Genomic DNA, 115,343 nt, shown 5'->3' with positions numbered 1-115,343 from the left:
TCGGGTAGCGCGATGTTCAAATGTGTATTTCGATCGGCACCGGTCAGAATTAGTTAGCAAGGGTCATTCATCCCTGATTAGCTCGACAGGATTTACCTTACTGGAATATCTAACCAAACCTAATATCAACAGGATTGTGATCGTAGCAACGAGCAACCCTGGAATGAGCAATGTAAGCCAATCAACTTCGGTGCTGAAAGCATAGAGACTTAAAAACTTATCTTTTAAAAGTAGAATTAATGGGAATGAGATCACTACCGCAATCCCAATCAGCTTTAGTATCTTTTTGCCAAATAATATTATGAGACTTGAAAGTTGAGCACCAAGTACTTTACGGATCCCAATTTCAAATTTTCTTTTCTTCATGGTGTATATCAATAGTCCGCTAATCCCCAATAGAGCAACAAACACAGATACTCCTGAAAACAATCCGAGCAGCTTCATTGCTTGCTTTTCCTGCTCATAGTTCTCCAACATTTTGTTTGAAGCAGATTGAATTTGAAATTGATTTGATGGCAAGACTTCTGCAGTCAGATTGGATATGTCAACTTCTTCTTTTGTGCTTCTAATCGCAAAACTGGCCTTATTTCCTGGGCCGGGTTTGAAGCCAGAATGAGAAGGAAAAATGACTAAGGGTTCAATGGCATTGTGTAACGACTTATAATGAAAATCCTTGATTATACCAGCGATGCGCCCTTTAAACCACCCATCAACATTCACATTTGTTCCAATTGGGTTGGGGATACTTCTGGCTAGTGTTTCATTGATGACTACTGGCATTCTATGTCCATTGTCAAAATTAAATCCTTTAGCAGGGGCCGGTAATACTCCCAATATCAATTGAATGCCCATGATGTTAAAGAAGGTAGCATCTGCATTGATGGTACTTACATTTAAGTTAAATCGTTCCTTATTTGGAAAACTCAACGTTGAAAAAGTAACGTCTGTTCCATCTACAGGAGTAGTACTAACGTTTTCATATCCGAATAAATCGGACAGCTCCAGCAGCAACTTATTTTTATCTTCTCTTGATACCGATACTACATCAACCACATGAATGTTATCTGAATTAAATCCGAGATCCTTTCCTTTAATGTAATCCCATTGATTGTGCAGGACTACTAAAGCCGACACGAGCACTAAACATACGGTATATTGAAATAAAACGAGATAATTCCTGAATTTGGCACTTGGCAAATTATGAGTGAGTTGTTTTTTAAGTGCTAAACTCAGGTCTTTATTTAATGAAACGGATGTTGTAAGCAGGCTAACTGTCCAGGTGATAATAAAATAAAAGGTAATGATCAAGGCGATGACCCAGGGATGCTCCAATAAATCTGTAAGCAGGAAATCATTTACCTTGGTTCCATTCTTCAGAATAACCTGAAATAAAAGAAGAGATAACCCTACTCCTATCGACAATAGCAATGAATTTTCCAGTAGGTTCTGATATTTCACTCGCCATTTGCTTCCACCCAATATTCTTGTGATTCCATTTGTTTTGACCAAATCCGCATTCCTGACAAAATTAAGATTGATCTGGTTGGTTAAAACGATGACGAATAAGATCAACCCGGTCAAAAGATAGATGTAGACAAAATTGATATTGCCCTTGGGAGAATCTGCCAGTAGGCTCTTTTCAAAATGCAGTCCTTTGAAGCTTTGGGGACGGAAATAAATACTTGATTTTGCCTCCTTGTCATTCTTGTAGTAAGCCTCGGCAAGCTCTTCCAACACTTTATTCAAGTGTGGTTCTTTTTGGACACCTTCTAATTTTACAAAAGTCCGGAAGGCAAACTGATCATTTTTTGAGGGCACATTTTCATTCGTAAAAAGTCCATTGATATTGAAATCAACATTCGAAGGCCAGTTTTTAAATACTCCAATCACTTCAAAAGACTTTTCCTGTATCTCAATCAAATCACCGATACAATCGGTGTGGCCAAAGACTTTAAGCGCATAAGTTTCATTAAGTATGAGTTGTTTTGGCTGGGAAAGCGCATTATTTTTATTTCCGCAGATAAAATCAAACCTGAAGACATTTAAAATGTCGTGATCAGCGGAGTAAAAGTCCTCAGTCTCAATGATGTGACTCTGATGAGTGATTTGAGGATTATGATCAATCAGGCTAACGTAACCCGCTGCTTTAACAAAAGGGTAATTCTGTTTGAGATCAGCACTGATAGTACCTGGTGTAATAGTCATCATACTCTCATCAGTGTCACTAACCCATGCTGAATTGACCCGAAATAGAGCAGAAGTGTCTCCGTGATATGTGTCGTAAGAGAGCTGGTGATAACAGTAAGTGAAAATAAAAAGGAAGCCACATACACCGGCCATTAGGCTGATTATGTGTATCAAACCAACATGTCGGTTCCTTATTAACTTTCTAATAGTCCAAATTAAGTCAGTCATAGTGGTGAAATTTAGTCATGAGAATTTACAATGTATTCACGCTAACGCCTAGCTATGATGAGTGGGGATTAGAAAGCACTAACCTCCCGTCTCGCACATAGCCACACCTTGTTCTAAATTTATAAATTATGGCGGACTTTCTCCACATAGGGGTTGAGTAAGCGTCACGCGTTACGCCGAAAATGGCTAAATGCGCGCAATCGAGGGCTGCTTTTTTATTGGCCTAGGCCTTTGAGGCTATCGATTCTATCTTGCCGGCCTATGATTGTCATTATTTCTACGATCTCTCCATTGAGTCGATAAAAAATAGTATCAGTTCCACAGACACATTTTCTATAACCCGTCTTAATGAATTCAGCAGATTCAAATGCATATGGCCTTTCTGCAATGAGTTCAAATTTATCGAAAAAAGAATTGAAGTATTGGTCTGCTTGTTCCTCTCCAAATTGATTGACTCCGTATTGGTGAATTCGGATAAGGTCTTGTTTGGCGACCATGCTGATCTTGTATTCAGCCATTATTTGGATTTCGCCTGTCTGAGTATATCTTGTTGAGTGTCATTCGTGAAGCCAGATTTTTCGGCCTTCTCTAATTTCAGCCTTATGTAGTCTACTTCTTGTTGCTGCTTTCTTGCTTGTCTAACCAAGTCGTTTACTAGTTCACTTTTGCTAGCATATTCTTGGCTTTCTACTTGAGATTTCAACCATTCATCGTTCGGCTCTGTAAAAGAAATGCTTTGTCGTCCCATGATCTTATCTGTTTGGTGCATTATTACACCAAATGTAGTGAAAGTTCAACGGATTTAGGTAATTGTAATGAACTTATTGGAGCATTCGTGCCTACACCTTGTTATGAGTTCTTTTTATTCAAGGTTCTCCCAAGTTGTTACACCGTCTTTTTTAATTTGTAGTATTCCATATAAGATAGCTGCACCAGATAGCCCTAATAATGACGCTCCTATTTCTGTGCCAATTGATAGATTTATTCCTAATGTGAATAGACTAGATACAGCGAATGCCCAAAACGCCCATTTTTTCCATTGAAACAACATAATTGAGAATATTAGATTCGCAATTCCTATGATAGCCAAGGCCATCATCAATGGTTGTGGAATTGGGTTAGCTAAGTTCTGTGAGATAGATTCTCCCATGAACAAATAAGCAATTGCCGAAAACGAGTTGGCAATCATCATAAAAATAAGCCAAGCAGTTACGCATCCATGTCGTTGTTTCGATTCCATTTATATAATAGTTATTGTTATACTCATATCGCCAGTATAGCAATCGTAGTGATTGAAATTCCCGGCTGCTTTATCTGCAAAATAGCCAAATCTGAGAAGTGGAGCGCAGACATGCAGTCTATTCCTTTTTTTAAATTCTCCTTAGGTCAATTTTGTTTTTGGTTATTTCTACCAAAACCCATAGCCTTGCTTTCTTTTAAAAAAACAGGATGAGTCACTCGAAAATTGTTGATGACTCTGGGTTAATCTATTATCAAACAATGGGAATGTACTTTACAGATCAAAGATGGACAAGTGACGGAGAGCCCGAACTGGGTGTGGGTATTGTCACCGAGACAAGTAAGGGTCGCGTACAGATTCATTTCCCAATCGCCGGTGAAACCAGACAATATGCGCAAGAACATGCGCCACTTCGCCGGGTAGTCTTCAAGTCTGGAGATACCATCCTGGACACGGACAAGCGCCCATTACTTATTGAAAGCGTAGATGTGGAGGGTGACTTATTCACCTATTCTGGAAAAGACTGGTCGCTATCCGAAGCGGACCTTGGCGATGTCTCGCCTAAACACGGAGTGGATGACAAACTTTCCATAGGAGATGTGGACGCACCAGCCGTGTTCGCCTTACGAAGAAATACTTTGCTCAAAAATCACGCGCGAAGGATTTCTCCTGTCAGTGGATTCGTCGGTGGCCGAATTGATCTCATACCCCATCAATTATACATCGCGCATGAAGTAAGCACACGATATGCGCCACGGGTCTTGCTGTCTGACCAGGTGGGTCTTGGGAAAACCATAGAAGCTTGTTTGATCCTACACCGCCTACTATTGAATGGAAGAATTTCGAGAGTCTTGATTCTTGTTCCAGACGCGCTGGTTCATCAGTGGTTTGTGGAAATACTACGGCGATTTAATCTGTGGTTTCACCTTTTCGATGAGGAACGTTGTGAAGCCATAGAAAATGGCGCGCCGGAAGGCAACCCTTTCCTGGAGGATCAACTCATTATTTGCAGTACGGATTTTTTGGCTGGCTCTGAAACGCGGGCCCGCCAAGCCATCACTGCCAACTGGGATATGTTGGTGGTAGACGAAGCGCATCACCTCGAGTGGTCTGTAGATCACGTAAGTCCTGAGTATGCCATCGTAGAGCTGCTGAGCCAAGTGGCAGAAGGGTTGCTCCTATTGACGGCCACGCCTGAGCAGTTGGGTATCGAAAGTCATTTCGCACGACTTCGCTTGCTGGATGCGGACCGATATGCCGACTTCGACACGTTCAAAAACGAGTCGCAGGATCAGCATGAGATCGCTGATATGGTAGAAGCGCTTTCCTCAGGGCAGCAACTCAAGCCTGCAGCGGCCAAAACGCTCGAATCAATTTTTAGCAAAGATTATATGGATGTAGTGACCCAAGGCGGCGAGTCCGCACTGCATAATCTGATCGAAGATTTGCTGGATCAGCACGGCCCGGGACGCGTGGTATTCCGAAACACCCGTTCGGCCATGAGCGGATTTCCGGAGCGGAAACCTCATTTGATTCCAATTAAGGCCCCGAATCATGACCTTTGGATCGAACGACTCACTAAAGAATATGCCATGGGTAGGGATTTATCCCTGTCTCCGGAGGATCAGGAATTTTGGTTTACCGAAGACCCAAGAGTGGACTGGCTGATTGGGCTCTTGAAAGATTTGGCGCCAGCCAAAGTACTGCTGATTTGCAGGACCAAAGAAAAAGTATTGGCTCTGGAAGAAGCTGTGGGTCAGCTTTCTCCAGTGAAAGTTTCGGTTTTTCACGAGGACCTCAATATTGTGCAACGAGACCGCAACGCGGCTTGGTTCTCAGAACCCGATGGTGCCAGATTGCTCTTATGCTCTGAGATAGGCAGTGAGGGTAGAAATTTTCAATTCGCCCATCATCTGGTGCTTTTCGACTTGCCCATTCATCCGGAATTATTGGAGCAGCGCATTGGGCGACTCGACCGCATTGGGCAGTCGGAAGACATACACATCCATGTGCCTTATATCATTGGAAGCCCGCAGGAAGTTTTGGTACGATGGTATCATGAAGGCTTAAAAGCCTTTGAAGAAAATGTGGAAGGCGGCAATCAAATTGCACAACTTTTTGTGGATCGCTTACTCACTGTGACCTCGTCACTATCGTCCCCCGATGCTAAAAAACAATTGCAATCTTTGAATGCTGACACAGCGAAATACCAACAAGCGCTCAAAGCTACGCTGACCAACGGACGCGATCGATTGCTGGAAATGAACTCCTTTCGACCGAAAGTAGCCGATAAACTAGTAGCACAAATCAAGGAAGAAGACCTCGACTTGAGTCTGGAAACCTTCATGACAGATGTCTTTCAGCATTTTGGCGTGGACATGGAAGACCTCGCCCCACGTACTTATTTGTTACATCCTTCACGGACCAATGACGAACCTTTTCCGTCTGTGCCTGATCATGGTATTTCGGTTACCTTTGATCGGACGCGTGCGCTCAGCAGAGAAGATATCAGTTTCGTGAGCTGGGATCACCCGATGGTCACTGGAGCCATAGACATGGTACTCAGCTCAGGCACGGGCAGTGCCAGTTTCGGCATCCTTCGAGGGGCTGGTGCTCCCGGGATGCTCCTGGAAGTGCTTTTTGTCCTGGAGACCGTAGGCGGACAAGAACTACATGTAGATCGTTTTCTCCCCAATACCCCACTGAGGGTAGTCGTGGATCATACCGGTAGGATGGTCACTGATTTATATCCTGTAGACACCTTTGATCAACAGTTGACCAAAGGATCTATGGACCATTTGCTGGACAACGAAGACGTGATGGATACGCTATTGCCCCAGATGATCTCAGCGGCTACGGATATAGCTGAGACACTCAGCACAAAAGAGATTTCCAAGGGACTCAAAAAGATGGCACTCACACTAGATCACGAAATAGATCGGCTTCAGGTGCTGCATAAAAACGACAAACACATCCGTCCAGAAGAAATTGAATTAGCGATGAAAGAGCGTACCACCCTGACTACACTGATCAAAGATGCCCGTATCCGAATAGATGCCTTATTGCTTATCCAAAAGGGGGCGGTTTAGGGTCATGCCTTACGCCGAAAATGGTTAAACGCACGCCATCGGAATCCGAAGGGATACGTCGCCTGGAAGTCACCCTATTACCCCGTGTCGTCAGACTTCAACTGAAAGAAAAATACCCCGGTCAAAAAAACGTAGTTACTTTTCCCAAAAACGTAGTTATGTTTTTCTCGATTAATAGTTACGTTTTTTTGACCACACCAAAGTGTAGTCAAATATTGGCCATGTCGAGGCTAATTTTTACCTATTAGATGAAGATAATTAATTGAACAGCATCGAGCGGACACTCTTTCACTAAATAGGTCGTAGGACCGCTACGCTCAACCTACAACCAGAGGGGATTCTGCGTGGAGCGGTGGTGCTGTTTCTGGCATTGATTAGGTAAGCTCGCAAGGGCATTCGTGCCTACACCTTGTTATAGGGATTTTTGACACTGATTTGGTTCGGATAGATGTTCTACTATTCGTTAAAGCCTAAGACTCTTCCCAATATCCAGAGACTTAGCATATAGAACCCAAACCCAAGAATTCTTGCAAAGGTCATTTGAGCTTGTTTCTTTTTGAAATTATTTCTGCTAAATCGTTGTTCTTCGTATGAATGAAAATTTGTGTTGGAATAATCTAGTGTAAACGGAATAAAGAAAAATAAAAGCCATTCGCGCACGCTTAATGATTGCTTTCTTCGAATGTTTCTTCTGATAATTTCGTCGTCTAACTCTTCCATTTTAAATATAAGTCATTCCCTATAACGTCCGCGTATGGCGATGTGCCCACGAGGATTGATAAAGCACTAAAGTAGCCGAATCGCGACAAACTACAAAAGTTCGTTTAGCCGTTCCTGTTGATCGGGAGTGCTTGAGTCACGAATGACCATTCCTTGGTATTCTATTGATTCCTGAGCGGAGCGGCGGTGCTGTTCCCCGCACATCTTCGGTTACGCAGCATGGGCATTCGCTATACGAATTGTTAGCATACTTTATGCTAGAATTACCTTGGTCTTAAAATTAATTCGAGCAATTTCAGGATTATCTGGCGAAACTCTAACTTCATACTTTCCTCCTTCAACTATTACTCCTTCAACCATCCAACCAGTAGTAGAGTAGTTTATGCCATCCAATTGATAGTTATATCTAATTTTCCGTTGCTTACCAGAGATAAATACTCCATTTGTTGTTCCTGTGACATAAACATAGTTGGTTCTTAGACTGTTCTCCATGTCAAATAAATAGACTCCTACTACTGTGATGATAATTGCCGATATAAGCTCCTTTAAGGATTTCAGTTCAATTTGTTTTCGTTTAGTTAATAATTGAAAGGTTGTAGTGATGCTAACGAGCCCACCAATTAATGCAAAGACCAACCCTAGGGCTTGGCCAACACTATATTCAGAAAGATTAAAATCAAGTATAGTCATGGATGCTAACATTTAAGTAACACACATTAATGTGTGTTATCCCACATATATATTCTCAATAATCTAATCTCAGAAGTGCTGCGGTTAGGTCTGGCTGCTGGACAGACTCCTAACAAGAATACCGAAAATAACAGCGAATAGCAAGGTGATTATGGTCAGATATGGCAGGTTAGGTGGTTATAAAGGAGGTATGAGAAATGGCCACTTACCTCAGTCAACCTTTCTTGAGCGACTGCTCTATACGCTCCATTCGATCGGACAGTTCTTGCAATTTGTTTAAAATCAGGATGTGGGTCTTTTTCGCATCTATGCCTACAGGACTTTCACTACTATGTATCATTTTGGCAATTTCATCATAGGTTTCTGAATCAATTTCAAATTTCATATTTTATGGGTTCTATGTTTTAGTGTTCGGTACAGTGAAGGGCAAGGTCTCTCAACACGCCTATTTTATTCTCTTTCTTTCCGTAAAATTTTCTCCATTTTTCGCCCTTTCGCTAATTCATCAATCAGCTTTTCCATACGCCTACATTGTTTATACACTTCAAATTCATCTTCTATTTCTTCAATTCGATAACCACAAACAACTCCTTTAATCATATGTGCATTGGGATGGATTTTTGCTTTTTCAAAAAACGTTCTAAACGTTACTTTCTCTGCAATAAGTGTTTGTAGTTTATCTTCATCAAAACCAGTTAACCACTCTATTACATGATGAAACTCTTCTTTTGTTCTACCATGCTTTTCCAATCTATTCCAGTAAAGGGGGTAAATAGATGCAAAGATCATATTAGCAACTTTTTCATTTTTTTCAGCTGTAACCTTCATCTTTATTTGATTTTGAATTGATTGGTGCTAACGTTTAGATATGGCGCTGTGCCTCTGGGCTTTGTTTATTTCTTCTAAGCTAGCGGATTCTAACAGTACTTTCAAGTGACTACTGAGAGGCATGTGCTATATCGTTTGTTGTAGGGAATATGTTCCTTTTTCATCTCGATAAATATTTAAATCAATGATCAAAGTTTTCACTCTTTTGGAATCCTTAGCTGAGAGTATTTAAATGCTCAATCATGGTATGTGATTTGCCGATAGTCTTCTTTAGATGAATTTTTTTTGATTGGAGATATCTCCGTTCTCCTTATCCAGTTACCATGTTCGTCATATTCATATTCATACTTAATTTCAACCGAGTAGCTTGGTATATTCTTTTCATCACCATTGGAAAACCCAGATGAATCAAACTCTTTCCTTATTTCTCTAGTCAAATTTCCAAAACTGTCGTATTTGTATGAATATACCTTGTTTAGCGATTTCCAAATTAGTTCAGTCTCTTTTGAGATTAGCTGCTTCTTTGCGTTATAAGACCGTTTAGAGATAGACCTTAAAACAGAATCTCGATAACATGTACTTCGAATTAATAATGAATCCTCAAATTCATAAAAACACTCGCTTGAATACTTCTCATTTACATCCTTATTCTTACTATGAATTACCATACCAAGGTCATTTATTTGCTGATATTTATTCCACATTGGAGTAATTCCATCTTTATAGTCCACCTCCTGACTCAGCACTTTGTATCTTGTGACCAGTTCTCCTTTATTATTAGTATTTACTCTTTTCCATACATCTAACAAGGTAGAATCCTTAGCAGAGTATTGTAATTTCCAGGTTATCGAGTCGTTATCATATACGAACTTACACCATGTAAATGCGCCTAAAGTTTTTCTTAACGTCTGTCGCCCCCTGATATCGTACTCAAAAAAACCAACTTGTTTTTGACTTCCATCTTTATATCTCTTTATGATATGCGATTGATGTCCAAATGAATTATAGTAATACTTTACTGTATCTTCAGGATCGACAGTTTTTGTAAATTCATAATTCCTCCCATTGTAAAACATGTGAATATCACTTTGCAAAGACCCATCCTTTCCCCATATATAATTGTTCCTTGATTCGACTAAATTTCCTTGTTCGTCAAGTTTTACATTTAAATATTGAGTTCCGTTTTTGCCATTTCTGGAAATGAATTGTTTGATCTTTCCTTTTAATTTTTCTTGGTGATAGTTCTTCAAGGCATATTCATAAAACTTTTCACCACCATTATTATCGAAAAAGTCCCAATAGGTTTGAGATAAAGCATTGAATGAAATGAGAGCAAAAAAAATGGCTAAAGAAAATTTATTGATCATTGTTGAGTTCACGTATTTCATTCCTTCCTTCTATACATTCTGCAAAAAATTCCAAGCAACGATTAGCCATGATGAGTGGGGATTAGAAAGCACTAACCTCTTGCCTCGCACATAGCCACGCCTACGCGGCCCGGCCTTGATTTAAATTTAAAACTTGTGGCGGTTTTTCTCCACATAGGGATCCCTTCGGGGCAATCCCCACTAAACTGTCCTGAACGATAAAACCCCATTCATTCATCAGCATTTGTTATGCGCTTTTCAGTTTCCCTCTTCTTCATTGCTTGTTTTCACTTCCCCAATATCTTCACTTGTCTCAATCACTTCATCCAATTCGATTTGTGCAGTACCTTCTTTTCGTTTTAAGTATGAAACATCACCGTCTTTTTTCTTGTTCAGAGCCACTATTTGCTTCTTAATCAAGTCAATATCATCAGTTGCCGTAAGTTCCTCTGGATACAGTTCCAGCAAATAGTCAAATTCATTTTTAATCCTCTGATTTTCTTTATCGGTCAATTTTTTCTTGTTGTCAGATAAGCTGAGGACATAAAGGTTTGCTAAAAGCCCTGTAACATAATAGCCATCAACTTTAGTAATAATATCGTTTATTACATTCTCAGATTTGAATTCATCAATCAATGAGTAATTTCCTTTTGCAGTAACAAATGAACTTCCTGTTAATTCTGCATTTTTAGCAACTTTTATTGATTTGGTTGTTTCAATTTCAATTCGTCCAATTATAAATGCATTGTTAATGAATTTCATTTTCGCTTTAGGATTCTCTTTATAAGTTTGAATCAAAGCGTTTTTAGTTTTGGTAGAAAGTTCACTAAATAATGTAGCTAAGTCTTTATCTCCTTCAGGGGCCCATCTACATTCACCTACATTCTCTATTGTCCAATTAAACTTCGCAACATCTCCAGACGAAAAAGCAGAGTTAATGCTTACAAAAGGTAGACTCACATTACCTTCTACTGATGTTTTACTTGAAAAAGTACCATTAGCATAATCTCTGTTTGAATGACTACATATTTCCTGTAATTCCGATTTAAGCTCTTTTGGGGTGATATTGTAGAGAATATTCTTTTCAGTTTCATCAACAACAATTATTCCACCTAGAGTAGATTTTAGTCCATTTTTTTTGGTGATTTTAAGGTATTTCTTATCAAAACTAAACTCCTTAAATTTATCTATTACAGTTTGGAAGTTGTCTGATGGGACATTACTAGATGGATTAAATAAGGGAATTTCGGCTTTAGTTTCACCATTTTCAATACTGTATTTTGACGTGACATACCCACCTCCACTCAAATAGGCTTGGATAAGAATAGAATTTCTTTTCTTTTTATGGAATGTTACTGGAATATTGTAGTTCTGTTGACCAATATCCAAAGTAGGACGTTCTTTGTAAGGAATGTTTGGTTTGAGTGATTCCGTCTCTGAGCCTATCCAGTATTTTAAAGGTGCAATTCTTTTTCCTGTGTTGTTATGGATAACTATACCAGTTTGAGAATAGCTATAATTCGAGAGAACTATAGTGAATAATAATATTGCAGTTAGGTGAGCTTTCATATTTCTCTAGTTTTTCAGTTTTGCGCATAACATTTATGTAACACACATTAATGTGTGTTATCCCACATATATATTCCCAATAATCTAATCTCAGAAGTGCTGCGGTTAGGTCTGGCTGCTGGACAGACTCCTAACAAGAATACCGAAAATAACCACGAATAGCAAAGGGTTAGTTTGAGCAGAGACTTAGAAACAAGAAATGCGGCACTCGTTCGAGTCCCCACGGGGATACATTGACAGACGAAACCCAATTCATTCATAGGTTTTGTTAGGCACATTTCATTGTCCTGTCATTTTAATATTCATGATCGATCAATAGATCTAGTCTATAGAAGCGCTTGTGATAGTTTTCATTAGCCGAAAAGATACTTGTATCATATGTTTTAATTTCTCCATCATTTAGATCAAAAGCAAATATTCTCAACTTTACGCCATGCTTTTTGTTATGCTCCGATATTGGAATAGTTAAATCAATTTTTTCTTTGTATCCAAAATGATTGACAGCCCTCATATGATTAATACAAGGATCATAACTAGATTCATAGGGAGGTGAATATGAATAAATGGCATAAACTCTGTGTTTTGTTAAATTTTGTAACGATACTCTTACCCACTCATCAATCGCAAATTCACATTCAAATTCAACGTACCGAACATTATTGTTATCGTCATCTCTTATTGTTATATCATTTCTGTTTTTAGTATCGAAACATATCATATTGAATGTTTCATTGTAATCCGAATCAATTATATGAATGTTAAAAATTCCTTTGGCAGGAAGTTTAACATATTTATTAAATGCTGTTGAATCCTTCTTTCCCGTGGATATTTCCTCAAAAACAATTTGGTCATAGTCTAATTTTGTTGTGTTGGAGATGTTAATCTTGATACCACTGCAGCTAAAACTTGCAATTAATGCTAGAAGTAAAATTGATTTATAATTTCTTGTTATCATTTATCAAATAATTCAATGTTATCTCTTCAAAACTGTTGTGCCTAACGCCCAGCCATGATGAGTGGGGATTAGAATGTACTAACCTCTCGTCTCGCACATAGCCACGCCTACGCGGCCCGGCCTTGATTTAAATTTAAAACTTGTGGCGGACTTTCTCCACATAGGGATCCCTTCGGGGCAATCCCCACTAAACTGTCCTGACCGATAAAACCCCATTCATTCATCAGCATTTGTTAGGCACTTATTTGTTGTTTCTTCATTCCTATTCTTATAGCCGTAATGAATAAGGTTCCGATAACAAATAACTTGATGATTATCAGAATTATTTCAGTTACAGAATCAAGACCAAACAGTGACCAATCCTCAGGTATTTCAGTATGCCATCCGGCATTCATGAAAAGTTGAAGAGACCAAATTAGTTGTTCTACAAACGTCATTAACAGCAAAAGAATTGATGCAGATATTACTAGAACATAATTTCCGATACTCTCCCGAAATGAGCTTGACAGTTGTTTTATTAAAAACACGACATAGACAAATAGAGAATTTATTAAGATGAGGATTTTCAGTTTAGAAACTTCAAAGTAAGTGTCGTGAAGTGCAAAATCTATGTTTCCACCAAACAGATTATTCCATCCAATGATCCTTCCAGTTAAAACTGTTGAAAGAACAATTATGCTTGCTAAGATTATAATATTAGTCCTTTCCGATTTACTCATTTGCAGTCCTTGTGCCTAACATTTATGTAATACACACTAATGTGTGTTATCCCACATATATATTCTCAATAGTCTAATCTCAGAAGTGCTGCGGTTAGGTCTGCTGCTGGACAGACTCCTAACAAGAATACCGAAAATAACAGCGAATAGCAAAGGGTTAGTTTGAGTAGAGGCTGTCACAAAAGTAAAAAAAACCGTCATCACGAATTGATGAGATTGCTTCACGTTGTTCGCAATGACGGAATTATTTGGCGACCGCTTTCCTTGTCAAGTTTAGTATCTTTTAGAATTGAAAAATCAAGCCCAGGTTCACATCCAGTCGATCTTGTACGTTTTGGCTGGTCTCCAGATCTCCGTAGTCTGTATATACTCCGCCTACCATCAAGCTGGCGTTGATCTTTTCTCTAATCGGTCGCTCTATGCCCAGCCCATAACGTAAAAATCGCTGCCTATCTTCCTGATGGTGAGTGAATCCGGAATCGTCGGTAAAAGTTATATCGAAGGAGCGATTAGTGATTTTTGCATAGGTGTACAAGAGTGTATTTTTCCTGGTGCCCAGAACTGCCCCTGCGGTCAGACCAAACCCACGTTGAAACTTGTTTTCATAGCTTACCTCCCACTGATAGCGAGGATCCACGGTCTTCAAATCTCCATCTGTGAACCCGAATTGAAGTTCAAAACCGATCATCACACGATCGTTGAAGACTTGCTTTCTCCAGCCTGGGGAGAATTCCAGCACAAACCCGTTCTTCTGTGCCAGCAGATCGAGTCCGTTGATAAATGCCCCGCCAAAAATATTCTGATAGCCCATACTGGTACCGAAGTACAGGCCATCAAAGTATTTTCGTGCTGTTTGGTGCTTATTGCCAGACCCATCCTGTGCTCTTGCATTTCCGAAATAGCACCAAAGGATAATGGATGTCAATACGACTTTTTTCAAGATCACCATTTTTGATTGATTAGAATTTTATTGAATACCCTACACTCACATTGACGATCAATGGTGTGTTGCCCAGGCCAATATTCATGGCATCGTGCGTCTCTGTTTGGTTGGTGACCCGATTGGCATAATCGAAGGAGTCGTCGTCCAAACTGGTGCTTACATTTGGCCAATAGCGCAAACTGGGTGCGATCATAATACCTCTGAGTAGGTTCTCCTTGTTTTTGAATGGCATCCACGTGACATAGGCGCCCAGACCCAAAGTGAAGGTGTTGTAAGCCCCTACCCGATTGGATTCGGTTTGTACGTCGCTGTCGTAGTAGATCTCGAATCTGTGCCATTTGGGCTCGACCCGTAAATTGAACCATTCGGTAAATCGATAACCTACCCCAAAACCGGTAGTATACGGTAAGTGAACAGCCAATCCCTGATCGGCCTCCGCCCCTGAAAGCATATCATTGGAAAAATCTAATGAGGCCCCATGTGAATAGTCGAACGCCAGTCTTTTGTAGAATACATTGCCTTCTACATTGAAGCCTCCTACCATCGGCTGTGCCAATCCAAAAAGAAGGTTTACACGATTCGTCAGTTCAGTTTGAGTAGACTGACCAAACGCCACAGTACCTAGTAGCATGGCGCATAATAAAGTAGTTATTGTTTTCATTTGTTTTGTGTTTTTTAAGCAAATGAGCCCAATCCAGGCGTCTCAAACGCCTCATACGTTAAGTTGAGACTTCTTTATTTCACGAAAGTGCACTAGGCGTGTGCCAGCTTGTATTCTTTTGGGGTCTGGCCGACATGCTGCTTGAAGATGCGATTCATTGAGGCCTTCGAATTGAAGCCGCTTTCGAACCCAAGCGCCAGTATGGTGAACCTGTTTTTCTCCGGATTGCACAGCAGCTCCTTGAATTGCTCCACTCTGTATAGATTCACCAGGTCATAAAAAGATTTGCCGGATTTCGAATTGATGGTTTGTGAGATGTTGTGGACAGTGACATTGAGCATTTCAGCCAAATGCTGAATTTTTAGTTCCGGATTGTGAAAAACTTGCTCCGTTTCAAATAGGTCTTTGACCTGATCATAAAGACCATCCATTTCGTTATCAGACAGGGAAGAAGATTGATACTTTTCGGCTTTAGTAGCTTCCGTTGCTGTAGTCTTTTCCTGTGATTGAAAATTGGCTCTGGTGTACTGTTTGATCCCATGATAGATGAAATAAAACAGCCACAAAACAAAGGCTGCATTGATGACCAGAAATGGAATTTCAATTGACGCGATGTATCCAAAATTGTAGGGCAGAAAGACGGCCATGGATAGAGAATTAACAGTCAGGTAGGACCAACTGAAATACTTTAGCCATTCGAATCTGATCTGTTCTATGTTGGAATAATAGTCCCGGATTTTAAGTTGATAGACTTTGAGCTTTCTGAGGTACCAAATCAATACGCCGATGGAATAGAGCATATGCCCTTTGTAGAAAATATGATAGATCAGTGGTGGCGCTTCATACAATTCCCTGATCTGAGCGGTAGTATAATCATTGAGAATCAACAGGTCGGAGATGATGAAGACAGTATAGACTACATCATAACTACCCAGCCACCACCAGACCGGTTTTATTTTATATTCATCATCAATGAGTAATAGCGCATAGAGAATAAACGGAAATAGGATATAAAACGAGAACAAGCTTTGAAAAGCAAAACTCCAGGCGTTCAAGTCTATTTGAATCCAGATTTCGGATAAGAAATAGCAGGCAAAGGCTATAATAATAACCACCAATAAACGATCTCCAGTCTTTTTCTCATGCTTGTTCAAAAGAAAGAGCATGAATATGGCTAGAAGTGTTAATCCAATAATATTGATGAAGAGCAGCATGGCTTGGATTCAATAATTGCCATGTAAGATATGAAATGCTTGTTGTTCATAAAACAACAAAGAAATGAAAGTATAGCACAATTAGAACCAGTAGGATGAGGACCAGAGATTCAATTATTCTTGTCCGTATTTTGCGTGTTTTTCTCATTATCTGTTAAAAATATGCTCATTGGAATCCATTGAATGCTCATTGAAATTGATTTGATCTTTATTTTGAGACAAAACAAGGTTGAAATGCCGGATCAATCGACCTGACCTATAGGAATAGACATTCCCCTATGCATTCGGACGTGTTATTTTATTGATTAAGTTAGGCTGCCCTTTCTCTTAGATATTCTGACGGGGTGAATCCTGTCATCTTTTTGAAAATGCTGTTGAAACTGGACTTCGAGTTGAAACCACTGTCGTAGGCGACAGCCAAAAGGGTAAATTGCTCATGCTTGGATTCGGACATCAACCTTTTCACTTCCTCCACTCTGTATTCATTTACAAAATCAAAGAAGCTCTTCCCGAGCTGTTCGTTGATGACTTGGGACAGGTGGTTGACAGAGATATTGAGATATTCGGCGACCTCCTTCAGGCTAAGTTTGCCATTGAGGTAGGGACGATCATTTTCCATATAATCCAGCAATTTTTTTGCATATACTTCGGCCTCTTCTTTCTTGAGTCCGGAATGCTTGTATCTATCGGCTGGGGTCGGTTTCTCGGCTTTGACCTCTGTTTCGGCAACTTTCGAAGCTCCGGCAACGGCTGGAGTCGGCACATAGATCGCCTGCTGCTTGATGCCAAAATATCCTAAAAAGAAAACAGCTACTGTTAGGGATAAATAAATCAAGTGATTTCCCCATTCCTCACTAAGGGATAGTACATCTAGAAAACTCGTCATCAATACAACAAACCACACAAACCCTAAGCCTATGAGAATATGCTTGATCCAGCTCAAATCAATTTCCTCGGTGTAAGAGAAATTATTAGCAATGTTTTTTATATGCTTACGAAGCTTAATCAAGGACCAAACCACATAAATAGGTCCCAGGTAAAAGTTAAGGATTTCCGAAATGCTGACAGCCAACGAGCCCTCGGAAGCTAAAACCTTGTAGTAGGCCAGCTTTTCCTCCGATCCCAGAATGTAAAAGTCGAAAGTGAAATAAATAGTGAACAATAAAAAGGGTACGCCATGCAGTAAATAAATAGGTTTAAACCTGCCGTTCTTACTGATCATAACAAGTATGTAAACAAACATAAACGGCCCCTGAAGCATAGGAAAGCACTGACCCACTCCTAACAAATGTGGGTATCTAAAACTAAACCCCATAGACATGAAGTAATGATCTAGTAAGTGCAGCCCCATAAACGCCAGCCAGGCTCCAAGCACATAATCTCCATCCGACTTGCTGGATTTCTTGAAAACCAGAAAGGAAAGAAAAAAGGCCTGTGAGGCTCCAAGTATAAAAATTACTTCCATGAGCATCTAAAGTAGTTATTTAGAACCAGAAAGTAAAAAGAGTGATCTTATCCCGCTAGATCAACATATGCTGTTTTTACTATTGGCAGAAAACTTAAATATTCTTCGTAATTTCCAGTACACCTGAAGTTCGACGCTATGATTAATCACAACTCTTCTATTATTAAAATTCTGTGGATCACGGCTGGTTGGATCGTGGTATCCATTCTTAATTTCTTCTTGGGCTATAGCTCGTTATTGGAATACAACTGTGATCTTGAAGGCAAAAGTGTGCTATTACCATTTATGGGTAGTATTTATACAGGAATAATGGCAGGTTTGACCGGAGGTAGTATTATGGTTCTGGTTTGGGAAAAATGGCTGCGGTCAAAGCCATATGGTCAAGCTTTGTTATATATACTGGCTACTTATTCTATTGTTTTTGTTTTTGTCTCCATTCAAGCCGGTTTATTTCATCATGTCAATATATTGGATTTACCCATTACTAGTCCAAAAGTATGGACAGCCACCTTCGATTTGTTGCTGGACCCCATCTCTATTGCTCCCTATTTCTTTTGGCTTCTCATTGTTTGTCTTACCTTGATTTTTTTGCAGGTCAATGACAAATTTGGCCCGGGAATATTCAAGGAATTTTTACTGGGCAAGTATTTTCAACCCAAAAGAGAAGAACGCATTTTTATGTTTCTGGACTTGCGTTCTTCCACATCTATTGCCGAAAAATTGGGTGAAGAGAAATATTTCAACTTTCTAAAACAAGTCTATAGTTGGGTCACACCCGCAATCCTAAATCATGCAGGTGAAATATATCAGTATGTAGGAGATGAAATTGTAATCAGCTGGAAGCCAAAATATGGTTTTTTGCGTGCGAACTGTTTGGAATGTTTTTTCGATATTCAAAAGTCGCTGAAAGCCAAAAAGGATTATTTTATTGAAAAATATGGTGTAAATCCGGAATTCAAAGCAGGCTTGCATTATGGTCACGTAATGGCCGGGGAAATTGGTGTGGTAAAGAGAGACATAGCCTTCTCCGGCGATGTCCTCAATACAACTTCTAGAATTCAGGAGCAATGTAATCCTCTTGGGGTAGACCTTCTGGTTTCTAAGTTGCTCTCGGATAAACTTGGCTCGATCGATCAAAAATATCATCTTAAGGAAATTGGAGCCATGCACTTAAAAGGTAAAGCAGAAGAAGTCACACTCTTTACGGTATGAATCATCTGCCTTGAGGTTGACTGAAAATCACCATCCCAGCCACTTTTAGCAAGCAACCGGAATGGATCAAATCAAAGGTCTAAAATTCTATCTTGTAGCTTAGATTCGGTATAGATATAGCGCTGGTGGTTTCGATCATCGCGTTTTGCTTGTAGTTGTATTCGTAACCCTCATAGTCGGCTGATCCCAACATATTCTTCATCTCCAGTGCGATGACAGTCGAATACTTTGGTCTGTTCTTTCTGTATGATACAGTCAAGTCTACATTATAGATGAACGGTTCACTGGTAGAGTAGGCGTTGTTTTCATCCAAAATCTCTTCCTGTGCCAAGATTGAAGCTGGTTCATTGAGTGGGCTGCGTTTTTTGCCTCCCATCAATGTCAACCCAAGATTGACGCTCAACCATTTGTTTCCTGATGCTCCCAGCTGCCATTCTTTTCCGCCCAAAACATTGAATGCTACATTTCGATTGAATCGAGTATCTCTCCAGACACCATCACCGCCGGCATACTTTGATTCAAATATTGAACCTGTTACGAGGTAGTAAAAATCGTTGGAGAAGAACTTTTCGAAAGTGATGTCTACCCCATAGTTTCTTCCTTTTCCGTCATTGACCAGAGCCTGATCAAAAAACCAATCTTGCTCAAAGTTCAGCATGGAAAAGGAGCTGTCTGCAATCACAGGCACATCATATAGATATTGGAAATAAGGTTCGATTTTCAATCTCAGATTTTCGTTGATGGCCCAATCATAACTTAATACGATATGATGCGCTCTTCCCATTTTCAAATCCTTATTTGGGGTATTGCCATTGTTATCCTGCACGAAATAGATTTTGGCACTTTCCATCTGACTATGGTTGCCATAGCCCAGGCTTATGGACTTGTAGATCCCCATGTTATATCGCAGACTGGCTCTAGGTTCCAAGGTCACTTGTTCATTGAGCGCCAGATACTGACTGTGTACACCAGCTATAAATTCAAAGGACTCGCTTACGCGAACTTTAGTTTGGGTAAATGCTTGCCATCTCTGAGTACTACCTTCATCCTGTACAATCGTTCTCAGTGATTGACCCAGGTCTTCAGCTTCTCGAATATTCACATCATAAAAATGCTGATTGAAGACCAAACCTGTTCTGTTGGTCACCTTACTCGAAAATTTATGATTCAAAGTAGAGGAAGCCGAATACGTTCCTGTCATCGTTTTCACTCTAGATTTTTCTAACAAAATTGACTGATCGTTTAGCTGATCAAAATCCCAGTAGGCATCATTGGCGGAAGCCACAATACTCGTCTTGAGCATAGATTTCTTAGAAAGACTCACTTTATGGCTCAAACCCGTAGCGCCTACATTAAAGCCATATTCCTGATCAGTAAAATCTTCTTCGGTTTCCCATTCATCAGGATCAGTGATCAAATCCTTCTTGGTCTTTCCAAAATCATTACCACCTACTCCCCAAAATGAGAACTCTCCTGCCTTAGTTGGAAAGTTAAGTTTGAAAGATAAATCCTGATACTTGGTTGTATTCTGATCATCGGGCAACAACGGATCTATCAACCCAAGCGTGGAGTATCGATAGTTAAACAAATACGAAGCGTTCTTGTTTTTTGACAAGGGTCCCTCGGAAGCAAAGTCAATTCCCAAGAGACCAGCCTTAAATGCGTGCTCATAATCCTGGTTGTTGCCTTTTCTTAGATTCATGTCAAATACGCCAGATAATGCATTTCCGTATTCTGAAGGAAAAGCAGCAGTCATAAAATCAGAATTGCCCAATACCTGGCTACTTAAAATGGTCACCAAACCCCCACCTGCTGTGGATGATCCCGCAAAGTGACTTGGGTTTGGTATTTCAATACCCTCCACTCTCCATTGTACCCCTTTGGGTGCATTGCCTCTTACTACTATCGCATTTGATCCTAAGGAAGAATTGGTAGCTCCAGCAAACGAGGTGGCCATTCTAGATGGATCGTCTAAACCAGCAGCATACCGTTGTGTTTCTTCCACCGTAAATGCTCGTGCACTTACGGCAGCCATTTCATTGAGAGGGATGTCTTTGGCTCTTTCACCTACAACTACGACTTCTTCGAGTTTGACCAGGGATTCTTTGAGTTTAACATTAAAATAGTTTGATTTCCCAGTGTGAACGACCACATTAGGAATAGTGACAGGCTCATAGCCGATAAAGGAAATGAAAACAGTATGTCTACCTACCGGTACTTTGTCGATAACAAAATCACCGTCTATATTGGTAATACTCCCTAGGGATGGTTCCGTATTCAATATTAATACAGTGGCGCCTGGCAAGGTAATTTCAGACGTTTCGTCTATCACCTTACCTCTGATGGTTTGTGTCAGTTCTTGCGACAATTCTTGCGACCATAGTTCTAAACTAAGTCCGAGCATGAACAACATTGGAATTAACGTTTTCATAGTTCTTTGATTTGAGTTTTTGATTCAATTTAAATTTTGAAGCAAAGCAAGCACTCAAACCAAAGCACATCGACTCACCCTATAGGAATGGACACCTCCCTATACATTCGGACGTACAAACCATTAATAATCAACTCCTTGTATTCAACTTGTACATAAATGAAAATAAAGGTCGACTGGTCAGTAATTGTCCCTGGTCGTTATTGTTGACTGCTTTTAGTCCATCCAAAAGAAACTTTTTTTTATATTACAGTAGCCCCTGTGTTCCAACAAATAAGAAGAAAATCTTTCTAGCTACATGAACACTCCATCCTATTCACAAAAATTCGAGACTTCCATTCTGCGTGTGGCAAGCATCATTGGAGTGGTCAGAATGCTCATCGCCGTCGCCCGGGATCTGACCGTCGACTACCACCCCGTGGATTTCGTGATGGACTTATCACTCCTGGCTATAATCAGTATTCCACTGATTCTTACTTTCACAAGAGTGGCTTTAAAATATTATCTTATCCCGTTCTGCTTTCTCGTCACACTCGCGCTGCCAGTGAGTTGGATCAGTTCGGGCGGACTGGACTCCAATAACGAATATCAAATGATAGGAGCTATCTTTCTTTTCACCATGATTCTAAGTGGTCACTGGCTCATTTTCTTTACGAGTCTGATGATAGTTATGGAGGTGATACTCATCTATATCTGGAACAATCATCATGCACTGATAGCCGGTTTGACCAAAGAACCTTCCATGCAAAGAGTTCATTTTATATTGATGGCTATTGCTTGCACCGTGGCCTTTTTATATCTGAAAGAGAAACTCTCTGCGAAGAGAAAACAGCTGAACGAACAAAGTGAGCTTTTGTCAACCAAACTGAACATACTCGCAGAACGGACTGCTCATATTACCGCACAGAAAAAGGAAATTGAAGAGATCAATCGACAATTGGAGCAAAAGGTTGAAATCAGAAGCGAAGAACTCAAAAGACAAAACAAATCACTGAGTCAGTTCATTGATCTGGGTCTGAGAGATATCCATGCACCACTCCACTCAATTCTTGATGATATTACGGAGATTACGCACCTGGAACAAGATTATGAGCTGGTACGGCTGCTAGCCGATTCGGGAGTCGAACTGGAGCAATCGGTAAAAAAAATAGCCAGCAACCTGGAGGATGATGTAATCAAGCTAAATAGAAATCAGCCATGAATGTAGCGAGGAAGAAAGGGGAAGTGGAAAATATTATCTTCAGGTGGCTGTTGATAGTCAGTATCCCTTTTTGGTTGCATAGAATCCTTAGGGATTTTATGATCGATAGCTCGTCAAACAACATGGTCAGTGATTTTTTCTTCCTTTTGGCTTCCTGCCTTATTCTATTTCTAACGAGGTACAAGTCAATCAACACTCAGCTTAAACTGACTTATTGCGTCGGGTGGCTGGTTGGCTTTGTCTACTATTGGCATTTGCTTGGCGGACTGACAGGTCCGATGACTTACATTTTCTTTTCTGCCATGACCGTATTCCTTGGCTTTATCCCCGGAAGGTTCAAAGAGGCATTTGCCATTATCTTATGTAGTATAGCCATCGCTTTAGCTTTGGATCACAAATCTGAAGTCCTGTTCAGCGTGATACCTTTATCGGAAGATATCAAGGAGCTCCTGCCCATAGACTATGTAGTGAACTCAGCCATCATTGCCCTCGCAGCGATATTACTGAAAAATGCCTTCGATCGGGAAAGAGGCCATTTGGAAAATCAAAACCTGGAAATGGAAAAGATCAACGATCAACTCAATCAACAAAACACACAACTGGCCCAAAAGAGTCGGGACATAGAAGCCATAAAAAACAACCTGGAAGCACTCATTCACGAACGCACGATTGAATTGGAATCCAAACATAAGTTACTCGAGCAGTACGCTTACGACAACTCCCATTTGGTAAGAAAGCCGCTCACTAACCTGCAGGGATTGCTCAACGTATTCGAGATCGAACGCGAATTGCACAGTATTTCAAATGACAAGATTGACAATCTGCGTAAAAAATTAGGGAGTCTGGATGAAATCACAAAAAAAATAAACCTGACTATTAATTAGGTACCATAGAAATAGACGAGGATATCGTCTAGCATGGGTTTCCAGTTTCGCCAGTTGTGCCCTTCGGGTACTTCTACATATTCGAATTGGTATCCCTTTCTGTCAAGAATGGCCTTTAGCCTTCTGGTAGCACCTGCTTTGTCATTTACCGTACCGGTGCTAAGAAATATGTCAACGGGTAGCTGATCAGCTTTGGAAAAGTCATCGTAAATATCCGGGCAAGGGTGCGGCGCGGGCGACTGTATACCTACTTTGCCAAAAACGTCGCTGGCGTGCAACGCAAAATACATGGAGTTTAATCCTCCAAACGAAAGTCCGAGTATCCCCCGTGTTGCTCTCGATTTGTCCGTTGGAAATTTCTTATCGATCTCAGGGATCAATTCGTTGCGATAAAACTTAACGTATTTGGGATTGCACAAAAACTGCTGATTTCTTCGATTCTGTGAAGGGTTATCCGGGTTAAACGCATCTACGAAGACCAAAATATGTGGTGCCACCTTGTTCTTTTTGATTAGTGACTCTGAGGTTTTGATCATTTCTCCCTCATCCTTATACCATTTACCATCAGTCAGGTACAAAACCGGAAGAGCCTGAGCGGTACCATCAGGTACATGTACCCAATAGCGTACCTGATACCCCAGAATTTTACTTTTGATAATGAACTCCTCTACGCCATTTGCCTGGCAAGAAAAGGTGGAAACAACAAAAAGAAAACCAATCAACAGACGCATAAATGATACCTTTAGTTTTGAACAGAAACGATCAGTCAGCGAACAGGTTCTAATCACTTCACCGACGACCCTTTGCTATCAATATAATACCGGTAGCTACAGATAAGCTTACAAAAATTGTTATCTTTTCGATGACAAACCAAACACTGAACCACACCATTTTGCAAATCCTGGAAACGGAATTGGTCAGTCTTTTGATCAACAAAGACGAAAAGGGCTTTGAGTATTTGTACACCAATTACTCTGCGGCTCTCTATGGTGTAATCTCGCGGATGGTAGTAGATCAGGATATCGCTGACGAGCTGCTGCAGGATGCCTTTCTGAAAATTTACCATAAGATAGACTCATTCGATGCAGACAAAGGGAAGCTTTTTACCTGGATGCTGAATCTGACCAGAAATCTGGCCATCGACAAGCTTCGTTCAAAGGAAATGAGCCAGCGCAGAAAATCCGACAATGTGGGAGATTCCGTATATAAACTGGATCGTAAGAGCACACCTTCTCAGGAAGATGGGATCGGCGTTCGGGAGCTGCTTGACCAACTGGATGCAAGTCAGAAACAGGTGATGGAATTGGTATACTTTGGAGGTTTCACACAAGCTGAAGCCGCTGAAGAATTGAAACTCCCGCTGGGTACCGTGAAAACCAGAGTTCGTTCGGCTTTGATCAACTTGAGAAAAACTTTAGACATCAGATGAATATCGAAGCATACATATCATCCGGTATTTTAGAGCAATATGCCATGGGCGAGCTCTCTGGGTCTGAAAAGGCTGAGGTAGAACAATTGTGCAATAGTCATGCAGAAATAAATGCTGAATTGGCGCTCATCACGTATACCATGGACACCTTGGCAATGAAAACAGCCGTTCAACCCGACGAGGCACTTAAAGAACAAATCAAGGCCAAACTGAACCTAAATAAGCCTGAAACTACAGAAAAACGGATGCCGCTTGAACAACCCTCCAGGCCCTTTAGTTATGCTGTTGCCGCATCCATTTCCGTAGCCCTACTCGCCTCTGGCCTTGCTTTTTACTTCTACAGTCAGTGGCAAACCGCAGAGAACCAACTTGAAAAATTAGTTGCTCAAAATCAGGAAGTGGCGGACGACTATCAATTCGTAAACCAACGATTAAAAAATCTCGAAACGGACGTTGAAATTTTGGGTAACCCGAATTATGCGCGCGTCGCGATGAATGGCACCGAAAATTCCCCGGAATCTTTGGCCACTGTCTATTGGAATGCCAGCACGCAAGCCGTGTATTTGAAAATTCAGAACCTGCAAAAACTTAGCGAAGAAGAACAGTATCAGCTTTGGGCGATTGTCGATGGTGTCCCGGTAGATATGGGTGTATTTGATCATGGCTCCAATCTGCTCAAAATGAAATCAACGGCCTCCGCAGCAGCCTTTGCAGTGACCATAGAACCACGCGGCGGCAGTCAAAACCCAAGCCTTGAAACCATGCAGGTAGTTGGTACTACTAAGGTCTAATCAATTGAGCCAATTTTGGTGGAGCTACCTCGCAATACGCGGTAGTCACAGCATCTGTAAACAAATCCGGATGGATCTGGCCCATTTCTAAAATAGTCCAACCCTGTTTCCCCCATTTGTTCGGGACAGGATAAATACTAATGTCGGCCGAAAAGATGTCCTGATCTGCTTCGGACAACTTGATAGTGGCTATATTTTTATTTCCGTCATGGGTAACAAAAATCTTTTTCTTCACTCTGAATGAGGTTTTCTCAAAATGAGGTTCTTCGGTGGTTTCGGGGAAAGAAAACGCCAGTGCTCTAAGATGGTCAATAGTCGTCATGGATAAATTGATTTTCTTTATCATTTGCTTTGCAAGAGCATATTATAATGTCCCTTGTGTTTGTAGGCCAGAAAAACAGTTGCTGCAAAAACAAACGTGGCTATTGGCAGACCTTCAGGAGCTAGAAATGCATGCACACCCAGGATATTTACCGCTATTGGGAAAATAACCACAGTGGCCAGGGGAATGAAGCGTCCCACAATGAATGCAATTCCACAGATCAACTCTATGGCCTTGACTGTCGGCATGATATAGCCTGAGGCATCAAGACCATCATTGAATGTTTTCATATCACCTGTTAATTGTGGCTGAGGTGCGAGTTCGAAAAAGTATGAGGCGGATGCAAAAACGAAAAGAAGTCCAAGAAGTACTCGAACGATAATTGTTATGATCTTCATTTTTTCAGGTTTTGTTTTATGTAAATTATCAATTCAAATCTTTTTCTCAAATAACGATATCAAGATTAGTGTTTACTTACAACACAAACTAGGCAATGCAATCTGTATTAATCTTTATACATACTTAAAACAGCCTTCCGGTCAATTTTTGGCAATTGTTTTAGCGCGTACAGAAAAAAAGGTAGAACGATAATGACAGAGAAAATAGCATCATGCATTCTATACGTTTCCACTATAGCCGGTTCGAAGGTCCCGGGCAAATCATCCCAATTCGAAGAGAAATTGATGAGACCATGCAGTAACCCCAGGGGCAACAGGCTGCCCGTTCTCAACAATATAACGCCAAAAGCTACTCCAAACATCGTCGCATAAATCACCTGTGAAAGAACCAGGGGAAAATAGGAATCTGCATTGAGCAGGTTGAGGAAGTGAAGTACACCAAACAGCAGTGACGATAAAACTATCGGACCAACCAGTGATTGATCAGAGGATGTGCCTCGAATTAGATTAGGCAAAACAAATCCGCGGAAGATGACTTCTTCTGACAAACCAACAGTAATCATTGCACCGAGCAGAATCAGCACATTGATCAATTGCACATGATCAAATTCATAGTCAAACAATGCGTACTGCAACGGGCCTATCAAGACAAAGTATAGCGGAATAATGAGCAGTTTTTTATGCCTTGGAGCAAAATTAAAAACACCTGATACCTTGGTATAACCAAAACGTTGAATCAGAAAGTAACCATAGCAAACAATCGCCAGGTTCTTTATGGCATCTCCCAGGTATTTTTCTTTGAAGTCATCTAATTCAAAAAATATCAGTGCTTTATCAAAAGGAAGTAAGAGCAGCAGCAAAAAACCAAAAACAACGGAAATGCTTGTTGCGATGTTGGTATTGGATAAGTTCATGGACTAATAACGACAATAATTATTATTGGGTTAATTGGATCATACTTTTAGATTTCCTGCATAGGGTCATTTTTGAATGTCCATTTAATTTACCGTTTTCATTCTGAATACAAGATGAAAACGGTAAAAAGAAAATGATGTGTTTTAATTCCTTCCGGCCATTACACCACCATCGATATCCCAAATGGCACCGGTCACCCATGAGCTATCGTCAGTCAGTAGAAATTTGATAGTTTTTGCTATGTCTTCCGGCCTCCCCACTCGGCCAATCGGGTGAAAGTCATTAAACCCTTGAAGTGTCTCTTCGATTTTATCCTCTTCTATGAAAGATCCGTAGATGGGAGTCACGACCACGGCAGGAGAAACCGCATTGACCCGGATATTTTTTTCAGCTAATTCCATGGCCAGGTGCTGTGTCAAAGCATGCAGTCCTGCCTTTGCCATGGAGTAGGCAGAAGATGGAGTGGCCTTAATGGCCTGTTTTGCCCACATGGAACCGATGTTCACAATTGAGCCTCCCCCATTACCTGCCATTTCTTTTGCGGCTGCCTGGGTAATAAAAAAGAACGCTTTATTGAAATGATGGTATACATCATAGTCCTCTTCTGTATGCTCCAGAAATGATTTTGGGCTGAAATAACCCGCTGCATTCACCAGGTACTTTAATCCCGAGGCCTCCTGTTTTATGTTCTCAGCGAATGCCTCAACCTCATCTGTTTTAAAAAGATCCAGTGCAATCGTTTTTACGCTACCCAAAGCTGAAAGCTCCGCTTTTGCACTTTCAAGATTCTTATCCGCCCGGCCGACTATAATGACTTCGATGTCCTCTTTTAGCAGCAACTCAGCCGTTGCTCTTCCCATGCCTGTGGTACCACCAATGATTAATGCTTGATTTTTCATATCCATATCTTTGTTTTTTATGGTACAAAACTCAGGATTTGAATACTTCGAAAATGGCAGATTTGGGTAAGAGAATGGTAAATCAGAGAATGCTACGCTGAAATTCCTTGGGCGTAATCCCGGTTTCCTTTTTAAAGTACTTCGTAAAATAGGTGGATTGATCAAAACCCAATGCGTAACCAACCTCCTTGATAGAAACCTTTTGATTAGACAACATGCGCTTGGCTTCCAGTATTTTTAATTGCTTCACAATATTTGCCGGTGTGTCCAAAAGAATTTTCTTGCAAACTCTGATGAGTTTTTTACTGCCGATATTTAGTTCATTGGCATATTGGTCTATGCTGTGAAATTTGTCCAATTGTGCAATGACCAGTTTTTTATAAGCAACAGCGAGTGAATAATCGGGACTTAGTTCAAAATCTGCTACTTGCTTTTTTCGGTGTCGCTCCAGGTTTAGCAACAGCGTTTGGAAATGATAAAACACGAGGTCGTTATAAAAGAAGTCCTTCGATTCCAGTTCTGACAAAATAAACGTAGTAATAGCCTCCAACTTTGTTGATTCCTCTTCTGGCAGCAAAACCTGATTACCGCCTATCTCATTAAAAAGAGAAACAGAAAACCGCTCCAAAAAATCTGGTGCATATTTCATAATGAATATTTCATTGAAATGAAATAAGTAGCCTTCATTGACGGAATCAGAACAGAAATGATGCACCTGATTCTTGTTGATCAAAAACACCGTATTTGCCGGATGATTTATGACTTCGTAATCAATATAATGTCTGCCCGACTGTTTGAACCAAATGACCTGAAAAAAGCTATGTCTGTGCGGTTTGGTCGCCTTAGCCCTGTTTTTATCAAAATACGGCCAGGCATGATTCAATTCAAAATGTAATTTTGAATGATCGTATTTGTGAAGATCGTATTTTTTTATGCTTTCCAAGTCGATGTTTGTGGTAGCTCTTCTGTAAAGAAAGGCCATAGAAAGTCTTTAACCAACCCATTCGTTGTTGCTATTGAATGATAAGAGCATTTCGGAAAGCATCCTAAAAATTAACCTTGAAAAATGCGCGGAGCGAAAATGGTGTGCCGGGTGTGAAGTGAATCTCCTCCACTGAAGCTGGTTCGTCTTGCAGACGGGATTCAGTTGCAAACTGGGTTTCGTTCCAATCCGTATTGAACAGGTTTTCAACGTTCACTCCGAAATTGTAGTTTTTGAATTTATAACCCATATTCAAATCCACAACCGTATAACCATCGGCTACAATCGAATGGTCTTCATTAGCAGGTCGATCGGCCATGTAGCGGTATCTCAATCCACCATAAAAGCCTGTCGCCCGAGATATTCCAATACCACCGGAAGCAGTCAATCCAGGAGCCAATGGTACATAGTTTTGTCCTTCAAGAGCGTCAATTTGTCTGGCATGTGTGTAGTTCACGTCCTGGTTGAGAAACAACCACGGCGTAACCTGATACCTATAACTCAAGTCTACTCCTACCCGATGGGTTTGACCGCCTCGCTCTACAATACCGGCATCTCCTACATAAACAAGCTCTTGCTGTAATTTCAAAGACCAGAAGGCTACATTGAGAAAGGATTGTTGTGTGGGTTTTAGAATAAACCCGAGATCATAGCCAAATGCCCGAGGAAGAATGACATCCGTATCGCTGTGAGCAATTGCTCTGGCATCATTGGAATGAAATCCAAAACCGCTTTTTAAATACAGTTGAAGTCTTTCAGAGTGATTGTAGAGCAAATTAAATTTCGGGCTGGCTATTCCTTCTGATGCATGTAACTGTGTCTGTGCTAACGCATCGTCATAATTGAATCTAAATTGATCATATCTCACAGAAGGACTGAGCAACCATCTACCCAGCTCGATATCCCACTGCACATAGGCAGAAAGATTGGTTTCATGAACATCTCCTAGCTGGATTTGCTCCAAAGTAGTCACACGGTTGGCTGTGTGGGAGAGTTCGTTGTCATTCACCGCATCATTTCGGATGCTACCTCCTACTTTCAGCAGACTCTCATGAGAACCGAGATCAAAGGAATGGTTCCACTCACTTCGAGCCATTAAGATTTGGCGATTTTCTTTTTGGCGAATTTGGTCACCGTTTTCCGGATCGTCCAGGAAAAAAGTGAAATTAGAATAGAGTTCAAAATCATACACGCCGTAGTAGAGTTCATTGCTGATAAATGTCCGGTCGTCAATGGTTTTGACATAATCAAGTTTCATGTTGCTTCTGCTGGTATGGCCGCCTTCCGTATCATCAATAGCCCCAAATCTGCCGATGAGACCACTGTCAATGGCCCGTTGAGGAATCTGACCAGAAGCTGTCCACCTGCTAGTGAAATGTGAAAATTGTATTGATACATGATCATTGCCTAGCCTTTTGTTGTATTTACCCATCAGATTGATCCGACTGAAGTTTTGAGAGCTTTCAAAGGGCCCATCTGAGAGGTTATAGGCTGTTGTCAAATAGGCGGATTGGTCTTCTTCATTGAGCAAATTAAAAAGCCCTACGGTTCGCAACGTATTGAATTGCCCGCCTTCTACCTGAATTGAGCTCGATTTAAGACTGGATTTGGTTCTGATATCAGCATAGCCCGCAGTGGTAAAGTTGCCCTTACTTGCCGTGTACGGCCCTTTACCAAAATCTATATCCTGTATCAGCTCGGGAATCAGAAAATGTAAGTCCGAATACCCCTGTCCATGCGCATGAGACACCATATTAACCGGCATGCCATCCACAGACATATTGAAGTCCGTTCCATGATCGATGTCAAAGCCACGCAAAAATATCTGCTCAGCCTTGCCTCCGCCGGCATGTTGCCCAATCATCAGGCCGGGTACAGTCCTAAGCACCTGCTGCGAAGAGGTAACCGGTGTGGTATTCAAGTCTATTTTGGTCAGTGTCTGTATGGCGTCGTGTCCCGGGGTTACGGTCAATTCACTGAGTTCCACAATATGTTCGACCAAACGGATTTTAACTGGTTGTTTGAGGTTGGTTACCAGCAGTTGCTGCGTTTTGAATCCAACATAACTTACGGAAAGCGTATCTTCTGTGGTAACCTGAAGTTCAAACCTACCCACAAGGTCTGTATGCGCATGGGTACCTTTAGTGAGGTTCATAACATAAGCTCCGGGGAGTGACTGAAACCGTTCATCTGTAACGACACCAGATAGCTTTTGCCCCAGACTCAACATGGGCAAACTGACTAGGACAAGTAGAAAAATTGATCTTATTTTCATCACCATTTATTATTTCAAGTAGCAATTGGCTTTCGAAATAATAAACGGGCTGAGTACCAGTTTACCCTACCCTATAAATTGAAAAAATGGTTTCACCTTTCGGAGCACCTCCGCAATTGCAAAAACTAACCAGAGATACAACTTTTCTTACCTCTCATCAGTCTTTTAAGAGATATACTCCTGTTGAGGCATTTTTAAAACAAAAATCCTCCTCCTGTGTATTTATTATTCTTATTTTTCCAGATACGTATTAGATTAACCCATTATTAAAATTCAAGAACTCATGAAACCTATCAAACTCCTTACTTTAGGATTGGTTTTCGCTGTAGCACCACTGACAGCCCAGCAAAAACTTCCTGACAATTTTTTCTTAGAAAAGCTCGATAACGGACTGGAAGTCCTCACCATCGAAGACAATACCGTACCACTCGCTACAGTCGAAATTACTGTTCGCAATGGTGGATATACCGAATCGCCAGAATACGATGGTCTGTCGCACCTTTACGAACACATGTTCTTCAAAGCCAACAAGGATTTGCCCTCGCAAGAAGCCTTTCTTGAGCGTACCAAAGAGCTGGGTATCGTCTGGAACGGTACCACTTCCGGTGAGCGAGTCAACTACTTTTTGACTTTGAGCAACCTGAAGCTACAAGAAGGTATGGAATTTATGAACTCAGCGATCCGCTATCCCCTGTTCGACGAGCAGGAGATGAAAAACGAAAACCCAGTGGTGGACGGAGAATTCCAGCGAGCAGAATCCAATCCGGTCTTCTTCCTTTTTCAGGACAGCGACCGGCGCATGTGGGGTGACCTCTACAGCAGAAAAAATGTGATTGGTGACCATGACGTCATTCTTACTGCCACTACAGAAAAAATGAAAATAGTACAGGGCAAATATTACCATCCGAACAATTCTATCCTGGTAGTTGCAGGAGATGTAGATCACAACGATGTGCTGGCCAAGGCCAAAGCAGTTTTTGGAGATTGGAAACCCTCCGACTTTGATCCTTTTGAGAAATACCCAATTCCGGAATTTGAGCCTTTGAAAGCCTCTGACTATTTCATTACCGAAAATGAAAATGCCAAAACACCGATTGCCCTAATTCGATATCATGGGCCGGATACCAGAAATGACATTCCTGCGACTTATGCGGCGGATGTATTCAGCTTTATCCTGTCGCAGCGTTCTTCCAAGCTACAGCAAAACCTGATCGAAACCGGACTGGCCATGAATGTAAACGTAGGCTACGGAACGAACAAATATGTAGGTCCTATTCACATTTTCATGGTCCCCAATCCTGAGAAAATACCTGAAGCATTTGAAGCACTCGAAGCGGAAGTGGCTCAATGGGATTCGGACGATTACTTCACAGATGAGCAATTGGAAACTGCAAAAAATATGCTGGCCATTCAGGATGCGTATAGCAAGGAAAAGACTTCACAGTTTATTCATACTGTGACCTACTGGTGGTCTTCTGCCAGCATAGATTACTACACAAACTACGTAGAGAACCTAAATAAAGTAACCAGGGATGACATTAAGAATTACGTACAGAAGTACATCAAAAACAAGCCTAATGTAACCGGATTGCTGGTATCTCCCGCTATGAAGGAGGCCATGGAGCTCAACTCACTACAAGCCTACCTAAAAAAATAAGACCATGAAGAAATTATTTAAAATCAATATTGCAATATTGGCCTGCTTGGCTTGGGTGAATCCCACCTTTGGTCAGACACAAGAATTTGATGTAAAAGGCCTTAAAGTCATTTATAAAAATGTTCCTAAAGAGATCATAAGTGCCAGGCTGTTCATACAGGGTGGTACAGCCAATTATTCAATGGAACAAAGTGGCATCGAAGATTTTGCCCTACAACTAGCGGTGTCCGGTGGCACCAAGAATATGAGCAAACTCGAATTCAGTACCGCAGCTGAGCAAATGAGTACGACGGTAGCTGCCGGCACCAACTATGACTACGGTCAAATCAACATGCGATGTGTAAAGCAAAATTGGGATGCTTCCTGGAATCTATTCGTGGATGCGATCATGAACCCTGCATTTGAAGAGCAGCAATACGGTCTACTCAAAGATCAACTCATTGCAACGGCCAAACAAAATGATGCTGATCCCGATCAAAGCTTAGTTCAAGCGGCTATGGCTAATGTTTTCGAGGGTAAAAACTACGAAAAAAACCCTAACGGTACGGTGGAGTCATTGAGTTCGCTGAGTTTGGAGGATCTGAAGTCTTATTACAACAGTACTGTAGGTAAAGAGAGAAGCTTCCTGGTAGTAGTAGGCGATATCGACGTAGATGACCTCAAAAAGAAGGTGGCTGCATCACTAGCCAAATTACCGAAAGGCACTATGCCTTCTGAAGAAGAGCGCAATATGCTCGGTGAAGTAACTAACAAAATCAACGATCGGGACATTGCCACTAACTATATAGCTGGTGTGTTGAGCGCACCTACTTTAGCGTCTGAGGATGGCACCGCTATGATGATTGCGATGAGCATTTTAAGTGAGCGGTATTTTTTAGAACTAAGATCCAAAAGAAGTCTGTCTTATGCACCATACTCCTACTACGATAACGGCAAGGTCACCAATCCTTACAACTGGATTTATATCTCAACCACAGACCCCAAACAATCCATTCAGGTTATGGTTGATGAAATCAGCAAGTTGAAAAAAGATGGTTTTGAAGAAAAAGAACTGGTCAACAAGAAGCAAAAGTACCTGACCCAATTCTACATGGGACAAGAAACACTTTCTTCGCAATCTCAAAGCCTGGGCAGCAATGAGCTCAAAGGAGGCTGGAAAATGTCTGAAAATTTCACCGAAAGAGTGAATGCCGTAACGCTGGAAGACATCAATCGTGTCATAGACAAATATACGGATGTCATCAGCTGGACCTACCTGGGCAAGGCAGATATGGTCAGTGAGGAAGATTTCCTTCAGCCAAATAAGGTCCCGGACGATGTCAAGCTCAACTCAAAAAACTAATTCAAAAATTTCTCAAGGCTGTCCAAAAAAGACAGCCTTTTTTATTTCCTAATACTATTTCTCAACGCCTGGCTTCTTATATTTACTATATAAACTAAATATCTAACTATGGCTTCCATCACACTAAAAGGTAACACAATCAATACCATTGGACAACTACCGGCCAATGGCACACAAGCTCATGACTTTGACCTGGTAAAAAACGATCTCTCTCATGTTTCTCTTGCAGATTACAGCGGTTCAAGGTTGGTGTTAAATATTTTTCCAAGTATAGATACAGGTATCTGTGCTGCTTCGGTAAGAACTTTTAACGAAAAGGCTGCAGGCCTATCCAACACTAAAATCCTTTGCATCTCACGTGATTTACCTTTTGCCCAAGCCAGATTTTGTGGAGCCGAAGGAATCGACAGCGTAGAAACCGTATCTGATTTCGCAACAGGTAAATTTGGTCAGGACTATGGGTTGACAATAATTGATGGTCCAATGGCTCAATTGCATTCACGAGCCGTAATCGTGCTGGATGAAAATCATCAAGTCATCTATTCTGAACAAGTACCAGAAATCGTGCAGGAACCTGACTTTGAAAAGGCACTGGCCGCACTGGCATAATAAGCCAAAATCACCTAAATTTCAGGGTAATTTCCTCTGGCCCAAACGGAAATTGAATACGCGTTTATGAGAAAATGCCCTGTTAAAGTATACCTTCTGATACTTGCCGTTTGGGTTATACACCTGGTGCCATCTATTGCTCAGCAGTTTCCCCATGGACTGCCAGAGATCAAAAACTTCACTTCCAAGGATTATCAATGGCACCCTAAAAATTTTCAAATTATACAGGGGGCCAATGGTCTCATCTATGTGGGTAACAGCTACGGTATTTTGGAGTATGATGGTAAGATGTGGCGCCAAATATCTCTCCCGAATGGGTTGGACGGTCACAGCCTGAATGTAGCTAAAGATGGCCAGGTCCTGGTTGGAACCAACGGGGAGTTCGGCATCCTGTCTCATGAATCTATAGGAACAACCTATTATCAATCACTAAGTTCGGAATTGGACCTGAGCGCCCAATCTCTTGGCGAAATTAGCGGTATTTGGTCAATACAGGATGGCCTTATACTTGCCTCAGACCACTCGATATATCTATTTCAGTCCGGAGAACTTAATCCCATAGTAGAAGACAACGGTGAAATTTGCTGCGTAGAAGTCATTAAAAACAAGGTTTACTATCAGTTAGAGTACGATATAGTAGTTTTTGATTTACAAAAATTTCAAACTGAAAAACGTCATCCTTTGAAAATTAAAATGGCGAATATCATTTCGTCAGCAGACCAATTGTTGACTATTTCGCCGAAAGGCATCATCTATGATCCGATCAAAGGTGAAATGGTCAAGTCACTACCCTTACCTGCAGATTTCACCGTTCACAAAGCGCATGCGCTCAAATCAGGAATGATGGTTTTAGCCAGCCATAATAAAGGATTAGTGATTCTGGACGCAGACCTTAATCTCCTTCACCACATAGACAGTCACCACGGGCTGCTATCAGATAATATATTCGATGTCTCTGAGGATAAAGAAGGCAATCTCTGGATTGCCCTGGACAATGGTATTAGCCATTTAACGCTAAATACTCCTTTTACTCATTACGGGTTGGTGAGTGGGGTCAGAGGCATGGGATATTCCTCGGCCATCTTTAATGACAAGCTCTTTATGGGAACGAGCCAGGGTGTATTTACACACAATGATCAGGGTGAGTTTGAACTCGTTCCGGGCTCCGAGGGTCAGATCAATGAACTCCATATCATAGGTTCGCAATTGTTTGTGGCTCACGAATCAGGTTTATTTCAAATGGAAGGGGAACATATGAAACGGATTTCTGTGAAAGAGAAGGTATGGGGTGTCCGCCGTGTTCCTAACCGCGAAAATTTACTCCTGGTTGGAACAGAACAAGGAATCTACCTTATCGACCATGCAGGGGGTCGTCTTAAGTTTTCAAAAAAGTTAGGCGAGTTTGCAGAATCCAGCAGAGTCATGGCCTTTGATACAGACGATCAACTTTGGGTCTGTCATGGTAATAAAGGTCTCTTCAGACTTGATATTGATTTTGACAGACGAAAAATCAAAAGCACTGAATTTTATGCTCAAGATGAGGGAAATTTGCCAGTATACATCTCCTTTGTAAGCCCTTCAAAAAATGGACTTCTATTTTCTTCAGAAAACGGTGTTTACCAATTTGATCCTTCATCCAAAACCTTTCATCCTCATGAGCAAATCAATGCATTTCTTGATGAAAATCACTATGTAGATAAGATTGTCGAAGGTACCTTCAAAAGTCTGTGGATTTTGCAGGAAGATAAAATCACCAAACTGGACCCTCTGGACAATGGTAGTTATACATTGCTGCCTGAAAACATTATCACAGAACTCAATGGCAACCTGGTAGGGAGCTATGAGCATTTGCATGTATACGACAGCAACAATGTGGTCATCGGTACCCAAGAGGGTTTTGCACACTTCAACGTGAATGCCAACATTAATTATAGACTCAATAGCAGGAACAATCTGAGTAAAACCATAATTAGAGAAGTGAGATTCGAAAGCCCGGATTCTTCATTTTTAGCCAAAACAGAAATGGATGCACCGATGCAACTGGATCATAGTTTCAACAGTATCACCTTTACCTATGCGCCAGGCTACTATCAGTCGCGAGATCAAATTAAGTTTAGCTTTTACTTAGAAGCCCTCGATAAAAAAGCAGAATTTATCTGGTCGGAATGGCATGCCTCCAATCAGAACAGTTTTAAAAATCTGGCACCAGGACGTTATAGGTTCCATGTCCGCTCGAGAGGAGATCTATTCAAAAACTCAGAGCCGGTTTCCTATCCATTTATCATTCAAAGTCCATGGTATGCAACGCGATTGAGTGGAATCATTTACACCTTCTGTTTAATTCTGATTGGTATTGCTATTTACAAAGTCCGAGTGGCCAAGATCAAAGAAGAAAAGAAGCAAGCCTTGCTGCAAAAAGACGAAGAACTGATACAGCAAAAACTTATTGCTGATAGCGAAAAGGTAAAACTCATCAATGAACGGCTCAAAGAGAAAGTGCTACTCAAAAACAAAGAACTTGGCAGCGTAGCTCTTGAGATTACCAAGAAGAATGAATTTTTGGGTCAGCTCAAAAAGAATCTGGCCCAACTATCCTCCTCCGCAAGTGGTGATGCCATGCAGAAACTCCGGCGTGCGATTCGCAGCATTGATCAAAACATGCGATCGGATAACAACTGGGAAAGATTCGAGCTTTACTTCGATGAAAGTCATCAGTACTTCATTAAAAAACTTAAAGAAAAACAGCCCGGTTTAACAAAATCATCCATCAACCTCTGTGCTTTTCTGAAATTAGACTTATCCACCAAGGAAATTGCATCTCTAATGAATATCTCTGTAAGTGGTGTTGAAAAGCGGCGACATCGTCTGCGCAAAAAACTCAATTTGGCGACAGATACCAATCTCAAAGAGTATCTCGAAGCTATTTAGCATCTCATTCGAAAATATTAAGCTAACCACTCTATTTGACTGTATACCTGGCAGTTACAACTCTTGTGTCCGGTGTTTGTCCAGGTGTTTGGGTTAAAACATGTGCTTTTTGTCCAGCCGTTTATTTTTCAATCCTATCCTTTAGTTGATTCCTTCGAAGCGAACAAATAAAAGAATAATTGCTATGAATAAACTTTACAAAGCACTACTAGCGTGTCTTTTGCTTTGTGTATCCGGACCATTGATTGGCCAGGATAACAAAGTAACGGGTACGGTGAAAAGCGCAGATGACAACAGCCCGCTAATCGGAGTGACCATATTGGGCAACTCTGGTTCAGGAACTGTATCTGATATCGATGGAAATTTCTCCATTATCGCTTTACCAGAGGAAACCCTGCAGTTTTCGTATATCGGATACGAATCTCAATCCGTTGTGGTAGGAAACAGGACAACCATAGACATGGTACTCTCTCCCGATTTGCAGCAGCTCCAGGAGATCGTGGTAACTGCCCTTGGAATTGAAAGAGAGAAGAAGGCATTGGGCTACTCAATCACCGAAGTGGGTAGCGAAAACATCTCGCGTAATGGTGAAATCAATGCCATCAATTCCCTGGCCGGAAAAGTGGCCGGAATCAATATTTCCACAACCACCGCCGGGCCTTCTGGCTCTTCGCGTGTGATCATTCGTGGAATTAGCGAAATCGATGGGAGTAATCAACCACTGTATGTAATTGATGGTGTACCTGTAGACAATGGCACACTTGGACAAGCCACTCAGAATGGCGGCTTCGACCTTGGGGATGGGCTCTCGGACATCAACCCTGACGACATCGAATCTATTTCCGTATTGAAAGGAGCGTCAGCAGCGGCCTTATATGGTTCCAGAGCACTCAACGGTGTGATTTTGGTCACGACCAAAAAAGGTTCTAAGGGCGGTAAAGGCTGGTCTGTGGATTTCAACAGTACCGTTACGCTGGACAAGATTTCTACGAAGCTGGACGAGCGTCAACAAATCTATGGACAAGGCTCCAACGGGGCATTGCCAGAGTCTATAGACAGGGCTCGAAACATCACCTCCTCCTGGGGGACACCTCTGGACCCATCACTCACCATTACACAAGTGGATGGTACGGACAGACCCTACGGACTTGTGGACAACAACATTCAGGATTTATTTGACACAGGAGTCACCTACAATCATACACTTGCACTCTCGGGCGGAAGCGAGGACGCCAATGTCCGATTGTCATTTACCGATATCGACAATTCCGACATTCTTCCAAACAGTAGTCTGGATCGTCAAAACGCAACACTAAGGGCCTATTCTAAATTGGGTAAATACGTGGAAGTAGATGGGAAACTATCCTACATCACCGAAACGGTAAATAACCGACCGGCACTAACAGACGAAGTCACCAACATCGGCAACGGCATCATTGGTCTGGCACCTAATTTCGATCAGGCCTGGCTGCAAACCTATAAAAATGACGATGGCAGCTACCTCGACTATACAGGCAACATCTATCGTGCGAATCCTTACTGGACAATTAACGAGACAAGCAATAGCAGTAAGAAAGATCGGCTTTTAGGTTTCGGTTCTGTAAAGGTGAATTTTACTAATTGGCTTTCATTGAAAGTGCGAAGTGGTGTCGATTACTTCACTTTCCAACATCACGAATTTTATAACCAATCTACACCGACGAAAGACGGTGGGCAGATGGTGGATTTGACCACAACGCTGAAAGAAACCAACAACGATTTCTTATTAACTGCTAATAGGGATTTGTCAGAAGACTTCGGTATGAGCTTGAGTGCAGGAGGAAACCTCATGCATAGCACCTCAGATTCCAAAAGAATCGATGGATCAGAAATTATCATTGCTGGTGTAGATGGGCTGAACAATTTTCAGAATATCATAGTGACACCAGGTGGAGCGGAAAAGAAGGTCAACTCGGTCTATGGGTTTGCCAATTTCTCATTTAAGGAGTTTTTATACCTGGATATCACGGGTCGAAATGATTGGTTCTCAACCTTGCCTGCAAAGAACCGGTCTCAATTCTACCCTTCTGTCTCGACTAGTTTCATTCTTTCTGACGCTGTAGACCTGGGATTGAATGCTTTAAGCTTTTTCAAAATCAGGGCATCCTATGCAGAAGTTGGCGGCGATGCTGATCCTTATCAGCTCACCAACACTTATTCATTGACAGGTTTGTCCCATTTGGGCATCCCTCTTGCTGAAATTTCAGGTAATCAAATCAGCAATCCGGACTTAAGACCTGAGCGAACCAAATCCATAGAGTTGGGTACCGATATTCGTTTTTTTGAGGGAAGAATCGGCTTAGATTTCGCCTATTACACACAAACAACAGATGATCTGATTTTTAATGCTCCGGTCGGAGAGACTACCGGTTATCGATCTGCCATTGTGAACTCAGGACAACTGAAAAATACAGGTGTGGAATTACTTTTGACGACTACACCGCTCAAATTTTCAAATGGGTTGCAATGGGATCTGTCACTCAACTTTGCAAAAAATAAAACCACGGTAGAATCTCTGCATCCTGACATTCCTGTAATCACTATTGCAGATGCGCGCTGGGCCGGAGTGAAAATAATTGCCGAAGAAGGCTCTGAATTTGGCCTGATTACCGGAAGAGGATTCCTGCGTGACGACAATGGTGAGATCGTTCATGGTGCTGACGGTATGCCAAGATTGACTGAAGATCCTATCGAATTGGGTTCAACTTTACCGGACTGGACGGCAGGTGCGATCAGTACCATTTCCTTCAAAGGATTGTCACTCAAAGCCGCCTTCGATGTACGAATGGGTGGAGACATCTTTGCTGTTACCAACATGACCATGTATGGGTCTGGTGCGCATCCTGAAACACTTGAAGGTCGAGAAGGCTGGAATGACTATGCGCAACGCAATCGTGATGCCCTGGATGCCTGGGAAGCCGGTGGTAATGATCCGGCAGATTTTGTAAACCTTCCAATAGACGGTGGCTATATCGGCCATGGTGTAAAAGAGACCGATGATTCTACAGAAGAAGACCCGCAATATGAGGCCAATGATCAACTGGTCAATCCTGCCGACTATTGGAACTTTGTATCCAGCAACGTGCCGGAAAAATTTGTGTATGATGCGAGCTACATCAAGTTGAGAGATTTGTCGCTGGCATATAGTCTGCCACGCGCGATCCTGGATAAAACCCCTTTCACAAATGTGAGATTAGCTGTAGTGGGCCGGAATCTCTGGACGATCTATAAAAACGTGCCGAACATCGACCCTGAATCCACCTACAACAATGGCAATGGCCAGGGGTTGGAATACGGATCATTGCCAACGAGAAGGCACTTTGGTTTTAGTCTTAATGTATCATTCTAAAAACAGCAATCATGAAATCAATTAATAAATATATTTTCCTTCTTTTTATCATCAGTTGGTCTTGTACCGATGATTTTGACGAGATCAATACGAACCCCAATGCCTATAATGACCTGGATCCCAGCTTTCAGCTGGCCAAAGTTCAACTGGACCTTTCTGGTAGACGCGAAGAGACCTGGCGATATGACCTGGGGATTACTTCCTCTATGATTCAGCATTTTAGCGGCTCGTGGTGGTGCCAGCATGGTGCGCAATACCGAGTGGTAGAACAAAGTCATTGGTATTCACTTTGGGAAGAGTCCTATCCTCGTGATGCCAAAAACATCCAGAGTATCATTGATATAACCTCCGGTGACCCTACTAAAGTTAATATCAACTCGGCGGCAAGAATCATGAAGGTATTGATCTATTCTAAGATAACAGACTTGTATGGAGACATACCTTATACGCAGGCCGTCAAGGGATTTACTGATGGTATTCTGACACCAGCCTACGACCAGCAAGCAGATATCTATGCAGATTTTTTCAAAGAGCTGGAAGAGGCCGTAGCAGCCTTTGATGACAATCAGGAAACCATGTCAAGTGATTTATTCTTCAGCGGCGATTTAGACAAATGGAGAAGGTTCGGAAACTCATTACGTCTAAGACTCGGTTTTAGATTGACGAAAGTCGATATCACCGAAGCAGAAACACAGGTACGTGCAGCTATAGCTGGTGGATTGATGCAAAGTAATGATGATAACGCCATCATGCTACACAGTGATTTCTCATACACTTCGACTGAGAATAGAGGAAACGGCAGGTCTCAGGTATTTAACGCCTCTGACAATTCCGAAGGGTTTAGGCTAACGAATACTCTGGTGGATTACCTAAAAGGAACCGGAGATCCAAGACTGAGCGTTTATGGCGGAACATATACGGCTCCAAAAGGAGCGGCTGGTAGACTCGACGTATCGGAGCACTTACAGGAAGGGATCGTGCATGGTGCTTTGTGGTGGAACCTTTGGTCGGATTACGGAGATCTCTATGACTCAGATGCTAACTATGTGGCTTACATTCCTCACATCAACAAATACATGCAACCCAGTGACTATGTGACGGCTAATGACGCTCCGTACTTTCACCTGACTTATGCAGAAGTAGAGATGTTTCTTACTGAAGCTGCGGCCAGAGGCTGGACTACTGATGCTGCCACACATTGGGCAAACGGCGTTCGTGCGGGCATGCAGCACGTGGCACTTTATCCAGGCTCACCTGCAATTACTGATACTCAAATCACTGATTTTCTTACCGCCAATCCATTACCTGCTGCTGTTGCTGATCAGATTCGGGTGGCCAACGAGCAGCTATGGGTGATCTACTACCTCAATGGAACGGAGGCATATGCAAACTATCGTCGATCAGGCTATCCTGAGTTGGTACCATTCACCAACGTCGAATGGTACTATAGCGGCACTGATGGGGTCATGCCCAGAAGGTTCTTCTACCCGGAGTTTGAAGCGCAGAATAATCCTGTAAACTATGCAGATGCTATCAGTAGAATTGGAGGCTCAAACAATATATTAACACCGGTTTGGTGGGATGTACAATAATGCTTATTCATAGACTTAGAAGGGTCTTGTAGTAGATTTTAGCATATTCTTTACGGACCTTTCTTTGTTTTTCTATCCTATACATGAATAAAAGATTACTAGAAGTAGTATTGGGAATTTACCTGCTCGCTTCATGCTCAGAAAGTGAAATAATATCATGGCCTGAGATTGAAGCGGTGCAGGTAAATATTCGCGAATCTATCGGCAAAACCGCTAAAATTGAGCTATCACTCAGCAGGCCTAATGACGTCTCTATTGACTTTTGGCCGGAAGATGATTTATCTTCTCTTCAAACCATTGAATCAAAATCTACAGGTAAGTCAACTGCAAATGTCGTACTCACCAACCTCAGCGAAAACAAGATTTACAACTATGCCATTAGATTGGAGCCGGAGTCAGATATCGATCAGACACACATCAGACATTTTCAAACCAAAGCCCGTCCAGACGCCGTTGGTCTCTTTTATGAGGAAAAGGAAAATGCAATCGACTCAGAGTTGGATGGTCATTTTCTCTTTCATAAAACCGGACATCCGTCAGTCATCTTAATAGTAGATGGTAAAGGTCAAGTAGTTTGGTATCGAACTTCTCCTAATAGGATTAAGGTGGCCAACCTTACACATAGAAATACCATAATCAGCATTGAAAGCACCAGCGATCAGGACTTTTCGGATGGAGACCGGATCTTAGAAACCAATCTGGCGGGTGATACACTATTGCTCTTAATCTATGGTGAAAATGATTTTAACAAAATACCGCATCATGACCTATTTCTGAATGAAGAGAATCAGGTGGTTTTTCTTACCCAGGAAATTCAAGGCGAAATAAGCGGAGACGGCATCCTGGCTCTCGATAGAGCTGGCAATAAAGTTTGGGAATGGTCGTCCTTCTCTGAGTTTACAAATCCTGATATTTCTACCTATAGTCAGCCTTGGGCAAATTCTATCATCGAGCAGGGAGACTACTACTATGTTTCATTTCGGGCTTTATCCCAAATCTGGAAAATTCATAAGGTTACTGGGAAAGTAGATTGGAAACTCGGAAAAGGTGGTGATTTCGAGCTGACCGCCGAAACAGAATTTTTGTTTCAGCACTTTGCCCATTTCACGTCCGAAAACGAATTGCTGCTATTTGATAATGGAGCCGTGGAAAATCGACCTTATTCGCGTATCTTGTCTCTAAGTTTGACGGATCAGAGTCAAACCCTCTCACCCAAAACCAATATTCAATTGCCAGCGGCATACTTCTCTCCTTTTATGGGAAGTGTCCAACAATTGAATACAAAAGAATTCTTAGTCTGTAGCGCTACCAATGGCACCATTCTCAATATGAATGACGCTGGGCAAATCAATTGGAAATTGACCGCAATGGACAGAATTTATCGCTGTGCTTATATTGAAAATATTTTTAAATGACAATTAAAGAAAATCTGTACAACGGCCGCATCTTATCCATAGATGCATTTAGAGGCATCACCATTTTGGTCATGATATTTGTGAATGAACTATCCGGCGTGTCTAACATACCGCAGTGGATGAAACACATGCCGGCCGACGCTGACGCCATGACCTTTGTTGATCTGGTCTTTCCTGCCTTCCTATTTATCGTAGGTATGTCCGTACCCTTTGCATTCAACGCGCGTCTCGCCAAAGGAGACCCTCCACTGATTATTTGGAAGCATACGCTAAAACGGTCCGTAGCCTTGATTGTCATGGGACTGTTCATGGTCAATGCCGAATACGGATACAATGAAGCCCAAATGTTTATCTCACCGGCCTTGTGGGCATTTTTTGCCTACGCACTGCCGATTCCGATTTGGAACAAGTACAGCAAAGAGTTTCCCCCACTGTGGAAGAATGTTTTACAATATGGCGGAATGCTCGGTTTTGTTGCTCTCTATTTTTTATACATCCAAGAAAACGGTACAATGGGCATGACAGAGAAATGGTGGGGCATTCTCGGGCTCATCGGCTGGGCATATTTATTTACCGTGGTGTATTACTGGTTCACCAATGGCCATTTGAAAGCCATGATTGCCCTTTTCTTCATATGTGTTTTAGCCAATTCCCTGAACCTCACCGAAGGACTCGCCCTTCGCGAAATGGGGTGGTTCAGCTTTGTGGCAGGACACCTCACCCATGCCACTCTCGTGAGCGCCGGAGTCATTATCTCACTGCTGCTTTTTGATGGACAGAATAAAATCGCCATTAACTGGAAAGTGATTGGTTTTGGTCTCCTTTTCTTCTTAATGGGCTATCTGCTCAGGCCCTATTACGAAGTGTCCAAAATCAGGGGTACGCCTTCATGGTGCTTGTATTCTGCAGGCCTCTGTACCTTTATATACTATGGCCTCTTTTGGCTAATGGAAGTTAAGAAACGAACGCAATGGAGTGACTTTTTTATGCCTGCAGCAGCGAACCCCTTGCTGATTTATATTCTACCGGGAATCATTATCTATTTCAATAAAGCTATCGGGCTTAAGGTGGTTCCGGCCTATTTCAATAGTGGACTGCCGGGAATTTTGTGGTGTGCCATATTTTCGATCATCATGCTCTATCTCATGAAGGTCTTCAACAAACTCAATATCCGGTTGCACTTGTAGGGTAATACGATGAGATACAAAACCTTTACCATAATCACTCTGTATTGGGGGATAACGGGCATGCTATGTGCACAGCCACCAAATTATCCTTTTCCGAACCATACCACCTATGCGGGTGATTACATGCAACCCAATCAATACACTCAGGAAGAATTGGATCAGCACACCGCTTCTTTTTATGAAGAATGGAGAGATTCTTACCTAGCGAATGATTGCAACCCTGAGGAGTATTATATCAAATATAGATCCGACGCGAATACGGTATCCGAAGCGCACGGTTATGGCATGATGATCATGGTCTATATGGCGGGGTATGATGACAACGCTCAGCTATACTTTGATGGACTGTACAAATACTATCAGTCTCACCCGAGTCAGGTAAATCACCATTTGATGGACTGGCAACAAATCACCTGCAATGATCTTGTCAGTTCTGGTGATGGTTCTGCGACTGATGGAGATTTGGACATCGCTTTTGCGCTCCTTCTTGCACATGCACAATGGGGAAATGGCGGTGCAATAGATTATTTAGATCAGGCTAAGCTTATATTGGATGCCATTCTGAAGTACGAAATCAATCCGATATCACATTCGATATTGCTTGGAGACTGGAGTACAGCAACGAACAGTCAATATTACTTCGGTACACGAACTTCAGATTTTTTAATCGATCACTTCAGAACGTTTGTCTGCTACTCAAATGAAAAGGCCTGGACCAAGGTCATGAATACCTGTTTTAGTATAATCTCAGAGATACAGGAGAAACATAGTTCATCCACCGGCCTACTCCCCGACTTTGTCATCGATGTAAATCAAAACCCCAGTCCGGCAACAGCAGGTTTTCTAGAGGGTGACTACGATGGTCATTATTATTATAATGCCTGTAGAGACCCCTGGCGATTAGGCACTGACTATTTGGTCAGTGGAGACCTCAGGTCCCGAAAGGCCGTTCTGAAAATAAACGATTGGCTGCGTACCAGTACTGGAGGAGCTATAAATAAAATCTCCAACGGATATCTACTTGACGGTACACCGATCTACACCTGGAACGACGCTACTTTTACAGCTCCGTTTGCCGTAGGTGCGATGCTAGGAAACGATCAGCAGTGGCTCAATAATTTGTACGATGAGGTTTATCAAAACAACGGTATAGGTCGCGGAGATTACTATTCCCATACCATCAGTTTATTGAGTAGAATGACACTATCAGGAAACTATTGGATACCAGGATGTAATATAAGTGTGCTGAGTAAAGACTCTCCGGCAAACTCCAATTTCACCATTTCCCCGGTTCCCTTCACAGACAGTATCTATTTGAGATGGTCCAGTAAGAAAAATTTCAAATCTGCTTATGCGAGCATTTATTTCATTGATGGCAAGCTCCTTCAGAACATTTCGGTTTCTTCGCCCTTCCAGCAAATCCATATGACCAGTCTAAAAGCTGGCACCTATCTGTTGATTGTATACGCTTCTTCAGAGTGGTTTGAAATTCATAAACTGCAAAAGTTGTAGACCCGCCTTCGAATTCGGGATAACCGATTTATTCTTAAAATAACGTAATGGTCATACAGAGATGAATGGTAGTTATTATCTTGCCGTCGAAAAATGGGAGTCTAAGCCCATTTATCATGCCTTTTAATGCCGTTGCCTTCGGGTAATGGCATTTTTATTTACCTCCCAGAATCTAATCGAAGACCGGTCTATATAGAGTTTCGTTTTGACTTTTCAAATACCAATTCTCATAAACTAAATCGATTGTACGAATCGCATTTTCTTCCTTATGCTCACCTATTGTACACCTGTCAAATTGGGTTTTCATTATACCGGTCAGCTATCTTTCACACAAGAAATTTGACATTTCTCACGGAATATTATACACAAACAAAAATTCAATTATGTCATCAAAATCATCTAGAAGAGAGTTTTTGAAGCTTGGTGGCCTGGCTTCCTTGGGCATGCTGACATTTCCAGAAACTTCATTCGCCGCACCATTAGCATCGACAAAAAAAGCTAAAAACAAGAAGAGAATAACTATTGTTGGCGCAGGGTTGGCCGGACTGAGTGCTGCCTACCATTTGTCACAGGCAGGTCATGAAATTACCGTACTTGAAGCTCAGATGGCTCCCGGAGGACGAGTCCGCACCATTCGCGCACCGTTCGCTGAGGACTTTTACGCAGAAGCAGGAGCAGCCAGGTTTCCTAAAACACATGATTTAACCATGCATTTTATTAAAGAATTTGGTCTTGAGGTGGTTCCCTTTTACCCTACGTCCGGAAACTTGACTACCTACGCGGGAGGATCACACTTATACAACACTTACAATGAAAGGCGTGACATTAAGAAGGTTGGACTTCCACTTAAGCAAGCCGAAAGACAATTAGGTGAAAATGGGCTGTTCAACAAATATGTACGTCCGACCTTAGAAAAAATTGATGATCCCTCTCAGGTCAATTGGATGAATGCAGAAAGACGTGAACTCGATCAAATAAGCTGGACCGATTTCCTACAAAAAAAAGGCATGTCAGATGCAGCTATTAAGTTTTTTAATATCGGTGCGATCAATGTTGAAGACGGGAAAGAGGTGTCTGCTTTATGGTTGCTACGTGATATGCTTTCAGGAGGTAAAAAATATAAGATCAAAGGCGGAAATGACCAACTCCCGAGAGCTTTTGCAAAAAGTCTTGGCCCAAAAATCCTATACGGTTGTCCAATAAACAGAATAGAGCAATCGGAAAAAGGCATTAGCGCTTTCTATAGAAATGAAACGGGAGAGCATAGCGTAGAGGGAGACTATTTGGTTCTTGCCATACCCTTTTCAGTAGCAAAAAAAATTGAAATCACCCCTGCACTATCTTCTAAAAAAAATGAATTAATCAATAACTTGCAGCACGCCTCGGCCTCACGCGTCACCTTGCAATTTAAGCGTCGAAGCTGGGAATCTAATGGCCTCAATGGTTTTGCTACTTCGGATGACCCGCTTCAGGTATGGCACCCTACCTTTGATCAAAGTGGTGACAGGGGCATTCTTCAAGCCTATATCAGATTGTCTCTTTCCAGAGAGTTAGCTCAAAAGGAAGAGCAGCAAAGAGTACAGTTCGTGCTAAGTAAAATGGAAAGGATATTCCCAGGAGTTGCACAGCATTTTGAAGGGGGCTTTGTGAAATGCTGGGATGAAGATCGTTGGGCCCAGGGAGCAGCGGCAGTTCATGCGCCAGGCCAGTTGACGGATATCTCTAATGAATTTGACAAACCTGATGGAAGGATCTATTTTGCCGGCGACCATCTTTCACCCTGGCCAGCATGGATGCAGGGAGCAATTTATTCCGGAATCAAAGTGTCCGAAAAAATAAATATTGCCTGATTTATAGAGCATGGAACATTATGTTCCATGCTCAAAATTATCATTATGATGTATCAGTGGCATAGAGATTACCTAACTAAACTGGGCTCAATCCCTAAGATTGAGATTCTTCGTTACCAATGATAAGCAGCCTAAAGCACATATTGATTAATCGCCATAACTACACAAAGAACCATATAAGTGTAATCGTTTACGGTAAAGCCAGTCTTTCTGACCTTTACTAATAATCTTATTGTTGCTACCATTCTTCTTTTAGTTTTATTGTAAATAGCAAATGCGAGCATAGCGCAAAATTCCACCTATCACTTATTGGAATTCTATTACCACCTAAAAAGGTATAACTGGGCAAAGAGATTCGCATTCATCTTTAACATCCATCTGAATCCTGGCGTATTTCATTTTATACTAGATTGTAGAACAAAAAAATCTTAACTTCGTATTTGTTCTACAATCTAGTATTATTATGGAAACACGTTTAGGAGAATTCGAAGAAGTCATTTTATTGTTGGTTGGCATTTTAGGTGAACAGGCTTATGCCTTCAACATTGCGCATGAGTTTGAATCACAGACCAAGAAATCAGTTGCCATCGGTGCTGTCCACTCTACCCTGAGTCGCTTAGCCGAAAAGGGATTTCTGACCTCGATCATGGGTGGAGCCACAGCTGAACGAGGGGGTCGTCGAAAAAGGATTTATTCCATTACCGCTCAGGGCGAGCAAGTGCTGTCTAATGCCCGCGAACTTAGGCTTTCACTTTGGAACCAATACCCGAAATTTTCAGAGGGGAGTCTCAGTTTTCATATTTAATCTCAATGGAAGCCCATTCGCCAAATCCTCCGAAATTGGCATCAAAGCTTTTGCGCCTGATGCTCAAAAAGGACCTTTTTGAAGAGGTATCAGGGGATTTGTATGAACAATTCATTTTCACACTCGAGGCCAACAACTCAAAAAAAGCAAAACTCAACTATTGGTATCAGGTCCTGCACTACATGCGACCTTTCGCCCTTAGAAAATCAAAGTCAAAACACTCAAACCATACTATCATGTTAAGAAGTTATTTACTCATTGCATTCAGAAACCTGACCAAACACAGGTTTCACAACAGTCTAAACATCCTCAGTCTGGCCATCGGTTTTTCAGCCTGTCTGGCCATTTACTTATTCATTGAAGACGAAAAGTCTTTTGACCAACATTCCAAAAAAGACAATCTATACCGACTCTGCGAGGTGCAGAGTTTTCCCGGTACTAAGGTTCAAAATGTAGCATTGTCAATGCCCGGTATGGGCCCAACCCTCATTACGGACTTTCCGGAAGTAGAAAATTATACCCGAATCTGGCGTCAGGGCAAACGCATTTGGAAGAAAGACGCATTGCCCTACCCGGTGGATGAGGTCATGGCCGTGGATAGTACCTTTTTAGAAATGTTCGATTTTCAACTGATTGCAGGCGATCATAAGTCTGTATTGGACGAACCGTATAGTATTCTGGTAACTGAAAAGGTGGCCAATAACATATTTGGCCACTCCAATGTAATCGGAGAAACTTTGGAAATGGATGAAGATCTTTTCAAGATCACGGGTGTGCTCGCAAATCTACCTGAGAACTCTCATTTACAGTTCAATATTCTGATTTCCATCACCTCTATTACTTCGGAAGATTCCGATTTCAACAAAAAATGGGGCAGTAACTTTCTGACCACCTATCTTCAACTTTCACCTCAAGCTGATTTAGCCAATATGGCTGAAAGGTACCCTGAATACTTAAACAAAAACTCAGGTATAGAAGATATCAACGATTATTATGAGCTATTCCTTCAATCCCTTAACGACGTTCATCTTGGGTCGACGGATATTGAGCACGACTATCTGAATTATCGCAAGTTTAATGGCGATTATCTAAATGTATTCTCCCTAGTCGGACTTTTCATTCTTATCATTGCCTCAGTCAATTTCATGAATCTAACCATAGCCAGAGCAGGAACTCGTCTCAAAGAAGTCGGCGTTAGAAAGTCTATCGGAGCCAACAAAAAGCAATTATTCTGGCAATTTATTGTGGAGTCAATTATGATGACTTCCTGCGCATTCATACTCTCATTACTTATTGGCTGGGTGGGATTAGATCTACTCAATCAACTCATTGACCGACAACTGTCACTAATAAGTATCCTAACCAATGAAACGGCAATAATGGCTATGTTTGGTGTGGTGGTACTACTGGGTGTGCTCACCGGTCTTTATCCTTCATTTTATATGGCAGCATTTAATCCAGCGGCCATTCTACGCGGAGGTGAAAAAAAAGAAGGAAAATCTATATTCAGAAGTACACTAATCATCACACAATTTAGTTTGGCCATAGCCATGATTGTAGCTACACTTGTCGTTCTGGATCAGCTCAATTTCATGAAAAGTAAGGACATAGGATTCAATAAGAATCATATCCTACTTGTAGATATGGATAAAACGGCCAACGAAAAATATGACATACTGAAGCAACGGTTGTTGGAAAATAGTAATATTTTGGGTGTAACAGCGTCTGGACAACGTATCGGTAACAACTTTCACCAATGGGGTGCTAAAATAGAAAGTGATAGTGGAATCGTAAACTTCACCCCTTCTGCTGTGAACGTACACTTTGACTACCTGGATGTATATGACATCGATATAGTTGCTGGCAGAAACTTTGATAAGGCTCGTCAGTCAGATGATGGTTTAGCTTTTGTCATTAACGAAGCATTTGCCAAAGAAATAGGGACACCAGATCCTATAGGCATGCAAATGGGCCACTCCTGGTACCCGGATGATTCTTTAGGACTCATTATCGGTATGACCAAAGATTTTAATTTCAACTCTCTACATCATCGGGTGAACACCCTGGCTCTCGTTATTCATACCGACTGGAACTATAGTGAGCTGTCTATCAAACTCAATGGAAACAACCTTCAGACAGGACTTAACCATTTGGAACAAATCTGGACCGAAATGATTCCGGATTATCCTTTGGAGTACTCATTTCTTGAAGATCACATGAACGGCTTATATAAAAGTGATAGACAAATGGGCGCAGTCATCTCTATTATTGCAGTGCTGAGTATCTTCATTGGAGGCATGGGCCTTTTTGGCCTATCAGCCCTCACTACTGAGCGACGTATGAAAGAGATTGGAGTAAGAAAAGTCCTCGGTGCAAGTATCAGTGAGTTGTTCATCACATTATCGAAGCACTTCAGTATTCTAATTATGGTTTCATTTGGCATAGCTGCACCTATTACCTACATGCTTTTATCTCAATGGTTGGAAAATTTCGCCTTTCGCGTAGATTTAAACTTAGCTATGTTCGGTATCGCAGGTCTTTCTGCGCTCATCATCGCTTTGATTACCATCAGTTATCATATCATCAAAGCGGCAAGAATTAATCCCATTGAGTCTCTGAGGTATGAGTAGCCAATTTGAATTTTAAAATATAAACCCGTCTTTTCGCCTTTTGAGAAGACGGGTTTTTCTATTTTAGTTAAAAACCGAATCATATGAGTTTTCTTAAGGCCGAATGGCGAAAATTAGCAATTGCCAACTATCAGGTAGAGTTGGAGGTCTTGAAAAAATATGTCCCACCAAATACAGAGCTTGATCTTTGGAATGGCACTTGTTATGTAAGTCTTGTTGGATTTATGTTTCTCAACACAAGATTACTTGGGGTACCTATACCCTTTCATAGAAATTTTGAAGAGGTCAATCTTCGTTTTTACGTTCGACACAGACATGGGAATGAATGGAGAAGAGGGGTTGTTTTTATTAAGGAAATTGTTCCAAAACCCGCACTGACCTTTGTTGCCAACACGATTTATAAAGAGCACTATCAAACCATGAAAATGTCTCACGTATGGCTTAAAGAGAATGAATTTCAAACCGTTGGTTACCAGTGGTGGCAGGATGAAAAGGAAAATTCTTTCTTGGTCAATGCCCTGTTAGAGACTGAAAATATTGAACCTGGTTCTGAAACAGAATTCATAACCGAACATTATTGGGGTTATACCAAAGCGGGCAATTCCTCCTCTTTCGAGTATGAAGTCACCCACCCCAGATGGAAGTCTTATCCTGTCAAGGACTACCAAATCAATGTTGATTTTGAGTCCGTATATGGCGAAGACTTCAAGGATCTCATTGGCCAAAGGCCTATCTCCGTTATGTTAGCCGAAGGCTCAGAAATAACGGTTGAAAACAAAAACCGAATCTAAAAACCACTGATTCAACTCCTTTATGGATTGGTATGTGTCTCTGACTTGCGCCACTCCACCAAAGGCGATCGGTAAAAATTGATTTCATTGGCATCGAGCCGAATGGCGTGGTTCGCGAGGCGATCTTTATATGTTGACCACACCCTTGTCGACTGCGGAGACCATCCGATTTCTGCATAGCCAAGAAGTCTTGGAAAGATCATGTACTCAATGTCCTTCATATTTTCAACCGTTTCAGTCCATAGCGGGGCCTCAATCCCCAAAATTGCCTCAGTTGGTATTTCAGCGTTAACAGTATCGGGATTCCAATTGTACCCATGATCGACTTCTATGAGTGAAGCCCAGGCCAGTCCGATACGAGTGGTACTGTCGTACTTCATATCCAAATAAGCGCGTTTGGCGGGAGATAGTAAGACTTTATTGCCATTCTTTGCTGCTTTTGTTGCGTTGCCTGCGCTATTCCATTGCTGAACAATAGTACTGCTTTCGATGTTGGCCTGTGCAATTTCATCCCAGCCAATCATGGTTTTACCGTATTTGCTGACAATCTTTTGGACACGATTGATAAAGTAGATATAATCTTCCTTTTCTGTCACGTGTGATTCGTCTCCACCAATATGAATATACTCACCCGGCGTCATCGAGGCCAGTTCTTGGATCACTGCCTCGACAAACTCATAGGTGCTTTCTTTATCTGTACATAAGGTGCTAAAACCAACTTCGGTTCCCCTGTATAGCTCTCCTGGCTTTCCATTACAGTTGAGTTCCGGATAGGAGGCCAAAGCGGCCTGAGTATGGCCCGGCATATCGATTTCAGGTACAATCGTAATAAATCGATCCGCCGCATATTGAACGATCTCCCGGTATTGTTCCTGAGTGTAATAGCCACCCGAACCTTCTCCTACCTCTGATGTCGAACCAATGGCTGTGAGTTCCGGTTTAGCCTTGATTTCAATACGCCAACCCTGATCATCAGTCAAATGTAGATGCAAGGTGTTCATTTTATAGACAGCTAAAAAGTCGATGTAACGCTTGACCTCTTCCACTCCAAAAAAATGCCTCGACACATCGAGCATGGAACCCCGGTATGAATAACGGGGATAATCTTTGATCACTCCTGTGGCAATTTCCGTTTCTTCAGTTAGATCCACTGGAATCAGTTGTAGCAAGGTTTGTACTCCATTGAAAACTCCTTGTGGCTTATAAGCCGAAATAGTAATTAAATCTTCTTCAATGCGTAAATGATAGCCCTCGTCTCCCAATATTGAATCTGCCGCATTCAATGACAACAAGATACCCTCATCTCCCTCCGACTCGGACACCTTCAATCCACTCTGCATCTTTGATAAATAATTGGCGACGGAACTTAATCTACCATCAGAAATGCTAACAATTATATTATTGTCTATCAAAAAACTACCTCCAGAGGCCGTAATTTTGACTGGATGAGGAATAATGGTGTGGTCTGCCAGATTCGTTACTTGTTTCTGTTCACAGCCCGGTCCTATGCACAAACCCATAAGTATCAGGGCGTAAAAAGCATAGGAGAACTTCGATTCTAAATTCAACATTTGATTCGTTTTTAATTAATAAGAAATTAGAACTAGAAGTTTTGGGAGTGGGTCCTAGACAGAAAGAATCCAATGGAATCTTAAAAGTTTTGGAGCATAAATATCGCTTTTATAAATCATTTATGATAAATATTTATGACATTTATATGAGAAAATCCTTTTCCTTTTTTCTATTTAACTAATCCAACCCCTATGACAGCTGGCTACTCTGCAACACCGTTGGCCAAAAAACTTGGCATTAAGACTAATTTCAAGCTGTATTTACTAGATGCTCCAAAGCACTATTTCAAGCTGTTTTCTGACTGGCCAGCTCATACGGAAATGATAGAAAAACCCACCAATGAATCTGTAAATTTCGTACATGCATTTTGCAAGACAACAAGTGATTTGAATCATGCAGCCACTTATATTAAAGTTCTAAAAAAAGATGGTTTGATTTGGATCAGTTGGCCTAAGGTTTCTTCCAATATTCAAACTGATCTCAAGCGCGATACAATTCGAGAGTTTTTCTTGGAGGCCGGCTTGGTCGATGTGAAAGTGGCCGCAATAGATGAAGACTGGAGTGGTTTGAAATTCGTGTATAGACTAAAAGACCGATAGTTATTTAATCTCCCAAAGCTTCGCCGTACGATCACTAGACCCAGTAAGTACTTTGGATCCATCAGGCATAAATGCCACATCATTAATTTGTCCTTTATGCTTAGTAAACTTCTGGAGTACCTTACCATTTATAGACCAGAGTATAGCAGTATGATCTGCAGACCCTGTCAATATTTTTGTTCCGTCGGGTGAAAATGCAACTGAATTAACCGCCTTGGTATGTCCTCTGAGTTTTTTGTTTTTTCTATCCTTGAGCCTCCAAACCCTGGCTGTTTTGTCCTTTGAACCTGTGACAATAAATTTCCCATTTGGTGAGTACGCCACAGAAGTCACCCAGTTCACATGACCGGAAATCTCCGCTATCATATTGCCTTTGAGGTCCCACATTCGAGCAGTGTGATCATTCGATGCGGTTAGGATAGATTTACCATTAGGTGCGAAAGCCACAGCATTCACCCACTCCGTATGCCCCACAAAGTCTTGCACAAAAGTACCATCCAGCTTATACAACCGCGCCGTCTTATCAAATGAGGCAGTTACTACATATTGCCCATCAGGTGAAAAAGCAACATCGCTGACATGAAAGGTATGACCGTTAAATTCACCAATCATTTTTCCGTTGATATCATAAAGCTTGGCAGTTTTATCCCAAGATCCAGTGAGCATTCTATTGCCATTAGGTGAAATAGCGACTGTTGTTAGCCAATCTTCATGACCTTTGAGTTCTTCGATCAAGTTGCCATTGATATCCCAAAGCCATGCGGTATTGTCCCAACCTTTGGTGAGTATTCTTCTTCCATTGGGGTTCACAGCAATACTGAGTACCTCCTTAGGTGCAGCAAAATCCCGTAGCAAATAGCTTTTTTCTATTGGCTTCGCTTTAGGTACAACAACCTTCTTGGTGCGCCTTGCAATTATTTTTTCAGCCTCATTCGCGAATTCCCCGTTGGGGAAAATTCGAAGATAAACGCTGTAACTAACTACACTATTTTCCTCGCTGGCCTCTTGCCAGGCTTCCTCATCTTTGAGCTCATTTATCCTTTCGAAAGCTAGGCCTTTATATTTTCCCTTAGGGTTTTCTTGTATGTAAGCCTCCAATACTGCTACTGAATTGGCAATAAGCGCTTTTTCCCAACTCTCTGCTTCCCGGATGCTGTCTAATTTGAATGACGCTGTTCTAATAAATTTTCCTTCCGGATAAAATTTGAGATACTCCTGATAACCGTCCGCTTCATTCTGAATTAGGTACGCTTCCCAATCACGAGATTCTTGTGTTTTATTCCTTTGCAAGATGGATAAAATGAAAGTAGTCCATACTACCAACAACATAACCGATACAAAGGCAACAAGACCTTTAAAAAATTTAGAGGTAACTCGTTCGGGAGGGTGCCCGATCAAGTTATAGATATCCCGTAGTAGAATTCGAACGGTTTTGTCTGCCGTATCCCCGTTCCAATGCGATAAGTTAGTGTATTCAGGTGTTGGTATGGCGTGCTCTTTGTGTATATCATCATAGACCAGAGATACCAGGTTCTTCTTCTTCAGTCCAAATTCAGCATGCTCTAAGATCAATTCATTATCGATAGAACGAGGAGACCACAACACGATGATACAATGCGCTCTTCTAAGTGCTGACTGGATTTGGTTGTCAAAATGTTCGTCGTCGGCAATTGCAGACTCCCACCAGGTTGACCAGCCAAATTCTTCTAGCGCCTCAGCGAGTTGTCTTGCTCTGCGTTTGTCCTCAGGTATGTAGCTAATGAATACTTCGCTCAATGTCCCAATGTTGAATTTTAGAATTGAATATAAATATTAATTGGGATAATTACTGAGTAATTTAATACCTGAGCATAAAACAAGTAAATAATATGTAATATCTTTTCTAATTAGTAATTCAGGACTCAAACTATCATCTCATGAGACATTTTCTTATTCTTCTTTTCGTTTCGATTGGCCTGTGCCAATGCAAAGAAAAAACAATCGTATGTGTTGTTGATACGGCCATGGGTCAGATCAAAATCGAATTGTATCCTGAAAAAGCACCAATTACCGTCGCCAACTTCCTCAAATATGTAGATTCCGGTCTGTACGAACAATCTTCATTTTTTCGAGCGTGTACGCCCAAAAATGAAGCTGATAGAGAGGTCAGGATTGAAGTGATCCAGGGTGGAGACATTCCTGTCGAAAAGGAGTTGGATCCAATAGAAATTGAAACCACTCAACAGACTGGTTTACTTCACGAAGATGGAACAATTTCCATGGCCCGAGACCAACCGAATTCAGCTACTTGCAGTTTTTTTATTTGCATTGGGAATCAACCTTCATTGGATTTTGATGGAGCTCGCAATCCGGATGGCTACGGGTTTGCAGCTTTTGGACAAGTGTTGGAAGGGATGGATGTAGTGAGGAAAATTCAAGAGCAAGAGGAAGTAGATCAATATTTCATCGATCCTGTGCGGATCATCAATATCAAAAGAATCGATTGATCAAATCAATTTGTTTCATGAAAAATGACTTTATTATTGTTTCAACTAATGGACCTTTGAGCATTCATTCGTTTTTCATATGATTACACCTCAGGATATACTAAGTGCGCAACAGAGAATTTCACCCTATATAAGAAATACCCCAATAGAATTTTCGGATGCCCTAAAATCTGAACTGGGCATCTCTGTAAACTTCAAGCTAGAGAACTTGCAGGTGTCCGGAAGTTTCAAACCCAGGGGTGGGTTCAATAAAATTTTGAAAAACAGATCATCGGAGTTCGTAGCTCCAACAGCGGGTGGTCACGGAGTAGGTTTGTCCTATGCGGCTAATAAACTTGGCGCGAAAGTGCACATTCTGATGCCCAAATCGGCGGATAGTGATCGTATCAGGGATGTTGAAGCGAACGGCGCTACGATACAGTTCTTTGACTCTGTACCTGAGGCACGAGCCCGGGCTAAAGAACTCGAGACTACCAACAACTATGTATTTGTGTCTGCCTTCAACGATGCAGAAATGATAGCTGGTGGTGGCACCATCGCCATTGAATTGCTCGAACAATTACCCAATATCGATTGCCTGGTTTGTGGAGTTGGTGGAGGAGGCTACATAGCGGGAATGGGAATTTTACTCAAGGCTGTGAATCCCGGAATCAAAATTTATGGTGTGCAACAGGAAAATGCGCCATTCCTAGCCGAATGGTTTAACTCCAAAACTTATCCGAAGGATATGCACATCAAACCATCCATTGCGGAGGGCATCGGTGCAGAAGTAGAAGCAGATTCTATCACCTGGCCATACGTCGAGCAGTTAGTCGATGGTTTTTTTGTGGTGAGTGAAGAGGAAATCAAAGAATCGCTCATATGGTTGCTTCGAAATCACAAACATTATGTTGAACCTTCGGCAGTGGTTGGATTGGCTGCGATTAGAAAAAATCCAGCACATTTTCAGTCCTTTCAATCAATCTGCACCGTACTGACTGGGAGGAACATGTCGTATGAGAAGTTTCAGTCCATTTTGGCTAAATAGTGTCTTTCTGATTGAATGTTGAGCTGCTTGGTCGCAAACTCGGGCGTAATGTCTCGCTGAGGATTTCCCAACATTTCATAACCTACCATAAACTTTTTGACTGTGCTCGATCGCAGCAAGGGTGGGTAAAAAACCATATGCCATTGCCATTCTTCATGCACCTCATTATCATATGGCGCTTGGTGAATACCAGCCGAATAGGGAAAGGAAGTTTTAAACAGGTTGTCATATTTAATGGTCAAATAGCGATAGGCCTCAGCCAGTGCTGTGCATTCATTAGGAGTCATTTCTACAATTCGTGACATCTTTCTTTTAGGAATAATCATGGCTTCATAAGGCCATACCGCCCAATATGGCACCAGTACTACCATGTGCTCATTTTCAAAAATGATTCTTTCACGTAGTTCTATTTCCTGAGATAAATAGTCAAGCAGAAGGTGAGTATTTTGCTCATTATGGTGCTTCAGCTGCATCTCTTGTTTCTTAGCTGGCTCCACCGGAATCGACTCTTGTGCCCAAATCTGACCATGAGGGTGGGGATTTGAGCAGCCCATAACAGCTCCTTTGTTCTCAAAAATCTGGATGTATTTGATAAATTCCAGTTTGCCAATTTCACGACATTGATCTATCCAGAGATTTACTACTTGATTGATCTGATCTACTTCCATCTCGGGAATTGTCAGATCATGGCGAGGTGAAAAACAGATAACTTTGCAAATGCCTCTTTCACTTTTCGACTGCAGCAATCCATTTTCAAAACCGCCTGAAGGGATTTCAGATTGCAAGGCTGCAAAATCATTGGTAAATGCAAAAACATCATTGTATTCAGGATTTTGCTCTCCTCCGATCCTTTCGTTTCCCGGGCACAAATAACATTTATTATCATAGGTAGGTCTACGCTGTGAGGAAATCTTTTCTACCTGCCCTTGCCATGGTCGTTTTGATCGATGCGGTGAAACTTGTACCCATTCTCCTGTAAGGATATTCAACCTTCGATGCGAATGGTCGTTTGTATCAAAATTCATTTCGAATCTTTTCTTCGTAAACACCAACACCGTCAGAAATAGCTACTTGATAAACTTTGGCATCAATTCCAGTTACTTTCTTGTACTCCTCAATTACATAATCAGTCACCATACCGATCCTCTCCTTTTTCACTAGATTGATGGTACAACCTCCAAAGCCTCCTCCCATCATTCGTCCTCCCGCATGTCCGTCGCAAGACGATGCGATATCGACAAGCGTATCCAACTCAATACAACTTACTTCGTACTCATCACGCAGACCACTGTGGGTCTCTGACATCAACTCGCCTACCTTTTCAATGTTGCCTTGTTCGATTGCTTCACAAGCCACTTGCACCCTTGCATTTTCTTCAATTACATACTTGCATCTTCGAAAGGCTAATTCGCTCATCTCATTCTTCGCTGCTTCCAAATCCGACATTGAAGCATCTCGGAGAGACTTTACTGTTGGTTTGACAGACTGAATAGCCGTCACGCCTTCTTCGCATTGCATCCTCCTGAGATTGTATTGTGAGTCAGCCAAATTGTGCTTGACGCATGAGTCAAATAGCACCAATTCATAATCCTGAAAGTCAGCCGGATAATAAGCATAAGACAAATCCCGGCAATCTAATTGGATCACATGACCTTCTCTTCCGAGACAACTCGCAATCTGATCCATAATACCGCACTTCACGCCTGCAAACTCATGTTCTGCCATTTGTCCAATTCTGGCCAAAATCTCCGGTTTGATATTGAGTGCAAAGAGTTCGCTGAGCGCTTTTCCAAAACCACACTCCAACGCTGCCGAAGAAGATAGTCCTGACCCGATCGGGATATCACTGGTAAACATAAGATTGAAACCTTCAAGTTGATAGCCCTTCAATCGAAATTGGTCTATCACACCAAGAAAATAGTTGACCCAACCTTGCGATACCGGTTTCAGGATGTCATTGATTTGGAAAGAATAGGTATCATCTAAATCAACTGAAATTAACTTCACTTCTGCGCTACCGCTTTTTTGAATATAAATATATGCTGCTAAATCAATGGCGGCAGGTAGCACGTAGCCCTCATTATAATCGGTATGTTCACCTATAATGTTTATTCTGCCAGGTGCCTTGATAATCATTGGCTCCGACCCGAAATCTTGAATAAAATGGTTTCTTATACCCTCTCTATCTCTTCCCATTCATAATATTTTATAAACGTAAATTTAACGTTTATAAATTAATAAGCAAGCGTAATTTTTACATTTATGAATTAAGCTGTTAATTTCGCTATAAATTCTGTATACATGATTGACGAAAACATCTCAACTTACGTAGTAGCAGAGCCCATTTTGGTGGCCGTCGATAATGTAATATTTGGTTTTGATGTTGAAGAGGAGAAGTTAAAGGTGCTTTTATTCAAGAGGAAGATTGAGCCTTTCGCTGGCCACTGGTCGTTGATAGGTAGTTTCGTTCAGCCTCATGAATCTGCGGTGGCTGCCTCCTCCCGAATCCTTACTGAATTTACGGGTCTGGATGACGTCTTCCTGGAACAATTGCACTGCTACTCTTCGGTGGAAAGAGATCCTGAGGATCGGGTGATTTCAATTGCTTATTATAGCCTCATTCAATTAGGAAATCATCGCAAGGAACTGGTAGAAAAGCATCATGCTGGTTGGTTTGCTATCGACGAAATTCCGGGATTGGTGGTGGATCACAAACAGATGGTTGGGGATGCTTTGTCCAAGCTGCAGGAGAAAGCAAGAAGGAGGCCAGTGGGATTCAACTTACTTCCCTCTAAGTTCACCTTGCCTCAACTATTTAAGCTATATCAAGAAATCTATCGCCAACCGATTGATGATCGAAATTTTCGTAAGAAGATTCTAGCCACCGGACTGCTGACCAAACTGGAGACCAAGGACAAGACGAGCTCAAAAAAAGGTGCTTTCCATTATCAATTCAACAAAGCCAAATATCTCAAGTTCGAGACCGAAGGCTATGATATTGTGTTTCACTAGGTCTGAATCTCCGGTCTGAAATCAGACAACTCTATTTACTACGGCGATCAAATCTTCTGAAGTAAATGGTTTGACAATATATTCCGATGCTCCCAGTTCAATTCCTTCGTTGATGACCGATTGCTGACCTACAGCGCTGACCATGATAACTTTTGAGGATATTCCCTGGTCTTTGAATACTTTGAGAATATCAGTACCAATCATGTCAGGCAATATATTATCAAGTGTGATTAAATCCGGAGTAAGCTCCATGGCCAGGTCAATAGCCGTTTCTCCATTGGGTGCTTCTCCCACGATTTCATACCCCTCAGCCTTGAGGGTATCTTTGATCAAAGTACGCATGTACATTGAGTCATCTACTATCAATACTTTTTTGCTCATCTGTTTTGCTTTTTAATTTTCCTTTTTTTGTAAATCCTTGTTTTCACATCATAGACTTCGAACAAGGCCTTGCCACTATCTGGCATAATATCGTAATATCCTATGACTAAAAACCCATCGTCATTAAGGCTTTCATAAAAGAGTTCTAGTACCTGAAGCTTTAGTTTTTCGTCAAAATATATCATTACATTCCTGCAAAATATAATGTCATGCTTAGTTGACATGGCATCATGTACCAAATTATGTCTTTCGAAGGTGACATGACTTTGATAGCTGGGTTTGATGGTAGCATGACTTTCTTTGAAATTAAAAAAATCTGCCAATTTTCGATTTGGATAAAACGCAAGGAACGGTTTCAGGTACTGCTCTACTATGATCAATGAGTAGTCGCCGGCCTTCGCTTTCTTCAATGCAATAGAGCTCAAGTCTGTTGCTAACGCCTTGGTCTTATGCAACATTCCCTTCTCCTCAAGTACAATGGCCATAGTATAAACCTCTTCTCCGGTAGAACATCCGGCGTGCCACACATTTAGCCTTGACTTAGCCTTGTAATAATCGAGGATACTGTCTCTGATCACAATCCAGGCATCTGGATTTCTAAAGAGTTCAGTCAGATTAACAAGGAGATCGTCTATGCCTTTTTCAAAAAATTCTTTGTCTTTCAAGATTTTGGCCCAGAGTTCCAGCATGGAACTCATCCTGTGCTTCATCATGAGACGAACAATACTTCTCTTTAGGGATTTTTTTTCGTAGTTAGTGAAATCCAGTCCATATCTATTTTTCAATGCCTGCATTAGGGCATCTAACTCTTCATCTGATATACTGTCTATCACGTTTGTATTGGATTTACCATTAATTTTTTGGGGCTATATCAATTCCTTAGCTAGTACCTGTTCTGCATTTGCTTTGACTTTGTCTATAAAATTTTCCTGTAGTAACCACACAAATTCCGGACTTACTCCTAAATGGGGAACACTAAAGGTAGCCCTAAATTCTACTTTAGAATTGTAAACTACGGATTCCGCCTGAATATATTTGTTTACCTCGTTGGCCTGCATCACATGCAAGGAGGGAACGTTACCATAAACTTCCAAATCAAGAAAGTTGGCTAGTTGTGTAATTACAGACCCCGCTACCATATTGTCTATTTCTGTTAAAAACTCGAGTTTCATCAATCTGGTTTCTGGGTTGTTATTAAGCAACACCTCTTCCGGCAGTCCTGCGTTCTGAACCTTTTGAACTTCATTTTCTGTAAAGATAAGGTGACAAAATCCCTTTAGGTCACCAACCAACTCGGTTTTCAGCAAATGTGTTTTGCTGTCCATTTTGGTACAATATTGTGGTACATCAGATATTCGAGTCAATTCTGAATCAATACTTTTTAATGAAGCTTCGGTACCCAATATACCTTGAAAGGCCTTGGCAGCCTTTGACAATCCAAATTGTAGCAATTTGTTGGTGGCATCGATTTCCTTATCTGTCAGATTATTGAACATGGTATGTAAGTTTAAATCTAATTTTCGCTTTCTACTGTTTTCTGGGCTAATGTTTTAAACATTAAATCTGAAATGGTTGTCACATCTATAACCAAGCAAACTTTACCGTTACCCAAAATTGTGGTTCCGCTTAGTAGTTGAATTTTTTCTAATGGGCGAACCATTGATTTTTCAATGATTTCCTTTTGCTGCAGCAATCGATCTACAACAACCCCAAGCAGCTTGCCTGCATAAGATAACACTACAACATCAAGCTTTTTTTCTTCTTCAGTTTCCTCAAAGGATTGATGCAATGCACCATCCTTTTGGCAGTCTGATAGACTCTCCAAATTGATAATGTCTTTTAAAAATATAATCGGAATTGTCTGATCAAGGTATTGTGCCATAAGGCCATCAGTAATTCTGTGGATTTCATTTTTGGTCAGCGAAATCACGGCTTCAGTATAAGAAAGAGCTACAGCATACTCTTGACCTTCCAATTCGAATAATAGGGCTCCTTTTAAGGCCATTGAGGAAGGCAAGTTTAATTTGATGGTGGTACCCATGCCAACCTCCGTATCAACTTTGATCTGACCGCCAATGGATTCTGCAGCCTTTTTTACTACATCCATCCCTACTCCGCGTCCTGAAATTTCAGTAATCTTTTCTGCGTTCGAAAAACCAGGCTCGAATATGTACATAATCACCTCATCATCAGATAGGTGCTGGGCCAGTTCTTTGCTTGCCAGGCCCTTCTCAACAATTTTATTCCTGATAATTTTAGCATCAATACCATTTCCGTCATCCGAAACTTCGATTACGACGTTGTCCTTTTCATAGTGGGCACTTAGAATAATGGTTCCTTTTTCCGGCTTACCTTTTTCCTTTCTGAAATCGCTATTTTCAATACCATGGCTCACAGCATTTCTGACCAGATGAATCATGGCATCACTCATGATTTTGAGAATGTTTCTATCGATTTCACATTCTGTCCCCTGCAGTACCAGTCCTACGTTCTTGGATTCAATAGAAGCGACGTCTCGTACTATGCGATGAAATTTATTGAATAAGAATCCGACCTGGACCATTCGTGCATTCATTACTCCATATTGAAGATCTGATGTAAGGCGTTGCAATCCTTCAAATTCAGAGGTTCGTTTGCCATCCTCACTATTGAGTGTGATTAATCTATCTCGTTCAATGATTAGTTGGCCTACCAAAGTCATCAGTTCATCCATCTTTTTGACCGGTATCTGTATCACATCCGTAAATGTGATTTCAGATTTCATCGCTTGATACTTACTTGCATCTTCTGATGGACTTCCCGCTTCTTTTTCTTTGATGAAGTCCAGCATTTCTTTGCGATTTTCTTCATCTATTTCCTGAGATACAGCAGGTTCTACCACTGCTTTTTGGGTCTCTTCCTTCGGTGCCTGATCAGTTTTGATCTCTACAGCTTTGACGTGTTTTTCAAGGAGTACAAACAGTTTGGTTTTGATCCCTAGATAGGACACCTTTTCGTTTGTTTTGAGCGCGTCAATAAGGGCTCCTAATTTGTCATTGGCTTTGAAAAGGCTGTCAAACAGGTCTTTGTTCAATGCCATGGATCCTTGTTGTACTGAGCCCATTACATCCTCCATCACATGAGTGAGTTCGGCAATATCATTGAACCCCATACCCATCGCATTTCCTTTAAGAGTATGCACTATTCTGAAAATAGAATTAATTGCATGGCTATCGCTATGGTCATTTTCCAGATCGGTAAACAAGCGATTCAATTCTTCGAAGTTTTCCAATGCCTCGGCATGAAAGAGTTCTCTATATTCTGATTCTTTGGATTTCAATGTTTTCTTATTTTTTTATAAACAATTGACTAAAAAACTCCCGATTTCTTTTATATCGATTGACTTATCAATCGCACCACATTCCACAGCCACTTTTGGCATTCCATAGATAATACTTGACTTTTCGTTCTGAGCTATGGTGTAGCCTCCGGCCTTTTTTATTGCCTTCATTCCTTCCACTCCATCTTTGCCCATACCAGTGAGAATTACGGCAAGTGTTCGGTTACCATATACCTCAGCCGCAGATAACATGATTGAATTGATCGATGGATTGTTGTATTCTTTGAATTGCCGCTCAGTAAAATCAATGACAACACTCTTCCTTTTTTTCTTCAGTACCATGTTACCTGTACCAGGAGCAATAATGATGGTTCCTGGATTTGGTTCGATATTCTTGTTTCCTACTACTACATTCAATGGACTTAGCTTATTCAGACGCTTAACAAAAGGTGCAATAAAATTGGAGGGCATATGTTGTCCAATTACCACAGGTACATTTAGATTGGATGGGAGAGATACGATTATTTCTTCCAAAGCACTTGGGCCTCCCGTGGATGCTCCGATCACTATGAGATCATATTTGCCATTTTCATCAAATGTATGCTTATGGGTGTTTTTTGTGCTTGCTTTTACGGCCATTGGTTTGGCACGTGTTACACTTCGGATCTTTTGAATCAGCTCATTTTCTATAAGACGTATTTTAGCATTTCCCCTAGAAGGCTTATTAAGGTAGTCAACGGCGCCCTCCTGTAAGGCATCAAATATTGGCTGCAGATTGGTATTGCCTACTGAACTAAGGATCAAAATCGGAAGGGGTGCTTCTTTCATGATGTTTTTTACCGCATAAATGCCATCATATTCGCCCATGTTCATATCCAAAAGCAGTACATCCGGCTTTAGTTCTTTAACCTTTACCAACGCATCCTTTCCATCGACAGCAGCTCCCACTACCTTGATACCGTCATTCTCAGATAAGATATCCGAAATGAGTAGCCGCATAAAGCCAGAATCGTCCGCTATGAGTACTTTAATGTTTTTCATATCAATTGCCGACTTCTACAGATTCGGCAATTACTCTTATTTCATCGCTCTCGATTAATTCAATGATATCCAGCAAAATAATCATCCCGTCCTCTTGCTTGATTAAACCCTTTATAAACGTCTCGTCTAAGACTGTATTGGTCATAATACCAGATGAACTCTCTATTATATCCCCCAGCACTTTAAGAGTGGTGGGTACCTCGCTCACCAAAATGCCAGCCTTGAATCTGTCGTTCTTAATTACCAGAGTAAAACTCTTTTCTTCAATTTCATCTGTTTTAAACAGTTCGAATTTGTCTTCGAGATCCATAATCACCATGACTTCTCCCCTAATATTTGCCACTCCTTTCATGTAGTGTGGGGCTCTAGGAAGTTTTGAAACTTCTGGTGCAGGAACAATCTCCTTAACCTTGTCAATCTCCAAGGCATAACGCTCTCCGCCCAGTTTAAAAACAATAAGCTGAATATTCTGTCCTCGAAGTTGTAAAATTTCACGGTCGTATTTTTCTTTAAGTCTTATCCGTTCCTCCATTTCCTCCTTAGTCAGATAGTTGGATGGTAACGCTCTTTGGGGTCTGGATAGAATCTGCGGCTCAACTAAAGGTGCAGTCAGTATAGGCTCTTCGACGACTTTTTTTACAGCTTTTTTCACAGCAGTTTTCACGGCCTTTTTTGGCTTCGACTTAGACGTCGCTGCACGAGGTGTCTTGATTGCCAATTTTTTTTCACTCTCCTTTTTGGACGTTTTTTGCCCCTTCTTCGGTTTTGAAGGGATCAGTTTGTCTTTCTTTACGTTCTTTCCTAAAGCCATCAGCTCTATATTTTTTTGGTTATTTTGATTTTAGTATTTCTTCGGCAAAAGCTATATAGTCCTTTGCTCCATTTGATGTAGGAGCGTAGCTGATCAGGCTTTCGCCAAAAGATGGTGCTTCGCTGGCCCTCACATTGGTTCTGATTCTTGAATCAAATATCTTGAAATCATAATTTTCCCCTATATGTTCGAAAATCTCTCTACTCAACTTTCTTCTACTATCTACCATCACAGGAAGTAAACCTAATATCTCCAACTTGCTATTCAATACTTCTTTGATCTGGTTGATTGTGGATATAATCTGATCCAGACCTTGCAGACTTAATACTTCCATTTGTAATGGGACAATTACCCGACTCGCCGCATTGAGTGCATTAATGGTCAATAAAGAAAGTGAGGGTGGACAATCGATCAGAATATAATCATATCCTTGAACGCTTTCCAGTATTTTTTTCAAGATCGACTCTCTAGCCAGTTCTCCTGCTATGTTTATTTCTACATCTGCCAGGTCTATTTCAGCTGGAGCCACGTCCAAATCCTCTCGGGATATCAGTATATCGCGAAAATTTATTTCTCCCAGAATCACCTGACCAATTGATTTTTCAATTTCTAATATCCCCAATGAATAGCTTAAATTTCCTTGCGCATCCAGATCGACTAACAAGACTTTCTTCCCTTTTTTAGCAAGTGCACAACCCAGGTTCACCGTTGTGGTTGTTTTGCCTGTTCCGCCTTTCTGATTTACTATAGCTATGATTTTGGTCATTTGATTAGTAGAGTTTAATTCTTGCTTTCTTTGGATAGAACAAACTTGCTGATACCACCTTTCAATTCTTCAGCAACGCTGGCTAGCCGCTGAATTTTCTCTGTGTAGCCTGTCATTCCAGTGGACAGCTCTGTAGCCGAACTGGCCACTTGCTCGGTGCCCGCAGCTGTTTCTTCTGCGATGACCACAACATTTTCGGTAATGGCCACTACTTCGTTGATGTCCTTAACCTGTATCTGTGTGGCTTGCAAAATTTCCTGGGAGTGACGAAATGTTTTATCCGAAGTGTCAGAAATCTCTTTAAACACTTCTGATGCCTCTTTAGAAGCATCTTCGCCATTTCTAACACTCTTACTCATGATGTCAATTATTTTTGCGGCCTCGGTTGTATCCGTCTGCACATCATTCACCAGCTTTTCGATTTCCTTGGCAGAATTTCTAGAATCCTCAGCCAACTTGCGAATTTCTTCTGCCACGACGGCAAATCCGCGACCAGCATCTCCGGCTTGCGCAGCTTCTATTGCGGCATTCAATGCAAGCAAATTGGTTTGGGAAGCAATCTCTGTGATAACGCTCAATACCCTGGTTATTTCAGCAGATCTCTCAGTGAGTACCTGTATAGACTCATGTGTTTTGGTAGAATATTCTGAGATGTCCACCATGTTGAAGACTACCTTATTAACCATTTCCAATCCTTTTTCACTACTGCTTACTCCTAGTTTGGCCGCTTCATTTATGGTTTCAGCACGATCGCCCATTTCGTTTGATGATCGCAATATGCCCTCAATGAGGTTAGATGATTCATCTACTTTGCCTACTTGAGATTGTGCCCCCCCACTCATTTCAGAAATGGCTGAAGCAATTTCTTTAGTATTGGTGTTCATTTCCTCACTGACCACACTCATTTCTGCCGAAGATTCGTCTATGATATTCGCGTTATCAGATATATTATGAAGTAGTTCATTGAGATTTGTCAGGGCCTTGTTGAGATTGTTTGATAGACGTGCCATGTCTCCTTGGGCCTGGTCGTTAAATCTTTTTGTAAGATCACCTTCGGCCATTGCATTCACAATGGTATTGACTGCCATAACCGGAGCAGACACCGACTGCAATAAGTAATTGACTGACTCACTCAAGTCTTTCCATCCACCCTGCTTCTTCTCTGTCTGGATTCTTGCACTCAGATTTCCTGCTACCCCAGCTTCTTCAACTACTTCTTTTACTTCATCCAAGACTTCTTTGAGGTTATCTCTCATCTTGAGTAGTGAATGCCCAAGTACATCCCGTGCACTGGCCACTTGATATCCTGAATCCAAGTTTCCCTCTCCAATATCCTTTGAAAAAGTGGCCTTCTTGCTTAATTCATCAACAAGTACGTTTACTGAGTCTGCCATTTCGCCCAACTCATCATCGGAGTCAACATCCAGCTTTTTATCTTGGTTTAGTTCCCCTAAAGCTAAATCCTTAAGTAAGTCATTAGACTTCTCAATCGATGAAATGATTTGGCTTGCTATCCGCCAAATAACCATTGACAGCAGAAAGAGGCCAATGATACCTACTATAACTGTTATTTTGAATGTAGCATTAAATGACTTTGTAATTTCTGCCACTGGCACAACCAAACCTACCGACCATGGATAATCAGATCTTCCAATGGGTATGGGAGCTATAGCAACATATACGTCTTCTCCATACCGGGCATCGTGTGCTCCAAAAAGATAATGCTTTCCTGTTCTGATAATTTCCTTCAGGTCTACGTCAAGGCCAGCAGAAAAGCCAAGGGTATCAATTAGATTAGTTCTCAGTTCTTTTTCGGGATGTGCCACTATTGCTCCATTGTTAGACATTAGAAAGGCATAACCTCTGTCAAAATCGTCGAACTCAGTCATTTCGGAATAATCCTCCAGTGAAAGGTCAGATCCAATAAGCCCTATGAATTTTCCGTCAAGTAGAATTGGGGCATTTTGTGAAATTCCTAATATTTGTTGTGCCCCTTCTTTGTCATAACTTTTGTAAAAGTATGGCTCTGTAATACCTTCGTGCTTCTGCACTTTATGTCTATAGTAAATGCCATTGAGGTCATCTCCGTCCATATTAACTGTATCAATGGTTTCATTCAATCTACCATTTTCGTAGTAATAGGTAGACCTTCTCCTCCCATGACTTTTATCCCAATTAGGGTCGATTGCCTCAAGTTCCCAACTCAGCCATGTCGCATCAAACTCGGGGTAATTGTCTAAAACATTTACCAAAAGTTTTCTATCCATTGCTTCACGCTGTTCTGTAGGTAGGTAGACATAGTCCTTGATGATGTCAGCCATGGTCCGAGATATGGCGACTCCTTCATCAAGATTGGCTTTTATGTCATTAGCTTTTTGCAATGCCAGAGAATTGGCTAGTTTTTTAGCCTCGACTATTGCATTTTGTCTAAGGGTGATACTGACATAACTCAATGTCACCACATATATCACTAATGAAATGCCCAGAATGAAGAGCATCATTTTTTTTCGTATGGCTATTTTCTTGAACATATGCTGCTGTTTAATCTTTAGATAAAATAAATTTTTTCAATCCCTCTTTAAGTTTGGTTGCCACATCTGCTAGTTTTTGTGATTTTTCTGTGTACCCCATCATACCCGATGATAGCTCAGTAGCAGAACTTGCCACCTGCTCAGTACCGGCCGCAGTTTCCTCAGCGATTACCACCACATTTTCAGTAATGGCCACTACGGCATTGATATCCTGAACTTGCAGCTTTGCACCCTGCAAAATTTCCTGAGAAAGGCTAAAAGTTTTATCAGAAGTATCGGCTATGTCTTTGAACACGTCAGAGGCATCTTTGGAAGCCTGATCTCCATTTTTAACACTGGTACCCATGATCTCGATCACGCTTGCTGCCTCTTTGGTATCTGACTGCACATCATTAATCAATTTTTCAATTTCCTTGGCAGAATTTCTGGAGTCCTCGGCCAATTTTCTTATCTCTTCTGCTACTACCGCAAATCCTCGGCCTGCATCTCCAGCTTGAGCTGCTTCAATCGCGGCATTCAGTGCCAAAAGGTTGGTTTGAGATGCGATTTCGGTAATCACTCCCAAAACTCTTGTTATTTCGGTTGAACGTTCCATCAAAACGTTAATTGAGCTTTGTGTTTTTGCTGAGTATTCGGAAATATCGACCATATTGAATACTACTTTGTTGACCATTTCAAGCCCTTTCTCACTACTGGTCACGCCCAGTTTGGCCGCATTATTTATTGTCTCCGCTCGATCACCCATTTCGTTCGACGACCTAAGAATTCCTTCTACAAGATTGGATGATTCATCTACTTTGCTTACTTGTGTTTGGGCACCGTTGCTCATTTCAGAAATAGCGGAGGCTATCTCTTTAGTGTTGGTATTCATTTCTTCACTGACTACATTCATTTCAGAGGAAGATTCATCAATTATATCTGCATATTCTGCGATACTCGCTAGCAACTCATTCAAATTATCCAGGGCCATATTCAGATTGTTGGACAACTTGGCCATGTCTCCAGTAGACTGAGCAGTAAGTCTTCTGGTCAGGTCACCTTCAGCCATGGCTTTAGCAATAGTATCAACGGTCATCAATGGAGTGGATATAGAGTTTAGCAGCTTGTTGACTGCTTCACTTAGATCCTTCCAACCACCTTGTTTGCCTTCGGTTTGAATCCGTGCACTTAGGTCACCTTCTTCACCTGCGACGCCTACCACTTCTTTGGTCTCATCCAATACGTTCTTAAGATTATCTCGCATTTTTAGAAGTGATTGTCCAAGGCTATCCTGATCACTGGCGGCCTGAAAATCGGATTCTAGATTACCTTCTCCTATTTCTCTCGAGAATTCTGCTTTTTTGCTGAGTTCATCCACCAGTACATTTACTGAACTAGCCATCTCTCCTAACTCATCATTTGCATCTATAATCAGTTTTTGATTTTGATCTAATTTACCAAGGGCCAAATCTTTCAATAAATGATTCGAGCTTTCAATTGACAAGGTGATGTGGTTGGAAATACTCCATATCACGAATGATAAAAATGCCAAACCAATGAGTCCCACAACAAGAGTAATCTGAAGTGTCACGTTAAACGGTGCCGTAATTTCGGAAACCGGAACTATGGTAGCGGCGGACCATGGATAGTTAGATTTACCGATGTCGACCGGGGCAAAAGAAACGTATACTTCTTCGCCAAAAGTATCATCGTAAACCGTGTATGAAAATTGCTCACCTTCGGCAATTTTTTCCTTGACCTCCTTAAGATTTATTGATTTTGTGAAACTAAGTGTATCGATAGACAAACTATATAAGCTGGGATCCTGGTGGGCAATTATAACTCCCTCATTAGATAGTAGAAATGCATATCCCTTTTCAAAAAACTCAATTTCAGACATGGACTGAAAATCACTTAAAGTCATATCTGATCCAATAACACCAGCAAACCGACCATCAACTTCAATGGTAACCGTTGGCGAAATTCCTAGAATTGAATCTCGTGTATTTGAACTGTAATCGTAATCCAAATACCAATAAGGTTCTGATAACTTTTCGCTTTCGCTTGGGGTGGTTTTCAAATGATAATAAATGCCACTGTCAGGATCTTTTTCCAGATTAGCCAACTCCCGAGATTGATTCACTTTGCCGTCTCTCATATAGAAGTTTACTCTTTCTCTGCCGTTTTCTTTTTCCCACCCTGGTTGTATTGCCCACAACTGCCAGCTCATCCATACGGCATCATACTTTGGATAAGTCTTCAGAATATTCACCATCAAAGACTCTCTTAGGCTATCTCTGATTGCCTTAGGCTTATATGTATAGTCCTTCACTATTGCCGCCATGTCTCGTGCGACAGCCATATCTTCATTGAGAATCGATTTGATTTCATTAGCCTTTTGCGAAGAAAATGTATCTGCCAATCTCCTGGCTTCTACAATAGCATTTTCTCGCAGACTAAATCCTATATAGCCTAAAGTGATCAGGTAAATGACTACCGTGATCCCCAAGATGAAAATCATCATCTTTTTTCTTACCGTTATGTTCTTTATCATATTGTCACTTTTGGTAATTAGTAAGTCAATGTCAGGCTAGATGTCCAGAACCACATTTGGATACTTCTGTTTCAACTGTGAAATATATTCTTTCCCTTTAACTTTATCTTCTTCTACTTCATTTTGAATAACCAACAATCCCCAATCGTCGAATTCCGGAATGAGAATAGGTACTTTTCTTATAAACCAATATTTGTATTCATCTTTAAGTTTTACTTTTTCCAAGCTGATGACAGGTTCCCTTCCTGCAATTAGTTTTTCTTCGATTTGCTTCACTTTTTCAGCAAAATCTTTATCATAGAAATCAAAGTTTGTTTTACCAATAATTTTACCGACCGGTTTCCCAAAGTCTTCCGCAACGGCATTATTTGCAAGATATATTTCTCCTAGATGATTGACCAATGCTATTTTATAGTCAACATAATTCATTATATCACCAAACAATTCATTCTGCTTCTTAACAACAGTCAGATTTTCTTTCATCTTGTTTTGTCTCATTTCTGACTCGCGAATCATAGCCAGTTTGGTATCAGTAATATCTCTGGTAATTCCATAGGTTCCGATAATGTTACCATCCAAGTCTATAAGTGGTAGCTTGGTGGTTGAGACATACATTGTGGACCCATCATTTTTGTCTACTTTTTCTTCCAGGTTCAATATGGGCTCACCTGTTTTTATAATATTTTGCTCATCGTCATAAGCCCTTTGAGCATGCTCTCCGAAATAATCAAAGTCGCTTTTCCCGATTAAGTCTTTAGGCCCGTTAACTCCCATCATTTCGGCATGCGACACACTGTTTCTTATAAATTTGCACTCCAGATCTTTAAAATAAATATGATCAGGCATGTAATCGAGCAACGCATCCAAGAGCATTTTTTCATGTTCGAAGGCTTCCCTCATCTTAAATATTGCAGTATTTTCTCCAGCGCCTGAGAGTTTAACCATACTCACACCATCCTTTAGGGTTTCAGCCACATGAGCCAGGCTTTGGGTTCTTTCATTAAACAGTTCCATACCGGAAGACAATTCTGTGGCCGAGCTGGCGACTTGCTCTGTACCTGCCGCCGTTTCTTCTGCTATAACTACGATGGCCTCGGTTAGAGATACCACTTCATTGATATCTCCAATTTGAAGTTTGGTGTCGTTGAGAATTTCTTCTGAATAGCCCAAATTGACATTGGCTGAATCCAATATCTGCTTAAAAACATCGGAGGCTTCTGCCGAGGCCTCACTTCCATTCTTGACACTCGCATCCATTATTTCAATTACATTGGCTGCTTCTTGTGTATCTTTTTGAACTCCACTTACGAGTAGTTCAATCTCTTTGGCGGAAGTTCTAGAATCCTCCGCCAGCTTTCGAATCTCCTCTGCTACTACGGCAAACCCTCGACCTGCATCACCAGCTTGAGCGGCTTCTATGGCTGCATTAAGAGCCAGTAAGTTAGTCTGGGAGGCAATCTCAGTAATCACACTCAAGACTCTTGTGATTTCTTTGGATCGTTCGGTAAGGACCTGTATTGATTCTTGCGTCTTGGATGAGAAAGAAGAAATATCGTCCATATTGAACACGACTTTATTCATCATTTCCAGTCCTTTCTCACTTCTCTCTGCTACTTTATTTGCAGCATTGTTGATGGTTTCGGCTTTGCCGGCCATTTCATTAGAAGAGTTCAATATACCTTCAATCAGGGTTGAAGACTCATCGACTTTGGATACCTGGTTTTGAGCACCATTACTCATTTGCGCAATGGCGGAGGCGATTTCTGAGGTATTAGTTGTCATTTCCTCCGTCGTCACCTTCATTTCTCCAGAAGCTTCGTCCACCACTACTGAACTCTTAGATATCTGATCAAGAAGACCATCAATATTGTCTAATGCCAAATTAAAATTATCGGCCATTTCCTTGATTTCTCCCTTTGTCTCATCTGAATATCGTTGGGTCAAATCTCCATCTGCCATTGCTTTGATTATTCGGTTCAAAACAACAAGTGGTGCCACAAAGGACCCAAGTAGGTTATTAATCGATGCACTAAGTTCATACCAGGCTCCCTTTTTTCCTTCTTCAACCACTCGAGTACTAAAATTACCATCCTCCACTGCATCTCTAATCACATCATTGGTCCCGTTGATTACAAGCTGAAGATTGTCTCGCATTTTCAAAAGAGAATTACCGAGTACGTCATTTTCACCTGAGACTTCGTAAGCTGCATCCAAATTGCCATCACCAATCTCCTGAGAAAAAATCGCTTTCTTTTTCAATTCGTCCACCAAAGTATTGATGGATTTGGCCATGACGCCCAATTCGTCATTAGATTTTACATAAAGTTTCTGATCGGTATTCAAACTGCCTTTGGCCAGAAGTGTCAACAGTTCGTTGGACTTGTCAACTGCACCAGTGATGTTGCCCGTGATTTTTCTTAAAATGATAACAAGAATGACTAATCCTATTATTCCAACAAGAACTGTTACGTTCAGTGCAGCATTTACCGAAGTCAATATTTCTGACATGGGGACCACCGTGCCGATCGACCAGGGAGTCTCTGAATTTCCTATAACAACTGGTGCTAATGAGACATATACATCTCCATCAATAAAGGAATCAAAAGCAGTAAATGAAGTGAACTGCCCTTCCAATACTTTCAACCTGGCTTTACCAATTGATTCTGCATCGAAATGTAATTTTTCAATGTCCTCACCTACGATATCCCTATTTGTGTGAGCAACAATTGACCCCTTATTGGACAATATAAATGCATGACTTTTTTGGAAAATCTTAAACTCTGTCAGGCTTTCATAATCTTCTATTTCTATATCTAAGCCTGCCTGCCCCACCATTTGCTGATCTATGAAAATTGGAGCAACAACTGAAGTACCCATGACTGTTTCAGAAGAGATGAGATTCTTGGCATCAATTACATATGGTTCAACAAGTGTACTTACTCCACCCTTTTTGACTAAATAATAAAATCCATTGGGGTCATGATTATCCCTATCAGTCTCTTCGAAAAGTATTTTAACACCGTTTTCGGTTCTAATGAATACATGACGTTCTCTTCCATAAAATTCTGTCCAGGAGGAGTCAATTACACTCAAATCCCAGCTGATCCAAGTGGCTGACAAATCCGGGTTATCTTCGAGTACATTTGACAACTGCTCTTTTTGTCTCACCCTTCGCTCTTCTATAGGATATTTAAGGTAGTTTCTAGAAATAGAAGCGATGGTTTGAGAGGTAGACATATAGTCAGTCATTTTAGCTTTGACTTCGTTGGCCTTTTGGACTGCATAGCTATCGGCTAATTTCTTCGCCTCATCTAGTGCGTACTGCTTAATCGTGATGGCAACGTAACCCAGGGCTGATATATAGGTAACGATGGTGACACCCAGCACCAAGAACATCAGCTTTCTCCGTATTGTTAAATTATTCAACATAACATTTCTCCTTTTATATGAGAGTTGACCAATTGGTCAAAATATTGGAGTTAGGTTCATTTTTAAATCCGCGTTAATGCCAGCTCTAAGACTCTTTTCTTATCTTTCTTTAGGCATTCACGGCTTGCTCATTTTCAACCATTTCAAGAACATCTATGAAAATGATCATTCGGTTATCTTTTTTTATTATCCCCTTAATAAAATTCTGTTCATTGCTGGACTTTCTCATTATGTCGGCGGTATTATCAATTTGACTATCCTTGATCATGAGGGTCTCAGGCACCTGATTGGATGCCACTGCTACTTTCACTTCCTCACTTTTAATGACAATTACATAATTAGTATAATCGTCATTCAGTGTTTTTTGCAACCCAAATTTTCTAGCTAAATCAATTACGGCGAGTACATTGCCCCGTACATTGGCAACTCCTTTGACATAACTCTTGGTTTGAGGAAGTGACGAAATTGGGGGAACCGGTACCACTTCTTTTATTTGTGCTATCTCGAAGGCGTATTCCTCATTTCCAACAGGAAAGACTACCAGCATTTTACTATGCTCTTCAATCTGTTGATCTTTTTCCAGGTCGTGGTTCAGTTTGTTCAGTGATTGAATAGGGTTTTCAATTGCAGGCTTAATTGGCTCTGGTTCGGACACCACTGGTTTTGATAATTCTTCAGCTATTGGCTCGGTTTCTTTTGCAATCGGGTCTGCCTTCTTTATTGTTTTGGTTCCCTTCTTTTTTGAAGGTTCCTTCTTACCTGGTTTTATATTCTTTCCTAGTGCCATTTTTATTTACTCATCATATATTTAGACAGAACCGACATGACGTAATAGCTAAAATCTTACGCCTAACAGGCTTTTATATTTGTATTCACGCAAAAGTTTTGCTTGCATTATCATCGGAAACTTATGGAGTTCTTCCAGAAGTAGTTGGGTGCTGAGTAGTGCAGAGTTGCTATCTGACTTTTTTGTACTATCGTCAATTACGTTGTTGGAGATGAAGTACAATTCGGAAACTTCGAAAGTATCGAACTGCAAGACATCAATATCTGGTTCAACACCTGGTATTAGTGGGGCGATATTTCCCGGAAGAGTCTTGAACTCTCCTTTTTTGTTGAAGGAATACAAACTATGATTAGCACCTCCAAATAACAGAGATTCATCTTGTTTGTCATACACTAATAGTGCGATATCTACCGAGCAAATATTCTCGTCGTATTTTTTTCCAAAAAATCGATTTTGAATTCTGGTTGATAGGGAGGATAAAATTTCTTTCGGATCGTAAATTTTATCCTTGTACATGAGTTCTATCAGCGTGGCACAAATAAATGTATTCAATGTTAAGGCATGAATCACACCTGAATTGGTATTGAATGAGGTGATAATCACCTTATCTGATACTTCACCAAACCAATATCCATTGTGATTTACTCTATTGTGTTCGTAGAGGATAAACGCATCTTCTAGATAAAGACGAAGCTCCTCCTGCCTGGGTAATAATGATTCTCGAAGAGAAACATTAAACTCTATTACCTGATCCATGTTGACCGTGGACATCATGTTTTTACGAGCCTCGACAGATTTAATAATTTCTTTCTTGAGTTCCTGCTTTGCTTTCTTTTCTTGATCCAAGTCAGGCTTTTTTTCGACCTGCACTGCTGGTTTGACTTCCTCTTTTTTATCTGTTGGATTTCTCAATTCCAACGCTTTATCAAATTCCTCCTTGAGATCCTCTTGGTTCCATGGTTTGACCAAAAATCGATCTAGACCTACCTCCTTGTCGACCCTTATGATCTCATCCTCGTCACTGAATCCAGTCATGATCATACGGGCTATATTTGGATATTGAGGTACAATTTTGATGAGTAATTCGACTCCGGTCATACCCGGCATTCTCTGATCGGTCATAATCAGATCAATAGAACTACTCTCTAGTATCTTTATGGCCTCTGCCCCCGACTCGGCAGTAAAAACATTGTAATGCCTCTTAAAAGCACGCTGGAATATTCGCAGGTTTACTTCTTCATCATCGACATAAAGAATGCTGTATTTTTTTACTTCCTCGTCTTTATATGTTCTATCTAGTACTCCTTCCACTATAAATTTACGCTAATGCCGGATCCATTGATTTGTTTACTTTTCTAAGTTTTTTAGGCAGTGTTATTATAAACTCAGTGCCTTTACCTTCTTCACTTGTTACCTCTATAGAGCCATTATGTTTTTCGATGATTCCATAGGTAATCGCAAGTCCCAATCCAGTTCCTTTTCCTACCTCTTTTGTAGTAAAGAACGGGTCAAAAATTTTCTTAACGGTTTCATCAGACATGCCTTTTCCATCATCCTTGATAGAAACCTTTATATGATCTTGATCCACTTCCTCTGTTTTCAGATTTATGGTTCCCTTAAAATCAATGGCGTCACAAGCATTGCCAATTAAGTTGACCAATGCCTGATTGAGCTGACCTGGAAGGCACTTAATTGGTGTTATATTTGTATCGAAATCTTTTAGCACCTTGGCCTTTTTCTTGTATTTAGGTTTCAATATAACGGCAGCATTTTCAAGGATTTGATTGATATCTGCTTCCTTTATTTCTACTTCATCGTGACGGGCAAATACTCGGAGACCGTTTACAATTTCAGTTATTCTAGTTGTGCCGTACTCTACATCATCTAAAGATTCATCGGTCGAGGTTTGCAAATCAGTAAAGTGATGATCGTCTTCTCTTTGAATTTTATAGTATTTTTTGATCTCCTCCAGGCTATCGAGCTCGCAAATTCTCTTATAATTTTCTATGAATACATTAAGCTGCTTGAAGTTGTCCTTTAGCGTATTTACTCCGTTGGCCACAAAGTTCACAGGGTTATTAATTTCATGTGCTATCCCAGCGGTTAATTGACCCAATGATGACATTTTTTCGGATTGAAGCAACAAAGCCTGAGTCTTTTCAAGTGTCTTATTTGCTTCTTGCAATTCTTCACTTGCTGCCTGTTGTTCAGACAATTTCGCTTTGACCTTTAGCAGTTCCTTATACTTTACAACTAGTTTGTCGTATTCCTTAGCAAATACGGACTTCATCTGCTTCTTCTGATCTACCGTTTTTTGATAAGCCTGTTGCAGCTTAGCTACATGCGCATCCTTTGATTGTAATTGTCGACGAAAATCATTGAACTGCAGATCTTTCGTGAGTACTTCTTTTTTGAGATTGGAAACAAAATAATAACCTACTCCTGAAACCACAAGTAACAATACAACCAGCATCACCATTATACCAAAAGAGGAATTGCTAGCTTCATCATCATCCGAAGTTGCTTCTTGCTGAGCAGCAGGTGTCGTCACTGCAATTTCATCACCTTCGCTCGCGATAGTAATATTAGCCATAGTCCGAAAGGGGTATAAACTGGAAAAGCCAATCACTGCAACAATCAAAAAAACAATCTTTCTTTTCATACTTTTTACCTTCCGATCCTAATATCGGTGCTATTAGATGATGTTAATATTTAGGGTAGAATTGGTTTTTTCTAATATACATGATTCTTCAATTAAATTATAACTTTCAAATCATTTACGAAACGATAAACCTCTCAATGTTTACTTTCTTCTTAATAGAAAAAAAACGAACAATAAACCAAAGTTAGAATTGAGGAGAGGAAACTGCAATTATGAAGCCTGTCGCAATTGATCCTTGATTTTGAATACCTCAACAAACTTAAACGGATGATTGTAGTGTTCACTGATCTCTCGTCCTATGTCAAGGATTGTGGTCCTGTTTTTCTCATAGTACCAGGTCACATTAAGGGGGCGACTTTCGGTAGCTAGTGAAATGAGCTTTTTCACCAAGATGTGAAGATAAGTGGTGGAATCAGAGATGTTTTTGAGTGCAAAATTTACATTGATTGCCTGAAGCTCTTTGTTGTCCAATGCTGTCAAATGGCTGAAGACGTGGCCGTAAAAACTGAGAGGATCATCAGGCATAGAATTTCCCCGAAGCTCCAACTCTCCATTACCCGGCCTGAAATTTACTGATGGGGTAGTTCCTGTCGGTCGTATGAAATATCCGTCCATTACCACAAATGCGTTACTTTAAATCTCTATTCTATTAAATATGGTCTATTAATATTCGTAGATCAATATTAGAGATTATTAACTCTCCATTCAATCCGTTTTTGTACCTAAAATAAAATATAGGCAAATCACTTAATTATTTAATCAGAACGATCTAGCTGGTCAAAATACCTCCTTCTGGTATGAATAAGTTAACTAAATTATGAACAAAAAGAAAGTGAAACTTTCAACTTTAGATCTAGATTGTCGCCTGTAAACTAATCAGGCTTCTTCCTTTCTGATTCTTATAGTAAGAATAAAAAAGCAATGCTCAGCGGACAATGGCTCAAAATAGTACTCATACTCCGTTCCCGTACGTTTTTTGATATCGATAAATCCCAGACCTGCCCCTCCCTTTTCAGAAATGGTGGTGTTTTCCATGGTCGTTTTGTGAAGTGATCGTAGCTCTTCTTTATCCAGGGAATTTACGCGATCCAGAATATCCCTAAGCCTGACTGCGTTATCCAATGATATCTGATTACCGGTAGTAACATAGTACTCATAGTCATTGTCACCTATCAAAAAAATTCCATCCTTGGCCAATCCATCCTCTAAGCTATCTGAGGCATATTCGGCAGTACTATCTGCGTGTTTACAAATATTTTGTAGCGCTTCTATCATGACGTGATATACCCTTCTGGAGACTTTTTTGTCTTCCTTCTTGTCGGTCATATCTTCCTCCGTCATGGCTGTGATACCATTGATTGTGTTTTGAGTAATCTTTCCCAGGTAGACAATGTTGACATCCGAACCTTCCATCAGCTCTCTGAATGCCACAATATTCTTGAGGTGATTCAGTTGGTTGGTTTGTTTTTTTCTAAGATTGTTCATGTGTCTTTTGTTCGATGCGGTAGGTTCTCGGTCCAATACACTGCCTAAGGATAAATATAGAAATAAAATCCCAAGCAGGTTGACATTAGATTCTGAATTTTGCTCGATAAAAGTGGAATTCCTATTTAGAATTAGCTTTGATATCCATCATCTTGCTATAAATCTCTAAGCATATCCAGGCATCCGTGGCGGCATAGCTAATTTGAGAGTCCGTTAGTTCTTCATTTTCCCAATTGGAAACCTGCTGACTTTTTGAAATCCTGTGATTCATAAACATACCGGCGTAATTCCTTGCGCCAATGCTTTCGAAGCCAAGTGTTGCACCCAGCTCGTTCAAATCGACAAATCCTTGTGGCTTGAATTTGCGCAATTTTTGTAAATCTTTGATATCGTCTCTGATGCCAATACCTACAATTGTGATATTAGGGTCTTCGAATAAGTCTACAATTTCCTTTGAAAGGTTGACCTTATTGAGCCTAAATAAAAATGCCATATTTGGTAAGGCCAATTGAAGCAATGCAACGGGGTAAGATTCCCCTTTTCGAAACGCAGGTTTCGTTTCCGTATCAAAGCCCAATACTGTGGCTTTTTTACAAATTTCTACCGCCTGTTTTATCTGGCTTTCTTCTTCGATTATCTGATACTTCCCTTCGTATTTCATCAATGGAAGAGCATTCACTTCCTCCTTAGTAATCTTTCTAATCTCCATTCAAATCTTATTTTTTATCACTCAGTCGCCGAATTTTAATATTTAAATATCCAAATAATATAGTCATAAATGGACTAATGATATTAAAAAAACAATATGGGGCGAATGCTAGAACACCTACACCCAAAACGCTTGAATGATAGGCCCCACAAGTATTCCATGGTACCAGCACTGAAGTTACCGTACCTGAATCTTCGAGTGTTCTACTCAAGTTTTCAGGTGCTAAATCCTTCTCTTTATACAAGTCTGCATACATTCTACCTGGTACAACTATAGCTAAATATTGGTCCGATGCAGTTGCATTAAAGAAAACACAAGTGCCAGCTGTTGAAGCGATTAAAGCCCCACTTGACTCAATTTTATTCATTATGGCACGGGCTATTACTTTTAGCATACTTGATCCTTCCATTACCCCTCCAAACATCATCGCTGAGACGATCAGCCAAATCGTATTTAGCATTTTGAACATCCCTCCAGAACTCAACAACTCGTTGACCATACCATTGGACGTGGTAACACCCACTTTCCCATAGAGTGCTTTCATTACGCCTACAAACATGGTCTTCCAATATTCACCTGAATATCCGGAAACTTCTCTGATTACCTCTTGCTGAAAAATTAGTGCGAAAACTGCACCCAACAAGGTTCCAATCATAAGAGCTGGAAACGCCGCTACTTTTTTAACTATCAACACAATAACAACAACAGGCACGATAAATAACCATCCTGAAATGTAGAATTTGGAAGCTATGGCCTCTAATACTTCTCCGGTATTGACACTTGTCTCAGGTACTCCATTAAAAAAACCAAGGATTAGAAATATGATCAACGTTATACCGATAGAAGGGAATGTGGTATAAGTCATATATCGGATATGCGTAAACAGATCCGTACCCGCCATAGCTGGAGCTAAATTCGTAGTGTCTGAAAGTGGTGACATCTTATCACCAAAGTAAGCACCTGACAAGATAGCGCCTGCCACGATGCCTTCATGAATTCCCATGGCCTGACCTATACCTATGAGCGCAATACCCACTGTTGCGGCGGTGGTCCAGGAGCTACCGGTGGCCATTGAAACAATAGCACAAACGACGCACGCAGCAAATAAAAATATGGTTGGGTTTAAAATTTGGAGACCATAATAGATCATGGCAGGAACGACACCGCTGATAAGCCAACTACCGGCCAACGCTCCAATCATCAAAAGAATCAAAATCGATCCCATTGCTGAAGTAATACTTTTAATAATTGATTTTTCTATCTCTTTCCAATTGTACCCTAACCGGCTGGCCATAATCGCAGCCACCATGGCAGATAGTATTAATACAATTTGATTGGAGCCTGAAAGAGCATCGTCTCCAAAGATGGATACATTGATGGATAAAAAAACGATGAGGAAAATTATTGGAATGAATGCTTCTAAGAGTGAAGCCTCTCTTTTCTCACTACTACTCATACTAATTGGTTACTGCATTTTTGGGCTTAAAAACTCGGAAGTTAAACATTTTTGCTTAACCAAAAAGCAGTGACCGTAATTTACAATACAAATTGACGGTAAGACTAAACGATTTCAAGATAGGAGCAGCACTTACCGCTAGACGCTCAATGGTCCCCCAGGGTGTCATTCACACCCATTGCAATAAAACATTTAGACTCACTTATGTTATAGAATTTCCATGAGAAAATCATGAAGCATCATGCCGTCTTCTTGCCACTTCCTTTTTCACCAAAAGAAATTCTCTACTACTTTGTCCGGCTATTGAAGTATTCTCCTCTGCTCTACGCATGAGGTAGGGCAAAACTTTTGCTATCGGACCATAGGGCACATACTTGGCCACATTGTAACCTTCGTTGGCAAGAGTGTATGAAAGGTTGTCACTCATACCATACAGTTGCGCAAAGTATACTCTTGGATCATTTTTAGGGATACCATGCTTTTCCATCAATTCCGCAGTCAGTCGTGAGCTATTTTCATTGTGGGTGCCTGCACACAGATAGACTTCATTGATGTGTTCGATACAATAAGTTACCGCTGAGTCATAGGCCGTATCAGAAGCTTCTTTTGTTGGTTGAATAGGGTCAGAATAGCCTCTTTTTTCAGCTCTCTCTCGTTCTTTTTCCATATAGGCACCTCGTACTAGCTTAGCTCCCAATTTGAATTTTCTTTCTTGCCCCATTTGATGTGCCTCTTTCAAATTTTGTAAAGACTCCGTACGGTACATCTGATAGGTATTGAAGATATGAACCGTCTCTTTATTGTACTTTTCCATCATGCCATACACCACTTCATCAATTACATCTTGAATCCATGTTTCTTCGGCGTCTATGAAAAGGTACTTTTTCACCTCCACAGCCTTATCGCAAATCTTATCTACTCTCTCCAGAAATGCAGTGTATTTGTGCTCTTCGACTTCGGTCAGTGGAGTATTACTTTGCTTCTTGGCTAAAAGATCAAAGGCAGTAAATCCTGTAAGCTTCATTACTCCTGTCGGAATATTGTCGGTAATGGCTGCCATCTCCAACGAACGAATGATTTCATCCCTATTAGCATCAAAAACTTGTTCTGACTCCTCTCCTTCTACCGAATAATCTAAAATGGTGTGAATTTGTGAAGCAGCTAATTTCTCCACGGTACTTCTGGAATCTTCCAATGACTCTCCTCCACAGAATTGGGCAAAGATGGTTTTCTTGATCATCCACTTGATAGGTAATCTAATTTTCAGCGCAAGGGTGGTAAACCAAATCCCGATCTTAGCAATAGTAGGATTGTTCATGGTCAAGAACAAGAAATGCATTCTTTTCAAGTCAAAATTCGTCTTGTCTGCGAATGCCACTTTGGTGTCATCGAAGTTTATCATTGGGTAATAATTGTTGCTCTAATTTTGGACGGCAAATATAAGCACCTAATTCATTTAAAAAGATACAAAAAAAGCGAGACCTTTTGAAAGATCTCGCTTCAATTACCTTTAACTTATACGATATCAACTGATACCCAACTTTCTATTCACTTTAGCAAAGAATAAGTACATCACAGGTACGATAATCAGGGTAAGGAAGGTCGCAAACGTTAAACCAAAGATGATCGTCCAGGACATAGGTCCCCAGAAAGCGACGTTGTCTCCTCCTAAGAAAAAGTCCGCATCATATGTTGAGAACAGCTTCAAGAAGTCAATATTGATACCTATCGCCAAAGGAATCATACCCAAGATGGTGGTAATGGCGGTTAGCAGTACCGGTCGAAGTCTAGTAGCTCCTGCGGTAATAATCGCATTTATGATTTCTTCGAATGGTAGTTTGTCAACTCCCAACTCAGCCCTTTTTCTATTTCTACTGAGCTCAATAAAATCAATTAAAACGATGGCATTGTTTACAACGATTCCTGCAAGGGAAATAATTCCAATCATGGTCATGACAACTGAAAACTTCATTCCAAAAGTAATGAGTCCCATAAACACGCCGATGGTGCTCAATACGACCGACATCATGATAATGAATGGTGCAGTAACCTTATTGAATTGTGAAACAATGATCAAAAAGATCATAAATACAGCAATCATTAATGCCTTGCTCAGAAAAGCCATTTCTTTCGCCTGTTTCTCCTGCTCCCCTCCGAATTTATATTCGTAACCTGTGGGCATTTTGAAGTCGGCCAAAAGTTCCTTGATTTCATCATTGATTTGCGTAGGATTAAATCCGCTAATTACATTGGAGCTGATGGTTACAACGCGGTCCAAATCTTTTCTTCTAATTGACCCATAGGTAGAACTCAATTCAGCTTTTGCTACTGATGAAATCGGAACACTATGCATATTGCCATTGGTTTGATTTCTGTAAACCACACTTTTGTTCATCAGTGCATCTACATCATACCGGTATTCTTCTTTCAGCCTCAGTTGAATCTCATAGTCGTCTTCACCTTGCTTGAACTTGGATATCTCTTTGCCGAAAAGTGCTGTTCTGACTTCCATCGCTATGCCTTGGGTAGAAAGACCAAATCTTCTTGCTTTTTCGCGGTCGATATCAACAATAAGCTCAGGTTTTCCTGTTTCCAGGTCCATTTTCAACTTCTCAATACCCTCTATTCCAGATTGATTGATAAAGCTCTTCATTTGCTCAGAAATATCTATCAGTTCCTCAAAGTTATCTCCAGAGATCTCGATACTGATAGGTTTACCTGCAGGTGGCCCATCGGCATTCTGATCAACTGTCACGGCAACTCCGGGAAACTGGTTGACAGATGCTCTTAGTTCGTCCAATATCGTTTTGGTAGAAATATCTCCTCTATATTTAAATTCCGCAAAATTTACCGTAATTCTCGCCTTGTTTGGCGTATCCTTTTGCCCAAAGGCTGAAGGGTCATTAGGATCAGCTGTTCCCTGCCCCACATTGGCAGTGACCGACTCAACAATACTGGAATAAGGCGCAATCACATCAAATACCTTATCTTCTACTTCTTTAGTAAATTTGTTAGTAGTTACCACGTCGGTCCCAATTGGGAATTCGATAAAGACGTTGACATATTTTGGATCTGTCTTCGGAAAATACTCTACAGGTGGTGGAAATACGTTCATCAACCCGATGGAAAAGAACAGCAACATGACTGTTCCCCAGAAAAATAAATTTGGCTTCCATCCTGTCAGTGCATATTTCAAAGTTCTTCCATAAAGTGATTCTATCCAGGGTAGAAATACACTTTGAAATCTTCTCGAGAGCGGCACTAACACATAGACATTAAGCGCAGTTATGAATGCAACAGCAAATGCCAGGTTGCTCATAACAGTCATTTGAGCAAATAAGAGTAGAATTCCAATAAGTGCAGCACTCCCAATAATGGTCAACATTTTTCTGTCATTCCTTTTTTCACCACTATCCAACTTCATCAACATAGTGATCAATACAGGATTGATCACCAGTGCTACGAACAAGGAAGACCCGAGTGTAACCATCAATGTTATGGGCAAAAATTTCATAAATTCCCCCATAATCCCTGGCCAGAAAGCTAATGGCAAGAAGGCAGCCAATGTAGTCGCGGTAGACGCAATGATAGGTAAGGCCACCTCTCCAACTCCTCGCTTGGTAGCTTCAAAGGCAGAAAGCCCTTCCTCTCTCAAACGGTACACATTCTCTACTACCACAATGCCATTATCTACCAACATACCCAAGGCCATGATCAGTGAAAAAAGTACCATCATATTGATCGTGATTCCAAACATACCCAAGATCATAAATGACATAAACATGGACAGCGGAATAGCTATTCCTACGAACAGTGCGTTTCTTGAGCCTAGAAAAAATAGTAACACCACTACTACTAGAATTACTCCCGAGATGATATTGTTTTCCAGACTGTCCACCATGTCGCGCGTCTGCTGTGACTGGTCGTTAGTAATGGTTACTTCCAATCCCTTGGGGAATCTATTTTTCTTCGCGTCCTCCAGAATAACATTGATTTTATCGGTAGCAATCAGCAAGTTTTCGCCACTTCTTTTTACTACGTCCACCATCACCACAGGATCCTTTCCTAAACGGGCGTAGTTCTGCTTTTCCTTGTAGTCAAATTCAACCTCCGCAATATCTCCCAGATAAACAATATTGCCCTTTTCATGCTTAATTACTACCTCCAGCAGGTCTTCAGGCTCTTCAAACTCTCCTACTACCCGAATTGATCTTCTGATATCTCCTTCCTTAAGATTACCTCCCGACAAAGTGATGTTTTCGGAGCGGATGGCGTTTTCTATATCTCCAAAATTGACCAGTCTGGCCTCCATTTGATAGGGATCTACATTGACTCGAACCTCCTTTTCATCCACACCGCGAATTTCAACTTTCGATATTTCTGTCAGTTTTTCTATTTCATCCTCCAAAAATTCGGCGTGGTCGTTAAGCTCCTGAATGCTAAAATCACCAGACAGATTAATATTCAGTACGGGAAACTCTGAGAAATTCATCTCAAAAACATTGGGATCCACTTCCAGGTCCGAAGGCAGCTCAGGCTTTGCCCGGTCTACCGCATCTTTTACTTTGGTCAGCGCATCTTCAATGTCTGTTGTCGGGGTAAACTCGGCTATGATTGTGGAATAATCTTGCACCGAAGTGGACTTGATCAGATCAATATCAGCTATTGTATTTAACTCCTTCTCAATAGGCCTGGTGATCAGATTTTCCATATCAACCGGAGAGTTACCCGGATGGGGTGTTCCGATATACACGATCGGTTGCTGAATTTCCGGAAAGCTCTCTTTTGGTAGCGTGATATATGTTGATATACCCATTACCACAATTAGTGCTGTAATCACCATCACCGTCGTTTTGTTGCTCAACGAAAGTGTAGTGAGTCCAAACTGCTTGTTTATTTTCTTTTCATCTTGCTTGTTGTCAGCCATGATAAAATTGGTTTATGCTTAAAATTTGCGTTTAGTTGGAGGCTGCTTGGATGTCTGCACCTTGCTGACCTTCTTCAATCAAACTGACCACTACTCCTTCCGACAATTCTCTGTATCCTTTGAAAGCAATGTTTTGATTCAGTGAAACTCCTTCCAATATTTCAGTTTCATTTTTGAATGAAACACCAGGAACCACATGCAGTTTCTTAGCTACCGTTTTTCCCTTTTCTTTGATCAATTCGTATACGTAATTTCCCTTGTTATCGCGCTGGATCAATTTGGTTGGTAGTTTGATTGCTGTCTCATTGGAGTAATCTCTCATATTCAGAACTACCACTTGATTAGGCTTTACCGGGAAAGGAAGACTTGGAAGTTTTATTTCCACCTCGAAAGTTCGATTTTGGCTATTAATTACCTGCCCAACTGACTTAATAGTGGAGACGATTCTCTTCTGTTGAGAAGGAAAATATACATCCAGATCATCGCCTTTCTTGAATTTGCCAATGAAACGTTCTGAAACATCCGCTTTGATATGAATGTCGTTCGGGTTTACTATTCTGACCAGCTCCATACCTGGCTGAGCCATCTCACCAGCTTTAGCTGACACTGCATCTATGCTACCTGAAAAAGGTGCCGTAACCCTAAACTGCTTGAGCTGGGATTTGGCTGTGGCCAAACGTCGTTCAAGCGATTCCTTATTATTTTTGGCTTCCAGGTATTGGATTTCGGTCCCAATGTTTTTGTTCCAAAGGTTTGTCTGTTTTCCGAACACTATAGTAGCCAAGTCCAAAGCAGTCTGTAGCTCCGCAATGTTATTTCTGGTAATTTCATCATCCAACATCAATAGCGTTTGACCCTTCTTCACGTAATCACCCTCTTTCACCGCTACTGATTTTATTTCACCTGGAATTTGCGTACTTACATTAACATTAGTTCTTGATTCCACGGCACCCCTTACCTCTATTTTATGTTCGAAGTATTGTGGTTGGATATTGATTGAAGTTACCAATACTTTATTGTTGGCAGCCTTGCCAAAAGTGGAATCGAGAGCCATAATCTCCTTTTCCATATCCTTGATCTGAGCCTGGAGCTCTGCAGCCTGCGATTTCAATGCTTTATGAGCCTCCTTTTTTTCTTCTAATTCTGATTTTCCGGAGCAAGCACTTACCAGGATTGCAAGGGTCAATAGATAAATATATTTTGTCATGATTGTTAGTTTTTCGTTGTTGAGTTATAGCAAAATGCCATAGGCCTTTTGCAGGTCAATTTTTGAGATTAATGCATCAAAGAGCGCATTGTAATAGTTAATTTGAGATTGCTTGTAGGTGGCATCAGCGTCGATGACCTCAATATTAGAACCTATCCCTTCGTTATATTTGATCTTTGTTACTTCGTAGACTTCTTGAGCCAGCTCCATGTTTACACGTTGTGCCTGCATCATTTCTATCTCTCGCTGGTAGCTAGCCAGGGCCTGCTGAATTTCCAAATCAATGTTGTATTTCAACATATCAAAAGAATTGTCAATCTGTTCAGCAGTTAGCTTTCTTTGCTGAACCTGTCGCCTCTTACGCATGCCATCAAAAATGGGCATAGAAGCTTTTACCCCTATCACCCCTACACCGGCCCAATTACCAGAAAATACATCACCAAATTCCTGCGTACCTATGTTCCTTCCGTAAGAAGCATAGGCATCCAACTTAGGTATATATCCCGATTGCACATTTCTAATATCCAGCTGATTCAACTCCTTGCGAATATTCATTTGAGAATACTCTATTCGCTGTTCGTAGGCAAAATCTTTTACGAGCTCAAAATTGAAGTAATCAATCTCCTCGATTGAGGAGGCTAATTCGATCTGACTAGATAGATTCATGCCCATTTGAAACTTAAGCAAAGACTCAGACACATCCAGCATTTGCTGAAAGTTGTCCTTTTCCACTTTCATATTATTGAACTGTACCTGAACCCGGTTGACATCAATTTTCTCTGCAAATCCATTCTCATACATGATTTTGGTATCTCGAAGCAGAGAATCCAAGCGAGCATAATTTCGCTCAACCAACCCATATCTCTCCCGATTGACCAGCACACCAAAATAAGCCTTAGATACGGCCTCAGCTATATCAATTTTTGTTTTGATATTATCTTTTCGGGACAGTTGGGTGAAAGTTCTTGCCGCTTTCAGTCCAATAAAGAAAGTTCCGTCAAATAGCATCTGATTGGCCGAAAGACCTAGACTCCCTGTGTAATTGGTCCCAAATTTGGCCCCCACGGTTTCATCTGCATTTCCATTGGGATCAAAGGCATTGCCAGGTAAAAAAACTGTTGGGATTTCATAATTGTATCCGATATCCACATTGGCATTCACTTGCGGCAGACCATCTGCCAGAATCTCCTCTACCTTTCGGTCAGCTATTTTTTCCTCCAATCTGGCATTCCTTGCATTCTGGTTGTTCTCAAGTCCATAAGTAATCGCTTCGTCTAATGTGAAGCGCGTAATCGTAGATTCTTGTGCTGTGCTCACCTGGTGAACCGAAACAAGACTCATTGTAAGTAGTAGTAAAATTGTTGGTTGTTTAATTACTCTCATAAGATTTAGCATCTATCAAGCTATCATATAGTTCTTGACCCTTTACGGTCATTAATCCGTGTACGAAATGATCAAAAATCATCATCTGTACTTCGGTAAAATCAAATTTATCTGCTGGAAACATCTTTTCATTGAAGGTCATTTCTATGGCCTCCACCCGATAGGTCGCCAATATTTCTGCGTCAATACTCTCTCTAAAATACCCCTCTTTCTTCCCTCTTGTAATTACATCCAGAATAGTCCCCTTTATAAATACACTTTTATAATCCAACCACAATGCCCACGCATTTGGATGATATTTTTGAAGGTCAAAAAGCATGGATGGATTTACGTCCTTGATATGATTCCTGATACAATGAGAAAGTTTAAACAGCTCATCTATGGCATCGGAAGCATTCGCAATGATTTCAGACAACTCAGTCCGGTCTTTTGATATATGCGCTTCAGTAATCAAGGTGACCAATTCATCCTTGTCTTTAAAATATTGATAAATGGTCTTTTTGGATATAGTCAATTCACGTGCAATATCATCCATAGAAACGCTTCTTATTCCATACCTATGAAATAGGCCATCGGCACTTTCCAGTATTTTTTCCTTAGTATCTACAATCATATGTGGCGCAAAAAAACCATGGAAACTTTTGGTATCCTAAGAGTTTCCGAAGTTTCTACGAACAAAGTCAAGATTTGTTCGAAAAATTCTGGTATTTTTTTGTCTGCAATGAACGTTTCACCTCAACTGTACAAATTTCCTCCTGACCTCCAGCTAGAATATATGCTGTATGGTGTAGGCAAAAAGTTTCTGATTTGTTTTCATGGATTTGGACAGGATCACAGTGTATTTGAAGGATTAACCCCTGAATTACCTGATTATCAAATAATTAGTATCAATCTGCTCTTTCATGGAAAGAGCGATCGCAACCATGCACCAAAATATTTGCGTCATTCAGAATGGAAAAATATCTTAAAAGGATTGCTCGATGAGTTGGGCATTCAAAGATTTTCCGTCCTGGGTTATAGTATGGGTGGCAGGTATTTAGCCAGCACACTTTTATCTTTTCGTGAGTGCATAGAACATTGCATTTTCATAGCGCCAGATGGAATTGTAAAGCGAATGTCTTATGAGTTTGCAACTTTCTCTCTCGGGCCACAGCAACTGTTTAGGTACTTCATGAATAATCCGAGACCATTCTTTTTCTTTCTTAACATCATTGAGAGAACCCGACTCATGAACCCCTGGACAATCAAGTTCTCAAGGAGTCAACTGAAAGATCCGAAACAAAGATACATGGTACTCAGGTCTTGGATTACGCTAAAGAAACTACGCGTCAGGCAAAACAAACTAGTGGCCATAATTAATGAAGTCAAATTTTCAACCACCTTCATATTCGGAAAGTATGACCTAATCATCGCTCCAAAACGACATTTTAAGTTCCTGAATAAACTCCAAAATACGAAAGTGATTATCTTAGACACTGGACATTCGAATTTAGTAAATGAGTCTATTCCTAAAATATCACAACAACTCAACAGGATTGAGCGCTAGCCTAATTCTACTGTGTTTCACCGTACACACTCACGTCCTCGGTCAAACTTCCTCCACACTCTACTACGACCAAAACGGAAATCAGGTCTTGGAGAATAATGCCTATTACAAAGCCATAGGAACGATCCCTCAAGGGAAAAACTATTTCGTTGGTAAAATGGTTGAGAAATATATTTCCAACAATAAAATCAAAGCTAAAAAGACCTTCGACAAAACCGGGATGCAAATTGATGTCGGAACAGAATATTTCGAAAATGGTCAGGTGAAGGAAAAATACCAACTAAAAAATGGGCATATTTTTGGAGGATATGTTTCCTGGTATCCCAATGGCCAAAAAGAGCTTGAGAGGCAATACACTGCTTATTCAACGTCAACAGAAATCAACCACTTGACTTATAATTTTTGGGACTCATTAGGCAACCAGATGGTCAAAGATGGTATGGGAAACCTAATAGAGTATTATAGTGATTTTAGCGTTGCAGCAAAAGGGAAAATATTCAAAGGAATGCGAAGTGGAACCTGGAAAGGATACTATGCCAACGCTAATTCATTTTATGTTGAAAAATATAAAAACGGAGAATTACTGCAAGGAAAGAGTACTTTGCCCGATAGTACAAAATTCAGCTACACTCAAATCAACACTTTACCGGCTCCAAAAATTGGCTTTCCAAAATATTATGAGAAACTAACCAAGGAAATGAATTATCCAAAAAGTGCTAAAAAAATAGGTCTTCAAGGGACTGTTCATATTGCCTATACAATAAGTGAAACCGGCCAAGTAACAAATCACTATATACTCAAAAGCCTTTCAGAAGATTGTGATCGGGAGGCTCTGAGAATTTTCAGAGAGGTGGCAGTAGAATGGAACCCAGGCACGTCAAGAGGCAACCCAAAATCTTTTATCCTTACTCTTCCTGTTTCATTCAAATTATAGAGACAGAAAAATTAAGAATAATACTCCATCCCATACAACACTTTTCCCTCATTCATCCTATTTTTGCGGCATCAAAACAGTCCTTCTTCGATGATATCAATATTCAAGAAAAATCCCACCACCTACTACCTGCTCAAATCTACATCCGACCTTACTCCTGCAAGCATCGAAAAGCTTAAATGGCTATTTGGAAATGCTGAAGTACTCACAGAAAAATCAATTGAGGGCAACTTTATTGGGCCGCGTCAGGAGATGATTACACCATGGAGTACAAATGCCGTAGAAATCACACAAAATATGAGTATTTCAGGGATTGAGCGGATTGAAGAGTTCCATACCGAAGGCACCTTTGACCCGATGCTTAATCAAAGGTATGAATCACTTAATGAAGAGGTTTTCACTATCAACAACAAACCAGAAGCTATTCTGGATATTGACGACATCAGAAGTTACAATGAGAGTGAAGGACTGGCTCTAAGTGAAGAAGAAGTTTTGTATTTGGAAGAAGTTTCTGATCGATTAGGACGACCCCTGACCGACAGCGAAGTATTTGGATTTTCCCAGGTCAATTCTGAACACTGTCGTCACAAGATCTTCAATGGACAGTTCATAATCGATGGAGAAGAGAAGCCAGAATCACTTTTTAAACTCATCAAAAAAACATCACAGGAGCATCCCGGCCAAATAGAATCTGCCTATAAAGACAATGTCGCTTTTATAAAAGGACCTAATATTGAGCAATTCGCTCCTAAAACGCAAAACAAGGCCGACTATTTCGAAACCAAGGACATCGAATCTGTTATTTCGCTTAAAGCTGAAACTCACAATTTCCCAACTACGGTTGAACCATTCAACGGAGCCGCAACCGGATCCGGAGGTGAAATCAGAGACCGTATGGCTGGAGGGCAAGGCAGTATTCCTCTGGCAGGAACAGCCGTTTATATGACTTCCTACCCACGTCTGGAAAAAGGAAAGAAGTGGGAAGAAAATATTGAGGCCAGAGATTGGCTCTATCAGACTCCTCTCGACATTTTGATCAAGGCATCTAATGGAGCCAGTGATTTTGGCAACAAATTCGGAATGCCACTTATTTGCGGTAGTGTTCTCACTTTCGAGCATGAGGAAAATGATGATATTCAAGGATTCGACAAGGTCATCATGATGGCTGGTGGTGTCGGATATGGCAAGCTCGAACACGCACAGAAAAAGGCCCTTTCCAAGGGAGATAAAATTGTAGTAATGGGAGGAGACAACTACAGAATTGGAATGGGCGGAGGTGCCGTTTCGTCGGTATCCACTGGCGAACATTCCAATGCTATAGAACTCAACGCCATCCAGCGATCTAATCCCGAGATGCAAAAAAGGGTATCCAATGCACTTAGAGCCTTAGCTGAAAGCGACAATAACCCAATCATATCAGTACACGATCATGGTGCGGGAGGGCATTTAAATTGTCTATCTGAATTGATTGAAGATATCGGAGGTCAAATCAATATTGACCAATTGCCCGTTGGTGACCCTACCTTGTCCAACAAGGAAATCATTGGAAATGAGTCTCAGGAGAGAATGGGCTTAGCTATCGCTGAAAAAGACATACAGGGACTAAAAGAAATTGCAGATCGTGAGCGCGCTCCGCTGTTTGTAGCAGGCGAGGCAACTGGCGATATGAAATTCACCATGAAAGATAAGGCCAGCGATAAGGCTGCCATGGACTGGGGCCTCCACGACATGTTCGGTTCCGCACCGAAAACTGTCCTCAAAGATTCTTCGCTCAACAAGTCGTATCAGAATGTAGCTGCGAATGAAGCAAATTTTGTCGAGGATTTGAGACAGCTGTTGCAGCTTGAGGCCGTGGCTTGCAAGGATTGGCTCACAAACAAGGTAGATAGATCAGTGACTGGCCGGGTGGCTACCCAACAGACCTGCGGTGAAATTCAACTTCCGTTGAACAATGTAGCTGTAATGGCACTTGATTTTGTCAGCAACAAAGGAATAGCAACATCTCTAGGTCATGCTCCGGTTGCAGCCATTGCCAATCCATCGAAAGGATCTCAACTGGCAATCACCAAGGCTTTAACCAACCTGGTATGGGCACCTCTATCTCATGGACTGAGCGGTGTATCGCTTAGTGCCAACTGGATGTGGCCAACAAAAACAGATGGTGAGAGAGCTCGATTATATCAAGCGGTAGAAGCAGTCAGTGAGTATGCGATTGCACTGGGAATCAATATTCCGACAGGGAAAGATTCACTGTCTATGACTCAAAAATACAATGATGGCAAATCAGTGGACTCTCCCGGTACGGTGATCATTTCTACCGTTGGAGAAGTATCTGATATTCGTCAAACGATAACGCCAGACATTAAACCCGTTGCTAATTCTGCGTTGCTCTACGTACCTCTTTCAGATGGTACTTTTGGATTGGATGGATCCAGTTATGGTCAGGTAAAAAATGTTGTAGGTACCAATCCGGTGAGCTCACCTGAAGCTAATTACTTCAAGAAGGTCTTTGCAGCCATCCAGACTATGATAAAAGATGAGGAAATACTAGCTGGTCATGATGTATCATCGGGAGGTTTGATTACTACTTTGTTAGAAATGCATTTTCCCACTGCACAGACAGGGGCCAGCATCGATTTGAGCAGCTATAATGTCTCTCTTTCTCAAATTGCCTTTAGTGAAAGTCCTGGGCTTGTGATTCAAGTAAACAATGAAACTACGCTAGATGCACTTGAGGGTATCAGCTACGAGACCATCGGTAACATTAGCCTGGACAGAAAACTGGATATCAAATCAAGTGGAGAAACTTTCTCCCTTGACATTGACAGTTTAAGAGATACCTGGTTCAAAACCTCCTACCTTTTAGAGCAACACCAGACCGATCAAGTTCACGCAAAATCAAGGTTCAATAATTACAAAAAACAAAGCTTGAAGTATCAGTTTCCGGTCAATTGGACCGGGAAATTGAGTGATTTGAACCTGAGCCAGAAGAGAAAAGAAAATTCGGGTGTCAAAGCTGCGATTATTCGAGAGAAGGGGGTAAATGGAGATAGAGAAATGGCTTATGCACTGCATTTGGCTGGCTTCGACGTCAAAGACGTACATATGACAGATCTGATTTCAGGCAGAGAGGATTTGTCCGATGTGAACATGATCGTCTTTGTTGGCGGCTTCTCCAATTCGGATGTGCTGGGATCAGCTAAAGGTTGGGCAGGTGCCTTTTTATATAACGAAAAAGCGAATGCCGCCCTGAAAAATTTCTACGCAAGACCAGATACGCTTAGCTTAGGCGTATGCAATGGCTGCCAGTTGATGATGGAATTGGGTCTGGTTTTTCCTGAAATTGAGAGTCATCCTAAGATGGCGCACAATGCGTCCGGGAAATTTGAATCTATATTCTTAGATGTGACCATTCCGCAGAACGAGTCTGTTATGCTCAGTAGTTTATCCAACACTCGCTTGGGCATTTGGGTTGCTCATGGTGAAGGCAAGTTTGAACTTCCTCAATCTGAAAACGATTATTCTATATGTATGAAATTTGCACATGATTCATACCCAGGCAACCCGAATGGATCGGATTACAATGTAGCTGGCGTATATTCAAAAGATGGAAGACATTTAGCCATGATGCCACATTTGGAGCGCTCCCTGTTCTCATGGAACTGGGCACACCGGTCAGAACAATCACACGAAATTTCTCCATGGATTCAGGCTTTTATCAATGCGAAAGAATGGGTTGAGGGGCGCAAGTAAAAAAAAGTAAAATAATTAGCCTTTTTTAATGCCAACGCTTTGCATTATTCAGGCAAATCTCTACTTTTGTGTTCCCAAAATCAATGGGTGTCAAGATTGTCCGATGGTGTAACTGGCAACACGTCTGGTTTTGGTCCAGAAGAGTCTAGGTTCGAGCCCTAGTCGGACAACTAAAAATCCTGGCAATCGCCAGGATTTTTTTATTTACGAAAACGACAAAAAATGTCCGCAGTCAAGATTTTTGCAGGAAATGGATCCAAAGAGTTAGCCACAAAAATTGCTAACAGTTATGGGAAGCCATTAGGGAATTCTACCTCCAAAAAATTCAGCGATGGAGAATTGTCGTTTAGTTATAATGAAACCGTACGAGGTTGCGACGTATTTATCATTCAGTCCACGGGCCCTTCGGATAGTTTAATTGAGCTGATGCTCATGATAGATGCCGCTAAAAGAGCCAGTGCTAAGTCCGTCACCTGCGTAGTCCCTTATTATGGATATGCTCGTCAGGACAGAAAAGACAAACCAAGGGTTTCAATTGCGGCTAAATTAATGGCCAATGTATTGCAAGCCGCTGGTGCAGATCGTTTGATGACCTGTGATTTACATGCCGATCAGATTCAAGGGTTTTTCGACATTCCGGTTGATCATCTGGTTAGTGCATCCATTTTTGTTCCTTATATCAAAAAACTCAACCTTGACAACTTAATATTTGCTGCACCAGATGTAGGAAGTACCAAAAGAGTAAGAGAGTTTGCTAAGTTCTTTGAAGCTGAGATGGTAGTTTGTGATAAACATCGAAAAAGAGCCAATGAAATTGCTTCCATGCAAGTAATTGGTGATGTGGAAGGTAAGAACGTAATCCTTGTGGATGATATCATTGATACAGCCGGTACTTTGACAAAGGCAGCCAACCTTTTGATAGAAAAAGGAGCTATCTCTGTCAGAGCCTTTTGTACTCATCCTATTCTTTCAGGAAATGCTTACGAAAATGTAGACAAGTCCAAATTAGATGAATTGGTAGTAACAGATAGCATCAAAATAAATGAGGGAGAATCCTCAAAAATAAAAGTGGCGAGTATGTCTGAACTGTTTGCGAAAGCAATCAGAAAGATTCACGACCACGAATCAATTAGTTCATTATTTATTCAATAACATATATAAAGTATTATGAAAACTATAGAGATTATAGGGTATAAAAGAGCAAATCTCGGCAAAATCGATGCTAAGAATCTTCGTGCCGAAGGCATGGTTCCGTGTGTAATATACGGTGGTGAAAACCAGGTGCATTTTCATGCTCCAGCTATTCTTTTTAGAGAATTGGTTTATACGTCTGAGGCTCACTTTGTGAAAATCAATGTAGAAGGTGAAGAATTCGACTGTATCATGCAGGACATTCAGTTTCACCCGGTAAGTGAGATGATCATGCACGTAGACTTCTTGCAGTGGTTTACTGGTAAATCTATCAAAATGGAAATTCCAGTTCACTTGACAGGTGTATCTAAAGGTGTATCTAACGGTGGTACCTTGATTCACAAGAGAAGATCATTGACCATCAAGGCGCTTCCTAAAAATATGCCTGAGCATATTGATTTGGATATTACCGCACTTGACTTTGGTAAGGCAATCAAAGTTCATGACGTAATTACTGATAACTTCGAAATTCAAGATACTCCACAGGCATCTATCGCTGTAGTAGAGGTACCTAGAGCTCTTAGAGGTAAAACAGATGAAGAATTGGAAGCTGAAGAAGGAACTGAAGAAGGAACTGAAGAAGCAGCTGAAGGTGAAGAAGCAGCAGCACCAGCAGCCGAATAAGCATTCAATAAAACTTATATTAAAATCCTGCTCACAGAGCAGGATTTTTTTTTGACTATTTAAGTATTAATTTTCTCATATAAAACTGGTATATGAAATTCCTAATCGTCGGACTTGGCAACATTGGTGTAGAATATGAGCTTACTCGCCACAACATTGGTTTTTTAGTTTTGGATCGTATGGCGGAAGAGCACAACGCCAAATTTGAGCACACCAAACTCGCTAACAAATGCGAATTCAAATTTAAAGGGAGAACTATTCATCTGATCAAGCCCACCACTTACATGAACCTAAGTGGCAAGGCAGTAAACTACTGGATGCAGGATTTGAAAATCAGCAAAGAGAATGTATTGGTAATCACGGACGATATTGCCCTTCCCCACGGCAGCTTACGCATGCGCGCCAAGGGAAACAATGCCGGACATAACGGACTGAAGGATATTGACGCACAGACCGGAGGCAACAATTATGCTCGACTCAAATTTGGTATCGGTAACGACTTCCACAAGGGCCAGCAGGTAGATTACGTCTTAAGTCAATTCTCAAAAGAGCAGATGGACCATTTGCTTTTACCAATCGACAAAGCCTGCGAAATGGCACTTTCATTTTGCACAATAGGGATTCAACGAACGATGAACCAATTCAACGACTAGCTTGTAACCACCTGATTCACTTATACTTGAGTCAAACCGTTAACAATCATTAACAAAATTATTTGTTTAAGTAAAATTATCGTTCTAGCTTCAAGTTTCACTAAACCAATTCGTATTTATGAAATTTTTAAGAAACCTTAGTTTGATTGCTGCGGCAATGAGCTTTTTATTTGTTGTCGGTTGCGGCTCTCAAGGCTCCTCGACAGGAGAGGAAGCAGCAGCAGAAGAAGCAGCTGTAGAAGCTACTGAAATGGAAGCTACTGAAGAAGCACCTGCTATGGATAGCACTGCTGTAGATGCAGCTGATAGTGTTGCTACTGAAGCAGTCGATAGTGTTGCTGCAGAAAACTAAACACTAGACTCACGGGAAAAATTAATTATTGAAATCAGCTATTTAATATTAAAAGATTTCATAAAATCCTGGAAAATTTCAAAAGGACTCTTGAAAGAGTCCTTTTTTTATGATCTTATTGCAATTACGGGATCCATTCTTGCGGCTAGTCCTGCCGGCACAATTCCTGAGATCACCCCTATCACTCCAGACACGGAAAGACCTATCACGATATTTTTCAGACTCATAATAAGCTCCAGGGATCCCAAGTCAACAAAGGTCAACAGGTAAACAAGAAGAATTCCAAAACCTCCACCAAAAAGACTCAAAAAAATAGATTCAAACAGGAATTGATAAAGAATGAAGTTATTTTTAGCGCCAAGCGATTTTTGAATCCCAATAATATTTGTGCGCTCCCTAACTGAGACAAACATGATATTGGCGATGCCAAATCCTCCTACCAAAATAGAAAAACTACCAATAATCCATCCAGCCAAATTGAGAACGGCAAACATCTGACCCAAAAAGGTTGCGAAAGCTTCAGGTCGATTCATGGCAAAGTTGTTTTCTTCTTTAGGTTTCAGCCCTCTTTTTTTTCGCATCATTCCGGCCAGCTCTCCCTCCAATCTTTCTTGCCCCGGGTCATCCTCCATTCCTTTTATATTAATAGCAGAGCCTAGTCCCCTATACTTACTTACTAAATAGAACTTGCTTAGCGTCTTATATGGGATTAGAATATTGTCATCATTGCTGGGTGTATCCAAAAGTGCCTCACCTTCTTCCTCTATCACTCCAATGACCATAAATTTGGCTCCTCTTACTTTTATGATTTTTCCAACAGGTGTTTGAAATGGAAATAGATCCAAGGCAGCTCTTTGTCCAATAAGAGCTACATTACTTGCATTTTCAGTTTCCTGAATGCTAAAATATCGCCCTGACTGAAGCTGCAGGTCATTGATATCCTTATAACCGTGAGAAACACCAATCATATTGAGACCGGAGCTACTGTTACTCTCTATTTTGGCCGTAACGTTCGTCTTGTAGGCATAAATAGCCAGCCCGTCATGATTGACTAAATTAGCCTGCAGATATTTAAACTCCTCATAATCCGGATATGGACGCTGGTAATACTTCCACCAGGGATAAGTACTTCCTCCAAACTGGTAAGGCCACTTTTGAAGAATGATATTATCGGCGCCGAGAAAATTTAAACTATTATTAATACTTCTCTGAAGAGAATCAACCAGGGTAAGGACAGAGATGATAGCAAAAATACCAATGGTAACGCCTAAAAAAGAGAGTACGGTCCTCATTAGGTTCATTCTCAATGCATTGAAGGCAAATCGAAAACTCTCCCAGACCAACCGTAATATCAACATCTTATAATTAATTTATTTGCAATCAATATTTATCAGAACAATTTACTACTTTTGCCCTCTTATTTTGACGTATTGGTCACACAATCGTTACTTTTATTACATGAATGCAATTGAATATTTTATCTTTTCTTTTTTCGGCCAATTATTCAATTCACAACCCATTCCAAAAAATACATTTAGATGAAGCAAGCCATGAGCACTACCGATCACTCGCTCAGCGATAACGGTGTCGGCCTGTTTTATGTAATGATTAAAAAAATTACAAACAGATGAAACCAACATTTACGATGATCACACTCAAAAATGCATGATTGTAGCTATGGTGGTTCCATATGACCGTTAAAAAACAAATTATAGACAGATGAAATTATCAGAATTCAAATTTGACCTCCCTCCAGGACTTCTGGCGCTCTATCCCACAGAAAATAGAGATGAATCACGCCTGATGGTAATACACAAGGACACAGGGGAGATTGAGCATAAAGTATTCAAAGATTTAATCGGTTATTTTGGAGAGGGGGACAGTGTTATTTTAAATGATACTAAGGTTTTTCCTGCAAGGCTTTATGGTAATAAAGAAAAGACTGGAGCCAAAATAGAGGTTTTCTTATTGAGAGAACTCAATAAAGAACTACACCTTTGGGACGTACTTGTTGACCCGGCTAGGAAAATTAGAGTTGGAAACAAGCTATACTTCGGAGAAGGAGATTTAGTTGCCGAAGTTATTGATAATACTACTTCAAGAGGTAGAACCATCAGATTCTTGTTTGACGGTACAGACGAAGAGTTTTACAAGTCTATAGATGAATTGGGTGAAACTCCTCTTCCTAAAGAAATTGCACGAAAGACTGAACCAGAAGACAGAGAGAGATTTCAGACTATATACGCAGATAAAGTTGGTGCTGTTGCAGCCCCTACGGCTGGTATACATTTCACCAAGCAAATGTTGAAAAGACTGGAATTGCAAGGTGTTGACACCAGAGCTATTACATTACACCTTGGCCTTGGCACTTTTAGACCTGTAGATGTAGAGGATCTTACTAAACACAAAATGGATTCAGAGAATTACATCGTTCCTGAAGACACTGCTTCTCTTGTAAACAAAGTTCTTGATGATAAGAAAAAGGTTTGTGCTATCGGAACCACTGTATTGAGAGCACTGGAGTCTTCAGTATCTGCTAATGGTAGGTTGAAAGCTAATGAGGGCTGGACCGATAAATTTATCTTTCCTCCCTATGATTTCAAAATTGTGAAATCTTTGGTAACCAACTTCCATTTACCAGAGTCAACCCTTTTAATGAATGCTGCGGCATTCGGGGGATTCGATCTAGTTATGGAGGCTTATCAAGTCGCAATCAAAGAGAAGTACAGATTCTTTAGCTATGGCGATGCCATGTTGATCATCTAGTTAAATAAGGAATTAAAACATGAAACTCCGGAGCGCTACTTCGGAGTTTTTTTGTTTTATAGAATCACCTATTATTGCCTACATGAAATATTATGCTGTTATAGTAGCAGGTGGGTCAGGAAACAGAATGCAAAGTCATCAACCAAAACAATTTTTGGAATTGACCGGTGTCCCGATATTGATGCACACCCTGGATGCATTCTATAACTGTGATCTGAACATAGAAATTATTTTGGTATTACCTTCTGATCATGTAAACACCTGGAAGGCATTGATCGCTAAACATCAGTTCGACACCCCACATCGTATAGCTGAGGGAGGCGCTACCAGATATGATTCAGTAAAAAATGGACTTGACCAAATTAACGGCAATGGAATTGTTGCCATTCACGACGGCGCCAGGCCTTTAGTCACCTCAGATGTAATTCACCGTACGGTAGATGAGGCTCAAAAAAGCGGAAGTGGCATTGCGGCGGTACAGGTAAAAGACTCCATTAGACAAATGGTCAACGGACAAAACAAATCAGTTGACCGTAGTAAGTTTTATGCCGTTCAGACGCCCCAGACCTTTGATGTACAACTAATAAAAAAGGCGTTTGCCGCAAGTAAATCTAATTTATTTACTGATGATGCCACGGTGGCGGAGGCTTCGGGAGTAAAAGTGGTGTTGGTCGAGGGTAGGTATGATAATATCAAAATTACTACTCCAGAAGATCTGGTAGTTGCTGAAAAAATATTAGAACTCCGAAACAAAAATGCCTGACCATTCATAGAATGCCAGGCACAGTCTTTTATTGTTCGCTGGGTATGGGTATCGAGTAGCTAGTACTCGTCCTCATTAAAGAAGAAATCCTCTTTCGTAGGATAATCCGGCCAAATTTCTTCAATAGTTTCAAAAGGATGTCCATCGTCTTCTAGCTCTTGAAGGTTCTCAACCACTTCCAAAGGAGCTCCTGACCGAATGGAATAATCGATCAATTCATCTTTTGAAGCGGGCCAAGGCGCGTCCTCCAAATATGATGCTAATTCTAATGTCCAATACATAATTACTTCCTTTAATTCCGGTGTTTTATATAATCGTGCAAAAATAAATTTTTCATTCAATAATCAAACTATTGATTGGCTTATCTCAAGATTTATTTTAACTGAATATAATTCGTATCAAAAAAAAATACAACTGATCTTTTCAAGGATTCTTATATTTTTTTTGAAAAACCTAACGAAGCAAACATCAGAGTTGTTTTATTTTCTCCTGACATTCTTTCAGAAGATTTTTTTTAAGGGTCACTTTTTCTTGCTGTGCAGACAGTTTTTCTTCAAGCATATCCACAAATGATCCTTTATTGATATGCATTTTGTCCATGTTCTCTCTAAACGACTTCAATTCACTTTCGTCTCTGTGCAGCAAATCTCTTACTACTCTCAACAAATCTTTGAACTGGTCCTTCTTTTGCTTTTTTGCAAAGCCTTTGTTTTTCTTATGAGTCAAACTCAAAATAAATTGACGTTCCTGCCACTCACGAGATAATCGCATGAAGGACTCATGAACTTCAGGGTGAGATTTTTTTGAAACGTGTCCGCTATTTTTCCATTTGGTTTTTAACTCCTCAAAGGCCTTACTGTCATTCTCGAATCCATTGGCCACCAAATTCTTCAATTCTTCTAAAATCTCAGATTTGGCCTTTAGATTTTCCTTTGCTCCTATCGCCTTGTTTTTACGATCCGCGTTTCTCTGTTTTTTTTGTTTATTGAAATAATCCTGGGTTACCTTCCAGTATTTGTCATTGATAGATTTAAAATCATCCTCAGGAATTCTGCCAATCTCCTTCCACTGTTTTTGTAATTCCTTTACCCGATCTGAACTGCTTTGTAATTCATTATTGGCAATAAAAGATTTAATCTCTTCAATAATAGATCGATATTCTTCGAGTCTGGCATTCACCAGCATCTTCTTATCTTCATTAAAGGCATTTCTTTTTTCAAAGAAACCATCCACACCAGTTTTAAACTTGGCTTCCAATTCTGCTCTGACGGCCTGCTCTGGGCTCCCTGTCTTAAGCCATCGTAATTTCAAATCCTTTATTTGCTCAAAGGCCTCCTCTTGATCATTATTAGCCAGAATAGCGTCAAGTTCCAACAGCAGCGCACTTTTGATTTCGGTGTTCTTGGCTCTGTTCTTCTGGACATAGTCGTTCAAAAGTGATTCCAAAGATTTGATCCGGTCCAATAAAATCTGGTAATCGCCCAGGCCGGCATGAGTAGGAATTGCATCTCTAATATTCTCAAGGCTTGATAGGAATGAGCCCTTATTATTCTCGGTATTGATCTTATTTTCGATCTCATCCAATTTGAGCCTCAGTTTATCAAACTTCTTGGTAAAGAAGGACACGACATCAGCGATTTCTTCTTCGGCTATTTCTTTCAGTTTGAGCGCTTCTTCCTGGCCAAAAGCTGACCGGAAGAGTACATTATTTTCAACGTGTCCGTACGGTATTTTCACAATATCTGGCGATTGCCTTTTCTTTAATAAATCGGCTGCAAATTTACAAAATCAGGCCAAAGACAGAATATTTTTAGCATATTTGTCGGAAAAATTACAACCTATGAGCGACGAAAAAATCATCTTTTCAATGGCTGGGGTAAACAAGATTTATCCTCCTCAAAAACAAGTACTCAAGAACATCTATCTCTCCTTTTTTTATGGTGCCAAAATCGGTGTGCTGGGATTGAATGGTTCAGGAAAGTCGTCGCTGTTGAGAATTATCGCTGGATTAGACCAGGAATATCAAGGTGAGGTTGTCTCCTCTAAAGAATATAGCGTTGGACTCCTTGAACAGGAACCTCAGTTGGATCCAAGCAAAACTGTAAAACAGGTTGTAGAAGAAGGCGCACAGGAAATTGTAGATCTGTTACAACAGTTTGAAGACATCAACGCCAAGTTTGCTGATCCTGAAGTACTTGACAATCCTGACGCCATGGATAAACTCATTCAGGATCAGGCTGTTGTACAAGAGAAATTGGATGCCGCTAATGCGTGGGAATTGGATAGCAGACTGGAACGTGCGATGGATGCACTCCGCACACCTCCCGGAGAGGCTAAGATTGAAAATTTATCAGGAGGTGAAAAAAGAAGAGTAGCACTGTGTCGCCTACTACTTCAAGAACCAGATGTCTTGCTGCTTGATGAGCCTACAAACCATCTGGATGCTGAATCTGTTCTATGGCTTGAACAACACCTTAATCAGTACAAAGGAACAGTAATAGCTGTCACTCACGACAGGTATTTTCTTGACAACGTAGCTGGTTGGATCCTTGAATTGGATCGTGGTGAGGGTATCCCCTGGAAGGGCAATTATTCGTCCTGGCTAGATCAAAAACAAAAACGACTCGCTCAAGAGGAAAAAACGGAGTCTAAAAGACAAAAGACGCTTGAAAGAGAGTTAGAATGGGTACGCATGACTCCTAAGGGAAGACAGGCCAAAGGGAAAGCCAGACTTTCCGCCTACGACAAGCTTGCCGGACAGGATGCTTCAGAAAGAGAAAGCAAATTAGAATTATACATTCCGCCCGGACCCCGTTTGGGTGACAAGGTGATTGAAGTGGAAGGTGTCTCAAAGGCATTTGGAGACAAACTACTTTATGAAAACCTAACCTTTTCCTTACCTCAGGCCGGAATCGTGGGGATCGTAGGTCCCAACGGCGCAGGTAAGACCACTTTGTTTAACATGATTACTGAAAAGGAAAAGCCGGATAGTGGGACATTCGATATTGGCTCTACTGTGCAGATTGCCTATGTGGATCAAGAACATGACGACCTCGACCCTAACAAAACGGTTTGGGAGGTCATTTCTGAGGGTAATGAGCTGATTGAATTAGGTGGCAAACAAATGAATTCCCGTGCCTATGTGAGCAAATTCAACTTTGGTGGATCTGACCAGGGAAAGAAGGTAAGCGCTCTTTCTGGTGGAGAAAGAAACCGTGTACATCTGGCCATGACCTTGAAACAAGGTGCCAATTTGCTACTACTTGATGAGCCAACCAATGATCTGGACGTAAATACACTCAGAGCGCTGGAAGAGGCACTTGAAAATTTTGCAGGCTGTGCTGTAATCATCAGTCACGATCGCTGGTTTTTGGATCGTGTTTGCACGCACACTTTGGCATTTGAGGGAGATAGTCAAGTGTACTTCTTTGATGGTCCATTTTCAGCTTATGAAGAAAATCGTGTTAAACGTCAAGGCAACGTTGAGCCGAAGCGCATCAGGTACAAGAAATTGCAATAAGACCGTATGCATACGTCTCCAATCGCAATGCATTTAAGAACATTGCTCTTGGCGATATTGCGAAAGCCAGGATATTTTCTCATATTTAATGTATGCGCTTTTCTTTATTCATTTTGTCTTTTTGTATCCTAACTCCCCTAAGCGCGAGGTGTGATTCATGGCAGCAGGCACTGGAAAAGAAAAAAGCCAGCCTCGATCTACGCTGGCATACTTCCAAACCCTTCATTCAATATGATACTAAGGGCAACCTGATAGGCATTGAGTATGAAATCGTTGAGGCGTTTGGTGAATATGTGAAGCAAAAGTACCAAGTAGAGCTTGGCCTTAACTGGATCGAAGAAGATGATTTTCATCTGATTCTCGACAATGTCAAAAATTCACCGGTTAAAAATGTATTTGGTTCGTCCGCCTTTTCAAAAACCAAAGAGAGACAGCGGTATGTAAACTTTTCGGATACCTACTTAGCTGATATAACTGTATTGGTCTCGAGCCAGGGCACTCCTATTATTCGTAATTTTGATGAGATTCATCAGATGCTACAAGGCATGCAAGCCATCACTATCAAAGGCACAGTATATGAAACGCTTTTGCTAAAAATGAAGGACCAGGTCAATGTCGATTTTGAAATCTCATACATCGACAGTGATGACAATGTATTGAGTCATATCAGTCAAAATGATAAAATGTTTGGTTTTATAGATTTACCAATTTATTTAATGTGGATTAAAGAAGGAAGAGATCTTATTCGTCAAAATTTCTTTACTGTCAGAGGGGCTGGCTATGGTTTTATCATGCCGTCTTCCAGTGACTGGTACGTCCCTTTCAATCAGTTTCTTGCCGATCAGGATTACAAGGCTCGAATCGATGGAATTATCGCTAAGTATCTTGGAGAAGAATTATATCTCTTTATCGACGGCTCCTATGATCGAGAGCAGTTAAGCACGTATATACTTACCAAGGAAAAAGAGATACAGCTCGAACTCATTAAGAACGCCAACCTTAAATTTCAAAAGGAAAAGACCTACAAACGAATTCTGGTAATTGGGATCTCTCTTACATTGATTTTCTTGTTTTGCATCATCTATTTCTTCCAAAAGAATAAGAAAAAGACAGAATTAATCATTGAACAAAAAAATCAGATTGAGTCTCATGAAATAGATATCAAACAAAAGAACGAACAGTTGATGAATCGTAACGCTCAATTGCTAGCACTGAATGAAGACAAAAACAATTTGGTTAGTATCCTGGCGCATGACCTCCGGTCTCCGCTCAGCAATATTCTGGGTCTATCTGGCCTTTTGAAAGACAGTCAATCGAGTCCCGAAGCCAGCGATAATGGCTACCTGGAAAAAATCAGTGAGGCGGCAAATCAAATGAATCAAATGATTATAAAAATCCTTGACGTTGGTTCGTTAGAAAGAAATCAAAATAGCATTCTTAATGAGAAGGTAAATGTGAACCAAATCGTTCTTGATTTGGTCACACGATATCAACCGCAAGCGATGAATAAGACCATTTCTATTGAGGTTGGGCTTCCTGACCATATACTTCATTTAGAAACAGACCACATGCTACTTTTTTTGATACTAGAAAATTTACTATCCAATGCGGTGAAATTCTCCCCCTCTGGTAGCACTATTACAATGGAAGCACTCGAAAAAAATGAACAGATTAATATCTGCGTGACGGACCAAGGGCCAGGCTTTACGGAAGAAGACAAGGCATTGATATTCAATAGGTTTCAAAAATTGAGCGCTCGACCTACAGGGGATGAAACTTCTACAGGACTAGGCCTGTCTATTGTGAAAAAATATGTGACTGATCTTGGAGGGGAATTGTGGCTGGAATCAGAAAAAGGAAAAGGAAGTACTTTTTTTGTGAGTTTGAAAAAAAAGAATGCTGAGTTCTCCGCTTGACCGTCCACTACACTTGAAGAAAAAATCTCACTTTTGACTTCGAGTCGGCCCCATTTTGTTTGTAAAATTTGATTGCCCTAGTATTTGAAGTTGGCGTTTGCCATTGAATTTCAGTACAACGTTCATTATGAGCATATTCAACTATACATTCGATGAGTTTTTTTCCAAGTCCTTGATTACGGGCGTCAGGACTCAGGTAGAGACAATCCATATAAATGTAATGCCTGGCGTCCCAGGTTGAGAATTGTTTCATAAAAGTTGTATATCCCATAAGATTCTTTTCATCAGAAACAACCAAGCACTTAACAGGTGAATCGTTAGAGAATAAGTATTCAGAAAGTTCTTTGGCTTTGCCACCTTTAGAATAACCTGCATCCTCATATGATGCATGATCAGCACAAAGTTGAATTAGCTGATTCATGTCCGCCAGCTTTACTGGTCTTGCGAGATAATTTGTTTTTTCATTCATTTATACCGGCAGTTTTGCTTTATCCTTATTACCTGAAAAGACCGGTTTCATAAAACTTCTTTCATAACTGATTATGCACTTGGTCTGCACCGCATATTCCAAGGCTTTCTTACAATCCGGACTGGAAACCATACGATTCCTGTATACCTCATAGTCAGCCAATGCAGGAAACGAAAAGGAGGCATACCCAATGTTATTAGCCCCTTCATGTGGAAGTAAATAGCCATGATGTAACCCTCCGTACTTGTTTACAAGGTCAATCCACATTTTTCCGTAAGTTTCGAACTCACTGATCTTTTGTGGGTCAATTGTGTATTTCAAAAAACATGTAATCATATGCGGTAATTTAAATTAGAGTAAATAAGCAGATAAAGCATTCATAAAATACTTTATCTGCTAGTTTGTTATTCAACAGGCGCATTGTATTTCGGTGCCAGCTATCGCCTGGCTTCCTTCAGTGGAGTATCCATCACGTTTCCACCAGTCCAGCCCCCCAATGAGCTCCCTCACCTTGAAACCTAATTGTGTCATTTTTAAAGAACCTTTTGTAGACCCGTTGCAACCAATGCCGTCACAATAGCAGACGTAAATAGCTTCTTTGTCCAATCCAGAAATACTTGACGCATCCATCTTTCTGTGTGGTAAATTGATCGCCCCTGGAATATGTTCCGTTTCATAGGCAAACTCTTTACGAGTATCCACAATTACCACATGGGCAGTCTCTTCTAATTTTTCAAAAAGGTCAGCCGAATCCCATTCAAAACTCAATTTTTTCTGATAGTACTTGATTTGATCATTCATGATAATTCTAATTTTGTTTCTACAAATCAATTCTAATATTACCGGTCGTTAATTTTTCATAGTTGAATAATACAGCAGTCTTAGTTGAATTTATTTCAAGTCAATTGTCTTTACTATTTATTTACTTAGCCTCTATGGAAATCAAATATCTGAAACTGATTCAAACTATTGCCGAAGAAGGGAATATTTCAAATTCTGCGGACAGACTGTTTCTAACCCAATCTGCACTGAGTCATCAGCTGAAAGAAATTGAGGAGCGTCTCGGTTTTAAGATCTTTATTCGTGCTCGCAATAATTGGAAGCTCACCGAAGAAGGTAAGGAGTTGTACAAATTATCGCAATCCGTGCTGAAAGAGATAGAAGATCGCCTGATTAAAATCAAAGACATTAGAGCAGGCTCACAGGGTACGATTCGTATCAGCACTGAGTGCTATACTTTCTATCATGGTCTGCCTGAGTTTATTCAGAAAATGGCATTACTATACCCTCAGATCGATATTCGAATGGTAGTTGAGGCAACACATCACCCTGTTTCCAAATTATTGTCCAACGAATTGGATATTTCTATTGTGACGGCGAGACCGGAAAATGATCAATTAGAAACGATTGAACTGTTCGAGGACGAGATATTCGCAGTTATGCATCGAGAGCATGAGCTAGCGACAAAGCCATTTTTGGAAGGCATGGATCTTCTAAATCAACATTTGATTATTCATTCTTTTCCGCTGGAGACTGTTTCGGTTTATCAATTGTTTCTAAAACCTCACAAAGTCGAACCTGTAAAAATCACTGCCATTCCGCTGACAGAAGTTGCGTTGGAATTAGTTCAGGCTAACATGGGCATTAGCTGCTTTCCCAAATGGGCTCTAAAATCCTTCAAACTACCAGAAACTTTGGTTTTTAAATCACTCGGGCGATTAGGTCTAAAAAGAAAGCATTATTTGGTTTATCGATCTGAAGACAGCAGTAAAAAATACATTACAGATTTCATAGATAATATCGAAGATGAGTTTTCCCTATAAGGAAAACATCTGATATTTAATTAGGTATTACCTCTCTAATAGCCTTTGCGTATCCAAGATCTCAGCGAATTCATCCTTTAGAGTTGCCAATGTGGTAAGATGAATAACCTCAGCCTCGTAGGACTCACCGTCTATTCCAACCTTGTTGAAAGCCGCTGTTGCATCTGAAATAATAATTACCTTATAACCCATATTTGCAGCCATTCGAGCAGTTGTTGATACGCAATGCTCGGTCGTAAGTCCAACAATAATCAGGTCGGTTATATTTTGAGCATCTAATCTGTTTTTCAGATCTGTTCCAATAAAAGCACTATTGACACTCTTTCCAATAACAGGCTCGTTGGCGAGAGGTGCAACTATTGATTTGATCTGATTGCCTGGCTTGCTGGGATGCAATGGGGAATCAGCATTGGTAGAATTGTGCTGAATATGAAAAATGGGCCATGCTTTGGCTCTGAACAAGTCCAATATTTTTCTGCAATTGCCCTCGGCATCCGGATTATTTCTTTGGCCACCGTAGTAGTCCAGTTCATCCAGGCCGTCCTGAATATCAATTAGTAATAGGGCTGACTTCGTGATGCTCATATTGGCTAAAATAACGCTAATGGATTTAGTCAAAAAAACGCAAGTGAAATTATTCACTAGATTCCAGTCCCAGGTGGGTCAAAACCAGATTTGATATATCTGTGGTCTGGCAGGAAACACAAGGTCGATCCGAAATGATCATCCCATAAGCATCTTCATGATCAAGTCCATAGCCATGATCTCCTTTGAAGAACGGCTGACTGAATAGCGGGTCATTTGCCTTACCATTACGTTCGAATATGTAACCAGGCTTCAGTATAACAAAAAGGTCACCTGAATTTTGATGGTCCATTCCGATTTTTCCTAATTCGTCTTTTGAATAAATTTGATCCACTACTGGCATTCCTGAATTCGGATCAGTACAGTTTTCAAACACAGCGATTAATTTGGCCAGGATATCTGTCTTGTCATTTGTCGTCAGTTGAGGGTTTATGTAAATATGGCTGGAGACCTTCCCGGCAATCCCTTTGGCCTCCCACCCTATTTGTTCTACGTCAGTGATTATTTCATTCTGCGTTAATAAATGCTCCAAATTAACTGCTTTCTGAATTGGTGAAAATCCATGACCCGAGGCAATAATCAACGTGTAATCATTTACATCCGCAAACTCCTTAATTTGATCGAAATCATCATTCATCCGATCATAGGCTAGCTCCAGTTCATCCCGAAGTTCGTTGGTGGACATGATGGTATTCCAAAAGGCATGACCATATCGGTCCATCAGCGGATAATCAACCATGATCAGATCATAGGTTTCCCTATTAGCTACATAGTCAAACACATCCATGACGTAATCCAGCTCATCATTAATCTCTTCTATCAAAGTACTGGCTGTTATTTCACCTATGGCGTAACCCACAATATTTGGCCAACCTTTCGAAGCGCCTACCGCCTGGTCTACCTCAGCCAAAAAAGAGCTTGGATATCCTCGATTCACGAAAGACCCTCTGACATAAAAGGTGATCTTATCACTCTGCGATTCCGTCCATTTCAAACGAAAAGCTTCTTTTCCAGCACTTGATTTATTTACCAATTCAAGCCATTCGTCCTTTTGGATTCGGTTCAGCACTCCGGAATCACTTTCAACATACAATGTTCTACGTTCAGATGGTCTTTTGTAAACCTTGAATTTTTGAGTAGCGCTGCTGAGAAAACCAATAGACTCTTCCCCAGTCTCTGTATAATTGATTAGCGAGTCTTTTTTGACTAATGATGGTACAAGATACACGAATCGGCCCTCTGCCCTATTTTCTCCTTGCACCAGGCAGTCTACATTTTCATGCGTTTCATATTTTCCGTTTAAGGTTAGGGCGCCTACGTTTAATACTCGCATGCCATTCTTATCTGCTTTTTCCCAAAAAGCGGCTTGCTCAAATCTGGTCTCGAAACCACTTCGGACCGTTATCCTTTGATTCTCGTATCTGCCGAAATTGTGCCCAACGATTCCGTGCTTGCTTGGAAATACTCCCGTTTCAAAAGATGCTATGTTACATATGGTCACCGCATTGGTAATTGGTTCGAGTTTTTGCAGTTTACCATTAGAACGTGCTCGCTGTAGAAACCCTTCTTGGTCGGAAATTTCCAAATAGTTCATCAGATTTGAATGGGACAAGCCTCTTGCATGAACAACGATTACCTTCTGTTCTGTAGCAGAATCAGGCACGCAACTCTGCAAAAAAAGAAGAAGAATCAGGATATATAAACTATGATGTTTCAATTCAATATCAATCATTTTCACTGGAAATATAAAAAAGGCGGCAGACTCCTCCGCCGCCGAACTCTAAAACCATAAATCTTCAGTCGAACACGACTGAATTTTCTTCCAGCGCCAAACGCCTGTAATCGAAACGTCGACTGAGGCTATAATTGCTAACCGTATGAATGCCATAATTTTCTCCACTCAGCTTATATGTATCATAGCGTGTGGGCATTTTTATTCCTTCCACATCCGTATAAGATTTGTAGACTTTCAACAATGGCCCCAGGAACTTAGTATCCTCAGGCACTCCAAAAACCTTAAACAAATCCTGATGTACCACAGTATACTTCACCCCTCTCAACATCTTGGTGTCTTCATCTATCATCAGGTCAAAATATTCATGTGGTGAAGAACCGACAAACTGCAGTCGAACCTGATGAAGTGTCTTTTCCGGTTCTATTATGGATACAACGGTATCGGATTTCATCTGTAGCCTGGCGATTTCATCTTGTGTCATCCAAACTATGTTGATAAAAAAATATGAAATCCCTGCCATCATGCTTGGTGGATTACCTCTTTTCCAATCTGTGGTCCATATTTTTTCACCGTTGTTTACTAAGGTAGCACTGTCAATCGTCCAATCCTGATAGCAATAGCGCTTACCCTGGAGATGCACCTCTTCAGAATACCAATGATCGTCCGGGCGAGAGGGGTCTACCATATCGTGTGAATAACTTATCGTAGATGCCTCATTCCAGATTTGCATTCCGCCATGTGCGGCTATCATCTCGTGAACAAGTTTTTGAGTTTCGGAATTATCATATTTGGCGGGCAATTGATCGCTTCTGCCTATGTAGAAGGCCCCTGCCAATAGCGCCGTAATAACGACTGCATATGTTAGTAATCTCGTCATGGTATGGTCAAATTTTCTTTCGCTTATCACTGGACGTGTCTACAATTGAATTACTGGATTTTTTCATTCTTGAGTTGTCGAATTTATTATCCAGACTGTACTTTACTATGGCATGATTGCCATAGACCTTAGTCATATCGGTATTACCGGTATGCATCAAATTGGGATAAATCAGCCCATCGATCGCTGTAAATGAATCATTGATTCTAAACATCGGGCCAAACAGGTTTTTCTCCGGAGGAAATCCAAACAGGTCCAGCATATAGCCATAGCCGATAGAGTATTCATAACCAACCAGCAAATAACTTTCGGCATCTATATAGAGCTTATAGGTATCATTTTTTGTTTTACCCATTGCTGGTTTTTCAGAAAAACCCATCTCAATCACATACA

Annotated in this window: 95 protein-coding genes and 1 tRNA gene (1 of these 96 only partly in view); 36 read left to right on the top strand and 60 right to left on the bottom strand. The window is 40.9% G+C overall.

Going from position 1 to position 115,343, the window contains the following annotated elements:
* Positions 1 to 63: 63 nt before the first annotated feature.
* From ABJD64_RS21685 to ABJD64_RS21670, 4 genes are all read right to left on the bottom strand, one after another.
* The gene (locus tag ABJD64_RS21685) at positions 64 to 2,415 is read right to left on the bottom strand and encodes an ABC transporter permease (protein WP_348176594.1); all 2,352 of its coding nucleotides are present in this window, start codon (positions 2,413 to 2,415) and stop codon (positions 64 to 66) included.
* Positions 2,416 to 2,630: 215 nt separating this feature from the next.
* Positions 2,631 to 2,933 carry a type II toxin-antitoxin system RelE/ParE family toxin gene (locus ABJD64_RS21680; protein WP_348176592.1) on the bottom strand — a complete coding sequence of 101 codons (303 nt, stop codon included), beginning with the start codon at positions 2,931 to 2,933 and terminating at the stop codon, positions 2,631 to 2,633.
* Positions 2,933 to 3,163, bottom strand: a complete 231-nt coding sequence (locus tag ABJD64_RS21675) for a type II toxin-antitoxin system ParD family antitoxin (protein WP_348176590.1) — start codon at positions 3,161 to 3,163, stop codon at positions 2,933 to 2,935. The genes ABJD64_RS21680 and ABJD64_RS21675 overlap by 1 nt, the downstream gene beginning before the upstream one ends.
* Positions 3,164 to 3,277: 114 nt before the next feature.
* Positions 3,278 to 3,655: a hypothetical protein gene (locus ABJD64_RS21670; RefSeq protein ID WP_348176588.1), complete on the bottom strand. Its 378-nt coding sequence runs from the start codon at positions 3,653 to 3,655 to the stop codon at positions 3,278 to 3,280.
* A 209-nt stretch (positions 3,656 to 3,864) separates the two neighbouring features.
* On the opposite strand from ABJD64_RS21670, the gene rapA reads away from it, so the two are divergent.
* The gene (gene rapA, locus ABJD64_RS21665) at positions 3,865 to 6,744 is read left to right on the top strand and encodes an RNA polymerase-associated protein RapA (RefSeq protein ID WP_348176586.1); all 2,880 of its coding nucleotides are present in this window, start codon (positions 3,865 to 3,867) and stop codon (positions 6,742 to 6,744) included.
* A gap of 456 nt (positions 6,745 to 7,200) precedes the next feature.
* Here rapA and ABJD64_RS21660 read toward each other — a convergent pair whose 3' ends face one another.
* From ABJD64_RS21660 to ABJD64_RS21605, 12 genes are all read right to left on the bottom strand, one after another.
* A complete protein-coding gene (locus ABJD64_RS21660) occupies positions 7,201 to 7,464 on the bottom strand; it encodes a hypothetical protein (protein WP_348176585.1) in 264 nt (87 codons plus the stop codon).
* 252 nt (positions 7,465 to 7,716) lie between these two features.
* Positions 7,717 to 8,154: a hypothetical protein gene (locus ABJD64_RS21655; RefSeq protein ID WP_348176583.1), complete on the bottom strand. Its 438-nt coding sequence runs from the start codon at positions 8,152 to 8,154 to the stop codon at positions 7,717 to 7,719.
* 214 nt (positions 8,155 to 8,368) lie between these two features.
* Positions 8,369 to 8,539, bottom strand: a complete 171-nt coding sequence (locus ABJD64_RS21650) for a hypothetical protein (protein ID WP_348176581.1) — start codon at positions 8,537 to 8,539, stop codon at positions 8,369 to 8,371.
* 65 nt (positions 8,540 to 8,604) lie between these two features.
* Entirely contained in the window at positions 8,605 to 8,982 is a 378-nt protein-coding gene (locus ABJD64_RS21645) for a DUF2200 domain-containing protein (protein WP_348176579.1), read from the bottom strand.
* 236 nt (positions 8,983 to 9,218) lie between these two features.
* Complete coding sequence (locus ABJD64_RS21640; protein WP_348176577.1) at positions 9,219 to 10,349, bottom strand: hypothetical protein; 1,131 nt, start codon at positions 10,347 to 10,349, stop codon at positions 9,219 to 9,221.
* Between the two features lie 258 nt (positions 10,350 to 10,607).
* Positions 10,608 to 11,918, bottom strand: coding sequence for a hypothetical protein (locus tag ABJD64_RS21635; protein WP_348176575.1), 1,311 nt, complete (start codon positions 11,916 to 11,918; stop codon positions 10,608 to 10,610).
* A gap of 295 nt (positions 11,919 to 12,213) precedes the next feature.
* Positions 12,214 to 12,873, bottom strand: a complete 660-nt coding sequence (locus tag ABJD64_RS21630) for a hypothetical protein (protein ID WP_348176573.1) — start codon at positions 12,871 to 12,873, stop codon at positions 12,214 to 12,216.
* Positions 12,874 to 13,106: 233 nt separating this feature from the next.
* The gene (locus ABJD64_RS21625; RefSeq protein ID WP_348176571.1) at positions 13,107 to 13,592 is read right to left on the bottom strand and encodes a hypothetical protein; all 486 of its coding nucleotides are present in this window, start codon (positions 13,590 to 13,592) and stop codon (positions 13,107 to 13,109) included.
* A gap of 283 nt (positions 13,593 to 13,875) precedes the next feature.
* Complete coding sequence (locus ABJD64_RS21620; RefSeq protein ID WP_348176568.1) at positions 13,876 to 14,532, bottom strand: hypothetical protein; 657 nt, start codon at positions 14,530 to 14,532, stop codon at positions 13,876 to 13,878.
* 19 nt (positions 14,533 to 14,551) lie between these two features.
* Positions 14,552 to 15,196: a hypothetical protein gene (locus ABJD64_RS21615; RefSeq protein WP_348176565.1), complete on the bottom strand. Its 645-nt coding sequence runs from the start codon at positions 15,194 to 15,196 to the stop codon at positions 14,552 to 14,554.
* 92 nt (positions 15,197 to 15,288) lie between these two features.
* Positions 15,289 to 16,410 carry a helix-turn-helix domain-containing protein gene (locus ABJD64_RS21610; protein WP_348176562.1) on the bottom strand — a complete coding sequence of 374 codons (1,122 nt, stop codon included), beginning with the start codon at positions 16,408 to 16,410 and terminating at the stop codon, positions 15,289 to 15,291.
* Positions 16,411 to 16,720: 310 nt separating this feature from the next.
* The gene (locus ABJD64_RS21605; RefSeq protein WP_348176559.1) at positions 16,721 to 17,875 is read right to left on the bottom strand and encodes an AraC family transcriptional regulator; all 1,155 of its coding nucleotides are present in this window, start codon (positions 17,873 to 17,875) and stop codon (positions 16,721 to 16,723) included.
* A gap of 138 nt (positions 17,876 to 18,013) precedes the next feature.
* Here ABJD64_RS21605 and ABJD64_RS21600 point away from each other — a divergent pair, with 138 nt between their 5' ends.
* Complete coding sequence (locus ABJD64_RS21600) at positions 18,014 to 19,087, top strand: adenylate/guanylate cyclase domain-containing protein (RefSeq protein ID WP_348176556.1); 1,074 nt, start codon at positions 18,014 to 18,016, stop codon at positions 19,085 to 19,087.
* Positions 19,088 to 19,166: 79 nt separating this feature from the next.
* Here the strand turns inward: ABJD64_RS21600 and ABJD64_RS21595 are convergent, their stop codons facing one another.
* Positions 19,167 to 21,518 (bottom strand): carboxypeptidase-like regulatory domain-containing protein, encoded by a 2,352-nt coding sequence (locus ABJD64_RS21595; RefSeq protein WP_348176554.1) that lies wholly within the window; start codon positions 21,516 to 21,518, stop codon positions 19,167 to 19,169.
* 298 nt (positions 21,519 to 21,816) lie between these two features.
* Between ABJD64_RS21595 and ABJD64_RS21590 the strand changes: the two genes are divergently transcribed.
* Positions 21,817 to 22,719, top strand: a complete 903-nt coding sequence (locus ABJD64_RS21590; protein ID WP_348176551.1) for a hypothetical protein — start codon at positions 21,817 to 21,819, stop codon at positions 22,717 to 22,719.
* Positions 22,716 to 23,603 carry a hypothetical protein gene (locus ABJD64_RS21585; RefSeq protein ID WP_348176549.1) on the top strand — a complete coding sequence of 296 codons (888 nt, stop codon included), beginning with the start codon at positions 22,716 to 22,718 and terminating at the stop codon, positions 23,601 to 23,603. Before ABJD64_RS21590 ends, ABJD64_RS21585 begins: the two co-directional genes overlap by 4 nt.
* On the opposite strand, the gene ABJD64_RS21580 is transcribed toward ABJD64_RS21585, so the two are convergent.
* On the bottom strand, positions 23,600 to 24,334 hold the full coding sequence (locus ABJD64_RS21580) for an alpha/beta hydrolase-fold protein (protein ID WP_348176546.1): 735 nt from the start codon (positions 24,332 to 24,334) through the stop codon (positions 23,600 to 23,602). The genes ABJD64_RS21585 and ABJD64_RS21580 overlap by 4 nt on opposite strands.
* A 131-nt stretch (positions 24,335 to 24,465) precedes the next feature.
* Here ABJD64_RS21580 and ABJD64_RS21575 point away from each other — a divergent pair, with 131 nt between their 5' ends.
* The gene (locus ABJD64_RS21575) at positions 24,466 to 25,032 is read left to right on the top strand and encodes a sigma-70 family RNA polymerase sigma factor (RefSeq protein ID WP_348176543.1); all 567 of its coding nucleotides are present in this window, start codon (positions 24,466 to 24,468) and stop codon (positions 25,030 to 25,032) included.
* Positions 25,029 to 25,823, top strand: a complete 795-nt coding sequence (locus ABJD64_RS21570; RefSeq protein WP_348176541.1) for an anti-sigma factor — start codon at positions 25,029 to 25,031, stop codon at positions 25,821 to 25,823. Before ABJD64_RS21575 ends, ABJD64_RS21570 begins: the two co-directional genes overlap by 4 nt.
* Here the strand turns inward: ABJD64_RS21570 and ABJD64_RS21565 are convergent.
* The 6 genes from ABJD64_RS21565 to ABJD64_RS21540 form a co-directional block, all read right to left on the bottom strand.
* Positions 25,813 to 26,169, bottom strand: coding sequence for an MmcQ/YjbR family DNA-binding protein (locus tag ABJD64_RS21565; RefSeq protein WP_348195333.1), 357 nt, complete (start codon positions 26,167 to 26,169; stop codon positions 25,813 to 25,815). The two genes, ABJD64_RS21570 and ABJD64_RS21565, sit on opposite strands and share 11 nt — an antisense overlap.
* Positions 26,166 to 26,543: a DoxX family membrane protein gene (locus ABJD64_RS21560; protein WP_348176535.1), complete on the bottom strand. Its 378-nt coding sequence runs from the start codon at positions 26,541 to 26,543 to the stop codon at positions 26,166 to 26,168. The genes ABJD64_RS21565 and ABJD64_RS21560 overlap by 4 nt, the downstream gene beginning before the upstream one ends.
* Before the next feature lie 107 nt (positions 26,544 to 26,650).
* Positions 26,651 to 27,457 carry a CPBP family intramembrane glutamic endopeptidase gene (locus ABJD64_RS21555; RefSeq protein ID WP_348176532.1) on the bottom strand — a complete coding sequence of 269 codons (807 nt, stop codon included), beginning with the start codon at positions 27,455 to 27,457 and terminating at the stop codon, positions 26,651 to 26,653.
* A 144-nt stretch (positions 27,458 to 27,601) separates the two neighbouring features.
* Positions 27,602 to 28,357, bottom strand: a complete 756-nt coding sequence (locus ABJD64_RS21550) for an SDR family oxidoreductase (protein WP_348176529.1) — start codon at positions 28,355 to 28,357, stop codon at positions 27,602 to 27,604.
* Between the two features lie 82 nt (positions 28,358 to 28,439).
* On the bottom strand, positions 28,440 to 29,339 hold the full coding sequence (locus ABJD64_RS21545) for an AraC family transcriptional regulator (RefSeq protein ID WP_348176526.1): 900 nt from the start codon (positions 29,337 to 29,339) through the stop codon (positions 28,440 to 28,442).
* A gap of 64 nt (positions 29,340 to 29,403) precedes the next feature.
* Complete coding sequence (locus ABJD64_RS21540) at positions 29,404 to 31,614, bottom strand: TonB-dependent receptor plug domain-containing protein (protein WP_348176523.1); 2,211 nt, start codon at positions 31,612 to 31,614, stop codon at positions 29,404 to 29,406.
* Between the two features lie 283 nt (positions 31,615 to 31,897).
* On the opposite strand from ABJD64_RS21540, the gene ABJD64_RS21535 reads away from it, so the two are divergent.
* The 13 genes from ABJD64_RS21535 to ABJD64_RS21475 all read left to right on the top strand — a co-directional run bounded on the left by ABJD64_RS21535 (position 31,898) and on the right by ABJD64_RS21475 (position 53,320).
* A complete protein-coding gene (locus ABJD64_RS21535) occupies positions 31,898 to 33,271 on the top strand; it encodes a pitrilysin family protein (RefSeq protein ID WP_348176520.1) in 1,374 nt (457 codons plus the stop codon).
* Between the two features lie 4 nt (positions 33,272 to 33,275).
* Positions 33,276 to 34,613 (top strand): insulinase family protein, encoded by a 1,338-nt coding sequence (locus ABJD64_RS21530; protein ID WP_348176518.1) that lies wholly within the window; start codon positions 33,276 to 33,278, stop codon positions 34,611 to 34,613.
* A gap of 108 nt (positions 34,614 to 34,721) precedes the next feature.
* Entirely contained in the window at positions 34,722 to 35,222 is a 501-nt protein-coding gene (gene tpx / locus ABJD64_RS21525) for a thiol peroxidase (protein ID WP_348176515.1), read from the top strand.
* A gap of 66 nt (positions 35,223 to 35,288) precedes the next feature.
* Positions 35,289 to 38,150: a sigma factor-like helix-turn-helix DNA-binding protein gene (locus ABJD64_RS21520; protein WP_348176513.1), complete on the top strand. Its 2,862-nt coding sequence runs from the start codon at positions 35,289 to 35,291 to the stop codon at positions 38,148 to 38,150.
* A gap of 184 nt (positions 38,151 to 38,334) precedes the next feature.
* On the top strand, positions 38,335 to 41,538 hold the full coding sequence (locus ABJD64_RS21515) for a SusC/RagA family TonB-linked outer membrane protein (RefSeq protein ID WP_348176510.1): 3,204 nt from the start codon (positions 38,335 to 38,337) through the stop codon (positions 41,536 to 41,538).
* Between the two features lie 11 nt (positions 41,539 to 41,549).
* On the top strand, positions 41,550 to 43,130 hold the full coding sequence (locus ABJD64_RS21510; RefSeq protein WP_348176508.1) for a SusD/RagB family nutrient-binding outer membrane lipoprotein: 1,581 nt from the start codon (positions 41,550 to 41,552) through the stop codon (positions 43,128 to 43,130).
* 83 nt (positions 43,131 to 43,213) lie between these two features.
* Positions 43,214 to 44,545 (top strand): aryl-sulfate sulfotransferase, encoded by a 1,332-nt coding sequence (locus tag ABJD64_RS21505; protein WP_348176505.1) that lies wholly within the window; start codon positions 43,214 to 43,216, stop codon positions 44,543 to 44,545.
* A complete protein-coding gene (locus ABJD64_RS21500) occupies positions 44,542 to 45,732 on the top strand; it encodes a DUF5009 domain-containing protein (RefSeq protein ID WP_348176502.1) in 1,191 nt (396 codons plus the stop codon). The genes ABJD64_RS21505 and ABJD64_RS21500 overlap by 4 nt, the downstream gene beginning before the upstream one ends.
* 9 nt (positions 45,733 to 45,741) lie before the next feature.
* Positions 45,742 to 47,244: a glycosyl hydrolase family 8 gene (locus ABJD64_RS21495; RefSeq protein WP_348176500.1), complete on the top strand. Its 1,503-nt coding sequence runs from the start codon at positions 45,742 to 45,744 to the stop codon at positions 47,242 to 47,244.
* A gap of 383 nt (positions 47,245 to 47,627) precedes the next feature.
* The gene (locus tag ABJD64_RS21490; RefSeq protein ID WP_348176497.1) at positions 47,628 to 49,094 is read left to right on the top strand and encodes an FAD-dependent oxidoreductase; all 1,467 of its coding nucleotides are present in this window, start codon (positions 47,628 to 47,630) and stop codon (positions 49,092 to 49,094) included.
* Positions 49,095 to 49,554: 460 nt separating this feature from the next.
* A complete protein-coding gene (locus tag ABJD64_RS21485; protein WP_348176642.1) occupies positions 49,555 to 49,899 on the top strand; it encodes a PadR family transcriptional regulator in 345 nt (114 codons plus the stop codon).
* Between the two features lie 35 nt (positions 49,900 to 49,934).
* A complete protein-coding gene (locus ABJD64_RS21480; RefSeq protein WP_348176494.1) occupies positions 49,935 to 52,529 on the top strand; it encodes an FtsX-like permease family protein in 2,595 nt (864 codons plus the stop codon).
* A gap of 83 nt (positions 52,530 to 52,612) precedes the next feature.
* The gene (locus ABJD64_RS21475) at positions 52,613 to 53,320 is read left to right on the top strand and encodes a DUF2071 domain-containing protein (protein WP_348176491.1); all 708 of its coding nucleotides are present in this window, start codon (positions 52,613 to 52,615) and stop codon (positions 53,318 to 53,320) included.
* A 20-nt stretch (positions 53,321 to 53,340) separates the two neighbouring features.
* Here ABJD64_RS21475 and ABJD64_RS21470 read toward each other — a convergent pair whose 3' ends face one another.
* Positions 53,341 to 54,891 (bottom strand): beta-N-acetylhexosaminidase, encoded by a 1,551-nt coding sequence (locus tag ABJD64_RS21470; protein WP_348176487.1) that lies wholly within the window; start codon positions 54,889 to 54,891, stop codon positions 53,341 to 53,343.
* Positions 54,892 to 55,083: 192 nt separating this feature from the next.
* Between ABJD64_RS21470 and ABJD64_RS21465 the strand changes: the two genes are divergently transcribed.
* Complete coding sequence (locus tag ABJD64_RS21465; protein WP_348176484.1) at positions 55,084 to 55,491, top strand: DUF3052 family protein; 408 nt, start codon at positions 55,084 to 55,086, stop codon at positions 55,489 to 55,491.
* On the opposite strand, the gene ABJD64_RS21460 is transcribed toward ABJD64_RS21465, so the two are convergent.
* A complete protein-coding gene (locus ABJD64_RS21460; RefSeq protein ID WP_348176481.1) occupies positions 55,492 to 57,267 on the bottom strand; it encodes a TIR domain-containing protein in 1,776 nt (591 codons plus the stop codon). It lies immediately after the preceding gene.
* 140 nt (positions 57,268 to 57,407) lie between these two features.
* Between ABJD64_RS21460 and ABJD64_RS21455 the strand changes: the two genes are divergently transcribed.
* Positions 57,408 to 57,977, top strand: a complete 570-nt coding sequence (locus tag ABJD64_RS21455) for a peptidylprolyl isomerase (RefSeq protein WP_348176478.1) — start codon at positions 57,408 to 57,410, stop codon at positions 57,975 to 57,977.
* Between the two features lie 79 nt (positions 57,978 to 58,056).
* Positions 58,057 to 59,004, top strand: coding sequence for a pyridoxal-phosphate dependent enzyme (locus ABJD64_RS21450; protein ID WP_348176475.1), 948 nt, complete (start codon positions 58,057 to 58,059; stop codon positions 59,002 to 59,004).
* Here ABJD64_RS21450 and ABJD64_RS21445 read toward each other — a convergent pair.
* Together ABJD64_RS21445 and galK are read right to left on the bottom strand one after the other, a co-directional pair.
* The gene (locus ABJD64_RS21445) at positions 58,983 to 60,029 is read right to left on the bottom strand and encodes a UDP-glucose--hexose-1-phosphate uridylyltransferase (protein ID WP_348176473.1); all 1,047 of its coding nucleotides are present in this window, start codon (positions 60,027 to 60,029) and stop codon (positions 58,983 to 58,985) included. The genes ABJD64_RS21450 and ABJD64_RS21445 overlap by 22 nt on opposite strands.
* Positions 60,019 to 61,200: a galactokinase gene (gene galK / locus ABJD64_RS21440; protein ID WP_348176470.1), complete on the bottom strand. Its 1,182-nt coding sequence runs from the start codon at positions 61,198 to 61,200 to the stop codon at positions 60,019 to 60,021. Before galK ends, ABJD64_RS21445 begins: the two co-directional genes overlap by 11 nt.
* A 105-nt stretch (positions 61,201 to 61,305) precedes the next feature.
* Between galK and ABJD64_RS21435 the strand changes: the two genes are divergently transcribed.
* Positions 61,306 to 62,016 (top strand): NUDIX domain-containing protein, encoded by a 711-nt coding sequence (locus ABJD64_RS21435; protein ID WP_348176467.1) that lies wholly within the window; start codon positions 61,306 to 61,308, stop codon positions 62,014 to 62,016.
* Between the two features lie 21 nt (positions 62,017 to 62,037).
* Here the strand turns inward: ABJD64_RS21435 and ABJD64_RS21430 are convergent, their stop codons facing one another.
* The 22 genes from ABJD64_RS21430 to ABJD64_RS21325 form a co-directional block, all read right to left on the bottom strand.
* Positions 62,038 to 62,397, bottom strand: coding sequence for a response regulator (locus ABJD64_RS21430; RefSeq protein ID WP_348176465.1), 360 nt, complete (start codon positions 62,395 to 62,397; stop codon positions 62,038 to 62,040).
* Entirely contained in the window at positions 62,394 to 63,230 is an 837-nt protein-coding gene (locus ABJD64_RS21425; RefSeq protein WP_348176462.1) for a protein-glutamate O-methyltransferase CheR, read from the bottom strand. The genes ABJD64_RS21430 and ABJD64_RS21425 overlap by 4 nt, the downstream gene beginning before the upstream one ends.
* A 33-nt stretch (positions 63,231 to 63,263) precedes the next feature.
* Positions 63,264 to 63,893 (bottom strand): hypothetical protein, encoded by a 630-nt coding sequence (locus tag ABJD64_RS21420; RefSeq protein WP_348176460.1) that lies wholly within the window; start codon positions 63,891 to 63,893, stop codon positions 63,264 to 63,266.
* Between the two features lie 17 nt (positions 63,894 to 63,910).
* Positions 63,911 to 65,716, bottom strand: coding sequence for a chemotaxis protein CheA (locus ABJD64_RS21415; RefSeq protein WP_348176457.1), 1,806 nt, complete (start codon positions 65,714 to 65,716; stop codon positions 63,911 to 63,913).
* Between the two features lie 15 nt (positions 65,717 to 65,731).
* Positions 65,732 to 66,757, bottom strand: a complete 1,026-nt coding sequence (cheB, locus tag ABJD64_RS21410) for a chemotaxis-specific protein-glutamate methyltransferase CheB (protein ID WP_348176454.1) — start codon at positions 66,755 to 66,757, stop codon at positions 65,732 to 65,734.
* A 1-nt stretch (position 66,758) separates the two neighbouring features.
* Positions 66,759 to 67,568: a chemotaxis protein CheW gene (locus tag ABJD64_RS21405; RefSeq protein WP_348176451.1), complete on the bottom strand. Its 810-nt coding sequence runs from the start codon at positions 67,566 to 67,568 to the stop codon at positions 66,759 to 66,761.
* A gap of 19 nt (positions 67,569 to 67,587) precedes the next feature.
* Positions 67,588 to 68,334, bottom strand: a complete 747-nt coding sequence (locus ABJD64_RS21400) for an AAA family ATPase (protein ID WP_348176449.1) — start codon at positions 68,332 to 68,334, stop codon at positions 67,588 to 67,590.
* A 14-nt stretch (positions 68,335 to 68,348) separates the two neighbouring features.
* Positions 68,349 to 70,865 carry a methyl-accepting chemotaxis protein gene (locus tag ABJD64_RS21395; RefSeq protein ID WP_348176446.1) on the bottom strand — a complete coding sequence of 839 codons (2,517 nt, stop codon included), beginning with the start codon at positions 70,863 to 70,865 and terminating at the stop codon, positions 68,349 to 68,351.
* Positions 70,866 to 70,875: 10 nt separating this feature from the next.
* Positions 70,876 to 73,398 carry a methyl-accepting chemotaxis protein gene (locus ABJD64_RS21390; protein ID WP_348176443.1) on the bottom strand — a complete coding sequence of 841 codons (2,523 nt, stop codon included), beginning with the start codon at positions 73,396 to 73,398 and terminating at the stop codon, positions 70,876 to 70,878.
* 36 nt (positions 73,399 to 73,434) lie between these two features.
* Complete coding sequence (locus tag ABJD64_RS21385; RefSeq protein ID WP_348176441.1) at positions 73,435 to 76,827, bottom strand: methyl-accepting chemotaxis protein; 3,393 nt, start codon at positions 76,825 to 76,827, stop codon at positions 73,435 to 73,437.
* 109 nt (positions 76,828 to 76,936) lie between these two features.
* Positions 76,937 to 77,614, bottom strand: coding sequence for a chemotaxis protein CheW (locus ABJD64_RS21380; protein WP_348176438.1), 678 nt, complete (start codon positions 77,612 to 77,614; stop codon positions 76,937 to 76,939).
* 48 nt (positions 77,615 to 77,662) lie between these two features.
* Positions 77,663 to 78,925 (bottom strand): response regulator, encoded by a 1,263-nt coding sequence (locus ABJD64_RS21375; RefSeq protein ID WP_348176436.1) that lies wholly within the window; start codon positions 78,923 to 78,925, stop codon positions 77,663 to 77,665.
* A 7-nt stretch (positions 78,926 to 78,932) separates the two neighbouring features.
* Positions 78,933 to 80,276, bottom strand: coding sequence for an ATP-binding protein (locus ABJD64_RS21370; protein WP_348176433.1), 1,344 nt, complete (start codon positions 80,274 to 80,276; stop codon positions 78,933 to 78,935).
* A 210-nt stretch (positions 80,277 to 80,486) separates the two neighbouring features.
* On the bottom strand, positions 80,487 to 80,891 hold the full coding sequence (locus tag ABJD64_RS21365; RefSeq protein WP_348176430.1) for a SiaC family regulatory phosphoprotein: 405 nt from the start codon (positions 80,889 to 80,891) through the stop codon (positions 80,487 to 80,489).
* A 261-nt stretch (positions 80,892 to 81,152) separates the two neighbouring features.
* Complete coding sequence (locus ABJD64_RS21360) at positions 81,153 to 81,761, bottom strand: SiaB family protein kinase (protein ID WP_348176427.1); 609 nt, start codon at positions 81,759 to 81,761, stop codon at positions 81,153 to 81,155.
* A gap of 121 nt (positions 81,762 to 81,882) precedes the next feature.
* Positions 81,883 to 82,470, bottom strand: a complete 588-nt coding sequence (locus ABJD64_RS21355) for a 3'-5' exonuclease (protein WP_348176424.1) — start codon at positions 82,468 to 82,470, stop codon at positions 81,883 to 81,885.
* 7 nt (positions 82,471 to 82,477) lie between these two features.
* Positions 82,478 to 83,926: a Na+/H+ antiporter NhaC gene (nhaC, locus tag ABJD64_RS21350; protein WP_348176421.1), complete on the bottom strand. Its 1,449-nt coding sequence runs from the start codon at positions 83,924 to 83,926 to the stop codon at positions 82,478 to 82,480.
* Positions 83,927 to 84,155: 229 nt separating this feature from the next.
* Positions 84,156 to 85,328 carry a proline dehydrogenase family protein gene (locus ABJD64_RS21345; RefSeq protein WP_348176419.1) on the bottom strand — a complete coding sequence of 391 codons (1,173 nt, stop codon included), beginning with the start codon at positions 85,326 to 85,328 and terminating at the stop codon, positions 84,156 to 84,158.
* A 123-nt stretch (positions 85,329 to 85,451) separates the two neighbouring features.
* Positions 85,452 to 88,853, bottom strand: a complete 3,402-nt coding sequence (locus ABJD64_RS21340; protein ID WP_348176416.1) for an efflux RND transporter permease subunit — start codon at positions 88,851 to 88,853, stop codon at positions 85,452 to 85,454.
* 31 nt (positions 88,854 to 88,884) lie between these two features.
* Positions 88,885 to 90,060 (bottom strand): efflux RND transporter periplasmic adaptor subunit, encoded by a 1,176-nt coding sequence (locus ABJD64_RS21335; protein ID WP_348176413.1) that lies wholly within the window; start codon positions 90,058 to 90,060, stop codon positions 88,885 to 88,887.
* Positions 90,061 to 90,084: 24 nt separating this feature from the next.
* Positions 90,085 to 91,443: a TolC family protein gene (locus ABJD64_RS21330; RefSeq protein ID WP_348176410.1), complete on the bottom strand. Its 1,359-nt coding sequence runs from the start codon at positions 91,441 to 91,443 to the stop codon at positions 90,085 to 90,087.
* On the bottom strand, positions 91,430 to 92,056 hold the full coding sequence (locus ABJD64_RS21325; RefSeq protein WP_348176408.1) for a TetR/AcrR family transcriptional regulator: 627 nt from the start codon (positions 92,054 to 92,056) through the stop codon (positions 91,430 to 91,432). The genes ABJD64_RS21330 and ABJD64_RS21325 overlap by 14 nt, the downstream gene beginning before the upstream one ends.
* Positions 92,057 to 92,074: 18 nt before the next feature.
* On the opposite strand from ABJD64_RS21325, the gene ABJD64_RS21320 reads away from it, so the two are divergent.
* The 8 genes from ABJD64_RS21320 to ABJD64_RS21285 all read left to right on the top strand — a co-directional run bounded on the left by ABJD64_RS21320 (position 92,075) and on the right by ABJD64_RS21285 (position 100,496).
* Positions 92,075 to 92,989: an alpha/beta hydrolase gene (locus tag ABJD64_RS21320; RefSeq protein ID WP_348176405.1), complete on the top strand. Its 915-nt coding sequence runs from the start codon at positions 92,075 to 92,077 to the stop codon at positions 92,987 to 92,989.
* Positions 92,940 to 93,923 (top strand): TonB family protein, encoded by a 984-nt coding sequence (locus tag ABJD64_RS21315; RefSeq protein ID WP_348176402.1) that lies wholly within the window; start codon positions 92,940 to 92,942, stop codon positions 93,921 to 93,923. Before ABJD64_RS21320 ends, ABJD64_RS21315 begins: the two co-directional genes overlap by 50 nt.
* A 90-nt stretch (positions 93,924 to 94,013) precedes the next feature.
* Positions 94,014 to 97,676, top strand: a complete 3,663-nt coding sequence (gene purL / locus ABJD64_RS21310) for a phosphoribosylformylglycinamidine synthase (RefSeq protein WP_348176399.1) — start codon at positions 94,014 to 94,016, stop codon at positions 97,674 to 97,676.
* 97 nt (positions 97,677 to 97,773) lie between these two features.
* A tRNA-Gln gene (locus ABJD64_RS21305) sits at positions 97,774 to 97,846 on the top strand.
* A 52-nt stretch (positions 97,847 to 97,898) separates the two neighbouring features.
* Positions 97,899 to 98,828, top strand: a complete 930-nt coding sequence (locus tag ABJD64_RS21300) for a ribose-phosphate pyrophosphokinase (protein WP_348176396.1) — start codon at positions 97,899 to 97,901, stop codon at positions 98,826 to 98,828.
* 15 nt (positions 98,829 to 98,843) lie between these two features.
* Positions 98,844 to 99,491, top strand: coding sequence for a 50S ribosomal protein L25/general stress protein Ctc (locus tag ABJD64_RS21295; protein ID WP_348176393.1), 648 nt, complete (start codon positions 98,844 to 98,846; stop codon positions 99,489 to 99,491).
* Between the two features lie 92 nt (positions 99,492 to 99,583).
* Positions 99,584 to 100,144 carry an aminoacyl-tRNA hydrolase gene (gene pth, locus ABJD64_RS21290; protein ID WP_348176390.1) on the top strand — a complete coding sequence of 187 codons (561 nt, stop codon included), beginning with the start codon at positions 99,584 to 99,586 and terminating at the stop codon, positions 100,142 to 100,144.
* Positions 100,145 to 100,262: 118 nt separating this feature from the next.
* Positions 100,263 to 100,496: a hypothetical protein gene (locus ABJD64_RS21285; protein ID WP_348176386.1), complete on the top strand. Its 234-nt coding sequence runs from the start codon at positions 100,263 to 100,265 to the stop codon at positions 100,494 to 100,496.
* Between the two features lie 107 nt (positions 100,497 to 100,603).
* On the opposite strand, the gene ABJD64_RS21280 is transcribed toward ABJD64_RS21285, so the two are convergent.
* Positions 100,604 to 101,854 (bottom strand): ABC transporter permease, encoded by a 1,251-nt coding sequence (locus ABJD64_RS21280; protein WP_348176383.1) that lies wholly within the window; start codon positions 101,852 to 101,854, stop codon positions 100,604 to 100,606.
* A 361-nt stretch (positions 101,855 to 102,215) separates the two neighbouring features.
* On the opposite strand from ABJD64_RS21280, the gene queA reads away from it, so the two are divergent.
* Positions 102,216 to 103,262 (top strand): tRNA preQ1(34) S-adenosylmethionine ribosyltransferase-isomerase QueA, encoded by a 1,047-nt coding sequence (gene queA, locus ABJD64_RS21275; RefSeq protein WP_348176380.1) that lies wholly within the window; start codon positions 102,216 to 102,218, stop codon positions 103,260 to 103,262.
* 19 nt (positions 103,263 to 103,281) lie between these two features.
* Positions 103,282 to 104,025 (top strand): 2-C-methyl-D-erythritol 4-phosphate cytidylyltransferase, encoded by a 744-nt coding sequence (locus tag ABJD64_RS21270; protein ID WP_348176378.1) that lies wholly within the window; start codon positions 103,282 to 103,284, stop codon positions 104,023 to 104,025.
* Between the two features lie 59 nt (positions 104,026 to 104,084).
* Here ABJD64_RS21270 and ABJD64_RS21265 read toward each other — a convergent pair whose 3' ends face one another.
* Positions 104,085 to 104,306, bottom strand: a complete 222-nt coding sequence (locus ABJD64_RS21265) for a DUF2795 domain-containing protein (RefSeq protein ID WP_084371582.1) — start codon at positions 104,304 to 104,306, stop codon at positions 104,085 to 104,087.
* Between the two features lie 187 nt (positions 104,307 to 104,493).
* Positions 104,494 to 105,762, bottom strand: a complete 1,269-nt coding sequence (locus ABJD64_RS21260) for a DUF349 domain-containing protein (RefSeq protein ID WP_348176375.1) — start codon at positions 105,760 to 105,762, stop codon at positions 104,494 to 104,496.
* A gap of 103 nt (positions 105,763 to 105,865) precedes the next feature.
* On the opposite strand from ABJD64_RS21260, the gene ettA reads away from it, so the two are divergent.
* Together ettA and ABJD64_RS21250 are read left to right on the top strand one after the other, a co-directional pair.
* A complete protein-coding gene (gene ettA, locus ABJD64_RS21255; protein ID WP_348176373.1) occupies positions 105,866 to 107,545 on the top strand; it encodes an energy-dependent translational throttle protein EttA in 1,680 nt (559 codons plus the stop codon).
* Between the two features lie 92 nt (positions 107,546 to 107,637).
* Complete coding sequence (locus tag ABJD64_RS21250) at positions 107,638 to 109,461, top strand: ATP-binding protein (protein WP_348176370.1); 1,824 nt, start codon at positions 107,638 to 107,640, stop codon at positions 109,459 to 109,461.
* Between the two features lie 7 nt (positions 109,462 to 109,468).
* Here ABJD64_RS21250 and ABJD64_RS21245 read toward each other — a convergent pair whose 3' ends face one another.
* From ABJD64_RS21245 to ABJD64_RS21235, 3 genes are all read right to left on the bottom strand, one after another.
* A complete protein-coding gene (locus tag ABJD64_RS21245; RefSeq protein WP_348176367.1) occupies positions 109,469 to 109,930 on the bottom strand; it encodes a GNAT family N-acetyltransferase in 462 nt (153 codons plus the stop codon).
* Positions 109,931 to 110,266 carry an NIPSNAP family protein gene (locus ABJD64_RS21240; protein ID WP_348176364.1) on the bottom strand — a complete coding sequence of 112 codons (336 nt, stop codon included), beginning with the start codon at positions 110,264 to 110,266 and terminating at the stop codon, positions 109,931 to 109,933.
* Positions 110,267 to 110,338: 72 nt separating this feature from the next.
* Positions 110,339 to 110,731 (bottom strand): rhodanese-like domain-containing protein, encoded by a 393-nt coding sequence (locus tag ABJD64_RS21235; RefSeq protein WP_348176361.1) that lies wholly within the window; start codon positions 110,729 to 110,731, stop codon positions 110,339 to 110,341.
* 134 nt (positions 110,732 to 110,865) lie between these two features.
* Here ABJD64_RS21235 and ABJD64_RS21230 point away from each other — a divergent pair, with 134 nt between their 5' ends.
* Entirely contained in the window at positions 110,866 to 111,753 is an 888-nt protein-coding gene (locus ABJD64_RS21230; RefSeq protein WP_348176358.1) for a LysR family transcriptional regulator, read from the top strand.
* Between the two features lie 27 nt (positions 111,754 to 111,780).
* Here the strand turns inward: ABJD64_RS21230 and ABJD64_RS21225 are convergent, their stop codons facing one another.
* The 4 genes from ABJD64_RS21225 to ABJD64_RS21210 all read right to left on the bottom strand — a co-directional run.
* Positions 111,781 to 112,338 carry a cysteine hydrolase family protein gene (locus ABJD64_RS21225; RefSeq protein ID WP_348176355.1) on the bottom strand — a complete coding sequence of 186 codons (558 nt, stop codon included), beginning with the start codon at positions 112,336 to 112,338 and terminating at the stop codon, positions 111,781 to 111,783.
* Positions 112,339 to 112,387: 49 nt separating this feature from the next.
* Positions 112,388 to 114,070: an alkaline phosphatase family protein gene (locus ABJD64_RS21220; protein WP_348176353.1), complete on the bottom strand. Its 1,683-nt coding sequence runs from the start codon at positions 114,068 to 114,070 to the stop codon at positions 112,388 to 112,390.
* A gap of 64 nt (positions 114,071 to 114,134) precedes the next feature.
* A complete protein-coding gene (locus ABJD64_RS21215; RefSeq protein WP_348176351.1) occupies positions 114,135 to 114,950 on the bottom strand; it encodes a hypothetical protein in 816 nt (271 codons plus the stop codon).
* A gap of 7 nt (positions 114,951 to 114,957) precedes the next feature.
* Positions 114,958 to 115,343, bottom strand: partial view of a hypothetical protein gene (locus ABJD64_RS21210; RefSeq protein ID WP_348176348.1) — the final stretch only. 457 nt of this gene lie beyond the right edge of the window; only the last 386 of its 843 coding nucleotides appear in the window; its start codon lies beyond the right edge, outside the window; the stop codon is at positions 114,958 to 114,960.

This window comes from Reichenbachiella sp., assembly GCF_039944555.1.
Taxonomy (GTDB): Bacteria; Bacteroidota; Bacteroidia; order Cytophagales; family Cyclobacteriaceae; genus Reichenbachiella.
The sequence above is the reverse complement of the archived record's forward strand: the minus strand, read 5'-3'. Positions and strand labels throughout refer to the sequence as shown.

Excerpts from the sequence above, each read along its gene's own strand:
- ABJD64_RS21685 (WP_348176594.1), bottom strand. The coding sequence starts at position 2,415 with ATGACTGACTTAATTTGGACTATTAGAAAGTTAATAAGGAACCGACAT.
- ABJD64_RS21680 (WP_348176592.1), bottom strand. The coding sequence starts at position 2,933 with ATGGCTGAATACAAGATCAGCATGGTCGCCAAACAAGACCTTATCCGA.
- ABJD64_RS21675 (WP_348176590.1), bottom strand. The coding sequence starts at position 3,163 with ATGGGACGACAAAGCATTTCTTTTACAGAGCCGAACGATGAATGGTTG.
- ABJD64_RS21670 (WP_348176588.1), bottom strand. The coding sequence starts at position 3,655 with ATGGAATCGAAACAACGACATGGATGCGTAACTGCTTGGCTTATTTTT.
- rapA (WP_348176586.1), top strand. The coding sequence starts at position 3,865 with ATGAGTCACTCGAAAATTGTTGATGACTCTGGGTTAATCTATTATCAA.
- ABJD64_RS21660 (WP_348176585.1), bottom strand. The coding sequence starts at position 7,464 with ATGGAAGAGTTAGACGACGAAATTATCAGAAGAAACATTCGAAGAAAG.
- ABJD64_RS21655 (WP_348176583.1), bottom strand. The coding sequence starts at position 8,154 with ATGACTATACTTGATTTTAATCTTTCTGAATATAGTGTTGGCCAAGCC.
- ABJD64_RS21650 (WP_348176581.1), bottom strand. The coding sequence starts at position 8,539 with ATGAAATTTGAAATTGATTCAGAAACCTATGATGAAATTGCCAAAATG.
- ABJD64_RS21645 (WP_348176579.1), bottom strand. The coding sequence starts at position 8,982 with ATGAAGGTTACAGCTGAAAAAAATGAAAAAGTTGCTAATATGATCTTT.
- ABJD64_RS21640 (WP_348176577.1), bottom strand. The coding sequence starts at position 10,349 with ATGATCAATAAATTTTCTTTAGCCATTTTTTTTGCTCTCATTTCATTC.
- ABJD64_RS21635 (WP_348176575.1), bottom strand. The coding sequence starts at position 11,918 with ATGAAAGCTCACCTAACTGCAATATTATTATTCACTATAGTTCTCTCG.
- ABJD64_RS21630 (WP_348176573.1), bottom strand. The coding sequence starts at position 12,873 with ATGATAACAAGAAATTATAAATCAATTTTACTTCTAGCATTAATTGCA.
- ABJD64_RS21625 (WP_348176571.1), bottom strand. The coding sequence starts at position 13,592 with ATGAGTAAATCGGAAAGGACTAATATTATAATCTTAGCAAGCATAATT.
- ABJD64_RS21615 (WP_348176565.1), bottom strand. The coding sequence starts at position 15,196 with ATGAAAACAATAACTACTTTATTATGCGCCATGCTACTAGGTACTGTG.
- ABJD64_RS21610 (WP_348176562.1), bottom strand. The coding sequence starts at position 16,410 with ATGCTGCTCTTCATCAATATTATTGGATTAACACTTCTAGCCATATTC.
- ABJD64_RS21605 (WP_348176559.1), bottom strand. The coding sequence starts at position 17,875 with ATGGAAGTAATTTTTATACTTGGAGCCTCACAGGCCTTTTTTCTTTCC.
- ABJD64_RS21600 (WP_348176556.1), top strand. The coding sequence starts at position 18,014 with ATGATTAATCACAACTCTTCTATTATTAAAATTCTGTGGATCACGGCT.
- ABJD64_RS21595 (WP_348176554.1), bottom strand. The coding sequence starts at position 21,518 with ATGAAAACGTTAATTCCAATGTTGTTCATGCTCGGACTTAGTTTAGAA.
- ABJD64_RS21590 (WP_348176551.1), top strand. The coding sequence starts at position 21,817 with ATGAACACTCCATCCTATTCACAAAAATTCGAGACTTCCATTCTGCGT.
- ABJD64_RS21585 (WP_348176549.1), top strand. The coding sequence starts at position 22,716 with ATGAATGTAGCGAGGAAGAAAGGGGAAGTGGAAAATATTATCTTCAGG.
- ABJD64_RS21580 (WP_348176546.1), bottom strand. The coding sequence starts at position 24,334 with ATGCGTCTGTTGATTGGTTTTCTTTTTGTTGTTTCCACCTTTTCTTGC.
- ABJD64_RS21575 (WP_348176543.1), top strand. The coding sequence starts at position 24,466 with ATGACAAACCAAACACTGAACCACACCATTTTGCAAATCCTGGAAACG.
- ABJD64_RS21570 (WP_348176541.1), top strand. The coding sequence starts at position 25,029 with ATGAATATCGAAGCATACATATCATCCGGTATTTTAGAGCAATATGCC.
- ABJD64_RS21565 (WP_348195333.1), bottom strand. The coding sequence starts at position 26,169 with ATGATAAAGAAAATCAATTTATCCATGACGACTATTGACCATCTTAGA.
- ABJD64_RS21560 (WP_348176535.1), bottom strand. The coding sequence starts at position 26,543 with ATGAAGATCATAACAATTATCGTTCGAGTACTTCTTGGACTTCTTTTC.
- ABJD64_RS21555 (WP_348176532.1), bottom strand. The coding sequence starts at position 27,457 with ATGAACTTATCCAATACCAACATCGCAACAAGCATTTCCGTTGTTTTT.
- ABJD64_RS21550 (WP_348176529.1), bottom strand. The coding sequence starts at position 28,357 with ATGAAAAATCAAGCATTAATCATTGGTGGTACCACAGGCATGGGAAGA.
- ABJD64_RS21545 (WP_348176526.1), bottom strand. The coding sequence starts at position 29,339 with ATGGCCTTTCTTTACAGAAGAGCTACCACAAACATCGACTTGGAAAGC.
- ABJD64_RS21540 (WP_348176523.1), bottom strand. The coding sequence starts at position 31,614 with ATGAAAATAAGATCAATTTTTCTACTTGTCCTAGTCAGTTTGCCCATG.
- ABJD64_RS21535 (WP_348176520.1), top strand. The coding sequence starts at position 31,898 with ATGAAACCTATCAAACTCCTTACTTTAGGATTGGTTTTCGCTGTAGCA.
- ABJD64_RS21530 (WP_348176518.1), top strand. The coding sequence starts at position 33,276 with ATGAAGAAATTATTTAAAATCAATATTGCAATATTGGCCTGCTTGGCT.
- tpx (WP_348176515.1), top strand. The coding sequence starts at position 34,722 with ATGGCTTCCATCACACTAAAAGGTAACACAATCAATACCATTGGACAA.
- ABJD64_RS21520 (WP_348176513.1), top strand. The coding sequence starts at position 35,289 with ATGAGAAAATGCCCTGTTAAAGTATACCTTCTGATACTTGCCGTTTGG.
- ABJD64_RS21515 (WP_348176510.1), top strand. The coding sequence starts at position 38,335 with ATGAATAAACTTTACAAAGCACTACTAGCGTGTCTTTTGCTTTGTGTA.
- ABJD64_RS21510 (WP_348176508.1), top strand. The coding sequence starts at position 41,550 with ATGAAATCAATTAATAAATATATTTTCCTTCTTTTTATCATCAGTTGG.
- ABJD64_RS21505 (WP_348176505.1), top strand. The coding sequence starts at position 43,214 with ATGAATAAAAGATTACTAGAAGTAGTATTGGGAATTTACCTGCTCGCT.
- ABJD64_RS21500 (WP_348176502.1), top strand. The coding sequence starts at position 44,542 with ATGACAATTAAAGAAAATCTGTACAACGGCCGCATCTTATCCATAGAT.
- ABJD64_RS21495 (WP_348176500.1), top strand. The coding sequence starts at position 45,742 with ATGAGATACAAAACCTTTACCATAATCACTCTGTATTGGGGGATAACG.
- ABJD64_RS21490 (WP_348176497.1), top strand. The coding sequence starts at position 47,628 with ATGTCATCAAAATCATCTAGAAGAGAGTTTTTGAAGCTTGGTGGCCTG.
- ABJD64_RS21475 (WP_348176491.1), top strand. The coding sequence starts at position 52,613 with ATGAGTTTTCTTAAGGCCGAATGGCGAAAATTAGCAATTGCCAACTAT.
- ABJD64_RS21470 (WP_348176487.1), bottom strand. The coding sequence starts at position 54,891 with ATGTTGAATTTAGAATCGAAGTTCTCCTATGCTTTTTACGCCCTGATA.
- ABJD64_RS21465 (WP_348176484.1), top strand. The coding sequence starts at position 55,084 with ATGACAGCTGGCTACTCTGCAACACCGTTGGCCAAAAAACTTGGCATT.
- ABJD64_RS21455 (WP_348176478.1), top strand. The coding sequence starts at position 57,408 with ATGAGACATTTTCTTATTCTTCTTTTCGTTTCGATTGGCCTGTGCCAA.
- ABJD64_RS21450 (WP_348176475.1), top strand. The coding sequence starts at position 58,057 with ATGATTACACCTCAGGATATACTAAGTGCGCAACAGAGAATTTCACCC.
- ABJD64_RS21445 (WP_348176473.1), bottom strand. The coding sequence starts at position 60,029 with ATGAATTTTGATACAAACGACCATTCGCATCGAAGGTTGAATATCCTT.
- galK (WP_348176470.1), bottom strand. The coding sequence starts at position 61,200 with ATGGGAAGAGATAGAGAGGGTATAAGAAACCATTTTATTCAAGATTTC.
- ABJD64_RS21435 (WP_348176467.1), top strand. The coding sequence starts at position 61,306 with ATGATTGACGAAAACATCTCAACTTACGTAGTAGCAGAGCCCATTTTG.
- ABJD64_RS21430 (WP_348176465.1), bottom strand. The coding sequence starts at position 62,397 with ATGAGCAAAAAAGTATTGATAGTAGATGACTCAATGTACATGCGTACT.
- ABJD64_RS21420 (WP_348176460.1), bottom strand. The coding sequence starts at position 63,893 with ATGTTCAATAATCTGACAGATAAGGAAATCGATGCCACCAACAAATTG.
- cheB (WP_348176454.1), bottom strand. The coding sequence starts at position 66,757 with ATGAAAAACATTAAAGTACTCATAGCGGACGATTCTGGCTTTATGCGG.
- ABJD64_RS21405 (WP_348176451.1), bottom strand. The coding sequence starts at position 67,568 with ATGGCTTTAGGAAAGAACGTAAAGAAAGACAAACTGATCCCTTCAAAA.
- ABJD64_RS21400 (WP_348176449.1), bottom strand. The coding sequence starts at position 68,334 with ATGACCAAAATCATAGCTATAGTAAATCAGAAAGGCGGAACAGGCAAA.
- ABJD64_RS21395 (WP_348176446.1), bottom strand. The coding sequence starts at position 70,865 with ATGTTCAAGAAAATAGCCATACGAAAAAAAATGATGCTCTTCATTCTG.
- ABJD64_RS21390 (WP_348176443.1), bottom strand. The coding sequence starts at position 73,398 with ATGATAAAGAACATAACGGTAAGAAAAAAGATGATGATTTTCATCTTG.
- ABJD64_RS21385 (WP_348176441.1), bottom strand. The coding sequence starts at position 76,827 with ATGTTGAATAATTTAACAATACGGAGAAAGCTGATGTTCTTGGTGCTG.
- ABJD64_RS21380 (WP_348176438.1), bottom strand. The coding sequence starts at position 77,614 with ATGGCACTAGGAAAGAATATAAAACCAGGTAAGAAGGAACCTTCAAAA.
- ABJD64_RS21370 (WP_348176433.1), bottom strand. The coding sequence starts at position 80,276 with ATGAAAAGAAAGATTGTTTTTTTGATTGTTGCAGTGATTGGCTTTTCC.
- ABJD64_RS21365 (WP_348176430.1), bottom strand. The coding sequence starts at position 80,891 with ATGGACGGATATTTCATACGACCGACAGGAACTACCCCATCAGTAAAT.
- ABJD64_RS21360 (WP_348176427.1), bottom strand. The coding sequence starts at position 81,761 with ATGAACAATCTTAGAAAAAAACAAACCAACCAACTGAATCACCTCAAG.
- ABJD64_RS21355 (WP_348176424.1), bottom strand. The coding sequence starts at position 82,470 with ATGGAGATTAGAAAGATTACTAAGGAGGAAGTGAATGCTCTTCCATTG.
- nhaC (WP_348176421.1), bottom strand. The coding sequence starts at position 83,926 with ATGAGTAGTAGTGAGAAAAGAGAGGCTTCACTCTTAGAAGCATTCATT.
- ABJD64_RS21345 (WP_348176419.1), bottom strand. The coding sequence starts at position 85,328 with ATGATAAACTTCGATGACACCAAAGTGGCATTCGCAGACAAGACGAAT.
- ABJD64_RS21340 (WP_348176416.1), bottom strand. The coding sequence starts at position 88,853 with ATGGCTGACAACAAGCAAGATGAAAAGAAAATAAACAAGCAGTTTGGA.
- ABJD64_RS21335 (WP_348176413.1), bottom strand. The coding sequence starts at position 90,060 with ATGACAAAATATATTTATCTATTGACCCTTGCAATCCTGGTAAGTGCT.
- ABJD64_RS21330 (WP_348176410.1), bottom strand. The coding sequence starts at position 91,443 with ATGAGAGTAATTAAACAACCAACAATTTTACTACTACTTACAATGAGT.
- ABJD64_RS21325 (WP_348176408.1), bottom strand. The coding sequence starts at position 92,056 with ATGATTGTAGATACTAAGGAAAAAATACTGGAAAGTGCCGATGGCCTA.
- ABJD64_RS21320 (WP_348176405.1), top strand. The coding sequence starts at position 92,075 with ATGGAAACTTTTGGTATCCTAAGAGTTTCCGAAGTTTCTACGAACAAA.
- ABJD64_RS21315 (WP_348176402.1), top strand. The coding sequence starts at position 92,940 with ATGAGTCTATTCCTAAAATATCACAACAACTCAACAGGATTGAGCGCT.
- purL (WP_348176399.1), top strand. The coding sequence starts at position 94,014 with ATGATATCAATATTCAAGAAAAATCCCACCACCTACTACCTGCTCAAA.
- ABJD64_RS21300 (WP_348176396.1), top strand. The coding sequence starts at position 97,899 with ATGTCCGCAGTCAAGATTTTTGCAGGAAATGGATCCAAAGAGTTAGCC.
- ABJD64_RS21295 (WP_348176393.1), top strand. The coding sequence starts at position 98,844 with ATGAAAACTATAGAGATTATAGGGTATAAAAGAGCAAATCTCGGCAAA.
- pth (WP_348176390.1), top strand. The coding sequence starts at position 99,584 with ATGAAATTCCTAATCGTCGGACTTGGCAACATTGGTGTAGAATATGAG.
- ABJD64_RS21285 (WP_348176386.1), top strand. The coding sequence starts at position 100,263 with ATGAAATTTTTAAGAAACCTTAGTTTGATTGCTGCGGCAATGAGCTTT.
- ABJD64_RS21280 (WP_348176383.1), bottom strand. The coding sequence starts at position 101,854 with ATGTTGATATTACGGTTGGTCTGGGAGAGTTTTCGATTTGCCTTCAAT.
- queA (WP_348176380.1), top strand. The coding sequence starts at position 102,216 with ATGAAATTATCAGAATTCAAATTTGACCTCCCTCCAGGACTTCTGGCG.
- ABJD64_RS21270 (WP_348176378.1), top strand. The coding sequence starts at position 103,282 with ATGAAACTCCGGAGCGCTACTTCGGAGTTTTTTTGTTTTATAGAATCA.
- ABJD64_RS21265 (WP_084371582.1), bottom strand. The coding sequence starts at position 104,306 with ATGTATTGGACATTAGAATTAGCATCATATTTGGAGGACGCGCCTTGG.
- ettA (WP_348176373.1), top strand. The coding sequence starts at position 105,866 with ATGAGCGACGAAAAAATCATCTTTTCAATGGCTGGGGTAAACAAGATT.
- ABJD64_RS21250 (WP_348176370.1), top strand. The coding sequence starts at position 107,638 with ATGCGCTTTTCTTTATTCATTTTGTCTTTTTGTATCCTAACTCCCCTA.
- ABJD64_RS21245 (WP_348176367.1), bottom strand. The coding sequence starts at position 109,930 with ATGAATGAAAAAACAAATTATCTCGCAAGACCAGTAAAGCTGGCGGAC.
- ABJD64_RS21240 (WP_348176364.1), bottom strand. The coding sequence starts at position 110,266 with ATGATTACATGTTTTTTGAAATACACAATTGACCCACAAAAGATCAGT.
- ABJD64_RS21235 (WP_348176361.1), bottom strand. The coding sequence starts at position 110,731 with ATGAATGATCAAATCAAGTACTATCAGAAAAAATTGAGTTTTGAATGG.
- ABJD64_RS21230 (WP_348176358.1), top strand. The coding sequence starts at position 110,866 with ATGGAAATCAAATATCTGAAACTGATTCAAACTATTGCCGAAGAAGGG.
- ABJD64_RS21225 (WP_348176355.1), bottom strand. The coding sequence starts at position 112,338 with ATGAGCATCACGAAGTCAGCCCTATTACTAATTGATATTCAGGACGGC.
- ABJD64_RS21220 (WP_348176353.1), bottom strand. The coding sequence starts at position 114,070 with ATGATTGATATTGAATTGAAACATCATAGTTTATATATCCTGATTCTT.
- ABJD64_RS21215 (WP_348176351.1), bottom strand. The coding sequence starts at position 114,950 with ATGACGAGATTACTAACATATGCAGTCGTTATTACGGCGCTATTGGCA.